This window comes from Pantoea sp. PGP6, assembly GCF_053474785.1.
The window spans coordinates 2,847,974-2,963,316 of the sequence record NZ_JBQBMA010000001.1; the positions used below are offsets into that span (position 1 = coordinate 2,847,974).

General features: G+C 55.5%; 98 protein-coding genes and 2 tRNA genes (2 of these 100 running past the window's edge). 47 read left to right on the top strand and 53 right to left on the bottom strand.

All coding sequences use genetic code 11. The features are described from left to right. A protein-coding gene (cycA, locus tag ACLIBF_RS13940; RefSeq protein WP_069728138.1) for a D-serine/D-alanine/glycine transporter crosses the window boundary here: on the top strand, positions 1 to 1,324 show its 3' portion. 74 nt of this gene lie to the left of the window's left edge; only the last 1,324 of its 1,398 coding nucleotides appear in the window; the start codon falls outside the window, past its left edge; the stop codon is at positions 1,322 to 1,324. Positions 1,325 to 1,368: 44 nt separating this feature from the next. Here cycA and ACLIBF_RS13945 read toward each other — a convergent pair whose 3' ends face one another. After that, a complete protein-coding gene (locus ACLIBF_RS13945; RefSeq protein WP_279809354.1) occupies positions 1,369 to 2,343 on the bottom strand; it encodes a metal-dependent hydrolase in 975 nt (324 codons plus the stop codon). 37 nt (positions 2,344 to 2,380) lie between these two features. Continuing rightward, a complete protein-coding gene (gene rutR / locus ACLIBF_RS13950; protein ID WP_031376093.1) occupies positions 2,381 to 3,016 on the bottom strand; it encodes an HTH-type transcriptional regulator RutR in 636 nt (211 codons plus the stop codon). 307 nt (positions 3,017 to 3,323) lie between these two features. Here rutR and rutA point away from each other — a divergent pair, with 307 nt between their 5' ends. Genes rutA through rutG form a run of 6 tightly spaced genes read left to right on the top strand, consistent with a single transcriptional unit; the run spans position 3,324 to position 8,286 of the window. Then, positions 3,324 to 4,415: a pyrimidine utilization protein A gene (gene rutA / locus ACLIBF_RS13955; protein ID WP_089561072.1), complete on the top strand. Its 1,092-nt coding sequence runs from the start codon at positions 3,324 to 3,326 to the stop codon at positions 4,413 to 4,415. Continuing rightward, positions 4,415 to 5,137, top strand: a complete 723-nt coding sequence (gene rutB, locus ACLIBF_RS13960; protein ID WP_031376095.1) for a pyrimidine utilization protein B — start codon at positions 4,415 to 4,417, stop codon at positions 5,135 to 5,137. Before rutA ends, rutB begins: the two co-directional genes overlap by 1 nt. A 24-nt stretch (positions 5,138 to 5,161) precedes the next feature. Next, on the top strand, positions 5,162 to 5,557 hold the full coding sequence (gene rutC, locus ACLIBF_RS13965; RefSeq protein ID WP_069728134.1) for a pyrimidine utilization protein C: 396 nt from the start codon (positions 5,162 to 5,164) through the stop codon (positions 5,555 to 5,557). Beyond that, positions 5,557 to 6,366: a pyrimidine utilization protein D gene (rutD, locus tag ACLIBF_RS13970; protein ID WP_069728133.1), complete on the top strand. Its 810-nt coding sequence runs from the start codon at positions 5,557 to 5,559 to the stop codon at positions 6,364 to 6,366. Before rutC ends, rutD begins: the two co-directional genes overlap by 1 nt. Before the next feature lie 20 nt (positions 6,367 to 6,386). Next, positions 6,387 to 6,902 carry an NADH-dependent FMN reductase RutF gene (gene rutF / locus ACLIBF_RS13975; protein ID WP_031376098.1) on the top strand — a complete coding sequence of 172 codons (516 nt, stop codon included), beginning with the start codon at positions 6,387 to 6,389 and terminating at the stop codon, positions 6,900 to 6,902. 55 nt (positions 6,903 to 6,957) lie between these two features. After that, on the top strand, positions 6,958 to 8,286 hold the full coding sequence (gene rutG / locus ACLIBF_RS13980; protein WP_279809356.1) for a pyrimidine utilization transport protein G: 1,329 nt from the start codon (positions 6,958 to 6,960) through the stop codon (positions 8,284 to 8,286). On the opposite strand, the gene ACLIBF_RS13985 is transcribed toward rutG, so the two are convergent. Both ACLIBF_RS13985 and ACLIBF_RS13990 read right to left on the bottom strand, forming a co-directional pair. Continuing rightward, complete coding sequence (locus ACLIBF_RS13985) at positions 8,287 to 9,210, bottom strand: DMT family transporter (RefSeq protein WP_279809357.1); 924 nt, start codon at positions 9,208 to 9,210, stop codon at positions 8,287 to 8,289. A 94-nt stretch (positions 9,211 to 9,304) separates the two neighbouring features. Further along, positions 9,305 to 9,481: a con-10 family general stress protein gene (locus ACLIBF_RS13990; RefSeq protein WP_069728130.1), complete on the bottom strand. Its 177-nt coding sequence runs from the start codon at positions 9,479 to 9,481 to the stop codon at positions 9,305 to 9,307. 302 nt (positions 9,482 to 9,783) lie between these two features. Between ACLIBF_RS13990 and wrbA the strand changes: the two genes are divergently transcribed. The 3 genes from wrbA to ACLIBF_RS14005 are packed head-to-tail and all read left to right on the top strand — an operon-like array spanning position 9,784 to position 12,061. Further along, positions 9,784 to 10,383, top strand: a complete 600-nt coding sequence (gene wrbA, locus ACLIBF_RS13995) for an NAD(P)H:quinone oxidoreductase (protein ID WP_089561074.1) — start codon at positions 9,784 to 9,786, stop codon at positions 10,381 to 10,383. Positions 10,384 to 10,403: 20 nt separating this feature from the next. After that, positions 10,404 to 10,634 carry a YccJ family protein gene (locus ACLIBF_RS14000; RefSeq protein ID WP_031376101.1) on the top strand — a complete coding sequence of 77 codons (231 nt, stop codon included), beginning with the start codon at positions 10,404 to 10,406 and terminating at the stop codon, positions 10,632 to 10,634. Positions 10,635 to 10,687: 53 nt separating this feature from the next. Continuing rightward, positions 10,688 to 12,061: an NAD-dependent succinate-semialdehyde dehydrogenase gene (locus ACLIBF_RS14005; protein WP_031376102.1), complete on the top strand. Its 1,374-nt coding sequence runs from the start codon at positions 10,688 to 10,690 to the stop codon at positions 12,059 to 12,061. 65 nt (positions 12,062 to 12,126) lie between these two features. Here ACLIBF_RS14005 and agp read toward each other — a convergent pair whose 3' ends face one another. From agp to ACLIBF_RS14020, 3 genes are all read right to left on the bottom strand, one after another. After that, positions 12,127 to 13,809 (bottom strand): bifunctional glucose-1-phosphatase/inositol phosphatase, encoded by a 1,683-nt coding sequence (gene agp / locus ACLIBF_RS14010; protein ID WP_448309997.1) that lies wholly within the window; start codon positions 13,807 to 13,809, stop codon positions 12,127 to 12,129. 272 nt (positions 13,810 to 14,081) lie between these two features. After that, positions 14,082 to 14,169, bottom strand: a tRNA-Ser gene (locus ACLIBF_RS14015). Between the two features lie 72 nt (positions 14,170 to 14,241). After that, positions 14,242 to 14,329: transfer RNA gene (locus ACLIBF_RS14020), tRNA-Ser, on the bottom strand. Between the two features lie 220 nt (positions 14,330 to 14,549). On the opposite strand from ACLIBF_RS14020, the gene yccA reads away from it, so the two are divergent. Further along, positions 14,550 to 15,203 (top strand): FtsH protease modulator YccA, encoded by a 654-nt coding sequence (gene yccA / locus ACLIBF_RS14025; protein ID WP_031376104.1) that lies wholly within the window; start codon positions 14,550 to 14,552, stop codon positions 15,201 to 15,203. 107 nt (positions 15,204 to 15,310) lie between these two features. Next, complete coding sequence (locus ACLIBF_RS14030) at positions 15,311 to 15,637, top strand: TusE/DsrC/DsvC family sulfur relay protein (RefSeq protein WP_279809359.1); 327 nt, start codon at positions 15,311 to 15,313, stop codon at positions 15,635 to 15,637. Positions 15,638 to 15,650: 13 nt separating this feature from the next. Here the strand turns inward: ACLIBF_RS14030 and yccX are convergent, their stop codons facing one another. Further along, a complete protein-coding gene (yccX, locus tag ACLIBF_RS14035; RefSeq protein WP_031376106.1) occupies positions 15,651 to 15,929 on the bottom strand; it encodes an acylphosphatase in 279 nt (92 codons plus the stop codon). Positions 15,930 to 16,014: 85 nt separating this feature from the next. Here yccX and rlmI point away from each other — a divergent pair, with 85 nt between their 5' ends. Continuing rightward, positions 16,015 to 17,205, top strand: coding sequence for a 23S rRNA (cytosine(1962)-C(5))-methyltransferase RlmI (gene rlmI / locus ACLIBF_RS14040; protein WP_046288409.1), 1,191 nt, complete (start codon positions 16,015 to 16,017; stop codon positions 17,203 to 17,205). Positions 17,206 to 17,264: 59 nt separating this feature from the next. Further along, positions 17,265 to 17,582, top strand: coding sequence for a heat shock protein HspQ (gene hspQ / locus ACLIBF_RS14045; RefSeq protein ID WP_031376107.1), 318 nt, complete (start codon positions 17,265 to 17,267; stop codon positions 17,580 to 17,582). A gap of 36 nt (positions 17,583 to 17,618) precedes the next feature. Here hspQ and ACLIBF_RS14050 read toward each other — a convergent pair whose 3' ends face one another. Beyond that, positions 17,619 to 18,032, bottom strand: a complete 414-nt coding sequence (locus ACLIBF_RS14050) for a CoA-binding protein (RefSeq protein ID WP_159223707.1) — start codon at positions 18,030 to 18,032, stop codon at positions 17,619 to 17,621. Positions 18,033 to 18,208: 176 nt separating this feature from the next. Here ACLIBF_RS14050 and ACLIBF_RS14055 point away from each other — a divergent pair, with 176 nt between their 5' ends. Both ACLIBF_RS14055 and mgsA read left to right on the top strand, forming a co-directional pair. After that, positions 18,209 to 18,850, top strand: coding sequence for a YccT family protein (locus tag ACLIBF_RS14055; RefSeq protein ID WP_031376109.1), 642 nt, complete (start codon positions 18,209 to 18,211; stop codon positions 18,848 to 18,850). 69 nt (positions 18,851 to 18,919) lie between these two features. Continuing rightward, positions 18,920 to 19,378 (top strand): methylglyoxal synthase, encoded by a 459-nt coding sequence (gene mgsA / locus ACLIBF_RS14060; RefSeq protein WP_031376110.1) that lies wholly within the window; start codon positions 18,920 to 18,922, stop codon positions 19,376 to 19,378. 1 nt (position 19,379) lies between these two features. On the opposite strand, the gene helD is transcribed toward mgsA, so the two are convergent. Then, positions 19,380 to 21,434 carry a DNA helicase IV gene (gene helD, locus ACLIBF_RS14065; RefSeq protein ID WP_031376111.1) on the bottom strand — a complete coding sequence of 685 codons (2,055 nt, stop codon included), beginning with the start codon at positions 21,432 to 21,434 and terminating at the stop codon, positions 19,380 to 19,382. A 123-nt stretch (positions 21,435 to 21,557) separates the two neighbouring features. Here helD and ACLIBF_RS14070 point away from each other — a divergent pair, with 123 nt between their 5' ends. Together ACLIBF_RS14070 and yccS are read left to right on the top strand one after the other, a co-directional pair. After that, positions 21,558 to 21,998, top strand: coding sequence for a YccF domain-containing protein (locus ACLIBF_RS14070; protein WP_031376112.1), 441 nt, complete (start codon positions 21,558 to 21,560; stop codon positions 21,996 to 21,998). After that, the gene (yccS, locus tag ACLIBF_RS14075; protein WP_031376113.1) at positions 21,982 to 24,141 is read left to right on the top strand and encodes a YccS family putative transporter; all 2,160 of its coding nucleotides are present in this window, start codon (positions 21,982 to 21,984) and stop codon (positions 24,139 to 24,141) included. The genes ACLIBF_RS14070 and yccS overlap by 17 nt, the downstream gene beginning before the upstream one ends. Here the strand turns inward: yccS and ACLIBF_RS14080 are convergent. Beyond that, entirely contained in the window at positions 24,138 to 24,767 is a 630-nt protein-coding gene (locus ACLIBF_RS14080) for a TfoX/Sxy family DNA transformation protein (protein ID WP_089561077.1), read from the bottom strand. The genes yccS and ACLIBF_RS14080 overlap by 4 nt on opposite strands. 211 nt (positions 24,768 to 24,978) lie before the next feature. Between ACLIBF_RS14080 and sulA the strand changes: the two genes are divergently transcribed. Both sulA and ompA read left to right on the top strand, forming a co-directional pair. Next, positions 24,979 to 25,470: an SOS-induced cell division inhibitor SulA gene (gene sulA, locus ACLIBF_RS14085; RefSeq protein WP_031376115.1), complete on the top strand. Its 492-nt coding sequence runs from the start codon at positions 24,979 to 24,981 to the stop codon at positions 25,468 to 25,470. Positions 25,471 to 25,820: 350 nt separating this feature from the next. After that, positions 25,821 to 26,888, top strand: coding sequence for a porin OmpA (gene ompA / locus ACLIBF_RS14090; RefSeq protein ID WP_031376116.1), 1,068 nt, complete (start codon positions 25,821 to 25,823; stop codon positions 26,886 to 26,888). 84 nt (positions 26,889 to 26,972) lie between these two features. Here ompA and matP read toward each other — a convergent pair whose 3' ends face one another. Next, positions 26,973 to 27,440, bottom strand: a complete 468-nt coding sequence (gene matP, locus ACLIBF_RS14095; protein WP_139807893.1) for a macrodomain Ter protein MatP — start codon at positions 27,438 to 27,440, stop codon at positions 26,973 to 26,975. A 53-nt stretch (positions 27,441 to 27,493) separates the two neighbouring features. On the opposite strand from matP, the gene ACLIBF_RS14100 reads away from it, so the two are divergent. Further along, a complete protein-coding gene (locus tag ACLIBF_RS14100; RefSeq protein WP_448310001.1) occupies positions 27,494 to 29,362 on the top strand; it encodes an AAA family ATPase in 1,869 nt (622 codons plus the stop codon). 68 nt (positions 29,363 to 29,430) lie between these two features. Further along, complete coding sequence (fabA, locus tag ACLIBF_RS14105) at positions 29,431 to 29,949, top strand: bifunctional 3-hydroxydecanoyl-ACP dehydratase/trans-2-decenoyl-ACP isomerase (protein WP_448310002.1); 519 nt, start codon at positions 29,431 to 29,433, stop codon at positions 29,947 to 29,949. Positions 29,950 to 30,018: 69 nt separating this feature from the next. Here the strand turns inward: fabA and rmf are convergent, their stop codons facing one another. The 6 genes from rmf to rlmKL all read right to left on the bottom strand — a co-directional run bounded on the left by rmf (position 30,019) and on the right by rlmKL (position 37,988). Beyond that, entirely contained in the window at positions 30,019 to 30,186 is a 168-nt protein-coding gene (gene rmf, locus ACLIBF_RS14110; protein ID WP_072050988.1) for a ribosome modulation factor, read from the bottom strand. A 281-nt stretch (positions 30,187 to 30,467) separates the two neighbouring features. Next, positions 30,468 to 31,037 carry a membrane integrity-associated transporter subunit PqiC gene (gene pqiC, locus ACLIBF_RS14115; RefSeq protein ID WP_046288411.1) on the bottom strand — a complete coding sequence of 190 codons (570 nt, stop codon included), beginning with the start codon at positions 31,035 to 31,037 and terminating at the stop codon, positions 30,468 to 30,470. Beyond that, positions 31,034 to 32,677, bottom strand: a complete 1,644-nt coding sequence (pqiB, locus tag ACLIBF_RS14120; protein ID WP_031376120.1) for an intermembrane transport protein PqiB — start codon at positions 32,675 to 32,677, stop codon at positions 31,034 to 31,036. The genes pqiC and pqiB overlap by 4 nt, the downstream gene beginning before the upstream one ends. Continuing rightward, on the bottom strand, positions 32,664 to 33,932 hold the full coding sequence (pqiA, locus tag ACLIBF_RS14125; protein WP_089561079.1) for a membrane integrity-associated transporter subunit PqiA: 1,269 nt from the start codon (positions 33,930 to 33,932) through the stop codon (positions 32,664 to 32,666). The genes pqiB and pqiA overlap by 14 nt, the downstream gene beginning before the upstream one ends. A gap of 15 nt (positions 33,933 to 33,947) precedes the next feature. Beyond that, positions 33,948 to 35,867, bottom strand: a complete 1,920-nt coding sequence (locus ACLIBF_RS14130; RefSeq protein ID WP_069728121.1) for an ABC transporter ATP-binding protein — start codon at positions 35,865 to 35,867, stop codon at positions 33,948 to 33,950. Positions 35,868 to 35,873: 6 nt separating this feature from the next. Beyond that, the gene (gene rlmKL / locus ACLIBF_RS14135) at positions 35,874 to 37,988 is read right to left on the bottom strand and encodes a bifunctional 23S rRNA (guanine(2069)-N(7))-methyltransferase RlmK/23S rRNA (guanine(2445)-N(2))-methyltransferase RlmL (protein ID WP_031376122.1); all 2,115 of its coding nucleotides are present in this window, start codon (positions 37,986 to 37,988) and stop codon (positions 35,874 to 35,876) included. Positions 37,989 to 38,099: 111 nt separating this feature from the next. Between rlmKL and ACLIBF_RS14140 the strand changes: the two genes are divergently transcribed. Continuing rightward, a complete protein-coding gene (locus ACLIBF_RS14140; RefSeq protein WP_279809360.1) occupies positions 38,100 to 39,209 on the top strand; it encodes a YcbX family protein in 1,110 nt (369 codons plus the stop codon). Here the strand turns inward: ACLIBF_RS14140 and ACLIBF_RS14145 are convergent, their stop codons facing one another. The 4 genes from ACLIBF_RS14145 to ACLIBF_RS14160 all read right to left on the bottom strand — a co-directional run bounded on the left by ACLIBF_RS14145 (position 39,210) and on the right by ACLIBF_RS14160 (position 43,416). After that, the gene (locus ACLIBF_RS14145) at positions 39,210 to 39,752 is read right to left on the bottom strand and encodes a cell division protein ZapC (RefSeq protein WP_031376124.1); all 543 of its coding nucleotides are present in this window, start codon (positions 39,750 to 39,752) and stop codon (positions 39,210 to 39,212) included. A gap of 153 nt (positions 39,753 to 39,905) precedes the next feature. Continuing rightward, complete coding sequence (gene pyrD / locus ACLIBF_RS14150; protein ID WP_279809361.1) at positions 39,906 to 40,916, bottom strand: quinone-dependent dihydroorotate dehydrogenase; 1,011 nt, start codon at positions 40,914 to 40,916, stop codon at positions 39,906 to 39,908. 134 nt (positions 40,917 to 41,050) lie between these two features. Further along, entirely contained in the window at positions 41,051 to 42,352 is a 1,302-nt protein-coding gene (locus ACLIBF_RS14155) for a flippase (RefSeq protein WP_069728118.1), read from the bottom strand. An 83-nt stretch (positions 42,353 to 42,435) separates the two neighbouring features. Beyond that, positions 42,436 to 43,416, bottom strand: coding sequence for a glycosyltransferase family 2 protein (locus tag ACLIBF_RS14160; protein ID WP_046288414.1), 981 nt, complete (start codon positions 43,414 to 43,416; stop codon positions 42,436 to 42,438). Between the two features lie 749 nt (positions 43,417 to 44,165). Here ACLIBF_RS14160 and ssuE point away from each other — a divergent pair. The 5 genes from ssuE to ssuB are packed head-to-tail and all read left to right on the top strand — an operon-like array spanning position 44,166 to position 48,426. Next, on the top strand, positions 44,166 to 44,717 hold the full coding sequence (gene ssuE / locus ACLIBF_RS14165) for an NADPH-dependent FMN reductase (protein WP_069728117.1): 552 nt from the start codon (positions 44,166 to 44,168) through the stop codon (positions 44,715 to 44,717). A gap of 12 nt (positions 44,718 to 44,729) precedes the next feature. After that, the gene (locus ACLIBF_RS14170) at positions 44,730 to 45,683 is read left to right on the top strand and encodes a sulfonate ABC transporter substrate-binding protein (protein WP_031376127.1); all 954 of its coding nucleotides are present in this window, start codon (positions 44,730 to 44,732) and stop codon (positions 45,681 to 45,683) included. Between the two features lie 10 nt (positions 45,684 to 45,693). Then, the gene (gene ssuD / locus ACLIBF_RS14175; RefSeq protein WP_279809362.1) at positions 45,694 to 46,839 is read left to right on the top strand and encodes an FMNH2-dependent alkanesulfonate monooxygenase; all 1,146 of its coding nucleotides are present in this window, start codon (positions 45,694 to 45,696) and stop codon (positions 46,837 to 46,839) included. A 10-nt stretch (positions 46,840 to 46,849) separates the two neighbouring features. After that, positions 46,850 to 47,641, top strand: a complete 792-nt coding sequence (gene ssuC, locus ACLIBF_RS14180; protein WP_031376619.1) for an aliphatic sulfonate ABC transporter permease SsuC — start codon at positions 46,850 to 46,852, stop codon at positions 47,639 to 47,641. Continuing rightward, positions 47,638 to 48,426 carry an aliphatic sulfonates ABC transporter ATP-binding protein gene (gene ssuB / locus ACLIBF_RS14185; RefSeq protein ID WP_031376620.1) on the top strand — a complete coding sequence of 263 codons (789 nt, stop codon included), beginning with the start codon at positions 47,638 to 47,640 and terminating at the stop codon, positions 48,424 to 48,426. The genes ssuC and ssuB overlap by 4 nt, the downstream gene beginning before the upstream one ends. Positions 48,427 to 48,467: 41 nt before the next feature. Here the strand turns inward: ssuB and pepN are convergent, their stop codons facing one another. Continuing rightward, the gene (gene pepN, locus ACLIBF_RS14190; RefSeq protein WP_159223716.1) at positions 48,468 to 51,083 is read right to left on the bottom strand and encodes an aminopeptidase N; all 2,616 of its coding nucleotides are present in this window, start codon (positions 51,081 to 51,083) and stop codon (positions 48,468 to 48,470) included. A 244-nt stretch (positions 51,084 to 51,327) separates the two neighbouring features. Here pepN and pncB point away from each other — a divergent pair, with 244 nt between their 5' ends. From pncB to ACLIBF_RS14210, 4 genes are all read left to right on the top strand, one after another. Next, on the top strand, positions 51,328 to 52,533 hold the full coding sequence (gene pncB / locus ACLIBF_RS14195; protein WP_279809364.1) for a nicotinate phosphoribosyltransferase: 1,206 nt from the start codon (positions 51,328 to 51,330) through the stop codon (positions 52,531 to 52,533). Between the two features lie 157 nt (positions 52,534 to 52,690). Continuing rightward, the gene (gene asnS, locus ACLIBF_RS14200) at positions 52,691 to 54,091 is read left to right on the top strand and encodes an asparagine--tRNA ligase (RefSeq protein WP_031376622.1); all 1,401 of its coding nucleotides are present in this window, start codon (positions 52,691 to 52,693) and stop codon (positions 54,089 to 54,091) included. Positions 54,092 to 54,392: 301 nt separating this feature from the next. After that, positions 54,393 to 55,559 (top strand): porin OmpF, encoded by a 1,167-nt coding sequence (gene ompF, locus ACLIBF_RS14205; RefSeq protein ID WP_031376623.1) that lies wholly within the window; start codon positions 54,393 to 54,395, stop codon positions 55,557 to 55,559. 237 nt (positions 55,560 to 55,796) lie between these two features. Further along, on the top strand, positions 55,797 to 56,987 hold the full coding sequence (locus ACLIBF_RS14210; RefSeq protein ID WP_031376624.1) for an amino acid aminotransferase: 1,191 nt from the start codon (positions 55,797 to 55,799) through the stop codon (positions 56,985 to 56,987). Positions 56,988 to 57,021: 34 nt separating this feature from the next. Here the strand turns inward: ACLIBF_RS14210 and ACLIBF_RS14215 are convergent, their stop codons facing one another. The 7 genes from ACLIBF_RS14215 to cmoM form a co-directional block, all read right to left on the bottom strand. After that, entirely contained in the window at positions 57,022 to 57,651 is a 630-nt protein-coding gene (locus ACLIBF_RS14215; RefSeq protein ID WP_069728111.1) for an MBL fold metallo-hydrolase, read from the bottom strand. Between the two features lie 39 nt (positions 57,652 to 57,690). Beyond that, complete coding sequence (locus ACLIBF_RS14220; protein ID WP_069728110.1) at positions 57,691 to 58,239, bottom strand: YcbK family protein; 549 nt, start codon at positions 58,237 to 58,239, stop codon at positions 57,691 to 57,693. 185 nt (positions 58,240 to 58,424) lie between these two features. After that, on the bottom strand, positions 58,425 to 60,239 hold the full coding sequence (gene ldtD / locus ACLIBF_RS14225; RefSeq protein ID WP_279809366.1) for a L,D-transpeptidase: 1,815 nt from the start codon (positions 60,237 to 60,239) through the stop codon (positions 58,425 to 58,427). A gap of 150 nt (positions 60,240 to 60,389) precedes the next feature. Continuing rightward, positions 60,390 to 64,877 (bottom strand): chromosome partition protein MukB, encoded by a 4,488-nt coding sequence (gene mukB / locus ACLIBF_RS14230; RefSeq protein ID WP_448310007.1) that lies wholly within the window; start codon positions 64,875 to 64,877, stop codon positions 60,390 to 60,392. Beyond that, positions 64,874 to 65,599, bottom strand: a complete 726-nt coding sequence (gene mukE / locus ACLIBF_RS14235) for a chromosome partition protein MukE (protein ID WP_031376629.1) — start codon at positions 65,597 to 65,599, stop codon at positions 64,874 to 64,876. Before mukE ends, mukB begins: the two co-directional genes overlap by 4 nt. Then, positions 65,580 to 66,902 (bottom strand): chromosome partition protein MukF, encoded by a 1,323-nt coding sequence (mukF, locus tag ACLIBF_RS14240; RefSeq protein WP_046288417.1) that lies wholly within the window; start codon positions 66,900 to 66,902, stop codon positions 65,580 to 65,582. Before mukF ends, mukE begins: the two co-directional genes overlap by 20 nt. After that, positions 66,899 to 67,684: a tRNA uridine 5-oxyacetic acid(34) methyltransferase CmoM gene (gene cmoM / locus ACLIBF_RS14245; RefSeq protein WP_031376631.1), complete on the bottom strand. Its 786-nt coding sequence runs from the start codon at positions 67,682 to 67,684 to the stop codon at positions 66,899 to 66,901. Before cmoM ends, mukF begins: the two co-directional genes overlap by 4 nt. A 125-nt stretch (positions 67,685 to 67,809) precedes the next feature. Between cmoM and elyC the strand changes: the two genes are divergently transcribed. Further along, on the top strand, positions 67,810 to 68,595 hold the full coding sequence (elyC, locus tag ACLIBF_RS14250) for an envelope biogenesis factor ElyC (RefSeq protein ID WP_031376632.1): 786 nt from the start codon (positions 67,810 to 67,812) through the stop codon (positions 68,593 to 68,595). On the opposite strand, the gene ACLIBF_RS14255 is transcribed toward elyC, so the two are convergent. From ACLIBF_RS14255 to serC, 12 genes are all read right to left on the bottom strand, one after another. Next, positions 68,575 to 69,468 carry a YcbJ family phosphotransferase gene (locus ACLIBF_RS14255; protein WP_031376633.1) on the bottom strand — a complete coding sequence of 298 codons (894 nt, stop codon included), beginning with the start codon at positions 69,466 to 69,468 and terminating at the stop codon, positions 68,575 to 68,577. The two genes, elyC and ACLIBF_RS14255, sit on opposite strands and share 21 nt — an antisense overlap. Positions 69,469 to 69,578: 110 nt before the next feature. After that, positions 69,579 to 70,328, bottom strand: coding sequence for a 3-deoxy-manno-octulosonate cytidylyltransferase (kdsB, locus tag ACLIBF_RS14260; RefSeq protein WP_031376634.1), 750 nt, complete (start codon positions 70,326 to 70,328; stop codon positions 69,579 to 69,581). Then, a complete protein-coding gene (locus ACLIBF_RS14265; RefSeq protein ID WP_031376635.1) occupies positions 70,325 to 70,507 on the bottom strand; it encodes a Trm112 family protein in 183 nt (60 codons plus the stop codon). Before ACLIBF_RS14265 ends, kdsB begins: the two co-directional genes overlap by 4 nt. An 86-nt stretch (positions 70,508 to 70,593) precedes the next feature. Continuing rightward, the gene (locus ACLIBF_RS14270; protein ID WP_089561092.1) at positions 70,594 to 71,826 is read right to left on the bottom strand and encodes a winged helix-turn-helix domain-containing protein; all 1,233 of its coding nucleotides are present in this window, start codon (positions 71,824 to 71,826) and stop codon (positions 70,594 to 70,596) included. A gap of 24 nt (positions 71,827 to 71,850) precedes the next feature. Beyond that, complete coding sequence (gene lpxK, locus ACLIBF_RS14275) at positions 71,851 to 72,846, bottom strand: tetraacyldisaccharide 4'-kinase (protein WP_279809369.1); 996 nt, start codon at positions 72,844 to 72,846, stop codon at positions 71,851 to 71,853. After that, a complete protein-coding gene (gene msbA, locus ACLIBF_RS14280; RefSeq protein WP_046288418.1) occupies positions 72,843 to 74,591 on the bottom strand; it encodes a lipid A ABC transporter ATP-binding protein/permease MsbA in 1,749 nt (582 codons plus the stop codon). Before msbA ends, lpxK begins: the two co-directional genes overlap by 4 nt. Before the next feature lie 34 nt (positions 74,592 to 74,625). After that, positions 74,626 to 76,881, bottom strand: coding sequence for a DNA internalization-related competence protein ComEC/Rec2 (locus ACLIBF_RS14285; RefSeq protein WP_448310008.1), 2,256 nt, complete (start codon positions 76,879 to 76,881; stop codon positions 74,626 to 74,628). 214 nt (positions 76,882 to 77,095) lie between these two features. After that, positions 77,096 to 77,380 (bottom strand): integration host factor subunit beta, encoded by a 285-nt coding sequence (gene ihfB, locus ACLIBF_RS14290; protein ID WP_003849360.1) that lies wholly within the window; start codon positions 77,378 to 77,380, stop codon positions 77,096 to 77,098. A gap of 82 nt (positions 77,381 to 77,462) precedes the next feature. Next, the gene (gene rpsA, locus ACLIBF_RS14295) at positions 77,463 to 79,136 is read right to left on the bottom strand and encodes a 30S ribosomal protein S1 (RefSeq protein WP_031376639.1); all 1,674 of its coding nucleotides are present in this window, start codon (positions 79,134 to 79,136) and stop codon (positions 77,463 to 77,465) included. Positions 79,137 to 79,245: 109 nt separating this feature from the next. Further along, positions 79,246 to 79,932 (bottom strand): (d)CMP kinase, encoded by a 687-nt coding sequence (cmk, locus tag ACLIBF_RS14300; protein ID WP_031376640.1) that lies wholly within the window; start codon positions 79,930 to 79,932, stop codon positions 79,246 to 79,248. Between the two features lie 196 nt (positions 79,933 to 80,128). Next, positions 80,129 to 81,415: a 3-phosphoshikimate 1-carboxyvinyltransferase gene (gene aroA, locus ACLIBF_RS14305; protein ID WP_069728102.1), complete on the bottom strand. Its 1,287-nt coding sequence runs from the start codon at positions 81,413 to 81,415 to the stop codon at positions 80,129 to 80,131. An 82-nt stretch (positions 81,416 to 81,497) separates the two neighbouring features. Beyond that, positions 81,498 to 82,583 (bottom strand): 3-phosphoserine/phosphohydroxythreonine transaminase, encoded by a 1,086-nt coding sequence (serC, locus tag ACLIBF_RS14310; protein ID WP_031376642.1) that lies wholly within the window; start codon positions 82,581 to 82,583, stop codon positions 81,498 to 81,500. A 313-nt stretch (positions 82,584 to 82,896) separates the two neighbouring features. On the opposite strand from serC, the gene ycaO reads away from it, so the two are divergent. The 4 genes from ycaO (at position 82,897) to pflA (ending at position 89,151) form a co-directional block, all read left to right on the top strand. Next, on the top strand, positions 82,897 to 84,660 hold the full coding sequence (gene ycaO / locus ACLIBF_RS14315) for a 30S ribosomal protein S12 methylthiotransferase accessory factor YcaO (protein ID WP_031376643.1): 1,764 nt from the start codon (positions 82,897 to 82,899) through the stop codon (positions 84,658 to 84,660). Between the two features lie 369 nt (positions 84,661 to 85,029). After that, positions 85,030 to 85,890, top strand: coding sequence for a formate transporter FocA (gene focA / locus ACLIBF_RS14320; protein WP_279809371.1), 861 nt, complete (start codon positions 85,030 to 85,032; stop codon positions 85,888 to 85,890). Between the two features lie 71 nt (positions 85,891 to 85,961). After that, positions 85,962 to 88,244 carry a formate C-acetyltransferase gene (gene pflB / locus ACLIBF_RS14325; protein WP_031376645.1) on the top strand — a complete coding sequence of 761 codons (2,283 nt, stop codon included), beginning with the start codon at positions 85,962 to 85,964 and terminating at the stop codon, positions 88,242 to 88,244. Positions 88,245 to 88,410: 166 nt separating this feature from the next. Further along, complete coding sequence (gene pflA / locus ACLIBF_RS14330; protein ID WP_031376646.1) at positions 88,411 to 89,151, top strand: pyruvate formate lyase 1-activating protein; 741 nt, start codon at positions 88,411 to 88,413, stop codon at positions 89,149 to 89,151. Positions 89,152 to 89,206: 55 nt separating this feature from the next. Here pflA and ACLIBF_RS14335 read toward each other — a convergent pair whose 3' ends face one another. The 6 genes from ACLIBF_RS14335 to lrp all read right to left on the bottom strand — a co-directional run bounded on the left by ACLIBF_RS14335 (position 89,207) and on the right by lrp (position 98,413). Then, positions 89,207 to 90,358 carry an MFS transporter gene (locus ACLIBF_RS14335; protein WP_031376647.1) on the bottom strand — a complete coding sequence of 384 codons (1,152 nt, stop codon included), beginning with the start codon at positions 90,356 to 90,358 and terminating at the stop codon, positions 89,207 to 89,209. A gap of 318 nt (positions 90,359 to 90,676) precedes the next feature. Then, positions 90,677 to 91,969, bottom strand: coding sequence for a serine--tRNA ligase (gene serS, locus ACLIBF_RS14340; RefSeq protein WP_031376648.1), 1,293 nt, complete (start codon positions 91,967 to 91,969; stop codon positions 90,677 to 90,679). Positions 91,970 to 92,062: 93 nt separating this feature from the next. After that, positions 92,063 to 93,406 carry a replication-associated recombination protein A gene (locus tag ACLIBF_RS14345; RefSeq protein ID WP_031376649.1) on the bottom strand — a complete coding sequence of 448 codons (1,344 nt, stop codon included), beginning with the start codon at positions 93,404 to 93,406 and terminating at the stop codon, positions 92,063 to 92,065. 7 nt (positions 93,407 to 93,413) lie between these two features. Beyond that, complete coding sequence (lolA, locus tag ACLIBF_RS14350; protein WP_031376650.1) at positions 93,414 to 94,025, bottom strand: outer membrane lipoprotein chaperone LolA; 612 nt, start codon at positions 94,023 to 94,025, stop codon at positions 93,414 to 93,416. A 181-nt stretch (positions 94,026 to 94,206) separates the two neighbouring features. Further along, on the bottom strand, positions 94,207 to 97,800 hold the full coding sequence (locus ACLIBF_RS14355) for a DNA translocase FtsK 4TM domain-containing protein (protein ID WP_448310011.1): 3,594 nt from the start codon (positions 97,798 to 97,800) through the stop codon (positions 94,207 to 94,209). Between the two features lie 118 nt (positions 97,801 to 97,918). After that, a complete protein-coding gene (lrp, locus tag ACLIBF_RS14360; RefSeq protein ID WP_006118610.1) occupies positions 97,919 to 98,413 on the bottom strand; it encodes a leucine-responsive transcriptional regulator Lrp in 495 nt (164 codons plus the stop codon). A 522-nt stretch (positions 98,414 to 98,935) separates the two neighbouring features. On the opposite strand from lrp, the gene trxB reads away from it, so the two are divergent. The 5 genes from trxB to infA all read left to right on the top strand — a co-directional run bounded on the left by trxB (position 98,936) and on the right by infA (position 104,837). Further along, positions 98,936 to 99,904 (top strand): thioredoxin-disulfide reductase, encoded by a 969-nt coding sequence (gene trxB, locus ACLIBF_RS14365; RefSeq protein WP_031376981.1) that lies wholly within the window; start codon positions 98,936 to 98,938, stop codon positions 99,902 to 99,904. 144 nt (positions 99,905 to 100,048) lie between these two features. After that, positions 100,049 to 101,818 carry a heme ABC transporter permease/ATP-binding protein CydD gene (gene cydD / locus ACLIBF_RS14370; RefSeq protein WP_279809374.1) on the top strand — a complete coding sequence of 590 codons (1,770 nt, stop codon included), beginning with the start codon at positions 100,049 to 100,051 and terminating at the stop codon, positions 101,816 to 101,818. Next, a complete protein-coding gene (gene cydC, locus ACLIBF_RS14375) occupies positions 101,818 to 103,548 on the top strand; it encodes a heme ABC transporter ATP-binding protein/permease CydC (RefSeq protein ID WP_089561099.1) in 1,731 nt (576 codons plus the stop codon). The genes cydD and cydC overlap by 1 nt, the downstream gene beginning before the upstream one ends. A 32-nt stretch (positions 103,549 to 103,580) precedes the next feature. Then, positions 103,581 to 104,273, top strand: coding sequence for a leucyl/phenylalanyl-tRNA--protein transferase (gene aat / locus ACLIBF_RS14380; protein ID WP_031376984.1), 693 nt, complete (start codon positions 103,581 to 103,583; stop codon positions 104,271 to 104,273). A 345-nt stretch (positions 104,274 to 104,618) separates the two neighbouring features. After that, positions 104,619 to 104,837: a translation initiation factor IF-1 gene (infA, locus tag ACLIBF_RS14385; RefSeq protein WP_002211347.1), complete on the top strand. Its 219-nt coding sequence runs from the start codon at positions 104,619 to 104,621 to the stop codon at positions 104,835 to 104,837. An 87-nt stretch (positions 104,838 to 104,924) separates the two neighbouring features. On the opposite strand, the gene clpA is transcribed toward infA, so the two are convergent. Both clpA and clpS read right to left on the bottom strand, forming a co-directional pair. Continuing rightward, positions 104,925 to 107,201, bottom strand: a complete 2,277-nt coding sequence (gene clpA, locus ACLIBF_RS14390; protein ID WP_031376985.1) for an ATP-dependent Clp protease ATP-binding subunit ClpA — start codon at positions 107,199 to 107,201, stop codon at positions 104,925 to 104,927. Positions 107,202 to 107,253: 52 nt separating this feature from the next. After that, positions 107,254 to 107,574, bottom strand: coding sequence for an ATP-dependent Clp protease adapter ClpS (clpS, locus tag ACLIBF_RS14395; RefSeq protein WP_003849318.1), 321 nt, complete (start codon positions 107,572 to 107,574; stop codon positions 107,254 to 107,256). A 316-nt stretch (positions 107,575 to 107,890) separates the two neighbouring features. Between clpS and cspD the strand changes: the two genes are divergently transcribed. Further along, on the top strand, positions 107,891 to 108,115 hold the full coding sequence (cspD, locus tag ACLIBF_RS14400; protein WP_046288420.1) for a cold shock-like protein CspD: 225 nt from the start codon (positions 107,891 to 107,893) through the stop codon (positions 108,113 to 108,115). A gap of 75 nt (positions 108,116 to 108,190) precedes the next feature. Here the strand turns inward: cspD and ACLIBF_RS14405 are convergent, their stop codons facing one another. After that, a complete protein-coding gene (locus ACLIBF_RS14405) occupies positions 108,191 to 109,831 on the bottom strand; it encodes a DUF2813 domain-containing protein (protein ID WP_448310015.1) in 1,641 nt (546 codons plus the stop codon). Positions 109,832 to 109,966: 135 nt separating this feature from the next. Here ACLIBF_RS14405 and ACLIBF_RS14410 point away from each other — a divergent pair, with 135 nt between their 5' ends. The 3 genes from ACLIBF_RS14410 (at position 109,967) to ltaE (ending at position 113,774) form a co-directional block, all read left to right on the top strand. After that, a complete protein-coding gene (locus tag ACLIBF_RS14410; RefSeq protein WP_448310017.1) occupies positions 109,967 to 110,866 on the top strand; it encodes a lysine exporter LysO family protein in 900 nt (299 codons plus the stop codon). A gap of 119 nt (positions 110,867 to 110,985) precedes the next feature. Beyond that, complete coding sequence (gene poxB, locus ACLIBF_RS14415) at positions 110,986 to 112,707, top strand: ubiquinone-dependent pyruvate dehydrogenase (protein WP_279809378.1); 1,722 nt, start codon at positions 110,986 to 110,988, stop codon at positions 112,705 to 112,707. 65 nt (positions 112,708 to 112,772) lie between these two features. Continuing rightward, positions 112,773 to 113,774 carry a low-specificity L-threonine aldolase gene (gene ltaE / locus ACLIBF_RS14420; protein ID WP_031376989.1) on the top strand — a complete coding sequence of 334 codons (1,002 nt, stop codon included), beginning with the start codon at positions 112,773 to 112,775 and terminating at the stop codon, positions 113,772 to 113,774. A 10-nt stretch (positions 113,775 to 113,784) separates the two neighbouring features. On the opposite strand, the gene ACLIBF_RS14425 is transcribed toward ltaE, so the two are convergent. Further along, on the bottom strand, positions 113,785 to 114,609 hold the full coding sequence (locus ACLIBF_RS14425; protein WP_159223729.1) for an N-acetylmuramoyl-L-alanine amidase: 825 nt from the start codon (positions 114,607 to 114,609) through the stop codon (positions 113,785 to 113,787). Further along, the gene (locus ACLIBF_RS14430; RefSeq protein WP_031376991.1) at positions 114,606 to 114,926 is read right to left on the bottom strand and encodes a heavy metal-binding domain-containing protein; all 321 of its coding nucleotides are present in this window, start codon (positions 114,924 to 114,926) and stop codon (positions 114,606 to 114,608) included. The genes ACLIBF_RS14425 and ACLIBF_RS14430 overlap by 4 nt, the downstream gene beginning before the upstream one ends. A gap of 106 nt (positions 114,927 to 115,032) precedes the next feature. Between ACLIBF_RS14430 and ACLIBF_RS14435 the strand changes: the two genes are divergently transcribed. Continuing rightward, positions 115,033 to 115,343 carry the 5' portion of a lipoprotein gene (locus ACLIBF_RS14435; RefSeq protein ID WP_279809379.1) on the top strand. The gene runs 229 nt beyond the window's last position, so 311 of the gene's 540 nt are visible here — the first part of the coding sequence; its start codon is at positions 115,033 to 115,035; its stop codon lies off the right edge, out of view.

Consider the following 115,343-nt stretch of genomic DNA (forward strand, 5'->3'; position numbering starts at 1 on the left):
CCATATTCAACTTATCGCCATCGGTGGTGCTATCGGTACCGGCCTGTTCATGGGTTCCGGTAAAACCATTAGCCTGGCGGGACCCTCGATCATTTTTGTTTATATGATCATCGGCTTTATGCTGTTCTTCGTGATGCGGGCAATGGGCGAGCTGCTGCTCTCCAATCTTGAGTACAAATCATTCAGCGATTTTGCGGCTGACCTGCTCGGCCCCTGGGCGGGCTATTTTACCGGCTGGACCTACTGGTTCTGTTGGGTGGTGACCGGCATTGCTGATGTGGTTGCCATCAGCGCCTACTTCCAGCTCTGGTTTCCCGGCTTCTCGATCTGGATGAGCGCCCTGCTGTGCGTGGTGGTTTTCCTGACGCTCAACATTGCGACCGTCAAACTGTTTGGTGAGATGGAGTTCTGGTTCGCGATCATCAAAATCGTGGCGATTGTGGCGCTGATCATTACCGGCATTGTGCTGGTATCGATGCATTATCCCTCACCCGGCGGCGGCACCGCCTCGCTGAGTAATATCTGGGATCACGGTGGGCTGTTTCCAAAAGGGCTGAGCGGCTTCTTTGCCGGCTTCCAGATTGCGGTGTTTGCCTTTGTCGGCATTGAACTGGTCGGCACCGCCGCGGCAGAAACGCACGATCCACATAAAGTGCTGCCGCGCGCGATTAACGCCATTCCGCTGCGGGTTATTATGTTTTACGTGCTGGCGCTGATGGTGATCATGGCGGTGACGCCCTGGACCCAGGTGATGGCCGACCGTAGCCCGTTCGTTGAAATGTTTGTGCTGATTGGCCTGCCCGCTGCGGCCAGTATCGTCAACTTCGTGGTCCTGACCTCGGCAGCCTCCTCCGCTAACAGCGGTATTTTCTCGACCAGCCGTATGCTGTATGGCCTGTCGCAGCAGGGCGTGGCCAGCCGTGCCTTTGGCCGCCTGTCAGCGCGCGCGGTCCCGACCACCGGCCTGCTTTTCTCCTGCCTGTGTCTGCTGGCTGGCGTAGCGTTGATTTATCTGATCCCGGACGTGATGACGGTATTCACCCTGGTGACCACCGTTTCCGCCATTCTGTTCATGTTCGTCTGGACCATCATCCTGTGCAGCTACCTGGCCTACCGTAAAAAGTACCCGCAGCGTCATGCGCAGTCCGGCTTTAAAATGCCAATGGGCAAGTTCATGTGCTGGGTTTGCATGGCGTTCTTCGCTTTTGTGCTGGTGTTGTTGACCCTGCAGGAAGATACGCGCCAGGCCCTGATGGTGACACCGCTGTGGTTTGCGCTGCTGACGATGGGCTGGCTGGTGCGCCGCCGCCGTCAACCACGCTAACCGCCTGCTGGCAATAAAAAGCCCGGTCACTGACCGGGCTTTTTTTATAGCCGCTGAGACAGTGTCGATAACACCGCCTGCAAAGTAGGCCGCTCCGACGGCAGCCGCTGTGGCTGTGGATCGGGCTGTTGTGGGCTACTGAGGTTAAAGGTAAAGGTGAAATCATCGCCTTCCCCCATCCGCAGATCGGCAATGGTAACCTGCCCGTTGCGTTCCGCCATCGCATAAAAACCGTGGCTGAACCACGCGACCCGCTCGGCATACCCGTTTCCACGCAGCGCATCAAACAGTTCAGGATGACGGGGACGCCATACCACCTGCAGCGGACGCCGTGGCGACAGCAGTGACCAGTAAACCTCACCGTAGCGGTCCGGTGTCATCACTACGCTGCGCCACACCAGGGTGTTGAAGGCGGTCGGGGTCACCAGCACCTTATCGGTTGGGATCCCCTGCCGGACCAGCGCCTGCTTGATCTGCCCTGCCGCCACGCCCTGAATCGCCACGCTCCACAGCAGGTAGAGCGTACTCAGGGCCAGGCCAATCCGGTTCCAGCGTAGCCCGCGTTCACTGCGCCGCCACAGCGCCAGCGCCACGCCAATCAGCAGCGGCAGCGTATAAAGCGGATCGACGATGTAAATACTGCCAATCGCATAGGGATGATCGGTCAGCGGCAGGCCAAGCTGGGTGCCATACACCGTCATTAAATCGAGCAGCGGATGGGTAATCAGCGCCAGCCAGATGGCGGGCCACCATGCCGGCCATCTCACCCGGTGGCGGAACAGTCCGGCCACCAGCCAGGCGATCAGCGGCGATATCAGCGTGAGATAGAGCAGCGCATGACTTTCGGTACGATGCAGCGTCATATTGCGTATCGCATCGCCATGATCGATAAACACATCAAGATCGGGCAAGGTGCCGCAGACGGCGCCGACCACCGCGGCCTGCCAGACCGGCACCCGTCGTTCCATTACCGCCACGCTGACCGCGGCACCCAGCACCAACTGCGAAACAGAATCCATGGTTTTACTCCGTGGCGAACGGTCGATCCGGCGTCAGTCAGCGCACCCGAATCCCTTCAATAATCATGCGCTGCACGTTGCTGACCGTCTGATCAAAAAAATCGGGATCGTTAAGCGTCTGACCGGTGACCGCCTCGACCTGACTGGCAAAATCGGCGTAGTGCTGGGTGGTGGCCCACAGCATGAAGATCAGATGTTGCGGCTGGACACCTGCCAGCCGGCCTTCATCAATCCAGCGCTCAATAATCGCCGCTTTGTCATCCACCAGCTGTTTCAGATCGCCCGCCAGTTCACCTTTAAGCAGTGGTGCGCCCTGCAACATCTCCAGGCAAAACAGCCGCGAGGCCTGTGGGTGATCGCGTGATACTTCCAGCTTAAGGCGGATGTAGCGGCGAATCGCCACCAGCGGATCCTGATCGTGCGCCAGCGCCCGCAGCGGAGCCAGCCAGACATCCAGTATCTGTTTCAGCACCGCCACATACAGCGCTTCTTTAGAGGGGAAATAGTAGAGCAGATTGGTTTTAGAGACGTCAGCCCGTTCTGCCACCTTATCGAGGCTGGTGCCATGAATGCCAAACTGTGAGAAGAACGTCAATGCCGCCTCCAGAATGGCAGCACGTTTCGCGGCGACGGCACGCGAACGACGCGTTGGCTTTTTTTCATCGGTTTTCACACGTTTACCTCATCCCTCTTGTGTCAGCGCATCATAGCAAAGTGCTTCCGCCCTGCCCAATCCACCGCCTGCACCTTTTTCGCTCAGCCTGCATGGAAAATGTGCAGCGAATTTTGACCAAACGGTCCGAAATGGACCATCTGCTCTGGTTACCTCTTTTGGGTTAAGTTTAACCTGTTGTTATTTATTGCATTAAAAAAAGTGGCACACAGTTTGCAGAATTGTGACTGAGCGCAGCCCCTCAGGGATGAAGCAGGAAGCAGTGCCGCGCGTGAAATGTCCTCCCCCGACTGCATAGAGGTTTCACATGAAGATAGGCGTCTTTATTCCGATTGGTAACAATGGCTGGCTGATTTCATCCCATGCACCGCAATACAAGCCGACCTTTGAACTGAACAAAGCGATCGTGCTGAAAGCGGAGCATTACCATTTCGACTTTGCGCTGTCGATGATCAAACTGCGCGGCTTCGGCGGTAAGACCGAATTCTGGGATCACAACCTCGAGTCCTTCACCCTGATGGCGGGCCTGGCAGCCGTGACCTCTCGCATTGAGATCTACGCGACGGCGGCCACGCTGACGCTGCCCCCGGCTATTGTGGCGCGCATGGCCGCCACCATCGATTCGATTTCCAATGGCCGATTCGGCGTCAACCTGGTGACCGGCTGGCAGAAGCCCGAATATGAGCAGATGGGATTATGGCCGGGCGATGAGTACTTCGGCAGCCGTTATGCCTATCTGACCGAATACGTTACCGTGCTGCGCGATCTGTGGGGCACCGGCAAGTCTGACTTCAAGGGCGATTTTTTCACCATGAATGACTGCCGGGTCAGCCCGCAACCGCAGCGGCCGATGAAGGTAATCTGCGCCGGTCAGAGTGATGCCGGTATGGCATTTTCCGCCCAGCACGCCGATTACAACTTCTGCTTTGGTAAAGGCGTGAATACCCCTACCGCATTCAGCGCGACCTCCACGCGGATGAAGCAGGCCGCGGAAAAAGCCGGACGCGATGTCGGCTCCTATGTGCTGTTTATGATTATCGCGGCCGCGACCGATGAAGAAGCCCGCGCCCGATGGGAACACTACAAAGCCGGTGCCGATGAAGAGGCACTCTCCTGGCTGACCACCCAAAGCCAGCAGGACACCAAATCAGGCAGCGACACCAACGTGCGTCAGATGGCCGATCCCACCTCGGCGGTCAACATCAATATGGGGACGCTGGTCGGCTCTTATGCCAGCGTGGCGCGGATGCTGGATGAGGTGGCGCAGGTGGACGGCACCCATGGCGTGCTGCTGACGTTTGATGATTTCCTGCAGGGCATCGAAGACTTTGGTCAACATATTCAACCGCTGATGCAGTGCCGCAGTGCCCTGCTGGAAGCCCAACAGGAGGTGGCCTGATGAGTACGGTTTATTGCGCCCATACCCCAGACGTGCCGCAGATTGAGCTGCCGGCGCGTCCCGAACCGATCGCCTTTCCACCCAGCCAGAGCGCGCTGATTGTGGTGGATATGCAAAATGCTTACGCCACCGAAGGCGGCTATCTGGATCTGGCCGGGTTTGATGTCTCTGCCACCCAGCCGGTGATCGCTAGCATCGCACAGGCGGTGACCGCTGCCCGGGCAGCAGGCATCCAGATTATCTGGTTTCAGAACGGCTGGGATGCGGATTACGTCGAAGCTGGCGATGCCGGTTCACCCAATTTCCACAAATCGAATGCGCTGAAAACCATGCGCAAACGCCCGGAACTGCACGGCACGCTGCTGTCGAAAGGCAGCTGGGATTATGCGCTGGTGGATCAGCTGGTGCCGCAGCCGGGCGACATTGTGTTGCCGAAACCACGCTACAGCGGCTTCTTTAATACGCCGCTCGACAGCATGTTACGCAGCCGCGGTATCCGTCATCTGATCTTCACCGGCATTGCGACTAACGTCTGCGTCGAATCGACACTGCGTGACGGTTTCTTCCTTGAGTATTTCGGCGTGGTGCTGGAAGACGCGACTTATCAGGCCGGACCTGCTTTTGCGCAGCAGGCGGCCCTGTTTAATATCGAAACGTTTTTTGGCTGGGTGTCGGATGTTGCCACCTTCTGCGAGAGCCTGAAACCTGCCGATTCCCGCTGAGCGATTCAAAAAGGAGAAGTTGTTATGCCAAAAAGCGTGATTATTCCGCCGGGAACCACCACCCCCATCGCCCCTTTCGTGCCCGGCACGCTGGCCGACGGCGTGGTGTACGTTTCGGGTACGTTACCGTTCGATGCTGATAATAACGTGGTGCACGTTGGCGACGCTGCGGCACAAACCCGCCATGTACTGGAAACCATCAAGAAGGTGATTGAAACCGCCGGCGGCAATATGGCGGACGTGACGTTCAACTCGATATTCATTACCGACTGGGCCAATTACGCGGCGGTGAATCAGGTCTATGCCGATTATTTTCCCGGTGATAAACCGGCCCGCTTCTGTATTCAGTGCGGGCTGGTCAAACCCGATGCGCTGATTGAAATCGCCAGCGTGGCGCACATCGGCAAACAGGAGGTCTGATGCAGCTGGATATCCTTGGCCTGCAGTCGCCGGATGCCCCGACGCTGGTGCTCTCTTCCGGTCTGGGTGGCGTGGCGGGCTTCTGGCAGCCGCAGCTGGCTGCCCTGACCGCCCGTTACCGGGTGGTGCTCTACGATCAGCGCGGTACCGGCCGCAGCGCCGATACCCTGCCGGAAGGTTACAGCATGGCGATGATGGCGGCAGAGCTGGCCGCCGCGCTGGCGCAGCAGGGAATCCTGCGCTTTAGCCTGATCGGTCATGCGCTCGGCGGGCTGGTGGGTTTGCAACTGGCGCTGGATTATCCGGAGCGGGTTGAACGGATAGTGGTAATCAATGGCTGGCTGACGCTGCATCCCCACACGCGCCGCTGCTTTCAGGTGCGCCAGGATCTGTTGCTTAACGTCGGCGTTGAAGCCTTTGTGCGTGCCCAGCCGCTGTTTCTCTATCCGGCTGAATGGATGGCGCAGCATCAGACCCGGCTGGAACAGGAAGACAGTCATCACATTGCCCATTTCCAGGGAATGGAGAACCTGATGCGGCGTCTGCACGCCCTGATGAGCGCTGATTTCAGCACGCGTGCCGCCGCTATTCCCCAGCCGGTGCTGGTGATCTGCAGTCAGGACGATCTGCTGGTGCCCTGGAGCTGTTCCGCTCAGCTGGCGGCGGCGCTACCGAACGCCTCGGAGCAGGTAATGGCATGGGGTGGCCACGCGATGAGCGTAACTGATGCCGATCACTTTAATGCCCTGCTGGTGCAGTGGCTGGATGATACCGATGACGTGCAGCCACTGGCACGCGTCGCCGGGTAACCCTTTTTGTGGAGAACGCGATGAATCCGAATCATCTTGCGCCTGTGGTAGAGAAAACTGAGTTTCGTAACGCCATGTCGCGGCTGGGTGCCGCCGTCAATATCATCACCACCGAAGGCCCGGCCGGTCGTGCTGGCTTTACTGCCTCTGCGGTCTGCAGCGTTACCGATTCGCCACCTACCCTGCTGGTCTGCCTCAATCGTTCCGCCTCGGTCTGGCCGGTGTTCTGTGAAAACCGTCAGCTGTGCGTCAATACCCTGGCGGCAGGCCACGAAACCTTATCCAACCTGTTCGGCGGCAAGACGCCGATGGCCGAACGCTTTATTGCTGCCGAATGGTCAACAGCGATTACCGGTTCGCCGGTGCTGAGCGGCGCAGTCGCCTCGTTTGACTGTCGTATCAGCCAGATTGTCAGCGTCGGCACCCACGACATTCTGTTCTGTGAGGTGCTGGCGCTGGTGCGTAACGACGATACCCACGGTCTGGCATGGTTTGACCGCGGTTATCATCCGCTTATGCGGCAGGAAGCCTGTTAATCCGCCAGCCTTCCGCAGGCCTGGCCCCGGCATTCATCACTTTCTGGAGTATACGATGGCACGTTCCTGGTTCCCGCAATGGCAAAAGAAGTCGGCACTGAGTGAAAATGGCATTATTGCCCCGGATGAAACGCTGCCGATGGGGCAAACGCTGATTCTTGGTTTGCAACATGCAGTCGCGATGTTTGGCGCAACGGTACTGATGCCGTTGCTGATGGGCCTGGACCCTAACCTGGCGATTCTGGTGTCGGGGATTGGCACCCTGCTGTTCTTTTTGATTACCGGCGGTCGGGTGCCCAGTTACCTTGGCTCCAGCGCCGCGTTTGTCGGGGTGGTGATCGCCGTGACCGGTTTCAGCGGTCAGGGACTGAACCCTAATCTCAGCGTTGCGCTGGGTGGCGTGATCGCCTGTGGCCTGGTTTATACCCTGATTGGGCTGGTGGTGATGAAAGCCGGTACCCGCTGGATTGAAAACCTGATGCCGCCAGTGGTGACGGGCGCGGTGGTGATGGCCATCGGGCTGAATCTGGCCCCGATTGCGGTGCATGGCGTATCCGGATCCTCGTTTGACAGCTGGGTGGCGGTAATGACGGTGCTCTGTATTGGCGTGGTGGCGGTATTTACGCACGGCATGATACAGCGCCTGCTGATCCTGATTGGGCTGATCGTGGCGTGGGCGCTCTATGCTCTGCTGACCAACGGGCTGGGACTGGGCAAACCGGTCGACTTTACGCTGCTGGCGCAGGCACCGTGGTTTGGTCTGCCGCACACCACCGCGCCAGCTTTTGATCTGCAGGCGATGGTGATGATCGCGCCGGTAGCGATCATTCTGGTTGCGGAGAATCTTGGTCACCTGAAAGCGGTGGCGGGCATGACCGGACGTAACCTTGACCCGTATATGGGGCGGGCATTTGTCGGCGACGGTCTGGCAACAATGCTCTCCGGCTCGATCGGCGGCAGCGGCGTGACCACCTATGCAGAAAATATCGGGGTGATGGCGGTGACTAAAGTCTACTCAACGCTGGCGTTTGTCGCCGCGGCGATCATTGCCATTCTGGCCGGTTTCTCGCCGAAGTTTGGCGCGCTAATCCACACCATTCCGGCGCCGGTAATTGGCGGAGCATCGATTGTGGTGTTTGGGCTGATTGCGGTGGCAGGGGCTCGCATCTGGGTTCAAAATCACGTTGATTTCAGCCAGAACAGCAACCTGATTATGGTCGCCACCACGCTGGTGCTGGGTGCCGGTGACTTTGCGCTGAAGATAGGTTCATTTACCCTCGGCGGTATCGGCACCGCCACCTTCGGCGCCATTATCCTTAATGCGATTCTGCGCCGACGCGGCGTGACGCTACCGGATAAGCCCCTGGCGCGACAGGAGGGCTAACTATTCCTGCGATTCCTGCGGTGTGGTCGCTGGCTGCACCGCTTTCTTCCGTTTCAGCCGCAGCTCACTGACAATCACGCCGCAGACAATCAGCGCCCCGCCCAGCAACGCCAGGGCTGGCAAACGCTCACCCGCTATCCGCCCGACCACACCCGCCCAGACCGGTTCACCGGCATAAATCACCGTCGCCCGGGTCGGTGAAACGCTGCGCTGCGCCCAGTTCATCGTGACCTGAATTAAGGCGCTGGCTGCGCCAAGTCCCAGCGCGCTGAGCAGTAGCGGCGTCGAAAGCACCGGAACCGTTTCACCATTGGGGATCATCAACGCAAAAGCGCACAGTGATGCCACCGCCAGCTGTATCAGAGTAACCCGGCGGACATCAACCTGACCGGCATAGCGGCTGATTAAGATGATCTCGGCCGCGATCGCCAGGGTACTGAGCAGGGTCGCCAGTTCACCGGCGTTCAGGCTGATGCGGCCATCCTGCGGCCCGGCTACCAGCAACAGGCCGGTAAATGCCAGCACGATACCGATCCACGACATCAGCCCCGGCGGACGGCGTAAAAACAGCCATTGCAGCAGCGGTACCACCGGCACATAGAGCGCGGTGAGAAACGCCGACTGGCTGCTGGAGATGGTCTGCATTCCCCAGGTTTGTAAGCCGTAACCTCCGGCAATCGACAGGCCAATCAGGGTGCCGGCTTTAATTTCCAGCCAGCTGATAGCGGCCAGATAACGGCGGAAAAACAGTGCCAGCAGCAGCGCCGCCGTAGCAAAGCGCAGCCCGACGAAGAAAAAGGGACCGGAGTGTTGCATCACACGGTGCACCACCAGAAAGGTGCCGCCCCAGACCATGGTGATAAACAGTAATACCAGCTCCTGGCGCGTAAGGCGCAGGGATAAACCGCGGAGTGCGTCCGACATAATTCACCTGATGATGGATTCGGGCTTATTGTGCGGAGTGAACAGAGGAAAAGCAACGGCGTTGACCGCCGGTGTTTACCGGCGGAACAGAGGTTTATTCATCATCGGTTTTTTTACTGCTGCTGCGCCCCCCTTTTTCGCCAGCACGGGCAGCGCGTTGCGGATCGTTTTTGAAATTCCCGCCGCTGTTTTTACCGCCTTTCCGCCCCGCTTCTGCAGCACGTTCACGGTTTTCGGCGAAATTTCCTGAACCTCCACGATGTGATGCCATGGTCTACTCCTGTCGCGTAACGCGATAAATGAGGAAAGAAAGCAACCTGTGGCTGACGGCAATAGCACCGCTTTCAGCCATGCTTAAAGAATAGCCAATTTCTGTTTTTGCTCCTGCGACAGTCACATTTAGCAACAGACTATTCACCCTCAGTTTGATTAAACAACGCACATTCTGTCGCCTTACAACCGATTGCCTGGCGGTTTATTACCCGACTGCCGAACGCCTGACCCGCGCTTCGCCCACGTGAAACGAAAGCTCTTCTATACTTTTCAGGACGTCAAACCGACCCGGAGAGATCAATGGCTAAGATTCTGGTGCTCTACTACTCAATGTATGGACATATCGAAACGATGGCGAACGCGGTTGCAGAAGGCGCTCGTCGGGTGCCTGGTGCGGAAGTGGATATCCTGCGGGTGCCAGAAACCATGGATGCCGAGCGCTTTGCGCAGGTGGGCGGTAAAACCAATCAGGCGGCTGCAGAAGCAACCCCTGAGGTGTTGACGCAGTATGACGCCATTATCGTCGGCACCCCGACCCGCTTCGGCAATATGTCAGGTCAGATGCGCACCTTCTGGGATCGCACCGGTGGACTGTGGGCATCGGGGGCGCTGCATGGCAAGGTCGGCAGCGTTTTCACCTCAACCGGCACCGGCGGCGGCCAGGAGCTGACGATTACCTCGGTCTGGACCACCCTGGCGCATCACGGCATGGTGATTGTCCCGATCGGCTACGGCACGCAGGAGTTGTTTGATATTTCCCGGACTCGCGGCGGTACGCCTTATGGTGCCTCTACCCTGGCGGGCGGGGATGGTTCACGTCAGCCCACGGAAGAGGAACTGAACATCGCCCGCTATCAGGGTGAGCACGTTGCCGGGCTGACCGTAAAACTGAAGGACTGATTTCATCGAAGGAGAACATTATGGCTACTGAACAAGCAAAAGCACATCACGTTGGCGAATGGGCCAGTCTGCGTCATACCTCGCCTGAAATCGCCGAGGCCATTTTCGAAGTGGCAAATTACGATGAGCGGCTTGCAGAAGAGATCTGGCGCCAGCAAGGCAGTGACGACGTGCTGATTCGCGCCTTTGAAAAAACCGATAAAGATGTCCTGACCTGGGATGACAAAACAGTAGAACGAAAAAACGTGTAATTCAGGGGCGGGAATTTCCCGCCTCGACTTTTTAACTGACCAAGGAGCACGCTATGTCTTCCTATCAAAGCATTAATCCCGCGAACAACCAGGTGCTGAAAAGCTGGCCCTCCCATGATGAGGCGGCCGTCAGCCATGCTCTGGAGGTCGCCGATCGCCTTTACCACTCAGACTGGAGCAAAGGCGATATTCAGCCGCGTCTGCAGGTGTTGCACAAACTGGCTGATCTGATTGATAGCCGTGCGGAAGAGCTGGCCACCATCGCCAGTAAAGAGATGGGCAAGCTGATTGGTCAAAGCCGCGGCGAAGTAAAAATTTGTTCGCAGATTGCGCGCTACTATGCTGAAAACGCCGAACGTATTCTGAAACCGCAGCCCTACCCTAGTGAACTGGGCGAAGCCTGGGTTGAGTATCATCCGATTGGTGTGCTGGTGGCGGTTGAGCCGTGGAACTTCCCTTATTACCAGTTGATGCGGGTGCTGGCACCTAACCTGGCGCTGGGTAATCCGGTGCTGGCGAAACATGCCAATATCGTCCCGCACTGTGCGGACGTGTTTGAAAAGCTGGTCCGCGAAGCCGGTGCGCCTGAAGGTGCCTGGACTAACCTGTTTATCTCGACCGATCAGGTTGCGGATTTGATTGCCGACGAGCGGGTTCAGGGCGTGGCGCTGACCGGTTCGGAACGGGCAGGCAGCGCAGTCGCAGAGCAGGCCGGTAAGCATCTGAAAAAGTCGACTCTCGAACTGGGCGGCAACGATGTTTTTGTCGTGCTGGATGATGCCGATCTCGATGAAGCGGTGCGTCAGGGCGTGCAGGCTCGCCTGAGCAACTGTGGTCAGGTTTGTACCGCTGCCAAGCGCTTTATCCTGCATGAAAAAATTGCCGATCGCTTTATCAGTCAGTTTAGCGCGGCGCTGAGTTCCGTCACGCTGGGCGATCCGTTGGATGAGAAAACCACGCTGGGCCCGCTTTCGTCCAGTGATGCGCGTGACCGTCTGGTGAAACAGGTGGACGAAGCCGTGGCGCATGGCGCGCAGCTGGTCACCGGCGGCAAAGCGGTCGCGGGCGTGGGCTGTTACTATCAGCCTACCCTGCTCACCGGTATTACGCCGGATAACCCGGCCTATTATCAGGAGTTCTTCGGCCCGGTTGCGCAGGTCTACGTGGTTGGTGACGATCAGGCTGCTATCGCGCTGGCCAACGATTCACACTACGGTTTAGGCGGCTCGGTCTGGACCCGCGATATCGCCCGTGGTCGCAAGCTGGCGTCAGCGATTGAAACCGGCATGGTGTTCATCAACTCGCAAAGTGATACCTCGGCAGAGCTGCCGTTTGGTGGGGTTAAACGTTCCGGCTATGGCCGTGAGCTGTCAGACCTCGGCATTAAAGAATTTGCCAATCAGAAGCTGGTGGTGGTCGCCGGCTAACCGGACGTCAGCCATAAAAAAACCCCGTTTCGACGGGGTTTTTTATTTTACCGCGGCAGGAAAACTTACTGCGCTGCCGTTGCCACTGATTTCGCGTCGTTGCTTTGCGCGGCGGTTGGGGCCTGGCTGGCTGTCGCATTGTCGGCTTTAGCTTTTTCAGCCGCGGCTTTTTCAGCGTCTGCTTTCTCTGCTTTGGCATTCTCGGCCGCTGCTTTATCGGCTGCTGCCTTATCTGCTTTGGCTTTTTCAGCGGCTGCTTTGTCCGCTTCAGCTTTCTCTGCTTTGGCTTTATCTGCGTCAGCTTTCTCTGCCTTCGCTTTTTCAGCGGCTGCTTTGTCCGCTTCAGCCTTCTCTGCTTTGGCTTTATCGGCGTCAGCTTTGTCGGCCTTCGCGTTGTCAGCCGGCTTATCGGTTGCGCTGTTAGCCGCTGCAGCAGCCGGTGCCGCATCGCTGTCAGGCTGAGCCGCTGCCGGTTTGGCTGCGGCCGCAGGTTGCATTGGGGTCCCCTGCAGCGCGCTATTTAACGCCTGCGAGAACTGATCCCAGCTGCAATAGCCATTCGCATCTGTCTGACAACCGGTCAGTTGCAGAGTAACGCGCTTTGGCGGATTTTTCAGGCTCAGTACATCGGCATCACGCAACTGATCGGCGGTCTGGTAAACGTACTCGACCTTCAGCAGATCTTTATCATTTTTGGCATCGTGCCAGCGCTCAAATACCACCTGACCGCCAATCGGCGTTTTTTCATAGGTATCAGGCAGCTCATACGGCTTCACCTGCAACGCACTCAGTAAGGAGGCGATGTTGGAGTCGTGGCCAACCATCAGGGTCACTTTTGGCGCATTGGCCTTGTCCTGATCGACTAACTGGCTACGGATGTAATCCACCAGCGGCGCCGCCACTTCACGGGCAATCGTCGGGCTGGTGAACAGCGTATCCTGATAACCATTTTTAATCGCAGACAGCTCTTTCCACTGCTCAGGCGTTTTGATCTGACCCCAGGCAACCTGATCCAGCGGGAAACCTTCATAATATTGCAGCGTAAAGGCATCCATCAGCGAGTTACCCACTTTTAACGGGCCACTGACGTTTGGTTCTTTGCCATTTTCCGCGCTGAAGCTGTTCTGGCCGCTGCTCAGATCACACTGCTTTTTGTTGTTACAGGCCGGAGAGGACTTGTAGTCAACGATCTTTTCCAGTCGCTGGAAAGCGGGCTTCAGCGCCAGCTTTTCATTAGCGGCAGCCATGTCAGCCAGCGCTTGCTTGTTGAACGCTTCGCTGCCATCGGTGATGACCGGATTGAAGATAGGATCCATGGTTCCCATCGCGTCCTGATGGGTGACGGCAACATCACAACCCGGGAAGGCACCATTCACAAAGAACTGGGCGGTGGCGACGGTACGCTGCAGGCTATTGGCGTAAACGAAGACGTTATTGCTATCAGGGCAGCTGCCATTCTGCACCAGACCCTGTTGCGCCAGCCACTGACGGGTGTAGTTACCCATGTAGATTTCCAGCACGCCGCCTTTGGTGGTCAGTTGTCCACCGGGCACATCCCATTGCGGCCAGCTTTTTTTAGTCGACTGCTCCAGCACGCTGCCATTATCCGCCAGCGGCGCACGCAAATTATGTCGACTTAACATCAGCACCTGTTGCAGTTGCATATCGCCATCAGCGGCGAAGGCTACCGTTCCGACAGGTAATGCTGCCAGCACTGATAATGCGCAAAGACTCAGTTTCTTGATCATTGTGCCTATTCCATTCATTCAGTAGAGAAACACTCTGGCTATCAACCGATTAGCTCGCCTCAGAGCGAAGTGCTAAACAGTGTAACCCAGCTCATCCAGGAAAATCGCCAGATGTTTACAAAAACAGTGAGTGGACTATAGCAGAGATGCGCCGGGCAGATGAACGCTGCCGCCCTCATCAGAAAGCTAAACGGGAGAATTTCGGAAATGCGGAAGACGGATCGCAGAAACAGAACAGGCCAGCACATTGTGCTGGCCTGTTCTGTAAAATGTGGCGGAGGAGGAGAGATTCGAACTCTCGGATGGTTTCCCATCGGCGGTTTTCAAGACCGCTGCCTTAAGCCGCTCGGCCACCCCTCCGTTTTGTAACATTACTGCATAAGCAAAATCATCATCAGACATTTTGCCGCTTTATCGCCTGAGCAGATAAAGTGGCGGAGGAGGAGAGATTCGAACTCTCGGATGGTTTCCCATCGGCGGTTTTCAAGACCGCTGCCTTAAGCCGCTCGGCCACCCCTCCGCAATGACGCGCACTATAAACATCCCGTTTAGCGATGTAAAGCATCGATCAATTCATTCGCCTGAAAAACAGTCAAATTGCTGTTATTCGATGTCAAAATCGCCACTCTGCTCAAAGAATTAGCGGAATAACGCGTAAAGAAGGGTAAAACACCTTTTCCCTCATTATTGCACTGCGTATTCTCAGCGCATATTTAGTGTTCTGCTAAAAGGAGCGCAACATGGAAAGAATTGTTACTTCATCGCAGTCGTCACTGCTGACGACCCATAAGGTCCTGCGTAATACCTATTTTCTGCTCGGCCTGACGCTCGCCTTCTCGGCGGTAACCGCTACGGCCAGTACACTGCTGGCCCTGCCTGCACCGGGACTGATCCTGATGCTGGTCGGCTTCTACGGTCTGATGTTTCTGACGTACCGTCTGGCCAATAGCCCGATGGGTATTCTGGCCGCTTTCGCCTTTACCGGCTTTCTTGGCTATTGCCTTGGTCCTATCCTCAGCTCGTTCCTGACTGCCGGCATGGGTGATGTAATTGCGCTGGCGCTGGGCGGTACTGCGCTGGTGTTCTTCTGCTGTTCGGCATATGTGCTGACCACCCGCCGCGATATGTCGTTCCTCGGCGGAATGATGATGGCCGGCTTTGTCGTGCTGCTGGTGGCGGTTATCGCTAACCTGTTCCTGCAACTGCCGGCGCTGCATCTGGCTATCAGCGCACTGTTTATTCTGTTCTCAGCCGGTGCGATTTTATGGGAAACCAGCAATATCATTCACGGCGGCGAAACGAACTATATCCGTGCAACGGTCAGCCTCTATGTCTCGCTGTATAACATCTTTATCAGCCTGCTGAGCATCCTCGGCTTCTCGCGCAGTAACTAACCGGTCACTGCCCGCGAAATCTGCTCAACCCCGCTTCGGCGGGGTTTTTGCTTTTTCCGGTGAGCGAATTTGGTAAAATACGCCGTAATTAATCAAGAGGACCGAACGTGAATTTCAACGGTAACGAAATCGCCGTCGATGCCGAAGGCTATCTGAAGCATCGTGACGACTGGAGTGAGGCACTGGCCAGCCAAATCGCCGACCAGGAAGGTATTGGGATGACCGAAGCACACTGGGAAGTGGTGAATTTTGTGCGGGCGTTTTACCTCGAATACAACACCTCGCCGGCGGTGCGGATGCTGGTTAAAGCAATGGCACAGAAATATGGCGAAGAGAAAGGCAACAGTCGCTATCTGTTTCGGCTGTTTCCTGAAGGGCCGGCCAAACAGGCGACCAAAATCGCTGGTCTGCCCAAACCGGCCAAATGCCTGTAACCCGGACTTTTAGTCAGCCGGTGGTAAAACCGCGCGGTGGCTGAGCGGGCTGATGTGGTTCCACCAGCACCTGGTCAACCCGGGCGCTGCGCGGCCCGCCCGCTTTTAGCCAGCTGATTAACGCATCAACCTGTTCAGACTCACCGCAGGCCAGCACTTCAACGCTGCCATCGTCCAGATTACGCGCATAGCCCTGCACGCCGAGCGTTTTTGCCTCGGCCTGAGTGCTGTAACGAAAACCGACGCCCTGTACGCGACCGTGAACCCACGCTTTGACACAGGCTACTGACATTTTTCACTCCTGCTGCTGTTCGTTGCAATTTCCCGTTATCCACCGGACAATGGCGCCTCATTTTTTCAGGTAAGCATAGCAAACTATGACAGTCAGATTGATTCTCGCGAAGGGACGTGAAAAGTCCCTGCTCCGTCGCCACCCCTGGGTCTTTTCGGGTGCGGTTGCCCGTATGGAAGGCAAAGCGCAACTGGGCGAAACCATTGATGTTTGTGACAGTAACGGTAAATGGCTGGCCCGTGCCGCCTGGTCACCTCAGTCGCAGATCCGTGCCCGCGTCTGGAGCTGGCAAGCTGATGAATCCATCGACATCGCCTTCTTTGTCCGCCGTTTTGAACAGGCGCAACAGTGGCGCGAATGGCTGGCTGCCCGAGATGGTCTGGATAGCTACCGGCTGGTTGCCGGTGAATCAGACGGTTTACCCGGCGTCACCATCGACCGCTTCGGCAACTTTTTAGTGATGCAGCTGTTATCTGCCGGGGCGGAATATCAGCGTCCGGCGATTATCTCGGCCTTGCAGCACTGCTTCCCGGGCTGCGCCATCTATGACCGCTCTGATGTTGCGGTGCGTAAAAAAGAGGGACTGGAACTGGCGCAGGGCACCGTCACCGGTGAGATCCCGCCGCCGCTGCTGCCGATTACCGAACATGGTATGAAGCTGCTGGTGGATATTCAGGGCGGCCATAAAACCGGCTATTACCTCGATCAGCGCGACAGCCGTCTGGCGACGCGCCGCTACGCCAAAGATGCCCGGGTGCTGAACTGCTTTTCCTATACCGGTGGATTTGCCGTCTCTGCCCTGATGGGCGGCTGTAAAGAAGTGATCAGCGTTGATACCTCACAGGATGCGCTGGATGTAGCGCGTCAGAACGTTGAACTCAACCAACTGGACGTGTCACGCGCCCGTTTCGAACGGGATGATGTTTTCAAACTGCTGCGTCGTTACCGTGACGCGGGCGAAAAGTTTGATCTGATCATCATGGATCCGCCGAAATTCGTTGAGAATAAAAGCCAGTTGATGGGCGCCTGTCGTGGCTATAAAGATATTAATATGCTGGCGATCCAGTTGCTCAACCCAGGCGGCATTTTGCTGACCTTCTCCTGCTCCGGCCTGATGGCGACCGATCTGTTCCAGAAGATCATTGCCGACGCGGCGCTGGATGCCGGACATGAGGTGCAGTTCATTGAGCAATTCCGTCAGGCGGCTGACCATCCAGTCATTGCCAGCTATCCGGAAGGTCTCTACCTGAAAGGTTTCGCCTGCCGGGTAATGTGACTTGAAAAAGTGGCTCCTGACCCCATATTGGATCAGGAGTACTTTTTTCGGAGGTCACTATGATTGCCAGTAAATTTGGTATTGGTCAGCAGGTTCGTCATCGTTTGTCCGGTGTGCTGGGCGTTATCGTCGATGTCGATCCGGAATACTCGTTAGATGAGCCTAAAATTGAAGACGTTGGCGCAGAAGAGAAGTTGCGCAGCGCGCCCTGGTATCATGTAGTGATGGAAGATGAGGAAGGCGATCAGGTGCATACCTACGTTGCTGAGATTCAGCTTGCCGGTGAAACCAGCGTTGAGCATCCGGAACAGCCGTCAATGGATGAACTGGCTGCGTCAGTCCGCCAGCAATTGCAGGCCCCCCATCTGCGACATTAATCTGTGGCGGCACGGTTTGCCGCCACGTCTGCTCTGTTAACGCGTGATTCCCAGACGCGGAATCTCAATCTTCGGGCAGCGATCCATAATCACCGTCATGCCCGCATCCTGTGCCAGCACCGCCGCCTGTTCATTAATCACCCCCAACTGAAGCCATAGCGTATCCGCGCCCGCCGCGATCGCTTCCTGCGCGACGCCCCATGCGGCTTCAGAATTGCGAAACACATCCACCATATCGATTTTCCCGGGCACCTCAGCCAGGGTGGCATAAGCCTGCTGTCCCAGCAGCGTTTTACCCGCCAGTTTCGGGCTGACCGGGATCACCTCGTAACCCTGATCGAGTAAATACTTCATCACCCCGTAACTCGGGCGCTCCGGGCGATCACTTGCGCCCACTAAAGCGATTCGCCGGCTGCGTGTCAGCACATCTCGAATTGTCTGATCGTTCATTGTTATCTCCTTTCTGGCCTGCGTTGAGTGTAGATTGGCCTGGTGGTTCACGGCTAAGCTGGCAGCGAAATTAATTGAACCGGCGCACGAATAAATATGTTCAAATGTAAATTAACTGCCATAATGTAAGAATTTGCTACACACCTTCCCTTGCGCCCACTGCTACTGGAGTTGAAATGAAGCTGTCGCTGGCTGTCACGGGGTTGTTAACACTCCTCGTCTCGGCGTCTTGTTCTGCCATCACCTTAAAGCTCGATCCGCAGATTGACCTGTTAGTGCTGGATGGCCGAAAAATTTCAGGCTCGCTCCTCAAAGGCGCTGACAGCTTAGAGCTGGATCGCGGTCAGCATCAGTTTCTGTTTCGGGTTGAAAAGCAGCGCAACGATCGGCCGGATATGGTTCAGCGCTACCAGTCGGTACCGATGATCGTTACGTTTACCGCCGCCGCCAAAACCATCACCATTAAGCTGCCGCCACTGGAGACGAAACGCGAGCGTTACCATTTCGATCGCAGCCTCAATTTCCAGCTGGTGGATGAGCACGGCAAAGAGATTGTCAGTATGCGTGACCATCTGCCGGCCAGCGCCACCGCGGATATGGAAAAGGCGATGCTCAACTATAATCGCACCGGTCAGGTAGCCTCCGTGCCGCAGTTTGCCCGGCAGGTAAAGAGTTCCGCCCCCTCCGCCCGGTTAACTGCCGATCTTGCCTGGACCACCCAGGCGGAATTGCCCTCGCTACACCGCTGGTTTCAGCGTTTCGATGAAGCAACCCGCCAGCAGTTTATGACGCTGGTCAAAATGTTGCGTACGAGTTGATAGAGAGGAAAGGCCAGGGGTAAACTCATGCCACCGATTCTTCCGCATGAGACTTATCAGGAAGCCTTTATGGAACAAACCGTTCGTACCCTTGGCATAAAAAAACATATCGCACTGGTCGCCCATGACCATTGCAAAGCCGCGTTACTCGACTGGGTTAAACAAAACCAGGCCGCTCTCGAACCGCATACCCTTTACGCCACCGGCACCACCGGCACGCTGATCAATCGGCATACCGGTTTAACCGTTAACGCCATGCTGAGTGGCCCGATGGGCGGCGATCAGCAGGTTGGCGCAATGATCTCCGAAGGCAAAATTGATGCGCTTATGTTTTTCTGGGACCCGCTGAATGCGGTGCCGCACGATCCGGATGTCAAAGCGCTGCTGCGCCTGGCGACCGTGTGGAACATTCCGGTCGCCACCAACCGCTCAACCGCCGACTTCATTATTCAGTCGCCGCTGTTTGCCGGCGCGGTCGATATTATGATCCCCGATTATCAGCGCTACATGGCAGAACGCCTGAAGTAATTCAGGCTTTGCGCAGCACCGGTACACCGAGTTCGCGGAACTGTTCGACAAATACTGACGGCTGCGCTTTATCGAACATCAGCCAGACCTGCTGACGCGCCCGCGTCAGCGCCACATAGGCCAGACGTCGCTCTTCTGCATCCGGGAACGCTTCCGGCTGCGGTAACAATCCCTGTTCGATGATCGATTCGCGCGCCGCCGCAGGAAAGCCTTCTTTCCCCTGCTGTAAGCCGAGCAGAATCACGTAATCTGCCTGCTGTCCTTTACTGGCGTGAATCGTCATAAAATCCAGCTTGAGCTTTGGCCAGCGGGTCTTCGCTTTCTCCAGCAGTTCAGGCCGCAGGTAGTGGTAACGCGCCAGCAGCAGGATCCGTTCCTCCGGTTTTGCGTAGCCGCTGAGCTTGTTCAGCAGCCCTTCAAGCTGATCCTGCGCCAGCAGCGAAATCGACTTCTTATTCCCCCTGGTCACGCTATTAAGCGGTTTGCGTAACTGCTGTGGGTTTTGCTGCACAAAGCGATTGGCGATCTCTCCAATGCGATCGTTGAAGCGATAGGTGGTGTCCAGCACACAGCGATCGCCTTCACCAAAATAGTGATGAAAGGCGGTGGTCAGCGACATTTCTGCCCCGCTGAAACGGTAGATCGCCTGCCAGTCATCTCCCACCGCAAACAGCGAGGTACGCTTATTCTGCTGGCGTAATGCGGTCAGCAGCGCTGCGCGTTGCGGGGAAATATCCTGGAATTCATCGACCAGAATATGTTTCCACGGGCTGATGAAACGGCCCTTTTCCAGTATTGCAATCGCCTGGTGAATCAGGCCGGAAAAATCGACTGCGCCCTCCTCTTTCAGCGCACTCTTCCAGGCTTTCAGCAGCGGAGCCATTAGCCGGATGCGTTTGCTGAACAGGTCGCGCGTTTCGTCCGGCACTTCAGCAATCATCGCCGCCTGGGCGCCGCCGTGCATCCGCATCAGGCTCAGCCAGCGCTCCAGTCGCGTTGCCAGCCGGTTAGCCAGCCGGTCATCCTGCCAGAACGCGCCGTCCGGCAACTCCCACTCCAGCTCATCACGCAGCCATTGCCGCCAGCCGTTGGCCTGCGCTTTCTTCTCACTGCACTGCTGACGCCAGTGCTGAATCAGTAAGGCGCGGCGAGCCTCGGTATCGCTCTCCAGTTTACTGATCGCCGGCTGCTTATTACTGCCTTCGCGAATAATGTGCAGCGCCAGCGAATGAAAGGTACGCGCCTGAATCTCGCTGGCACCCAGTCGGGACTGGATCCGATCGTTCATCTCCTCCGCAGCCTGTCGGCCAAAGGCCAGCAGCAGGATTTGATCGGCGCTGGCCAGCCTGCGCTGCATCAGCCAGCCTGCCCGCGCCACCAGCACCGAGGTCTTACCGCTACCGGCACCCGCCAGCACCAGCAACGAAGCCTCACCGTTCACCACGGCTTCACTCTGGGCGGTATTCAGCGGCGTCGTTTCTACGCTGGCAAAGAAATCGTGGTAACGCGTCAGCATGGAGGCGGTCCAGTCACGGTTACGCTGACGCAGTGCCGTCTCGCCCTGCTCCAGCCAGCGCTGGCAAAATTCCAGGTCATCACGACAGGTGGCAAACTCATTGAGGCGGGTCAGCGGCAAGGGTAAGGCATCGAACTGTTTCACGATCTGCGCTTTTAAATCCTGCAGCTCACTGCGATTGAGCCAGCGATCCTGGGTGCTAAACGCTTCAATCGCGCTACGCAGCGCTTGCAGAACCTCACTGCACACCTCGCTCATCTCCAGGCTCCACTGCTGCCAGGATTGCAGCAGATAGTGATGAAAACGCTGCGTTTCCTGCCATTCCGTCCCGTGCAGCCGGACCACTTTTTCGTCAGCCAGTAAAAATTCCAGTTCACCCCACACCAGCCCGCGCTTGCAGGTGATATCCAGCAGCTGGTTAAAAGGGATCAGGTACTCATGCTTATCGCCGCTGACTTCCACGCCAGCCGCCATCAGACGGACCCGATTATAAGGATGCTGGGCAAGCCGTTTGCCCATGGAGGTTGCTTTCAGTTCCACGCCGACACCAACGACAGAGAATAGGATTAGGGGGAGTTTACCTGTCAGACCCTTGGCGCTCCAGCCTTAAAACAGGCTAAACTTGGCGTCACATCTTGCGGAATGCAAAAGGAAAAAAATGTCATGCGCACCGTCTTAAACGTTCTTAATTTCGTTCTGGGTGGCTTTTTCACCACCCTGAGCTGGCTGTTTGCCACCTTAATCAGCATTGTGCTGATTTTTACCCTGCCGCTGACCCGCTCCTGCTGGGAAATTACCAAACTGTCGCTGTTGCCATTTGGCAATGAAGCGGTGCATGTCGACGTGCTGCGCCCGGAAAACCGGAGTCACATCATGAACACCGGCGGAACCTTCCTGAATATCTTCTGGCTGATCTTCTTTGGCTGGTGGCTCTGCCTGTCGCACATTTCGGTCGGCATTGTGCAGTGCATCAGCATCATCGGCATTCCGGTCGGTATCGCTAACTTCAAAATTGCCGCGATTGCGCTGTGGCCGGTAGGACGCCGCGTCGTATCGGTGGAAGAGGCGCGTGCCGCGCGCGAAGCCAATGCCCGTCGCTATTAGTATGATGTCGAAAAGCCTGCCCGGCTGGCGGCAGTATCTGTTTAACAGTACCTGGCGCTACCTGCTGCGCATTCTGTTTGCGCTGAGCGGGTGTGCCGCCATTCCCTGGTGGCTGCACCAGATTGAGTGGACCATCCCGCTGACGCTGGGCGTGGTGGCCGCGGCGCTGGCGGATCTTGACGATCGGCTAGCCGGGCGGCTAAAGAATCTGCTGATCACCCTGCTCTGCTTCTGTATCGCTTCGGTGTCGGTTGAACTGCTGTTTCCCTACCCGCTGGCGTTTATTGCCGGACTGGCGATCTCCACCTGGGGCTTCATTCTGCTGGGGGCGCTCGGTCAGCGCTACGCCACCATTGCCTTTGGTGCCTTGCTGATTGCGGTCTATACCATGCTCGGCATCGGGTTGTTCAGCCAGTGGTATATGCAGCCGATTCTGTTGCTGGTGGGCGCGCTCTGGTACAACCTGCTGACCCTGCTCGGTCACCTGATGTTTCCGGTTCGGCCGGTTCAGGAACAACTGGCGGGCAGTTTTTCCCAGCTGGCGCGTTATCTGGATGCCAAAGCCAATCTGTTCGATCCGGATGCTGGCGAACAGGATGATGCGACCTTTATTGATGCCGCGATGGTCAACAGCCAGCTCGTCGCCCAGCTCAATCTGACCAAGACCACTCTGCAGAGCCGGTTGCGTGGCGATCGCGGTTCACGTGGTACCCGGCGCAGTCTGCACTACTACTTTGTGGCGCAGGATATCCATGAACGTGCCAGCTCTTCTCATCTGCAATATCACCTGCTGCGTGGTGACTGGCGCTATAACGAGATCCTGTTCCGCTTCCAGCGCTTACTCAATATGCAGGCCCAGGCCTGTCGGCAGCTGGCGCACTCTATTTTAATGCGTGAACGCTGGGTGCACGACAGCCGGTTTGAGCGGGCATTTGAACGGCTGCAAAAAGCCATAGAACGCCTTGAGCAGCGTGAGCCAGAGGCCACCCATACCCGTGCGCTTTACTGGCTGCTGCGCAACCTGCAGGCGATTGACGCCCAGCTGGCCTCTATCGAATCGGAGCAGACGCTGGCAGGCGACGATCCGCAGCACAGCGACAATCTGCTGTCACGCGAAGGTTTGAGCGGCTGGAGCGATATCAGGCTGCGCTTCAGTCGCCACCTTACCCCCGCTTCGGCGCTGTTCCGCCACGCGGTGCGGATGTCGGTGGTGCTGTGTATCGGTTACGGCTTCATTCAGATCACCGGCCTGGAGCGAGGCTACTGGATACTGCTGACCAGTCTGTTTGTCTGCCAGCCCAACTATAATGCGACACAGCGGCGGCTGGCGCTGCGTATTGGCGGGACGCTGGCCGGGATCGCTATTGGTCTGCCGGTGCTCTGGCTGGTGCCCTCGGTCGAAGGGCAACTGATTCTAATCGTGATCAGCGGGGTGCTGTTTTTCGCCTTCCGACAGGTGCAGTATGCGCAGGCCACGCTGTTTATCACGCTGCTGGTGCTGCTCTGTTTTAACCTGCTCGGCGAAGGATTTGAGGTGGCTTTACCGCGGGTGGTCGATACGCTTTTGGGCTGCGGTCTGGCCTGGCTGGCCGTCGCCTTTATCTGGCCAGACTGGCGCTTCCGTCAGCTACCGGCGGTAGCAGAACGCACCTTACAGGCCAACTGCCGCTATCTGGATGCGATTATGGAGCAATACCATCAGGGCAAAGATAACCGCCTGGCTTATCGCATCGCCCGGCGGGATGCGCATAATGCCGATGCCGAACTGGCGTCGGTGGTCTCCAACATGAGCAGTGAAAGCCGTACCAGCCAGACAATGCGTGATTCCGCTTTTCAGTTGCTGTGCTCAAATCACTCTTTCCTGAGCTATATCTCTGCACTGGGTGCGCATCGCGATAAAATTAGCGAACCGGAACTGCTCAAACTGCTGGATGATACGGTCTGTTATGTTGAGGATGTGCTGCAAACGGATGTCGTCAGCGATCAACAGGCTGAGACGATGCGTCATCAACTGGCTCAGCGGATCAGCCAGCTGGCCGCCGATGCGGATACACGTGCGCCACTGGTATTGCAGCAACTCGGCTTGCTGGTGGCGCTGATGCCTGAAGTCGCTCGCCTGCGCCGCACGCTTAACGCCGATTAGTTTACGCCGCCTTTGGGATTCAGCGTCATCAGTACGGTGCGCTGAAACCAGGCATTGAGTTCCGCCCTGACCGCCTGTGGCAGGGCGGCATAGTGATGGCCCGATATCGCCCCCTCCAGCGCCAGCAGCGTCTGTAGCCCGACATGCTGGTTTACCGCTTTCAGCTTCAGCCAGCATTGCTTAGCGCCGATCTCATACAGATGCTGCACGTTCAGAATACCCGCCTCATGTAACATCATCTCCATACGCACACTGAGATTAGGCAGATCTTTTAAGCGCAGTGATAACTGCTTACGCTGCTGCTCTTCCCTTGCGGTCTCCAGTGACGCAGCGGATAACGTCAGCAGATGCGCTGGCGCATGCCATAAAGCGTCATCAACCCGATAGTAGTTAAGGCTGACCAGTACGCCACGCTTACGAAAGATTAATGGCTCGAGTGGACGCTGTGCGATGTATTCACGCAGTGGCTCGCTGGCGCGCAGATAGAGTGCGTCATTATTTACCAAAGCAAAAACTACCCGTTCGACAGCCAGCGCATAGCCACCAAACTGGGTTCGCGACTCGATCGAGCCCAGCGGGGCCAGCTGCGCTCTGGAACGTTCAATGATCGGATTTAACTTTTTCATCACATCACCTCCGTGTTATAGAAATATCTGAAATTATGTTTGGTTTCAGATAATTAGAAGATAGGAAAAAGCCTTATCCGGTTCAATGAATTAATAGCGGTTCCGCTAACCTTGTGACGTTTTTGCGAGGCGTTATCAGAAATTTGGGTTGATCTTTATGCGTAACGCCAGTACTGTATATTCATACAGTCCACTGCTGAGTGATTAACTTATGCGAACACAACATCCGAACAATGCACGCTATGCTCATCATTACGCGTCCTCTTCCGTATCCGCTTCTCAGCATGGCTGGATTACTGAGTTACGCTATAGTGAGCAGCCCGGAATGATGCAGATGTTACTGTTGCCGCTGTTGCAGCAGCTGAGTCAGCAGTCGCGCTGGCAACTGTGGTTAACCCCTGCGCATAAGCTGAACCGTGCCTGGTTACAGCAGTCCGGCTTGCCGCTGGATAAGAGCATGCATATTGCCGATTCTGAGCGTATGAACGCAGTTGAGGCGATGATAAAAGCGCTGCGTACCGGAAATTACAGTGTCGTTCTGGCATGGATTCCGTACGAACTGGATGAAGATGAACGACGTCAACTGGAAAATGCAGCGGCCGAAGGCGATGCCCTGGGATTGATTTTGCGGTCGAGTGGAACACCCGAAGCGCCTCTCGGACCACAAAATGCGCTAAAAATTCAGTCGGATTTGTTTCATTAAGTAAAAGTCGGAACTTTCTCAAGCTATATTTCTTATCTGTCGTCGCTAAACCACTGATTCTGTTAGTTCGAGCGTTGACAATGGTTTAGCAGGTTTTTTGGCTATTGATCCGCGACGATAATACCAGGCTAATTGTTAGAATTTGTGTATAAATCTCTGTTTTTTTACAGAAGCGCCTCACATCATACTTGTAAGTTTCCAATCTCGTTGTAGACTTTATCTCGCCAGGGTGCTCAATAACCTCCGTTTTTTTGCGGTAGAGTCATAAGCGAGCGTTTTGACCCGGCGAAGGATTAAACCAAGAGCAACCTTTTTGCTCATTGCCTATTTGGATGATAACGAGGCGCAAAATGAAAAAGACAGCTATCGCAATTGCAGTGGCACTGGCTGGCTTCGCTACCGTAGCGCAGGCCGCTCCGAAAGATGACACCTGGTACACCGGTGCTAAACTGGGCTGGTCTCAGTACCACGACACTGGTTACTACGGTAACGGTTACCAAAACAATGACGGTCCAACTCACGAAAGCCAGCTGGGTGCAGGTGCATTCGTTGGTTACCAGGCAAATCCATACCTGGGCTTCGAGCTGGGCTATGACTGGCTGGGTCGCATGCCTAATAAAGGCAACGTGACTAACGGCGCGTTCAAAGCACAAGGCATTCAGCTGGCTGCTAAACTGAGCTACCCAATTTATGACGATCTGGACGTGTATACTCGTCTGGGCGGCATGGTATGGCGTGCAGACTCAACGCAGACTAATCCTGTTAATGGCCGCATCAGCGACCACGACACCGGTGTTTCTCCACTGGCAGCAGTTGGTGTTGAGTATGCGCTGACCAAAAACTGGGCTACCCGTCTGGATTACCAGTGGGTTAACAACATTGGTGATGCACAGACCGTTGGTACCCGTCCAGACAACGGCATGCTGAGCGTAGGCGTTTCATACCGCTTCGGTCAGGATGAAGCTGCTCCAGCACCAGCTCCGGCTCCAGCGCCAGCACCAGTTGTTGAAACCAAGCGTTTCACTCTGAAGTCTGACGTTCTGTTCACCTTCAACAAAGCTACCCTGAAGCCAGAAGGTCAGCAGGCTCTGGATCAGCTGTACAGCCAGCTGAGCTCAATGGATCCTAAAGATGGTTCCGTTGTCGTACTGGGCTTCACCGATCGCATCGGTTCAGAGCAGTACAACCAGAAACTGTCTGAGAAACGTGCTCAGTCAGTAGTAGATTACCTGGTATCTAAAGGTATCCCTTCTAACAAGATCTCTGCACGTGGCATGGGTGAATCTAACCCAGTTACCGGCAACACCTGTGACAGCGTGAAAGGCCGCAATGCCCTGATCGACTGCCTGGCGCCGGACCGTCGTGTAGAAATCGACGTTAAAGGCATCAAAGACGTTGTAACTCAGCCACAGGCTTAAGTTTACACGTAATAAAAAACCCCGCTAAGGCGGGGTTTTTTTATGCCAGTCTGTCGGCAAAGTTGCCAGACTATACGGGTGTAGTTACTCTTTTTCTGAGCCAGACTTACCGAGAATCGCCTGCAGATCTTCTCTGAGACTCGACATCTGATTGGCATACTTCTCTTTGCGTTCGGCATCTTCAATCAACTGCACTACCGTCTCAGACAAGGTACTGTTACGCCGTTGCGCCAGTCCTGCCAGCCGTTGCCAGACCAGATACTCAAGGTCAATCGACTTCTTCCGCGTATGCTGATGCTCAGCATTGAAGTGACGTTTGCGCCGCGCACGAATGGTCTGCTTAAGCCGATTATCCAGGTCGGCATGAATATGCTCAGCAATCCATTCGTTGACCGTAACCGGATTATTTTCCATCGCCAGCAGCTTATCGACTGCCGCCTGCGCCGCACTTAATTCAAGGTGACGCGTGATCAGTTCACCTTCCCGATGTTTTTTCACCAGGTATTTCCATTTCCATCCACTTTCAAGATTTTCGAGTTGCTGGTATTTCATCGGAATCTCATCGTGATCACGTAACGAGCTAAGAATAACAGCTTTTTTCCCGGATGCAGCAACGAAAAACATGCTGTCAACGTCACATCTTCAACAGGAAGTCTGCAGTGCTTAACAAGGGTGAATCCTGTATAATCTCGCTTTTCTTAAATCAGACAAATGCGATTATTTTGACCAGCACCCAACTTACGTGGCAAACCTTACAGCCGGATAGCGCACAATACCAATCCGTTTTCTCCCGAATTGCTGATGAAGAAACCGATGCTCTGGCAACGGTACAGCCCCGATTGCTGAATGCACTGGCGCATTTACACCACCAGACGCAGGGATTCCCGTTACTGCTGGTTCGCAGCCAGGAAAATCGCGACTACCTGGCGCAGATAGCCCAGGCGGCTCAGCGGGTCATGGAGGAGACCACCACGCTGTATGGTGGTGATTACCATATCATGGCCGACAACGTCACGCTGCAGCCCCCTTCTGACCCGCAACGTCCTTTCACCAGTCAGGGCGGTATTCACTTCGCCGACTGGATTGAGACCGAACAGCTGTTTGGCTGCGTGCGTCAGCATAAAGATCGAATTCAGCTTGAGCCGGGCCTGATCCATCGCGCTAACGGCGGCACACTGGTGCTCTCGCTGCGCAGTTTTATGACCCAGCCGATCCTCTGGTTACGCCTGAAGAAATGCATCGAGCAGGGTTATGTCGACTGGACCTCTCAGGATGAACGCCGCCCGCTGCCGATCGCTATCCCGCCGCTGCCACTGCAGTTAAATCTGGTCCTGTGCGGCGATCGAGAAGCGCTGGCTGATTTTCAGGAACTCGATCCTGAAGCACATGAAATGGCGATCTACACCGAATTTGAAGAGAACATTCAGATTCTGGATGAAGATGACATGCTCGCTTGGTGCCGCTGGACTGCTGAGCTGGCGCAGCAAGCCGGGCTGCCGTTACCGGAAGTGGATTTCTGGCCAGAGTTGATTAAAGAAGGCGTGCGATTCAGCGGCGATCAGGAAACGTTGCCGCTCTGCCCGCGCTGGTTACAACGCCAGATGCGTGAGTCAGCGCTGATGGGCGAAAAGCTGAATGCGGAAGCGCTGCGTGATGCGCTGGAAGCGCGCCTGTGGCGTGAAAATTATCTCAACGAGCGGATGCGCGATGAGATCCTGCTGAAACAGATCCTGATTGAGACCGAAGGCGAAGTGGTCGGCCAGATTAACGGCCTGTCAGTGGTGGAGTATCCCGGTCATCCACGCGCCTGGGGCGATCCATCACGTATTACCTGCGTAGTGCATCCCGGCGACGGCGAATTTACCGATGTTGAACGCAAAGCAGAACTGGGCGGCAATATTCATGCGAAAGGCATGATGATTATGCAGGCCTATCTGATTGCCGAGCTGGAACTGGAACAGCAGTTGCCCTTCTCGGCGTCGCTGGTGTTTGAACAATCCTATTCGGAAGTCGACGGCGACAGCGCCTCGCTGGCAGAGCTGTGTGCGCTGATTAGCGCGCTGGCAAACCAGCCGGTCAATCAACAAATTGCGGTTACCGGCTCGGTCGATCAGTTTGGTAATGTGCAGCCGGTCGGCGGGCTGAACGAAAAAATCGAAGGCTTCTTCGATATTTGCCATCAGCGCGAACTGACCGGCCAGCAGGGTGTCATTATTCCTGCCTGCAACGTACGCCACCTGAGTCTGAATCAGGCGGTGGTCAGCGCGGTTGAGCAAGGTCGCTTCCATATCTGGGCGATTGAACGTGCTGATGAAGCACTGCCGCTGCTGACCGGCAAAGTCTGGGATACTGAGGATGGTGAAGGCGACAGCCTGCTGCGCACCATTCAGGAACGTATTAGCCAACTGAACCAGTCGGACGTGCCGTACCGTCCATGGGGACTACGCTGGCTTAACTGGTTCAACCACCGTTAATCCGATTTGCTCAGCGTACAACTGTTCGCTAATATTCGTGATTCACTAAAAAAAGGCTTATTGTAAACATGGTAGATAAACGCGAATCCTATACCAAAGAAGATCTGATTCTGTCAGGTCGTGGTGAACTGTTTGGCGAAAATGGTCCGCCGCTTCCGTCAGGCAACATGTTGATGATGGACCGCGTGGTCAAGATGACCGAAGACGGCGGCAAATATGATAAAGGCTTTGTTGAAGCAGAGCTGGATATCAATCCTGACCTTTGGTTCTTCGGTTGCCACTTTATTGGCGACCCGGTAATGCCAGGTTGCTTAGGTCTGGATGCCATGTGGCAGCTGGTCGGTTTCTATCTGGGCTGGCTGGGTGGCGAAGGTAAAGGTCGTGCGCTGGGCGTAGGTGAAGTGAGATTTACCGGTCAGGTTCTGCCTGAAGCGAAGAAAGTCACTTACCGTATTCACTTCAAACGCGTTATCAACCGTAAACTGGTGATGGGCGTTGCCGATGGCGAAGTGCTGGTCGATGGCAATCTGATCTACACTGCCAGCGATCTGAAAGTGGGCCTGTTCAAAGATACGGCGGCTTTCTAAGCATTACCCCGCAGAAACGAAAACCTCCGCGCGCAGCGGAGGTTATATTCCCTTTTCAGTGACATCCGGCTAGGCAGCTACCGACCTGTCCTCCATGGCTTGTCGCCACCCTCCCAACCAGTGAGACTTAGCGTCAATCATCTGATACGGACACATCTCTTTTGAGCGTCCAGTAATGCCTGCCTGATAACCACGTGAATGGGCGCGTTCGAGGCGGTCTCGTTTCTGTCTCTTCATACTCCGTGTCCCTCATGTAAGGTCTGTGGAATCTGGTGGAAAGAAAAAGGTGGTGAATTAATGTTCAACCACCCTAATGTTCTACCCGCTACGCGCCCAAAGATCAATGCGCAATCTTCACGCCAGTGTCATAAATGTGACCTCTGTCTGACAAAAATGCGCTATTTTGTGATGCAGATGGCAACACTATCCCACTGATTAAGCTAATAAAAAAGCCCCTGCTTTTCGTCGCTAGTGCTTAACGAAAAATCAGGGGCTTAGCTTATTTATTCATACTCTTCTTAATTTAACGCAACCGTACTGTTGGCGATCTGCTGCGCAGTTTGCTGCCAGCCCACCGCCAGCGTTCTGACCAGCGCATCGTAGCCATCTTCGTTCTGCGGCAGCGCCAGATTGAACGCCTGCTTTGTCAGATGGCCCTGATGTTCCAGCGTCCACTCTCCACTGATCACCGCTTTGCCGTCGTAGCGACCCTGGAAGCCAGTAATGGTCACGTTCAGCGTGTCGTGCTGCGCACCCATCGGCGTACCGGCAACCAGTCTGCCCGGCAGGGCTTTGCTGAGGTTGGTAATCAGCGTTTGCTGCAATTGCTGATCGAGCGGACTGGCCCAAAGATTATTGGCGGCGATAACATATTTTACGTCACTGGTCTGATAGACCAGCCCGTTACCCGCCAGATAATCAGGCACCGTAACCTGCTGCACCCACAGCATCGGTTGTGCTTCAGTCGTGCTGCTACTGCTGACCTTCATCGGTGCCGCCCCGGAGGGCAGCTGATACCAGGTATTATCGATGGTGCTGCTGCACGCGCTCAGCAGCAGCGCGGCAGAGAGTATCATTCCTTTCTTCACTGTTTCGCCCTCTTAGGCTGGGGATCCTGTCCCGGTTTCGCCTCAAACACCAGCGCGTTGCTCTTGGTATTCAGCGTCTTCAGCACCGGCTGCAGTTCACGCAGCACCTGGTCGAGTCGCTGCATATCTCCGACCAGCTTGCTGTACGCTGGCGAGCCTGGCTGCAGTCCTTTCATGCTGCGGTTCAGCTCACGCAAGGTCTGTTGCATATCTTCCGGCAGCGTTTTCATCGCCGGGCTGGCCGTCACTTTATTGATGTTATCGATGGTGCGTTGCAGGTCACGCATCGTTTTCTGGCTCTCTTTTAGCGTGCCGGTCGCCTGGTTAATCATACCGTTAAGCGGCAGTCCGTTGATCTTATCCAGCGCCGCCATCAGCTTCTGCTGAATCTGGCTCAGGCCACCGCTGACGGTTGGGATTACTTCATAACCCGACACTTTCTGCGGCCCTTTATACGCTGGTGCATTGTCGTAGAAGTCGAGATCAACGTATAACGCGCCTGACAGCAGGTTGCCGGTTTTCAGCGTGGCACGCAGGCCGCGTTTCTTACCATCCTGCAGATGCTGCTGCAGATCGAAGTTCTCGCCCAGTCGGCTGATAAAGCGATCCGGTTCGATGCGAATCAGCACCGGCACGCGGTAATCATTGTTCAGCGCCTGATCCAGACCCGCTTTCATCAGCGGTGCTTCAGATACCGTACCGAGGCGAATGCCGCGGAATTCAACCGGCGCACCGGCCTGCAGACCACGAATCGAATCGGTGAAGAACAGCAGATAATCGATATGGTTGGTGTATAGCGAGTCCTGAATGCTGCGTTGATCGTCAAACAGATGATAATCAGACTGATTCTGTGCGGCCTGGCCCAGATCCCAGCCATCCGGCACGTCAAAGCTGACGCCACCGCTGAACAGCGTGGTCAGTGAACCCATTTCTACCCGCATACCTGAGGCGGACATATCAACGGCGATGCCGCTGTCCTTCCAGAAGCGGACATTGGTGGTGACCAGCCGATCATACGGTGCCGCGATAAACAGCTGATAGGTCATCATGCGTTTATCGGTATCGAAGGTGCTGGTTTCTACCGTACCAACGCGATAGCCACGGAACAGCACCGGATCGCCAGGGTTAAGCTGGCCGGCTTTTTTACTGTCGAGGATAATGCGGATGCCTTTAGCATCCGGCGGCGCTAAAGGGGGTGCATCCAGCAGGTTAAATTGTTCTGGCGCTTCACTTTTGGTGCCTGGCTGTAACTCAATATAGGCACCCGACAGCAGGGTTCCCAATCCGCTAATGCCTTCGCGACCAATTTGCGGTTTAACTACCCAGAAAACGCTGTCTTTGTGCAACAGTTTTCCCATTCCGGCATTAAGGCGGGCCTTAATTTCAACGTGATGGAGATCGTCGCTTAGTACCGCGCTCTCAACCACGCCGACATCAACGCTGCGGCTTTTAATGGTGGTTTTACCCGCTTCGATGCCCTCGGCATTTTCGGTAATCAGGGTGACTACCGGTCCCTGATGGCTGAAGTGATAGAACAGAATCCATCCGCCGATTAACAGCGTGACGATGGGGACAATCCAGACCGGCGACCAGCGCTTGATCTGCTCCACCTTTGCGTGGCCGTGGTTAATTTCCGTCAAGGCGCGGCTCCTTTACATTGTTTGCGTGTACACGATCCCAGGTTAATCGCGGGTCAAAGGTCATTGCAGCAATCATGGTCAGAATGACCACCAGCGCAAATAACACTGCCCCCCACGCGGGATACACACTCATTAATTGCCCCATGCGCACCAGCGCAGAGAGCACTGCAATCACAAATACGTCGATCATTGACCAGCGGCCTACAAATTCAACCACTTCATAAATCAGGTGCATCTTGTGGCTATCATGCCTTCCACGTCCGCCGGCATCCCAGCAGAGCCAGCCGATCGCCAGCATTTTCAGCGTCGGCACCATAATACTGGCGATAAAAATCACCAGCGCCACCGGATAAGAACCGTCGCTCCACAGTAAGATAACGCCTGCCATAATATTGGAGGGATAAGCGCTGCCCAGCGTTTCTGTCACCATTATGGGCATCAGGTTAGCGGGAATATAGAGAATGACCGAGGTCAGCAGCAGCGCCAGCGTCCATTGCAGGCTGTGTTTACGGCGGACGGATGCCACCACTCCGCAGCGGGTACAATGCCGCTGGTCGGCGGGCAGAATGGCGGTGCAGCAGGGACAAGATCGCAAACCCTGCTGCAGGCCGGTGACGCCGACTTTGGGTGGATGCGGCAGAGCCGGTAGTGGCGCAATGCTCTGCCACAGCTGACGCCGATCGATGCACTGAAAGGCCCGCAGTTGCAGCAGGCAGAACAGACACCATGGCCAGAAGCTGGTTTCCAGCCCGATATCGCCGTAGGCCATCAGCTTGACGAAACTGACCAGTACCCCCGCCATGAAGATTTCCGCCATGCCCCAGTTGCGTAACTGAAACAGAATGCGCGCCAGCCCCAGTTTCAGGCTGTTGGGCAGCGGCACCGGATTTACCAGCAGCAGAATGGTGATCATGCAGAACGCCGGGATCGCCTGAACAAACAGCAAGAACAGCGTCGCCAGACTGCTGTAGTCCTCCGACACCATCACCTGCGGTATCTCCGCCAGGCTGATCTGGCTGCTGAGCCCGGCCACTTTCATGGTGATAAACGGGAACAGGTTAGCCAGCAGCAGCATAAACAAGGCCGCCAGCGCATAACCGGTTGGCCGTCTGCGCGGCTCGTGCCAGTTCGCCGTCAGGGAAGTCTGGCAGCGCGGGCATGAGGCGCGGCTGCCAACAGGGATGTCCGGCAGCTTATTCATTAAATCGCATTGTGGACAGAGCATCCACGCGTCACTTTTATCTGCTGAACACATCCGTTATCCCTTGCTCTACGCGCCGTTTTTCATTGACTCAAGCTCTTCCCAGCGCGCAAAAGCCGTTTCCAGTTCCTGCTCAGCCTGCGCCAGACTGTCCAGCACCGGTTGAGTCTGGTCATGGGCCTGGCTGAAGAAGTCCGGATGACTCATTTTCGCCTGCAGTTCGCCAATTCGCGCTTCCAGCTGTTCCAGCTTTTGCGGCAGCTGTTCCAGCTCACGCGCCAGGTTATAGCTTAGTTTGTTAACGCTGCGTTTGGCAGCATCGCTTTTCTCTGACGCAGGTTTTGCCACAGCAGCAGTTGCTTTCGCCGGTGCGCCCGCTTTTTGCTGCTTATAGGCCGCACGCTGCTGTTGTGCATCGTGATAGCCGCCGACGAAGGTGCCGATCTCACCGTTGCCTTCGAAGATCCAGCATTCGGTGACGGTATTGTCGACAAACTGACGATCGTGGCTCACCAGCAGCACGGTGCCCTGATAGCCATCAATCAGCTCTTCCAGCAGCTCCAGCGTTTCAACGTCGAGGTCGTTGGTCGGTTCATCGAGAATCATCAGGTTGCTGGGACGCAGGAACAGACGCGCCAGCAGCAGGCGGTTACGTTCACCACCGGACAAGGCACGCACCGGCGTCATGGCGCGTTTTGGGTGGAACAGGAAGTCCTGCAGGTAGCCCAGCACGTGACGTGGCTTGCCGTTGACCAGCACTTCCTGCTTGCCTTCCGCAAGGTTATCCATCACGGTGCGGTCCGGATCGAGTTCGGCGCGATGCTGGTCGAAATAGGCCACTTCCAGCTTGGTGCCAGAGTGCACGCGGCCATGATCGGCTTGCAGCTGCTGCAGCATCAGGCGTAGCAAGGTGGTTTTGCCGCAGCCGTTCGGGCCGATCAGCGCAATTTTATCGCCACGCTGGACCTGGGAAGAGAAGTTCTTCACCAGCACTTTGCCGTCAACCGCATAGTCGACGTTTTCCAGCTCAAATACGATTTTGCCTGAGCGCGAGGCTTCGCCCACCTGCATATTGGCTTTGCCCATGACTTCGCGACGTTCTGAACGTTCACGACGCAGCGCTTTCAGTGCACGCACACGGCCTTCATTACGGGTACGACGCGCTTTGATACCCTGACGGATCCAGACTTCTTCCTGCGCCAGCTTGCGGTCGAATTCCGCGTTCTGCATCTCTTCAACGCGCAGCGCTTCCTCTTTCCCTTCCAGATACTGGTCATAATTGCCCGGCCAGGAGACCAGCTTACCGCGGTCGAGATCGACAATTCGCGTCGCCATGTTGCGAATAAACGAACGGTCATGCGAGATAAACACGATGCTGCCGCTGAAGTTCTTCAGGAAAGTTTCCAGCCAGTCGATGGTTTCGATATCGAGGTGGTTCGTCGGCTCATCCAGCATCAGTACGCGCGGATTGCTGACCAGCGCCCGGCCGAGCGCCGCTTTACGCAGCCAGCCACCCGACAGCGATGAAAGTTCGGTATCAGGCTGCAGACCAATCTGCTCCAGCACATCATTGATACGGCTTTCCAGCTGCCACAAATTCTGGTGGTCAAGAATGCTTTGCAGACGTGCCATCTCATTGAGGTTTTTATCGCTGGGATCTTCCATCACCACATGGGAAATGGCGTGATAAGCCTTGAGATGTTCGGCCTGCTCTTCCACGCCTTCGGCGACGAAGTCATACACTGAACCGGTAATATTGCGCGGCGGGTCCTGCTGCAGACGCGCAACAACCAAATCGGTTTCATAGACGATGCGGCCATCATCCAGCGGCTGTTCGCCGTTGATGATCTTCATCAGAGTCGATTTACCGGCACCGTTACGGCCCACCAGACAGACGCGTTCGTTCTCTTCGATGTGCAGTTCGGTATTGTCTAACAGCGGCGCATCGCTGAAGGAGAGATAAGCGCCGTGGATACTGATTAATGACATGTAAACTTATTCCTTACCGACGTGAGTAATCAGCCAGCAGTTGTGAATTTGACGGTTACGCGCGAAGTCCTGCGACTGCGTTTTTTGGGTAATGTCCTGCGCCTGCAGGCCCAACGCCTTCAGACCATCCATATCCATTTTGAAACCACGTTTGTTGTTGGAGAACATGATGGTGCCGCCGCGACGTAGCAGACGCTTCAGGTTGCGCATCAGCATCATGTGATCGCGCTGAACGTCGAAGCTCTCTTCCATACGTTTTGAGTTTGAGAAGGTCGGCGGATCGATAAAGATCAGATCAAAATTCTCATCGCTTTCGTTCAGCCAGCTCAGGCAATCCGCCTGCATCAGGCGATGCTGACGACCGGTCAGGCCGTTCAGACGTAAATTGCGCTCCGCCCACTCCAGATAGGTACGCGACATATCCACCGTGGTGGTTGAACGCGCCCCGCCAAGGCCGGCATGCACGCTGGCGGTGCCGGTATAGGCAAACAGGTTGAGGAAATCTTTCCCCTGACTCATCTGACCCAGCATTTTGCGCGCAATTCGGTGATCAAGAAACAGACCGGTGTCGAGATAATCAGTCAGGTTGACCCAGAAACGCGCATTAAACTCTTTGACCTCAAAATAGTCGCCCTTCTCGCTCAGCTTCTGATACTGCGCTTTGCCTTTCTGGCGTTCACGCGTTTTCAGGATCAGGCGGTCGGCGGGCAGTTCGAGCACGGTGAGCGTCGCACTGATCACATCGAACAGGCGCTGGCGCGCTTTGTTCGGATCGATGGTTTTCGGCGGCGCATATTCCTGAATGATCACCCAATCAGCGTAGCGATCGACCGCCACGTTGTAGTCAGGCAGATCGGCATCATAGATGCGGTAACACTCAATGCCTTCCTGCCGCGCCCACTTCTCCAGCTTCTTCAGATTTTTACGCAGGCGGTTGGCATAATCTTCCGCAATCTGGCCGGCGCTTTCACCGCTGTTGACCGACAACTGATAATTTTTCTGTACGCAATCCAGCGGACCGTTTTTCGCTTTGAACTGGCGATCGGCGCGCAGTTGCAGACAGCTCAGCAGTTCCGGCGAGGCGCTGAACAGTGACAGGTTCCAGCCGCCAAAGTGCAGCTTCATCAGGCGTCCGAGCTGGCTGTGCAGCGCAATCAGCGCCGGCTCGCTCTCCAGACGTTCACCGTAAGGCGGGTTGCTCAGCACCGTGCCGTGGATCAGCGGATCGACCGGATTGGTCAGCTTCAGCAGATCCTGCTGGGCGAAGGTAAAGAGTTCGAAGACGCCAGCGCGACGGGCATTGGCCTGCGCCCATTCCAGCACCCGACCATTGTTGTCATAGCCGAAGAAGCGTGCCTGAGTCGCCGCCGTGCCGTTACGGGCGCGGGTCTGCGCTTCGGTTTTCACTTCCTGCCACAGCGCGGCGTTAAACTGACTCCATGCGGTGAAGCCCCAGTGCTTACGCAACAGGCCCGGCGCGCGATCGCAGGCGATCAGTGCTGCTTCGATCAGCAATGTGCCCGATCCGCACATCGGATCGATCAGCGGCGTGGTTGGCTGCCAGCCTGAACGCAACACGATCGCCGCAGCCAGGTTCTCTTTCAGCGGTGCCTGTCCGGTCTGCTGGCGGTAGCCGCGCTGATGCAGCGCACTGCCGCTCAGATCCAGCGCAATACTGGCGCGATCGTCGTTCAGCCAGACGTTAATCCGGATATCCGCCTGTTCGCGATCCACATTCGGGCGCTCCAGATTCTGGCGGGTAAAGCTGTCGACAATGGCGTCTTTAACTTTCAGAGCGCCGAACTGGCTGTTGCGGATCGAATCATTGGTTCCGCTGAAATGCACCACAAAGGTTTTGTCGCTGCCGAACATCGTTGGCCAGTCAACACTTTGCACACCCAGATAAAGATCCAGATCGCTGTAGACGCCAAACTCTCCCAGCGGCAGCAGGATGCGGGAGGCTAAACGGCTCCACATCAGGCTTTGATACATTACGCGCTCGTCGGCCTGGTAGTGAACACCGCCCTGCACCACCTGCAAATCCTGCGCGCCCAGCGCGTCCAGCTCACTTTTTAACAGCTCTTCGAGCCCACGCGCCGTGCTGGCAAACAGAGAATTCATATCGTCACTTTTTAACTCTTGAGAAAATTGTTGCGCATTATAGCGAATCGGAGACCTATGTCATAAAGTTAGCTACTTTTGTCTTGCGCGCCTGGTTTCAAGGAGATCACCATGATTACGCTTTCCCGCCTGTTTATTCATCCTGTGAAGTCGATGCGGGGATTGCAACTGTCGCATGCGCAGGTCTCAGACAGCGGACTGGCGTTTGATCGCCTGTTCATGGTGACTGAACCTGATGGAACCTTTATTACCGCGCGACAATACCCGGAGATGGTCCGTTTCACGCCGGCGATTCTGCCGGATGGCCTGCTGCTGCTGGCGCCGGACGGCACTCACACAAGCGTTGGCTTCAGCGATTTCAACGGGCAGTATCATCCGACCGAAGTCTGGGGCAACCATTTCACCGCTCGTATTGCGCCAGATGCGATCAATCAGTGGCTCAGTCAGTTCTTTCCGCGCGAGGTGCAGCTGCGCTGGGTCGGCCCGCAACCCACTCGGCGGGTTAAAAATTTCGCCTCGGTGCCGCTCAGCTTTGCCGATGGCTTCCCGTTCCTGCTGGTCAACAGTGCCTCGTTAGCCGATCTGCAACAGCGCTGCCCGGCCAGCGTGCGTGTCGAACAGTTTCGGCCGAACCTGGTCATCAGCGGTGCCGCAGCCTGGGAAGAAGATGGCTGGGCGGAGATTCAGATTGGCGAGGTGTTATTCGAGGTCACCAAACCGTGCAGCCGCTGCGTGTTCACCACCGTCAGCCCGGAGACCGGAAATAAACATCCGGCCGGCCAGCCACTGTCGACATTGCAGGGCTTTCGCAGTGCCCAGGACGGCAGTGGCGACATCGATTTCGGTCTGAATTTAATTGCCTGTAATTCGGGCGTGGTTCGCGCCGGCGATACGGTTACCGTTATTAAACGACGTTCGCCGCGTGTTTACGGAGCAGGTGAGGTGGTTCAGACGCTGCAACCCCGGCAGCAGACGCCGTCGGCCGTCAATATTACCTTTCAGGGTCAGACCTTCACCGGTGATAATCAGCAGGTGCTGCTGGAACAGCTGGAGATGCAGGGATTCCGCATACCTTACTCCTGTCGGGCAGGATTATGTGGCAGTTGTAAGCTCAGGCTGGTCACGGGTGAGGTAAAGGCCCTGAAGCAAAGCGCCATTGGTCAGGATGGCACTCTGTTGAGTTGCAGCTGTATTCCGGCAGGCGATGTGGAACTGAACTGATTACACCGCGCGGGCGTAGCGCGGCATAATATCCTGACAGTAAGGTTGCAGGCGGTCGTTCATCACTTTGATGGCATCGCCGAGCACCATCGCTTTGCCCGCCAGCGTCAGTCCGGGCTGAGCCAGCAAACAGAGCGCAGCGTTATCCCCCTTCTCTACCACCAGCAGTCGTGCCTGCTCGCCATTTTCCGCCAGCGTAACCTGCACCATCTCACCGACATTCGGCCGCAGGGCCGGCGCATAAGAGGAAAAGTGCCAGCTTTTCGGCATCAGCGGTTTCAGGAATCGTGCCGCCACCAGCGCATTTAACACCAGCTCAGCGCGGTGCTGGCTGCTTAACTTACACTGACGACAGGTCTCTTCGAAGGTGAAATAGAGCGCGGCATCATCGACACAAAAGCCGGTTTCATTAAACGCGTCCGGGGTGAGCATTTTGCGGGAAAAGCGGGAACGAAAAAGCATACCGTCAGCCAGGTCGAGCATCATTCGGTCATGGCTGGCATCAAAATACCAACGCCAGTTATCATCAGGTTTGATTTTCATAGTGTGCCCTGTATTTACCGCTGCGCCAAAAATCACGCAAAATTCAGCGAAAAATGAAACATAAGGAAAAGCTGAAAATTCGTGCAACAGGCCAAAATATAAACGAGCCGGAAGGATAAATAAACCCCCCGGCTTACGATTGTGAGAAATGTCTTAGAGATACGTGACGATATCTTTAATTAATCCTGGCCCCTGATAAATAAAGCCGGAATAAATCTGCACCAGCGTGGCACCCGCTGCGATCTTTTCGCGCGCTGCGGTCAGAGAATCGATCCCGCCTACACCAATAATTGGCAGTTGCCCCTTCAGCTCCTGAGACAGGCGCCGAATCACCTCGGTGCTGCGCGACTGGACCGGACGCCCACTCAGCCCACCGACTTCTTCAGCATATTTAAGGCCACTCACCAGTGAACGATCGAGGGTGGTATTGGTGGCAATGACGCCATCAATCTGGTGCCGGACTAAACTGTCAGCGACCTGAATTAACTCCTCTTCGGTGAGATCAGGCGCGATTTTTACCGCCACCGGAACATATTTTAAGTGACGTTGTTCCAGCTCTTTTTGTTTTTGTTTGATTGAAACCAGCAGATCGTCCAGCGCTTCGCCATATTGCAGTGAACGTAATCCCGGGGTGTTCGGCGAGGAGATATTGATCGCAATATAACCGGCATGGGCATAGACCTTTTCCATGCAGATCAGATAGTCCTCTTTGCCCTGCTCGACCGGCGTATCTTTATTTTTACCAATATTGATCCCCAGTACGCCTTTAAAACGCGCTTTTTTCACGTTTTCGACCAGGTGATCAACGCCGAGATTATTGAACCCCATGCGATTAATAATGCCGCCCGATTCGACTAACCGAAACATCCGCGGTTTGTCATTGCCCGGCTGGGCACGTGGCGTCACAGTACCGACCTCAACGAAGCCGAAGCCCATCGCGCCAAAGGCATCGATACATTCGGCATTTTTATCCAGACCTGCCGCCAGGCCAAGGGCGTTATCAAAGGTTAATCCCATGCAGGTTACCGGACGCGGCGGCAGCTTCTGGCGGAATAACCCTTCCAGCGGTGTGCCGCTCATAAAACGCAGTTGCTGAAAGGTGAGTTCGTGCGCGCGCTCGGGGTCGAGTTTGAACAGCGCCGGTCGGACGATAGGATAAAACATGCACTCTCCTGAAGGACGGAAGCAATCGTGAAAGTCGGTGCACGGGAAAATGTGCGCCAGAATGGTAAAGTGCTCTGGCGCAAAAGTAAATCGAACGGCGAGGATGGGGAAAAGTATCTGAAGCTGAGTTGATCTTACCCCACGGAATCGTTTACGGGGTCGATTCGGGCGTGTGCAGGAAACAGGTATTCACGCAGAATACCGCGACGCAGCATGATGCCAAAAATGCCGATACAGACGAATGCTTCCGCCAGCACCATCGACCAGGCGGCACCTATCGCCCCATACTGCCACGCCAGCAGGCAGCAAAGCGGCACGTTAATTACCCCGGCCGCCATCATCACCAGCATACGCTGGCGCGCCAGGCCATGCGGGATCAGGATCTGCAAACCGGCCGGATAAGAGATATTACCGAACAGGAAGCAGAGCACGAACACCCGCAGCACATCCGCCGACGGCATAAACGCTTTACCCAGCAGCAGCGATACCACCTGATCGGCAAACAGCCAGGTAAATATCACAATCGACAGGCTGAGAGAAAAAGAGAGCAGCAAACTTTTGCGGGTTGCGGCAATCGCTGCGCGCTTATCGCGTCCAAACAGGTGGCTGACGCGTGGAAAGAAGGCGCTGCCGATCTGTTCCGGCACCGAGTTCGCTGCTTTACGCAGGCGGTCTGCCCCATTGTAGATACCGACCATATAGTGCGAGGTAAACGACGCGAGGATCACCACATTGACGCTGTTAAACAGATTGGCCCCGGCGATAGCGATAAACACATCCATGCTGTCAGTGATGCGCTGTTTGATTTCGCGTGGCTCAAAGCGATAACGGCCAATCACCTTCATCTCCAGTACAAACTTCAGGGTGATGGCCGCACTGATAATCGAAACGGCACCCGGGATCAGGGCAGCCAGCCAGGTATCCTCAGGCGTTTTGACCAGCAAAAAGGTCAGCGGGATAGCGCAGAAGTTACCAAAGGTGGCAATCACCGCCGTTTTGCCGAGCTTCTCAAAGCCCTGCATCAGCCAGCCAAACGAAAACAGCGAGCCGATCAGCGTGGTGCAGTTGGCAAGGATAATAAAGAACAGCGGATGCCAGGCCGGGTTAAACCAGGTGGCCGTCAATAAGGTGCCGCTGGTCAGCACCAGCAGCATCAGTTTGGCATTGAAGGTCGACCAGAACAGCTGACTGACCCGCGCTTTGTCATCACGATGGTGAGCAATATCTTTGGTGGTAAAGACATTGAATCCCCAGTCGGAGATGGTGCTGCAATAGAGCACGCAGGCAATCGCCAGCGCCAGGGTCCCCATCTGCTCGACGCCGAGAATACGCGCCAGATAAGGCAAGGTCGCCAGCGGAAACAGAAACGAAGCGCCGCGGTAGGCCAGCAGTGAGAAGATATTAATAATCAGACTTTTATCAAGAACTTTTGCCATGTCGCAACAACCTTATACACATTGCATGTCTCACCTTCTCATTTCGCTAAGGCATAAACAATATCGCTAAACACTTTTCAGAATCAGGCTGCGCGGTTAATTTCTTTTTTGACCTTATAACTCTGCAACGCAATAAACAGATCCGGTTGATTAAACAGCAACCACTCTTTAAAGTTCTGCGCTTTCACCTCACGCCCCATAAAACGAATGGCATTACGCACATATTCCGGCACCGGCGTCTGATTATACAGTGATAAATAGATCATCAGGCGGAACGAATGGGTTAAATAGGCTTTCTCCAGCGTCGTGCGCCACTCTGTTTTAGCCTGGGAGCTATTCAGCGTATTGTAGGCATGCATAAAGGCGTCGTAGCGCTGAAAGAAAAACTCATCGCCTTTGGTACTGTTTGTCAGTGAGCCGCTGCGAATACGCTGCTTATAATAAACCTGACGGCTGACCCATGCCTGCTGACATTTCATAAACACCGACAGCGTGAAATTATGATCTTCATGTATCCGGCGAACGAAGCGTAATTTATGCTGCTCTATCACGCTTTTTCTCAGCACGTAGTTCCAGACCGCCGAGGTATAGCTGCCGTTACGCAGCAGGCGCATAAAGACTTCCTGCGGCGGCTGCACACCAAACTGGTCATGCTTAACTTTGGGTGAGGTGACGTCGATATGGCCATCTTCGTAGACGCAGGAATTAAAGCAGAACAGGTCGGTGCGGGGATGTTTCTCTACGACGCTGGCCAGTTCCGCCACCAGCCCATCGACGACCACATCATCCGGATCACAGAAGAACAGGAACTCGCCCTGAGCCAGCGCAATACCGGTGTCACGAGCATTGCCGAGCCCGCCGTTTTCAATGGTGATAACTTTTACCTGAGAAAGATGCGCATAATTCTGTTCAATCAGGGCCAGTGTTCCATCGGTTGATCCATCATTAACGATGATTATTTCATTGGGCGCTTTTACCTGGCGCAATAATGAATCAACGCACTCCACAATATATTTTTCAACGTTGTAAGTCGGAATAATCACCGATAACAGGATGTCAGACATAGGCAATTCTCTGCTGTTAGAAAATGACAATACGATTCACCTGCCTGATGCAGGTCCAGACCAGAGGCGAAACGTCGGAAAAGGAATAGTCGTTATTATGGCTGCTTACTTTGAGCCTGATTATCTTAAACCGGTTAAGCCGATAAAGACCAGTCGGGAAAAAAAGGCTGCAGTGGTCAGGTGACTCTCACTGTTAAATAAGTTGCATCTATAGTCCGGCACGACGATAAAACGGTTGAGGATTGATTTAATTTCCCGGCAAAAAGCAGCGGTAACCAGAATCCGGAAAATGTAAGCGAATACCTGAAAGCGTTAATATCTTCAACATTACATTCTGTTCGTTTCAGTGACGTTTCTGCAATTAATCTGAGCCCCACTCCCTGCCACGCCCTGGGAGGGGTTGATTTTATATCGCTTTTCCTGATTTCTGCCCCTGCCGCTACGTTTTTTGCGCGGCTCACCATAATAAGAATGTTTAAGCAATCAGCCAGCGGATGATTTACTGGCGACGGCTCGCTTATTTTGTGATCTCGCATCATCACCTTTAATGAGTGATCGGACGAACCGCCCGAATTTTAAGAATTATCGGAAGCCGCTTTATCACGGCTTATTGCTTAACCCGCCTATTTGCAGATTTCACTTTTAGATTGCCAGATAAATCATTTAAGCCCACTCCCCTGCTCTGACAGTATGAAGGAATAAGTTCTCAACATTAGATAATCAATAACTTTTAGTTATAAGGAGTGATGATGCGAGTTATTACGCTGGCAGGCAGCCCACGGTTTCCTTCACGCTCAACGTCGTTATTGACGCTGTGTCAGCACAAACTGGAAGCACGGGGTATCGAAGTCATTCCGTGGAACATTCATAACTTCCAGCCGGACGATCTGATCAATGCGCGTTTTGACGCCCCGGCGCTGCTGGCGTTACGCGAAGATCTGGCCGCCGCGGATGGTCTGATTGTGGCGACGCCAATCTATAAAGCCTCTTTTTCTGGTGCACTCAAAACCCTGCTTGATCTGCTGCCGGAACGCGCACTGGAGCACAAGGTGGTGTTGCCTTTAGCCAGCGGCGGCAGTGCCGGCCACATGCTGGCCCTTGACTACGCCCTTAAGCCGGTGCTTAACGCGCTGAAAGCGCAGGAGATTCTTCACGGCGTGTATGCCGAAGATAACCAGATTCATCATTACGATCGTCAGCCAGAGTTACAAGACTCGCTGGCACAGCGCCTTGACGACGCGGTAGCTGCGTTCTGGCTGGCGCTGACCCGTCATCATCATCCCGTTGCACAAGCGGTATAAAGGAGCAGTTCGATGAAACAGAGGTTCGCTAAGTGGCTGACGGCGGGATTATTACTGGCTGGCCTGCAGGCGCAGGCTGCTGAGCCCGATCCAGCGCAAATTCGTATCGGTTATCAAAAAGGGTCAGTCAGTATGGTGCTGGCAAAATCGCACCAGCTATTAGAGAAGCGTTTTCCGCACACCAAAATTCAGTGGATTGAATTTCCGGCCGGTCCACAGATGCTGGAAGCGCTGAATGTGAACAGTATCGATCTCGGCAGCACCGGCGATCTTCCGCCGCTGTTCGCCCAGGCGGCGGGCGCAGATTTACTCTATGTCGGCTCCGAACCGCCCAAGCCGCAGGCTGAAGTGATTCTGGTACCGAAAACCAGCACGCTGCAACAGGTAGCGGATCTGAAAGGCAAGAAAGTCGCCTTTCAGAAAGGCTCCAGCTCGCACAATTTACTGTTGCGAGCCCTGCAGCAGGCTGGTCTGAGCTTTAAAGATATCACCCCGGTTTATCTTACCCCCGCGGATGCACGCGCCGCGTTTCAGCAGGGAAATGTTGATGCCTGGGCGATCTGGGATCCCTATTACTCGTCGGTGCTGTTACAGGGCAATTCCCGGGTGCTGGTTGATGGCAGCAAACTCAATCTGACCGGCTCGTTCTATTTAGCCACCCGCAGTTATGCCGAGGCGCACGGTGCATTCATTCAGCAGGTGCTGGACACCTTTAGTGCAGCCGATGCGCTGACCGTCAGCCAGCGGCCACAGAGTATTACGCTGTTAGCGCAGGCGATAGGCTTACCCGAGCCGGTGATCGCCAGCTATCTCAGCCACCGTCCGCCCACCACCATTACGCCGGTTAGCGACAAAACGGCGGTTGCCCAGCAGCACACCGCTGACCTGTTCTATGCCAATCATCTGCTGCCAGTGAAAGTGTCGATTCGCGATCGCATCTGGCAACCGCATACCGTGACTCAATAAGGAGCAAAAAATGGTATCCATATTCTGGTTTCTGCCAACCCATGGCGACGGCCACTATCTTGGCACCGCAGAAGGCGCACGTCCGGTGGATCACGCCTATCTGCAACAGGTGGCGCAGGCAGCCGACCGTCTCGGCTTTGGCGGCGTACTGATCCCGACCGGCCGATCCTGTGAAGATGCCTGGCTGGTTGCCGCGTCATTGATCCCGGTGACACAGCGCCTGCGTTTTCTGGTGGCTTTACGGCCTGGCGTGATTTCGCCGACCCAGGCGGCGCGTCAGGCGGCAACGCTGGATCGCTTATCCAACGGTCGCGCGCTGTTTAATCTGGTGACCGGCGGCGATCCGGAAGAGCTGGCGGGCGACGGGGTGTTCCTCGATCACCGTGAGCGCTACGCCGAGTCAGCTGAATTTACCCGCGTATGGCGTCGGGTGCTGGAGGGCGAAACGGTCGACTACGAAGGCAAGCACGTTAAGGTGCGCGGTGCCCGCCTGATGTTTAAACCGGTACAGCAACCGCGTCCGCCGTTGTGGTTTGGTGGCTCGTCTGAACCGGCTCAGGATCTGGCAGCTGAACAGGTCGATGTCTATCTTACCTGGGGTGAACCACCGGCTCTGGTGAAAGAGAAAATCGACCAGGTCCGTGCGAAAGCCGCCGCGCAGGGACGTACGGTACGTTTCGGTATTCGTCTGCACGTGATCGTGCGTGAAACCAATGAAGAAGCCTGGCAGGCGGCCGACAAACTGATCGCCAACGTGGACGATGCCACCATCGCCAAAGCGCAGGCGGCGTTTCAGCGAGCAGATTCGGTCGGGCAGCGTCGGATGGCGGCGCTACACGGCGGACGGCGCGACAAGCTGGAAATCAGTCCGAACCTGTGGGCTGGCGTCGGCCTGGTGCGCAGCGGCGCAGGGACCGCGCTGGTCGGCGATGGCCCCACGGTCGCCGCGCGGATTAAAGAGTATGAAGCGCTGGGTATTGAAACCTTCATTTTGTCCGGCTATCCACACCTGGAAGAAGCTTATCGGGTTGGCGAGTTGCTGTTCCCGCATCTCGATCTGCAGGTTCCGCTGGTGCCACAGCCGCGCGTAGTGCAGGCACACGGAGAAGCGGTCGCCAACGATTTTACCCCTGAGAAAAAAGTCGCCCGCGGCTGAGGAGAACATCATGGCCAGAACAGGTAAACGTCTCGCCGATACGCTGGTGCCGTGGGTGCTGCCAGCTCTACTGGTGGTGGCGTGGCAGATCGCCTCGCAAACCGGCTGGTTATCGACCCGCATTTTGCCGGCGCCTGAAAAAATAGTGACCACGTTCTGGCAGCTGGCCGCCAGCGGTGAACTGTGGCAACACCTGGCGATCAGTAGCTGGCGGGCACTGATTGGTTTCAGCATCGGCGGATCGATTGGTCTGCTGCTGGGGCTGATCACCGGCACCTCCCGCACCGGCGAGCGGCTGCTGGATACCTCGGTTCAGATGTTACGTAACGTTCCCCATCTGGCGCTGATCCCGCTGGTCATTCTGTGGTTCGGTATTGATGAGTCGGCCAAAATCTTCCTGGTGGCGCTCGGCACGCTGTTTCCGATCTACCTGAATACCTACCACGGCATTCGTAACATCGATCGCGGACTGGTGGAGATGGCCCGCAGCTATGGCCTCACCGGCTGGAGCCTGTTTATTCAGGTGATCCTGCCCGGTGCGCTACCGAACATCATGGTAGGCGTTCGTTTCGCGCTCGGCCTGATGTGGCTGACGTTGATCGTGGCAGAAACCATTTCGGCAAATTCGGGCATCGGCTATCTGGCGATGAATGCGCGTGAATTTTTGCAGACCGATGTGGTGGTGGTCGCCATCATTCTGTATGCCCTGCTCGGTAAACTGGCTGATGTCGCCGCGTTGTTGCTGGAACGCGTCTGGCTGCGCTGGCATCCGGCTTATCAACTGAAGGAGGAGAACGCATGAGTCAGACCCTTTCCCCGGCGCGCCTCAATGCGGGCACCCCGGTTGGCGTTAACAACGTCAGCAAGCAGTATGGCAACCGTACCATTCTGAAGAAGATCGACCTGCATATTCCGTCAGGTCAGTTCGTGGCGGTGGTTGGCCGCAGCGGCTGCGGCAAAAGTACCCTGCTGCGCCTGCTGGCCGGGCTGGAGCAGACTTCCAGCGGCCAGCTACTGGCGGGCAATGCGCCGTTACAGTCGGCACGTGACGATACCCGCCTGATGTTTCAGGACGCGCGGCTGCTGCCGTGGAAAAAGGTGATTGATAATGTCGGCCTCGGGCTAAAAGGCAACGCCTGGCGCAGTGCGGCACAGGAGGCGCTGGCGGCGGTCGGGCTTGCCGATCGGGCCAGTGAGTGGCCGGCTACTCTCTCAGGCGGACAGAAACAGCGGGTAGCGCTGGCCAGAGCGCTGATTCATCGGCCGGGTTTGCTGCTGCTGGATGAGCCACTGGGTGCGCTGGATGCCCTGACCCGCATCGAAATGCAGGAACTGATTGAATCGCTGTGGCAGCAGCATCATTTCACGGTACTGCTGGTCACCCATGATGTGAGTGAAGCGGTGGCGATGGCCGATCGGGTGCTATTGATTGAAGAAGGCGAGATTGGTCTGGATCTGCTGGTTGATTTACCGCGTCCCAGAAGGCGCGGATCGCCGCGGCTGGCAGAATTAGAGGCGGAAGTGCTGGATCGGGTAATGCGACGCACCGCACCCTCGCAACCGGTCCGTGTCGCGCGACAGCGTTAAAAAAAACGGCGGAGCCCGACTGGCACTCCGCCGTTCTGCTATCAGGCGTTCAGCGCCCGGGTGATCTTCTCGTAGAGATCGCCCGACAACTTCTCCAGCCCTTTCAGCTGTTCCAGTGCCTCGCGCATCATCGCCTGACGATCGTCGTCATAGCGTTTCAGTCGAATCAATGGCTCGACCATCCGCGCCGCAACCTGCGGGTTACGGGTGTTCAGATCGATCAGCATCTCCACCAGGAATTTATAGCCGCTGCCATCTTTGGCATGGAACGCAGCCGGGTTAGCGGAGGCAAAGGCACCCACCAGCGAGCGTACCCGGTTAGGGTTGCTCATGCTGAAGGAGCGGTGGTTAAGTAACTGACGCACATTACGCAGCACATTGGCCGCCGGACTGGTGGCCTGCAGCACAAACCACTTGTCCATCACCAGACCATCCTGATGCCAGCGCTCATCGTAGGCCGCCAGCAGCGCATCGCGGCACGGCAGCTGCGCCGCTACCGCTGCGGAGAGTGCCGCCAGCGAATCGGTCATGTTGGTCGCCTGGTGATACTGCACCTGCACCAGCTTGTCCGCCAGTTGCGCATCGCCAAAGGCCAGATAGGTCAGGCAGATATTTTTCAGGCTGCGCTGACCAATCGCGTCATGCTCAACCCGGTATTCACTCTGCTGATTGGCGTTATAGATCGCAAAGAACTCGTCAGCCAGCTCGCGCGCCAGGGTGCGCTGCAGTGCGTCACGTACCAGCGCAATCGCCTGTGGATCGATGACATCGAACAGTTCGGCGATCTCATTTTCAGTCGGCAACGTCAGAATCAGCGCGGTCAGCGCCGGATCGCAGTCGGCATCGAGCAGTACTGCGCGGAACGCGTCTGCCACATGCAGCGGCAGTGACAGATGCTGCCCCTGCTGATAGCGCGCCACGTTGAGACGGATATAGGTTGCCAGCAGGCTCTGTGCTGCATCCCAGCGTGAAAAATCGTTACGCGCATGACGCATCAGGAAGGTGAGCTGCGCATCGCTCCATTTGTAATCGAGCTTCACCGGCGCAGAGAATTCACGCAGCAGCGACGGCACCGGCTGGAAGTAGACATTATCGAAAATGAAGGACTGGAACTCCTCGGTGACGTTCAGCACGTGATGCACCGGGTGGCCGTTGTGCTGCAGCGGAATCACCTGCCCTTCGTTATCATATAGCTCGATATCGAGCGGGATATGCAGCGGCAGTTTCTCTTTCTGATCGGCGGTCGCTGGCGTGTGCTGCGTGACGTGCAGCGTGTATTGCTCCAGCTCCGGGTTGTAATCATCGCGTACCGTCAACACTGGCGTACCGGACTGGCTGTACCAGCGGCGGAACTGTGACAGATCCACGTTGGAGGCATCTTCCATTGCCTGCACGAAGTCATCGCAGGTGGCCGCACTGCCGTCGTGACGATCAAAATAGAGCTGCATTCCCTTCTGGAAATTAGCCTCGCCCAACAGGGTGTGCAGCATCCGGATCACTTCCGATCCTTTTTCATACACGGTAAGGGTGTAGAAGTTATTCATTTCAATCACCTGATCCGGGCGGATCGGGTGAGCCATCGGACTGGCATCTTCAGCAAACTGCGCGCCACGCACGATACGCACGTTGTCGATGCGATTAACGGCACGTGAACCGAGGTCAGAACTGAACTCCTGATCGCGGAATACCGTCAGCCCCTCTTTCAGGCTGAGCTGGAACCAGTCGCGACAGGTGACACGGTTGCCGGTCCAGTTATGAAAATATTCGTGGCCGATCACCGCTTCAATACCGAGATAATCTTTATCTGTGGCGGTTTCCGCTTTCGCCAGCACATATTTGGCGTTAAAAACGTTCAGGCCTTTGTTTTCCATCGCGCCCATGTTGAAGAAGTCGACCGCCACGATCATAAAGATGTCGAGGTCGTATTCGAGACCGAAACGCTCCTCATCCCACTTCATGCTGTTTTTCAGCGAGGTCATCGCCCAGTCGGCGCGATCGAGATTGCCACGATCGACAAAAATCTCCAGCGCCACATCACGGCCGGAACGGGTGGTGAAACTGTCGCGCAGCACGTCGAAGTCTCCCGCCACCAACGCAAACAGGTAGCAAGGTTTCGGGAACGGGTCCTGCCATTTGACCCAGCTACGGCCCTGCTCATCACGTCCACTGTCGACGCGGTTACCGTTTGACAGCAGGTAAGGATAGCGTTCGCCGTCGGCAAAAATGGTGGTGGTGAAACGCGCCAGCACATCCGGGCGATCCAGATACCAGGTAATATGACGGAAGCCTTCAGCCTCACATTGAGTGCATAGCGCCTCGCCTGATTTGTATAACCCTTCCAGCGCCGTGTTCTGATCCGGATGAATATCGTTGATGATTTTCAGCGTGAAACTTTCTGGCAGCTGGCTGAGCACCAGCGCACCGTTCTGCTGGCGATAATCCGTCCAGGGTTGTCCATCCACCTCAAGCGCGATCAGCGTTAAATCTTCGCCATCCAGACGCAAATCAGCCTGGTTGTCACCGAGACGTTTAACCTGACTGATAGCCGTTACGCGGGTGGTCGACGCATCCAGTTCAAAGGTTAAGTCAATGTCAGTAATGGTGTAATCCGGCGCACGGTAATCGTGGCGATATTTAATTTGGGGCTGTTGCGTCATATTCCGTCTCGCGTTGTTATAAGTTTACCTGGCAAAGTCTAAGCTTGTTACTACAAGCTTGCCACGCACAATGCACGTAATGCGTGAAATGGCTACAATTTGTTAACAATGGCACAGATTGGCCTCGACCCACTACAGTGAAATATGCTGTGATTGGCGTTAATGACTGAATTATACTTCCGCGTCTTTAAGACTGTGTACAACACCGGGCTCTGCGCCACCGAACAGGATGCTGAAACGCGCCATGACAGGACATGCTTCCCCGATACTGACCTCGCTGCTCGATACGGACGCTTATAAGCTCCACATGCAGCAAGCCGTCTTCCACCGCTATCATGATGTCACGGTGGCGGCGGAGTTTCGCTGCCGCGGCGACGAACTGCTGGGCCTCTACGCTGACGAGATTCGTGACGAGATTCGCGCAATGCAAACGCTGGCGCTGACCGATGACGAATATCACTGGTTATCCCGCCTGCCCTTCTTTCAGCAGGATTACCTCAACTGGCTGCGCGATTTTCGCTACAACCCCGATCAGGTTGAGGTACGTAATCACCATGGCAAACTTGAACTGCGTATTCAGGGACCGTGGCGCGAAGTGATTATGTGGGAGGTGCCGCTGCTGGCGCTGATCAGTGAAGTGGTGCATCGTCACCGCACCCCTGAGGTCATCACTCAGCAGGCGGTCGATCATCTGCAGCAGAAACTTGCCGACTTTACTCACCAGGTGGCCGATCTGGATATGTCACGCTTCCACCTGATGGATTTCGGCACCCGCCGTCGCTACTCGCAGGATGTACAGCAGGCAATAGTGGCGACGCTGAAACAGGATTTTCCGTGGCTGATCGGCACCAGCAACTACGATCTGGCGCGGCGCCTGACGCTGACGCCGGTCGGTACGCAGGCGCACGAGTGGTTCCAGGCGTTCCAGCAGATCAGCCCGGTACTGGCCAACAGCCAGCGCGCCGCGCTGCAGGCGTGGCTGGATGAATATGATGATCAGCTCGGCATCGCCCTGACCGACTGTATCGCTATGGATGCCTTCCTGCGTGATTTCGGTCCGGTGTTTGCCCGACGCTATCAGGGGCTGCGCCACGACTCCGGCGATCCGGTCGAATGGGGCGAGAAAGCCCTCGCCCACTATCAGAAGCTGGGTATCGACCCGCAAAGCAAAACGCTGGTCTTTTCCGACAATCTCAACCTCGACAAAGCGCTGGCGCTCTATCGCCACTTCGGTCAGCGTACCCGGGTCATTTTCGGCATTGGTACCCGCCTGACCTGTGATATCCCGGGCGTCACGCCACTGAATATTGTGATTAAGCTGGTGCAGTGCAACGGCAAACCGGTGGCGAAACTGTCCGACAGTCCGGGCAAAACCATTTGCCAGGATAAAGCCTTTGTCCGGGCTCTGCGTAAAGCCTTTGATCTGCCGCTGGTGAAAAAAGCGAGTTAAGCCACTTCTTATCGGGGCGTTGATGCGCCCCGCTTCTGCTGTAATAAATCGTCCATTCCGCCGGATTTTGCTTGTTTCCTGAAGACTCACAAGTAACATAGCAAAACCCCCGGTTCGGGGACCTTTTTACTCACTTCTTCTATATAGAGAGATATTTATGAGCGTTGTGCCTGTAGCGGACGTACTGCACGGTCGCGTCGCGGTTGACAGTGAAGTCACCGTACGTGGTTGGGTGCGTACCCGAAGAGATTCAAAAGCCGGTCTTTCCTTCATCGCCGTATATGACGGCTCCTGCTTTAATCCCGTTCAGGCAGTCGTCAATAATTCTCTGAATAATTATCAGGATGAAGTATTGCGTCTGACCACCGGCTGTTCCGTGATTGTCACCGGCACCGTGGTGGCCTCGCCCGGTCAGGGCCAGGCTTTTGAGATTCAGGCAACCCGTCTTGAGGTTGTTGGCTGGGTGGAAGATCCTGACAGCTACCCGATGGCGGCGAAACGTCATAGCATTGAGTATCTGCGTGAAGTGGCTCACCTGCGTCCACGTACCAATCTGATCGGTGCCGTCGCCCGCGTTCGTCATACTCTGGCGCAGGCGCTGCATCGCTTTTTCCATGAAAATGGTTATTTCTGGGTCTCCACCCCGCTGATTACCGCCTCGGATACTGAAGGTGCCGGTGAGATGTTCCGCGTCTCAACGCTGGATCTTGAAAACCTGCCGCGCAACGATCAGGGCAAAGTCGATTTCAGCGAAGATTTCTTTGGCAAGGAAGCGTTCCTGACCGTTTCTGGTCAGCTGAACGGCGAAACCTATGCCAGCGCCCTGTCAAAGATTTATACCTTTGGCCCGACCTTCCGCGCAGAAAACTCTAACACCAGCCGCCATCTGGCGGAGTTCTGGATGCTGGAGCCGGAAATCGCCTTCGCGTCGCTGGATGATGCAGCTGCGCTGGCGGAGGCGATGCTGAAGTATGTGTTCAACGCGGTACTGGAAGAGCGTGCTGATGATATGGCGTTCTTTGCTGAGCGCGTTGATAAAGAAGCGGTTGAGCGCCTGCAGCGTTTCATCACTACCGACTTCGCCCAGGTCGACTACACCGACGCGGTTGAGATTCTGATCAACTGCGGTCAGAGCTTTGAGAATCCGGTGTCATGGGGTATCGATCTCTCCTCTGAGCATGAACGTTATCTGGCCGAGAAGCATTTTAAAGCGCCGGTGGTGGTGAAAAACTACCCGAAAGACATTAAAGCGTTTTATATGCGTCTGAACGACGACGGTAAAACCGTGGCGGCGATGGACGTACTGGCACCGGGCATCGGTGAAATTATCGGTGGTTCGCAGCGTGAAGAGCGTCTGGATGTTCTTGATGCACGCCTGCAGGAAATGGGTCTGAATAAAGAAGATTACTGGTGGTATCGTGACCTGCGTCGCTACGGTACCGTGCCACATTCTGGCTTTGGATTAGGTTTCGAACGTTTAATCGCCTATGTCACCGGCGTACAAAATGTAAGGGACGTTATCCCCTTCCCACGTACTCCACGTAATGCGAGCTTCTAACTTTCTGCATTAATTATAAGAAATTCATATATATAAAGAGGTCGGCACTGCCGGCCTTTTTTTATTTTTGTAAATTTTGAGTTCTCTCACAAAGTTCCGTGTTTTTTACATTTTGTAATACATATTTTCCTTTTGAAACCAGATTACGAGTTTCGTAGCATTTTCGAGGTAGAATTAAGGCTGGGGGGATGGAAAGATGCGTGCAGACACAGGAAGACACCAAACTTCTTTCAAGGTTCCCGTAAAGGTTTCTTGACGGCAGTGGCAGGTGTACAAATAACTCCAACGAGGGTAATGAATAATGATGAAGCGCAATATTCTTGCAGTGGTTATCCCTGCTCTGTTAGCCGCAGGCGCAGCAAACGCAGCCGAAATTTATAATAAAGACGGCAACAAACTGGACCTGTACGGTAAAGCCGTTGGCCTGCACTACTTCTCTGATAACGATGCTGCCGATAACGATGGCAACAATGGCGACAAATCTTACGTTCGCTTCGGCTTCAAGGGTGAAACTCAGATTAACGACCAGCTGACCGGTTACGGCCAGTGGGAATACAACGTTCAGGCCAACAACTCTGAAGGTTCTGACGCACAGAATGGCAACAAAACCCGTCTGGGCTTTGCTGGTCTGAAATTCGGTGATGCTGGCTCAATCGACTACGGCCGTAACTACGGTGTGGTTTACGATGCAATCGGCTGGACCGATATGCTGCCAGAATTCGGTGGCGACTCAGGCTACTCAGATAACTTCATGAACGGTCGTAGCACCGGCCTGTTGACCTACCGCAACACCAACTTCTTTGGCCTGGTAGATGGCTGGGACTTTGCCGCTCAGTACCAGGGCAAAAACGAGCGTAGCGACCTGCGTCGTGCTAACGGCGACGGCTGGGGCTTATCAACCTCTTATACCTCACCAATTGGTCTGGGTATCGTGGGTGCCTATAGCAGCAGCGATCGTACTAACGACCAGGCTGCTGGCGCACGTACCACTATTACTCCTGCTGCTGGCGGCGATGGCGTCACCACTACCACAGGTCAGGGCGCGGGCAAACGTGCTGAGAACTGGGCAACCGCTATCAAGTATGATGCAAACAATGTTTACCTGGCTGCAATGTACGGTGAAACGCGTAACTCAACCCCAGTTACCGCTACCGGTACGCTGGCAAACGGAGACAAATTCTCTGTAGCGGGCTTTGCCAACAAAGCACAGAACATTGAACTGGTTGCACAGTATCAGTTCGACTTCGGTCTGCGTCCATCTATCGCCTACGTTCAGTCTAAAGGCAAAGATATCGAAGGCGTGGGCGATGCTGACCTGATCAAATACATTGATATCGGCGCAACCTACTACTTCAACAAAAACATGTCTACCTATGTGGACTATCAGATCAACCAGCTGGATGACGACAACCGTCTGGGTCTGAACACTGATGATACTGTAGCGGTTGGCCTGGTTTACCAGTTCTAATCTCGCTGTCAGAAGATGTTTAAAGACGGGGCCATCGGCCCCGTTTTTTTATGTCTGTTATCCGGTGATAACCTCTTTCTTCCGCTCCTTTCCTCATTGGTGCTCCACTGACTGCGGTCAGAGCGGAAGCAGGCCCGCAAAATGTATCAATAAGTCTCGCAAACGGTTGGCTTTTGCCTGGCCTGACGCTAACCTGAGAACTCATTTTGCTAACGTTCCCGCTACTGGACCTGACTCATGTTTGAATCGATCTCTGCTGCACCCGCCGATCCCATTCTTGGGCTGGCCGATCTGTTTCGCGCTGACGACCGCCCTAACAAAATTAACCTGGGTATCGGCGTCTATAAAGACGAAACCGGCAAGACCCCGGTGCTGACCAGCGTTAAGAAAGCCGAACAGTACCTGCTGGAAAACGAAACCACCAAAAACTATCTCAGCATTGATGGTCTGGCTGATTTTGCACGCTGTACCCAGGCGCTGTTGTTTGGCAACCAGAGCACGCTGATTACCGCCGGTCGTGCGCGGACAGCACAAACCCCGGGCGGTACTGGTGCGCTGCGCGTTGCGGCGGATTTCCTTGCCACTCAGACCAGCGTGAAACGGGTATGGGTCAGCAATCCCAGCTGGCCGAACCACAAAAATGTGTTCAATGCTGCCGGTCTTGAGGTGTGTGAATACCAGTATTACGATGCGGAAAATCACACGCTCGATTTTGAAGGCCTGCTGGCGTCGCTGAAACAGGTACAGGCGGGCGACGTGGTGCTGTTCCACGGCTGCTGCCATAATCCAACCGGTATCGATCCAACGGCCGAACAGTGGCAGCAACTGGCGCAGCTGTCGCAGGCTGGCGGCTGGTTACCGTTGTTTGACTTTGCCTATCAGGGCTTCGCCCGTGGCCTTGAGGAAGATGCTGAAGGACTGCGTATTTTTGCCGCGTCGCATCAGGAACTGATTGTCGCCAGCTCTTATTCTAAGAACTTTGGTTTGTATAACGAGCGCGTCGGGGCCATTACGCTGGTGGCCGCTGATGCCAACGTGGCCGATACTGCCTTCAGTCAGGTGAAATACACTATCCGCGCCAACTATTCCAATCCGCCAGCTCACGGTGCGGCCGTGGTTGCCACCATCCTCGGTAATGATGCACTGCGTACCATCTGGGAGCAGGAGCTGTCAGACATGCGCCAGCGTATCCAGCGTATGCGCCAGCTGTTCGTCAATACCCTGGCAGAGAAAGGTGCGCAGCGTGACTTCAGCTTCATCATCCGGCAGAACGGGATGTTCTCATTTAGCGGCCTGACTAAAGATCAGGTAATTCGTCTGCGCGAAGAGTTTGCGGTCTATGCGGTTAATTCAGGACGGGTAAACGTTGCGGGCATGACGCCAGACAATATGTCGGCGCTGTGTGAGGCGATTGTCGCGGTGCTGTAATCGTGATGAAAAAATGGGCCAGCCGGCCCATTTTTTATTGCAGAAAAGGATTGCTGATCCGTTCACGCCCCAGCGTTGAAATCGGACCGTGTCCCGGCACGAAAGTCACATCATCGCCCAGCGGCAGTAATTTTGTCCGGATGGCATCAATTAGCTGCTGATGATCGCCCTGCGGGAAATCAGTGCGACCAACACCGCCGTTGAAAATCACATCACCTGAGATCAGTAAGCGTCCCAGACGATCAAAGAACACCACATGACCGGGCGAATGGCCCGGACAGTGCAATACTTCCAGCGAGACTAACCCTACCTGTACGCTGTCACCCTCTTCCAGCCAGCGATCCGGCGTGAAAGGCGCACACTCTTCCAGCCCGAACATTCGGCTCTGCGTCGGAAGCGCTTCCAGCCAGAAGGCATCGCGTTTCTGCGGTCCGACGATGGGCACCTGATAAAACGCCGCGAGTTCGACCGCTGCACCGACATGATCGAGATGTCCATGGGTGAGCAGAATCTGCGCGGGTTTCAGTTTGTGTTGTTCCAGCGTTTGTTTGATACGTTCGGCATCACCGCCCGGATCGACCAGCGCCGACTCCCCGGTGGTATCGCACCAGATAACCGAGCAATTCTGAGCAAAGGCTGTAACAGGAATAATATGGTAATTCATAACGCTCCATGACCGGCTCACGCAGCGTTGCCGGCGTCGTTACCAGTGCCTGATCGGCCCGGTATCAATGTGCACAAAGTTGCTGCGAGGATAATATCCTACACCACCCGCGCGCAGAGATAACGCCGCTTTGCGTACATTGGCTAAGGTCACGCCTTCAATGTGAAAATCCATCGCCTGACCTTTGGTGTGGTAGCTGTGTTTCGCCACGCCAGGCCCGCTTTCACGCAACATATTATTAGTAGCCAGTGAGCGATAACCGGAAACCAATTGTACTGGCTTACGGGTTTCCAGCAGCGCCTGCAGACGGAAAATCTGGTCGAACAGATGGGGGTCGATGCTTTTCACTTTATTGGCGCGATAGTCACGGAAAAAATGATTTAAACGTGATAACTCATCCCTGTCGTAACTCTTACCATTAAAAAATTCAGTTTTAAGGGTTTCACCCGTGTGAAGGTTGTTAAGTGTTAATACCCGCGGGCGAGAAGTTGAAAGTGAAGCCCTTGCAGAAGCTGGCAATAATGCCAGTCCGGCGGCAGCACTTCCGCAAAGCAGTAGTTTGCGACGAAAAGAATCAATAGTAGACATTAACCGTATTACCTGAGAGTGAAGCCATAGAAATGTGCAAAAAGCGCACAGGCCGAACCATAACTTTCTCTCACAGAGGCGTCAACCCATCCCGGGTGGCTTTGTGCGGCGATCCCGGGCGGGATCGCCTTTTAATGAAGAATTTTGCTTACGGCGGCAGACGGCTAACGATTGAAAATCAATCACTAGAGCAGCAATTGCTCAGCCCGCTTTAACGCCTGGCTGCCTGAACGTGCCGTGTCATCATAATTGTAAATATCTGTTCGGAACTGCGGTTTGCCGTCGTCAGCGACCCAGGCGGTCAGATAATAGAGGTTGACCGGAATACGATGGCGAATCGGCACATAGCGGGTATCGCCCTCTTTCAGCGTGCTGGAGATACGGGAATCATTCCAGCCTGCATCCTGTAGCAACAGTCCGGCCAGTTCAGAGGCCTTGTTCACCCGCACACAGCCTGAGCTAAGCGCACGGATATCGCGCTGGAACAGGTTATGATTCGGCGTGTCATGCAGATAGATAGCATCCGAACTCGGCATGTTGAATTTGTAGCGTCCCAGCGCGTTCATCTGACCTGGGGCCTGACGCAGGCGATACGGGAACGAGGAAGCGGACACCATGCTCCAGTCAATCATGCTGGGGTCAATCACCTCGGCATCCTCACTCCAGCCTGACAGCAGGGTATAGCCATGTTTGTAGAGGTAGCCAGGATCCTGTTTGACCTTCGGAATAATATCTTTGCGCACCAGCGTGGTCGGCACGTTCCACGGTGGATTCAGCACCACGTTGTTGAGTGCGCTGCGCATCAGCGGCGTTTTACGGTCGGGACGCCCGACAATCACCCGTGATGACAAAATCTTGTTGCCGTTGTTGTAATAAATCAGTGAGTAGTTGGCGATGTTCACCATGATGCCGTTGTGCATATCATCCGGCAGCAGGCGCAGTCGCTGGATATTCAGCGCCAGCAGTGAGGCGCGCATCTGCGGTGATACGTTAAGCCACTGACGCGTTCTGGCGCCGATAGCGCCGTCACCGTCCAGCCCCTGCCACTGCTGAAAACGCTTCACCGCTGCCACCAGCGTATTGTCGTAAACATTCGCGCTATTATTCGCATCCAGCGTCAGGCTTTGCACGTTACCCGGCGACTGCGGCGATGAAACAGGCAGATCGGTGACCGGCGTAGCCGACGGACTGACCACCACCGGCTGATCGCTGTGGCTGACCGGTACTGTTGAAACCGGAACCGCGTCCTCATCCGGTGCCGGCGCAGTGGTCTGAGCGGTCAGCATCCCGCTACGCTGCAGGATTTCACGTAACGCTGGCACATCATCACTCACCTGTCCCGGACGCAGGGTTTCGCTCCCCTTCAGCTGCGGCCATGGGCGTTTGTCGCTGAGCAATGTTTTGAGCGCAGCGTGCATCGGGCGATATTGCGGGTGCTGCGGTTCCAGTGAGGTAATAAATGCGCTGTCTGAACCAGCATTGACGGCGTTCTGCCACTGATTCACCACTGACACCGACGGCTGCGCCAGCTTATACGGCACGTTGCTGTAGAGCCAGGTTTCACCCTGGGTAGGCACGCTGGAGACAAACTGCAGATAGCCGAGCATCGCATCAGACAGCGTGACGTCACGAGCAAAGCCGGAAATCGCCGGATCGGTCAGACGTTCAACCCAGCGGGTAAACTGTGGCTGCACGCCAGAAAGCGCGGCTTCCGCCAGCTGCTGCTGAAATTTTTGCACCGCCTGGCGGTCCTGCCAGATCGGTTGCATATGACGTGACGCATACAGCGTGGCCAGTGAAGGCAGATAGAATGGTTGATCGGCGCTGGAGAAGGCCTGCCGGATACGTTGCTGACTATCGGTGACTGACGTCGCCCCCTGCGTGATCCCCGGCATAGCGGCAATCACCGCGGCCTGTGGCAGTGTAAATGGAACCACGGTTAGCGCCAGCGCTAACAATGAAACAACACGATGATGTTTAAACGTATTTGCCAGCAACATCCCTGCCCCCTTATCTGTTCAACTGCGCAGCGTTCCCTGAAACTACTGCGACCGGGCTGCTTACTCATAATGTTGAGTATACAAACAAAAACGGCATTTGCCTCACGCGACAAATGCCGTTACCAGATTAACCAATGGTTCTGTTTTTGACTACGTTTCAGCCTGCGATTTTTCACCGGCTAAATCGGGCAGAGAATCGCTCTCATCCTGACGTCGGGTCGGTGAAGGATCGGCAGCGAAACCGCGCAGGCCAACCACATGCACATGCTCAGTGTTGTTAAACACCTTACGCACCAGCTTGTAAGTGGTGCCTTTCTCCGGACTGATATTTTCCGGCGCGGCGATCACCAGCTGCATTTCCAGTCGTTCACACAGCTCAAACAGCGTGGCGATGGAGCGCGCATCGAGACGCGCCGCTTCATCAAGGAACAGTAACCGGCAGGGGGAAATGTCTTTACCGCGCAGGCGGCGCGACTCCTCTTCCCAGCTCTGTACCACCATCACCAGAATCGACATCCCGGTACCGATCGCTTCACCGGTTGACAGTGCGCCACTTTCTGCACGCAGCCAGCCGTCTGATCCACGGTTAACTTCGACTTCCATCTCAAGATAATTGCGGTAGTCCAGCAGCTCCTCACCAATGGTCTGCGGCGTGCGCTGTCCCATATCGATGTGCGGATTGAGGCGCTGATAAAGCTTCGCCAGCGCCTCTGAGAAGGTCAGACGATTGCTGTTAAACAGATCCTGGTGCTGCTCATGCTCTTCCGACAGCGTATCCAGCAGCATCGCATGCGTCTCCCGCACGTTGACGTTGAGTCGCACGCTGCGCACCTGACCAAAGCTCACGGTTTGCAGGCCCTGGTTCAGCTGGCGGATACGGTTCTGCTCACGCTGAATGGTTTTGCGGATAATGTTAGCGGCACTGCGCGAACTGATAGCCAGCGTCTGCTCACGCGCGGTCAGCTCTTCCGTCAGGCGATTCAGCTCAATTTCCATCTGCTCAATCGCTTCGACCGGATCGTCGGTGCGAATAATATCCTGACGAATACGCTCGCGCAGATGCTGGTAAACCGCAATAAAGAACTGAATCTTCCGTTCCGGACGTTTCGAATCTTCCGACAGACGCAGCACGTCACGCAGATGTTCGTTGTCGGCTACCGCCAGACGCAGCGCACCCAATGCCTTATCCGACATAGAACGCAGCTCGTCGCCGCTCAGGTAAGCCAGTTCACGACGATGCAGGCGACGTTCGACACCATTCTCTTTCACCAGCCGCAGCACCGTACACCAGCCCGCCTTGGCGCTGACCACCTGTTCGCGCACCTGATGATAGTTACGTTCCAGCTGGCGCAGTCGCTTCTGCAGGTTTTCCATTTCCGCTTCACAGAAGGTCAGCTGTTTCTCCAGCTGATTACGCCGCGCACGGTTATGGCTCAGCGCCGTATAGAGTTCATCACGACGCACCCGCGCCCGTGCTTCGGCGTTGGCATCAGCGTGAACGCCGATATCCTGCATCTCCTGCTGCAACTCTTTCAGCATGTCGCGTTTGGCGTCGTAGGCACTTTTCAGCGAGGCCAGCACCTGGGCGTATTGTGTCAGCTGCGCCTGATGCTCGCGCAGACGTTCACGGCTGCGACTCCGCTCCGCCTCCGCCTGCTCCAGCCGCTGACGCAGTTTGTCGCTGAGATCGTTGTTGCCGTTAAGCATGCTCGACGAATCGTCATAGCCAAAGTGCGCACGACGCTGCACCACTTCCGTCAGGGCAAAAGCCTGCTGGCGGGCGTTGCGCTGCTGTTGCTGCGCCTGCTGATAATCGGCCTGCAGCTGTTCATGCTGTTCCGGATCGCTCTGCAGTACGGCGATAATCGGTTCGAGTTTCGCCAGTTTCGCGCCATGCTGATGCAGGAAGCGCGCTGCATCCTGCGCTTCCTCAACCTGCTCGCGGATCTCTTCGCAGCGATCGGCCAGCGTCTCATCCAGCAGCAGATTGACGCGCGGCAGCAGCCGGTTGAGCTGCGCTACGCCCTCTTTCGCCAGTTCATATTGCTGACGCTGCTGCTGATTATTGCTCTCGTGCTGATTAAGCGCCCGCTCCAGCTCGCCGCGGCGCGCGCCCAACTGACGAATCTGGGCTTCCGGATCGGCATCAAACGCCACCGCGAGATGACTACCGATAAACCGGCTGAAGGACTGATGCAGACGCTGGGTTTTCTGTACGTCGAATGACAACGTGGCATAGCGCTCAGCCAGACGATCGCGTTCGCTGTGCAGCAGTTCAAGCTGATTCTCACGTGCGGCACGACCAAACAGCGGTATTTTCGGGAAACGCGAATAGCGCCACTGACGCTCCGCGACTTTTACCACCACCGCATTCTGCAGCTCATCGACGCTGAATACGCTGTCATCGAAAGATTGCGGATCGCCCTCGATCAGGTAGAGATCTTCCGGGCACTCTTCCAGTCCGTCGAGCTGCTCGCGCACCAGCGACAGATCGGGTACCACAATCGCGTGACGCGACGGACCGTACAACGCCGAGAAGTAAGGCGCGTCATCCAGCGTGACATCATCATAAATTTCGGACAGCAAGACGCCGCCGAAGCGTTCGGCCAGTTGGTTCAGGCGCGCATCTTCGGCACCGCCAGGCTGGCTGAGACGTTCAATCTGCTGCTCGATATCGCGTTTACGCGCCGCCACTTCGTCACGTTCAACGGTGGTTTCACGTTCCCGCTCCAGCAGCTGCTGCATATATTCGGTCACGTCCTGACTGCTGGTCAGCGCCTGCCCGGTCTGCTCACTAAGCTGCGTCAGGATTTCCTGCGCCGCCAGCCAGTGCGGTGCCCGGGCCGTTAGCGTGGCGATCCGTTCGCGCAGCTGTTCCAGCTCCTGGCGCATCATCATGCGCTGCTCACCCGCGTCCGCGACGCTGCTGTTCAGCTGCTCAATCTGTGCTTCAAGTTCGCGCTGCAAACCTTCCAGCGCATCGGCTTCATAGTGCTGTCCCTGGCGCTTACAGAACTCCGCCAGCAAGCGCTCAGCCTCATGCTGCTCGCGCAGACGCTGTTCCAGCTCGTTGAGCCGCAGACGCAGCGAAGAGAGCTGCTCAGCGTGATGCCGCTGATTGCTGGCGTCGCGCAGCAATGCCCGGCCGGTCTGCCACGCATCCTGACGGGTAACATCACCGGCAATGCTGGTCACCAGCGCCAGCGCCTGTTCAAACTGGCTGTGCGCCGCCTCGGCCACGCTCAGCTTTTGCTCGAGGTTCAGTAACCGCTCGGTCGCCTCCTCCTCTTTGGCCTGGAAGCTGGCCTGCCATTCTGCGGCGTTGTCGATGGTTAAATCAGGCAACTGACAGAGTGAACGGGCGCGTTCCAGCGCCTGCAGCGCCTGCTGATACTGAATGGCGCGGGTTTGCTGAACGTCAAGCGCCTGCTGGAAGTCGGCCAGCTGGCTTTTCAGCTCATCCACTTCCAGTTCGGCCGCTTCGGCCCGCGCTTCATTCTCTTCCTGAATCTCGCGGGCTTCCGCCACCACTTCGCTCTGCTCTTCCAGCCGCAGCGTCAGGTCTTCGATATCGGCGTCGTAGCGCTCAATCTTTTCCTGCTGGCGCATCGCGGTCTGCACCAGATTCAGGTGATCGCTGGCCGCCTGATAATCCACTTCGAGGTCGTTTTCCGCCCCGCTGTGCTCGGCCAGTTCGCGCGCCATTTCGACGTGACGATACTGTTCAGAGGCGAGCTGGCTGCGGCTGCTGAACAGCTCATTACGCAGCTGTAATGCACTGTCGAGGTGCACCCGGCGCTCGTTAGCGTGACGCATATAGTCGGCAGAGACGTAGCTGGTTGCTTCCGAAATCAGATGCTTAAACAGATCGCGGTCCGACTGAGTAACGCGAATCGCTTCCAGCGTCATGCGGTTCTCGCGCAGCGCCGCTTCCATGTCCTGGAAGGCTTTACGCACGCCGCTGTTTTCCGGCAGCAGGTAATCACGCAGTGAGCGGGTAATCGCGCTGGAGATACCGCCGTAAAGCGAGGCTTCAATCAGGCGGTAAAACTTACTGCGATCGCTGGCAGAACGCAGACGACGCGGCACCACACCCAGATCAAACAGCATGGCGTGATAATCGGTAATCGAGCTGTAGGCGCGGAACTGAACGCCTTCCTGCGCCTCAACGCGTTCTTTAACTTCGTTAAGCGGCAGTACGCGCGCCTGACGGCTGTTAAGGATCTCCGTCAGCATATCCGTCGGGTTGGTGTCGGTCGGCAGGCCATGAATACTGAACGGCTTGATGTCGACCTTTTTATCCCGACCCGCGATTTGCTGCAGACGGACGCCCACCACCACCCGCTGATGGCGGGAGTTCACCACGTCGAGCATTGAGTAGCAGACGCCGGCGCGCAGTTTACCGTGCAGGCCCTTATCGCGTGAACCGGAGGTCGCTCCCGCTTCGGTGGTGTTCCGGAAGTGCAACAGCGTCAAATCGGGGATCAGCGCGGTAACAAACGCGGCCATGGTGGTGGATTTCCCCGCACCGTTACCGCCTGACAGGGTGGTGACTAATTCATCGAGATCAAACGTGCGGGCAAAGAAGCCGTTCCAGTTGATCAGCGTAAGCGACCGAAATTTTCCGCGCTCAATCATGCCTGTTGTTCCTCTGCGTTCTCACTCGCATCGCTTTCCTGTTCCTCGCCTTCATCGGCGTCAACCGCAGCCGTGGCATTCTCCAGCAGCATCGCCTCGCCATCACGGATCAGCCGCAGTTGCGCTTCGCGGGCATCATCACCGCTACGCACATCAGCGCCAAAGCGGAACACCGATTCGGTGATACGGAATTTGCTGCTGTCGTTACCGAAAAACCACACCATACCGAGGCGGCGCAGACGGCTCAGCGACGCGCGGACTTTTTCCTGCAGTTTGGTGCGATCGAGATCCGAGCCGGTTGAACGCTGGTTAACCAGCTTCAGCAACTTGCTCTCATCGGCCAGCGACAGCAGTTCGTCATACAGCTCCTGCTGGGTGAAGATGCCTTCATTCGCCAGCCGTTCCGGGCTGAGGTAGAGATAGCAGAGAATTTTTCCGACCATCATGTCTAACTCAGACAGCACCGAGCGCGGGATCAGCGTGGTTGAACGCGGACGAAGATAGAAAAAACCTTCCGGCGCACGAATCAATTCAACGTTGTAGCGGCTGTAAAACTCTTCGAGAAATGCCTGGTAATCCATCAGAAAAGCGTGATTGTCCAGCTCTTCAATACCGATATGTCGTCCGGCGCGCAACTGGCTGTCGAGCGCGGGAAAGATCGGATTTGCCAGTGCCTGTGCCAGCTTAACCGGCATCACTTGTTCAATATTTGTCGATGACATGTGCCTGCACCTTGGCTCCGTAATCATTGATGGCTTGCCATTCCACAGGCAAACCGGCTAAATCAGCTTCCGCTACGCCAAGGCGTACCGCCTGGTCGACCACAATCCGCGCCAGGTCAAAATGACGGGCGCGGGGGTACTGAGCCAGGTAGTCACGCATCACTGACGCGAGGTTGAGCGGTTTTTGTTGCGTTTTGTAGATCTGCAGCGCCTCTTCAATCATCGCTGCCAGCTGTTCGCGAATTTCGTTGAACTCTTCGTACTCCATCTCGGCCGGCAGTTCGCCCATCACTTCGTCATTACGCAGCGTCAGCTCTTCATCGCGCATGTCATACAGGCGATCGGCGTTGGCATAGGTCAGCGCCCACGGCGCATCGAAGTAGTTCTGCACCGAAACCCGCAGACGCTGGGCAAAGACGCGGTTTTTGTCCATGTCGATGGCGGTACGAATAAATTTGTGTACGTGGCGGTCGTAGCCGATCCACAGGTCGATCGCCTGCTGGCCCCAACTGGTAATGCGGTCAAGTTTGCTTTGCAGGTCAAACACCAGCTTATCGACGAAGCCCAGATCCGGGCTGTTCAGCGTCGCATCCTGAATCCGCAGCAGGTTCTCCTGCAGCTTGTCGCCTGCCGCTTCCAGCGTATCCTGCAGTTCACGCAGCGTACCGGAGGTTTCCGACAGCAGCATTTCACAACTGGAGATCGCCGCGCGCCAGTCTTTATTCAGCAGTTCAGCGATATCGTTTTTCACCGCCTGCTGCTGTTCATCCATCAGACGCTGGGTCATGTCGATGCTGTCAAATATCTCAGCCACCGAGTATTTCAGCGGCGCGAAGACATTGCGATGCCAGTGAAACTCATCCCCGTTTTCCTGCGCAGCATCGGCTGCCCGCTTAAGCTCATTGGCTACGATGGAGAGCTGCATCGACAGGCGTAAGGTCGAAAACTCACGCTGACGGATGTAGTAATCGGTAATGCCGATCGCCAGCGGGGTCAGACGATAGATGGCATTGCCTTCGGTCAGTTCGCTGGTAAAGCGGTTAAGCAGGCGCTGTCGCACCATGTCGTTGATGGCGTTGTTGGCGCGAACCAACACGGTTTCATGGGTTTGTTCGAAAGCCTTACTGACGTGACGGAAAGCATCAATCAGATCGCCTTCACTCATTTCGCCATCCATCCGCTCACCGTTGAGGGTGGCGATAGCCAGCAAAAAGGCCAGACGTTCTACTGGCAGCGCAAGAGAGAAGTCATTCTTGCGCGCCCAGGATACCAGTTCAGGTACCGTCTGGGAAAATTCACTCATAATTCGTCCTTCTGCCCGGGTTTGCGCGCAGTTACATGGATATAGCGCCCTAAGCTCAAAAAGGGTTCCTGACGGCAGTAACGCCGCTCCATCTCAATAATTTCTTCGTCGCTTTTAGGCTCGCCTTTCGGCGGCTTCATATAATCACTGAACACCCGGATCCCGGCGCGTTGCTCAATGACGAAACCGCACGCTTCCAGCCAGCGGTAGACCTGATCGGGATCGCGCGGATAGTCAGGCGACAGCGTACGCTTTTTACGTTTGGTCAGATTGGTCCGCAGATAACCGAAGTTGCCGAGCGTTAAGGTGCGAAGCGTCAGGCCGTGCAGGTTATAAAACATCAGCGACATCACGCCGCCCGGACGCAACAGATCAAACAACGCCTTCAGCACTTTTTCCGGTTCCGCGACCCATTCAAGCACAGCGTGAAACAATACCAGATCCACCGGCTTATCCAAATGTTCGCCCACCTGCTGTGCGCTAATTTGTTTGAATTGCATGTTGTGGCTCACACCCTGCGCTGCGGCATTTTCCTCGGCCCGGCGCAACATCTCACCGGAGAGATCACACAGCAAAACCTGGTGACCGCGCGCGGCCAGCCCGCTGGAGACCTGGCCAACCCCGCCGCCCGCATCGAGAACCGACAGCGGATGCGGTGACAGTCCGGGCAGAATGGTTTCCAGCTCATCCCACAGGATCGCCTGGCGCACTCGCCCTTTGGTGGTGCCGTATATATTTTGCGAAAATTTATCCGCGAGATCGTCAAAGTTACGATCCTGCATGGCATGCGCTCCGGTATGCTGCGGTGAGACTTGTGCTATTTTGTCACAGGCACCAGAAGAATGAACCTTTCATCCCCATCTTCCCTTCCGGCTGCTGTTTTTTCGGACAACAGGAGTCTTTTTAGATGTTTTTTACCCTGAAAAAAGTGATCGGCGGGCTGTTGTTACCCCTGCCGTTTCTGCTTTTGCTGATGGCGCTCGGTATTTTATTGCTTTGGTTCACCGACTGGCAGAAAAGCGGCAAAATTTTAATCTCCGCCAGCTGGCTGTTTTTGCTACTGCTGAGCCTGCAGCCGCTGGCTGACCGCCTGCTGTTGCCACTTGATAGCCGCTATCCGACCTGGAACGGCACACAGCCGGTCGATTACATCGTGGTACTCGGTGGCGGCTATACCTTTAATCCTGACTGGGCGCCCAGTTCGAACCTGCTCAATAACAGCCTGCCGCGCGTGGCGGAAGGAGTACGTCAGTGGCGTCGCTATCCACATGCCACGTTGATTTTTACCGGTGCCGCAGGCGGCACTAACCCGCGCAGCAGTGCCTCGGTGGCCGCGCAGGTGGCTGAAAGTCTGGGCGTACCAGCGGATCATATTCAGATTCTCGATCAGCCGCGGGATACTGCTGATGAAGCTCAGGCGGTAAAGAGCGAAGTGGGTCAACGCCCGTTCCTGCTGATCAGCTCAGCCAATCATCTGCCGCGGGCGATGCGCTTTTTCCATGCAGTGGGACTGAACCCGATTGCCGCGCCGGCCAACCAGTTAGCGATAACCTCGCCGCTCAATGGCTGGGAGCGCGCCATTCCATCATCAATCTGGCTGAGTCACAGCGAGCGGGCAGTTTATGAAACGCTGGGTACGGTACTGCAGCGGCTGAAGGGAGAGGAAACGCGGTCATCCGAGCCAGGGGAGTAGCTGTGCGCGCGCGTGGTCGAAACGTGGCCGGTCAAATTCGCCGGTCTGCACCAGCCGATCGATACAATCCCACAACTGATAGAGCCAGCGCCGCCAGACAAAGCCTTCAGCAACTGGCGCGCGTTGCAGATAGGCGTGCAGCAGTGCGGTCTCAGCGGGTGACTCATCAAGCTGAATCAGATCGTATTCACGCGGTGCCCAGAGAATCGTACCCGGCTGCGTCATCGCCAGCAGCTGATCGCTGCGGGGATTTTTCAGCATACTTTGCAGCCTGACGTTACCGTGAACCAGCACGCAGGGATCGTTAAAGTCGCGAAACAGATGCGCTAACCGCGCCCGGCTGCGGAACAAAATCTGACGATCGTCCAGCGTAAAGGCAGGCGGTCGCAGATAACTTAAGGTCGACCAGAGCACCTCTACCCGTTGCGCATACCAGGCGGGCCAGTGGTTTTCCTGGGTACTGTCTACCGTGCCCACCAGACCGTGGCTGTCGAGCCGGTGCCAGGCAAGTAGCCCTTCCACTACCTGTTCGCAAAACTGTTGCCAGCGTTGAGCATCACGCGCTGGCGCTTCGGCCGGCACGCCATTGAGCCGCGCCAGCAGCAGCATTTCATGCACCGGCGGTTGCTGGCTCATCACCAGACCAAATACGGCTGGCACCGCAATCAATCCGGCATGGCCCAGCAGCGCCAGTTTTTTTGCTTCCAGCGCAGCACGGCCCTGATGACGGAAATACTTCGCCATCACCGGCATCGGCTGACCTTCACTATCGTACAGCGCATAAAGTCGGGTGGGTGGATGTTCGCTGATTACTTCGAGACGACTGATGTTCTCACCGAGTACCAGCGCCAGTTCAGATTTAAGCTGTTCCATGCGGCATCCTCCTCAGATGAATTTCACACTATCCTGAAGGGACTACAGATAAGAAGTTTAGTGGCGGATCAATAAAATTGCGCAGTAACGGGGAGCGTCTCCCCGTTTGATCAGGCCTGCATGGCGGCGCGAACGCGCTGCAGATCTTCTGGCGTATCCACTCCGACGCTGGGGATGGTTTGCGCCACGGCAACATGAATCTTTTCGCCGTACCACAACACCCGCAACTGCTCGAGCAGCTCGATCTGTTCCAGCGGGCATGGCGCCCAGGCAACGTAGCGGCGAATAAAGCCGGCACGGTAGGCATAGATGCCAATATGACGCAGCAGAGTGTCACCAATCTGCTCGCGTGAGCGGGCATAACGTTCACGATCCCACGGGATTGTCGCCCGTGAAAAATAGAGCGCGTAGCCGTTAACGTCCATCACCACTTTCACCGCATTCGGATTAAAAGCTTCCTCTGCATCGGTGACTGGCACCGCCAGCGTCGCCATTCCTGCCGCAGAACCGGCCAGATTGGTCGCTACCTGCCGCACGATCTCCGCCGGAATCATCGGCTCGTCACCCTGCACATTGACGATGATCTCATCATCAGCGAACTGATATTTTTCGATCACTTCCGCCAGACGCTCGGTGCCGGACTGATGATCGGCACGCGTCATGCAGACTTCACCGCCTGCAGCTTCAACCGCCTGCGCCACCGCCGGATGATCGGTCGCGACGATCACCCGACTGGCGCCCGACTCACGGGCGCGCTCCATCACATGTACCACCATTGGCTTGCCGTGGATATCGACCAGCGGCTTACCCGGTAAGCGGGTTGACGCATAACGCGCAGGAATGATGGCGGTAAAACTCATGGATGAATCTCTTCAACAGAGAGCGTACGGGCTTCATTTTCCAGTAACACCGGAATGCCGTCACGCACCGGAAACGCCAGGCCGTCCGGTTTGCAGATCAGCTCCTGCTGCGCATTGTTATAGTAGAGTTTGCCATTGCACACCGGGCAGGCAACGATTTCGAGTAAACGATGATCCATATGTCCTCCATCAGGGACCGAATGCGTAAGGGGTAAAGCATACCATAGCCCAGCCCGGGCGGGAGGGCGTAAAACGTATCAGCACATCACGGGCTACCCGCTTCGCGATTCAGCGACCACTGGGCCGGCCAGTGCTGTCGCAGCGAGGCCGGTGCCTGCAGCAGCGAGACGGTTTCCGCCCCCTGCCATGCCGCAAAGCGCTCAATCGCCCGCCGGATATCCTGCACAAATCGCAACGTGACCCGCGTCTGCGGCTCAAGCCAGATATTTTTAATCTCCAGCTGCTTTGACTGACGCAACATACGGGCATCCAGCCGGCCTTTTATCTCACCACGATGCAGCATCGGCAGGACAAAATAACCAAATTTGCGCTTAGCCGCTGGCGTATAACACTCGATGCGGTAATCAAAGCTGAACAGTTCCAGCGCACGCTTGCGGTCCCAGACCACCGGGTCAAATGGTGATAAAAGCGCACTGTGTGTCGCCTGCAGCGGGTTCTCAAGCATCGGCAGCAAATCGCGATGCAGCCACATGTCGCCCAGCCCGTCGGCCGTCACCGCAATCAGATCGCCCGCTTCCTGCGCTTCTGCCAGAAAGGTGCTGAGCGGCACCCGTTTCAGGCGGTAATAGTCTGCCAGCCAGCTGCCGCGAAAAATGCCGAGACTGCGGGCGCTGTTAAGTAACATCAGACGGGTAGCCTCAGCTTCGCTGATGCTGTGCAGAGCATCCTGCCAGTCGGGCATCACCCGGCTGCGCAAATCGTATACCCGTTGAAAATTGCGGCGTTCAGCGACCATCAGCTCACCGGCACTGAACAGATTTTCCAGATGCCGCTTGTGCGGTTTCCACGCCCACCATCCCGGCTTATGATTCGCGGCATGCGCAAAGTCCGCTGCGCGTACCGGGCCGTTTTCGCGGATTTGCTGCAGTAATTCAGCGATTTCCTGCTGGTGGTCAGCGACCCATTGCGCATTGTACTTCCAGCCCAGCCGTTCCGGCGACAGCATACGATGACGCAGCAATCTGTAGTCGGCTCGCGGAATAAAACAGGCCTCGTGTGCCCAGTATTCAAACACCTCGCCCTGCGCCAGCGCCTGTTCCAGCCACACCGGAGGATAGTCACCGAGGCGACTGAACAGCACCAGATAGGGGCTACGGGCCACAACATTAATGGTATCGATTTGCAGCAGCGACATACGGGAGATGCAGTCAATCAGATCCTGATAGCGGGCGCGCTGGCGCGGTGGACGCAGCAGGCCCTGCGCGGCGAGATGAAGGTGACGTGTTTGCTGTAATGAAAGTGAATGCAGAGGGTTCATTCTCTTCCTTATCCGGTCTGGTGACTAGTTGCGCGCCTGACCGCTGCGGCACAGCTGTTCGATATCGTCCAGCAATGGGGTGACTGCCGTGCCCTGCAGACGGGCATCAACCGGCAGATACCACCAGTTGGGCTGGGCAAAGTGGCGGCATTTCACCGCATCCTTTTCGGTCATCAGCAGCGGCTGTCCGTCTGTTGTCAGACGCGCCAGCTCATCCTGACTGTAAGCGTGATGATCGGCAAAGGCGACTTCTGCCACCGGGATGATGCCCAGCTGTTTCAGTGTGGTAAAGAAGCGCGGCGGATGCCCGATACCGGCCATGGCGATAACCGGATCAAGCTGATCAACCGGCCGGGTTTCGCCGGTCAGCAAATGCGTCGCCAGCCCAGGCTGAAGCTGCATGGCTATCTCACCGTGCTGCGCTTCGCCGCCGTTAACCACAATCGCATCCACCTGACTCAGCCGACTGGCACGTTCCCGCATCGGCCCGGCCGGTAGCCACCAGCCATTGCCAAAACGACGTACCCCATCCACCACCACAATTTCGCGGTCGCGCTGGAGCGCATAGTGCTGCAGGCCATCATCGGTGATGATCACATCTAACGGCCCCTGTTTCAGCAGCGCTTCAATCGCCAGCCGCCGCTTTGGCGCTACGGCCACCGGCGCACCGGTGCGCTGGGCGATCAGTACCGGCTCATCTCCAGCCTGTTCGGTGGAGGTCTGCCCGGTAACCAGCAGCGGATACTGCTCGGCTTTACCGCCGTAGCCACGCGACACCACGCCCGCACGCAGACCGCGCTGTTGCAATGCTTCGACCAGCCAGATGACTACCGGCGTTTTGCCATTGCCGCCAGCCGTCAGATTGCCCACCACCACCACCGGCAGCGGTGCGCGCCAGCTTTTACGCCAGCCGCGCTGATAACTGAATCGAATCAGAGTGGTGATCGCCCCATACAGCAGGCTCAGTGGCCATAACAGCAGCCATAAGGGTGAACGACCACTCCAGATACGCTCAATCATTGGCCGAATTGCATCTTGTGCAGCTGTGCATAGGCTCCGCGCTCTGCTAACAGCACCTGATGCGTTCCGCGCTCAACAATCTGACCATCTTCGATCACCACGATTTCATCCGCTTTTTCGATGGTAGAGAGTCGGTGGGCAATCACCAGTGAGGTACGGTTCTTCTGCAGTTCGTCCAGCGCTGACTGAATGGCCCGCTCGGATTCCGTATCCAGTGCCGATGTTGCTTCATCCAGGATCAAAATAGGACAATCACGTAACAGGGCACGCGCAATCGCAATACGCTGACGCTGGCCGCCTGACAGCAGCACGCCGTTTTCGCCGATCACCGTATCCAGCCCTTGATCCATCTTATTGATGAAGTCCATGGCATGCGCCATGGTTGCGGCCTTTTCGATCTCCGCGCGGCTGTACTGCTCGCTGCGGGCATAGGCGATGTTATTGGCAATGGTGTCATTGAACAGATGAACATTCTGCGACACCAGCGCCACCTGATTACGCAGCGAACGTAAGGTGTACTCGCGCAGATCGTAACCGTCCAGCAGGATTTCTCCCTGCTGAATGTCGTAAAAGCGAGTCAGCAAGCTGGCCATGGTCGACTTACCGGAACCGGAGCGACCCACCAGAGCAACCGTTTTGCCTGCCGGCAGAGAGAGATTGATATTGCGCAGCGCCGGCACATCACGCCCCGGATAGGTAAAGGTGACGTTGCGGAACTCAATATCGCCCTTCGCACGGGTAATTTCACGGCTGCCGTTATCCACTTCCTGCTTGCTGTCCAGAATAGAGAACAGCGTCTGACAGGCGGCCATACCGCGCTGGAATTGAGCATTGACGTTAGTCAGTGATTTCAATGGACGCATCAGCGCGATCATCGATGAGAACACCACGGTGATAGTACCGGCCGTCAGGGTATCCATTACGCTGGGGAAGCTGGCGGCGTAAAGCACGAAAGCCAGTGCCAGAGATGCGATCAGCTGAATCACCGGATCGGAAATTGATGAGGCTGAAACCAGCTTCATTCCCTGCTGACGCATGCGATTACTGACCCGGGCAAAGCGCTCAGATTCAATCTCCTGACCGCCAAAAATCAGCACTTCTTTATGGCCCTTCAGCATCTGCTCAGCGCTGGTGGTCACCTGCCCCATGGTATTTTGCATGGTTTTACTGATATTACGGAAACGCTTAGAGACGGTGCGGATAGCAAAAGAAACGATCGGTGCCAGAACAATCAGAATCAACGACAGCTGCCAGCTGTAGTAGAACATCATGATGAACAGGCCAATAATCGACGCACCTTCACGCACTACCGTCACCAGCGCACCAGAAGAGGAAGAAGCTACCTGTTCGGAATCATAGGTGATGCGTGACAGCAGGGTACCGGTTGACTGCTGGTCAAAGAATGATACCGGCATGCCCATCATATGGCTGAATAGCCGACGGCGGATATTCATGACCACGTTGCCAGAAACCCAGGAGATGCAGTAACTGGAGATATAACTGGTCACGCCGCGGATCAGCATCAGGCCAATAACCACCAACGGCATCCACAGCATCACCGATTTATCGGCTTTACCAAACCCATCATCCAGTAACGGTTTCAACAGGGAGAGCATTAAGGCGTCGCCCGCAGCGTTAATAATCAGGGCAATGGAGGCCACAATTAATCCCGCCTTGTTAGGCGCGATCATCGGCCAGAGTCGGCGGAATGTCTGCCACGTAGAGAGATCTTTATCTAGATGCATTATTTATTCACGCTGTTGGAAATAGCCGGCCATTCTACCTGGATTCGCGTTTGACGCCAAACCACTGATGATACCAACGGGGCATTAATTGATCGCGCAGACCAGAAACCGCAATTTTACCCTGTTGAATAGTGATGCTTATCTGACCCGATTGCCCGGTATCGAACCAGTTAAAGCTGGCCCGCTGATAATTCTCCAGTACGCTTTTGGCGGGCATCCGCCATGCATTGTAGCGTGCCAGCGAGGCTATAGCGGTCTTTCCCGCCGTACTGCGCAACAGCAGCCGGGTTGAGGAGGTGCGGCTGCCATGGTGCGGCACCTGCAGAATATCGACCCTGAGACGTTGTTTCTCCAGCGCAACCAGTTGACGTTCCGCCAGCGCCTCAATATCGCCGGTTAACATGACTCTGACCTGGCCGTCATCAACGATGATCACACAGGAATCGTTGTTGTCGCCCACCGTTGGTATCGACAGTGGCCAGAGTACTTCAAAGTGGAGTTGCTGCCAGCGCCATTGCGTACCGCGTACGCAGGGTAAGTGGGCGTTGTTTGCCAGCGCGCTGCGCACTTTCACCGCCGGCCAGCGTGCTGTTATCGATTCCAGGCCGCCAGTATGGTCGAGATGTTTATGGCTGAGAATCACCTGTTGCAACCGCAGCTGTTTTCGCTCCAGCCACGGAATAATCACCCGGCTGCCAGCATTGTCGGTCTGCCAGCGCGGACCGGTATCATACAGTACCGCCTCATCGCCCTGGCTGATCACCATACTTAAACCGTGGCCAACATCCAGCATATCGATGCGCCATCCCTGCCCCTGCGGCGGCTGGCGACTCAATACCATCGCTAGCGCGATTGCGCTGCTGCTCACAGGCAGAGAAAAGAACAGCTGGGTCCGCCATACGATCAACCCACCCCATACCAGCACCGCGAAAAATGCAGTGCTGTGCAGTGGCCACCAGCCGGGTGGCAATGCTGCCAGACTCTGTAGTAACGCCCGTAACGACAGGTCGGCAGCCTGCCAGAATAGCAGCGATAACGCCGGTACAGGCAGCAGCATTGCGATAAGAATCAGTGGCACGGTGATAAACGACACTACGGGAATGGCCACCACATTGGCCACCAGCGCAGTCAGACTCAGTCCGTTAAAAATCCCCACCTGCAGCGGTGCCATCAGGATCAGCATTCCCAGTTGAAGATGCAGCAACTGCACGGGCAACCAGCGCCGTTGATGATGAAATCGCCACGGAAGCGGGAACCAGTGATACCAGATTAACAGCATGGCGACGGCCAGCGTTGAGAGCCAGAAGCTTTCCGACAGCACGGTTAGCGGATCGAGAATCAACAGCAGCGCCACGCAATATGTCCAGACCTGCCAGCTATTCAGCTGCACACTGGCAAAACGGGTGAGAGCCCAGAGCGTAAGCGCCAGCAAAGCACGCTCGGCAGGAGGATGCGCGCCTGACAGCCAGCTATAGAGCGCAGCGAACAGCCAGCTTATCATCAGCGGGAAGCCATAGCTGATGTAGCGTGCCGGCAACCTGTACTGCATCCCGCGCGCCAGTAGCCAGCCGCAACCGGCCGCCAGCGCAATGTGCATGCCTGATATCGCCATCAGGTGGGCGGTACCGGTATCCCGTAACAGCTGTCGTGTTTCACGGCTCAGGTCATCCCGGATGCCGAAAGCCAGGGCCTCTAACGTAGCCTGCGACGGTAAGGCGGTGGTCTGCCTGCGGTGCCATAGGATAAATCGCCAGCGCCAGTTACACGCCCGATTGTCAGCTACCTGATGAATAATGCGTCCCTGAAGCGGTGTATTATTCGCCAGCGCAAAACGCTGCGCATCAAACCCCCCCTCATTCAGTCGGGCATGAACCGCGCGTAAACGCAGCTTCATGGTCCAGCGCTGGCCGGGACAGTACTGCTCAGGATCGGCATCAAAGTAAAGCCAGGCAAAACGCGGCGGAAACAGCATCTTTTCGCCCTCTTTCAGCAGACGAACCCTGATTTGCTTTCTCTCCTTTCTCAGTTCGCTAATACGGATGCTGTAAGTCGCTGGCCGCTCGGCATGGTGTTCAATATCTCTGACCATTAATCGTGCATCATTAGTTGCCCATGCCAGAAACATCAGGGCGATCCCGGTTATGCGCAGGCTTTGCGGGCGACTGTGCAGTAAAATGATCCCGGTTAATAGCAAGCCGAGAATGATACCGCCAGAGGGAAGTCGGGCGATAAACAGTAAAGGCAACGTAGCAACAACTGCCAGCCGGGCTAAAACTATCCATGTCAGCATAATCACATCCATTCTGATGAATGTGTTTATTCTGAACGGTTGGCGAAGAGGTGAAAGCAGGTAATCAGGCAGTAGCGAGCGGCATCGCATTAATCCGCAGGGCTTGCAGAGTGGGTTGCACTAATCCGGATGTCAGCTCCAGGTGTCAGTGCTGAAAAATAGCAGGCAAAAAAAACGACATCCGGAGATGTCGTTTGTCTGGTTCGGTATCGGCTTAGCCGTAGATATTTGCGCGATCGCGCAGTTCTTTGCCTGGCTTGAAGTGGGGAACGTATTTACCTTCCAGATCCACTTTGTCACCCGTTTTAGGGTTACGACCAGTACGCGGAGCGCGATAGTGCAAAGAAAAGCTGCCGAATCCCCGGATTTCGATGCGTTCGCCCTGTGCCAGCGTAGTGGCCATGTGCTCAAGCATCTCTTTTACTGCATCCTCAACGACTTTCGCCGGTATATGAGTATGCTGTCCCGCCAGTCTTTCGATCAGTTCTGACTTGGTCATGTAACCTCCGGTTTATCCCTCTGGGAATGTATGACAGCTTTTACCGAAACCGGGTGGTTGCCCACCCGGTGCTTCAGGTCGATTACTCGCCTTTAGCCGCTTTGAACGCTTCAGCCATGGCGTTAGAGAAGTTACCTTCTTCCTGTTTGGTGTTAACAGTATTGATGGCTTCTTTCTCATCAGCCTGGTCTTTCGCACGGACAGACAGGCTAACAACACGGTTTTTACGATCAACGCCGGTGAATTTAGCTTCAACGTCGTCGCCAACGCTCAGAACCAGAGTGGCATCTTCAATGCGGTCCAGTGAAGCTTCAGAAGCGCGCAGGTAACCCTCAACGCCGTCTGCTAATTCAACTGTAGCACCTTTAGCATCAACAGCAGTTACTTTGCCGTTAACGATAGCGCCTTTCTTGTTCAGCGTGATGTAGTTGTTGAACGGATCTTCTGCCAGTTGCTTAACGCCCAGAGAGATACGCTCACGCTCTGCATCGACCTGCAGTACAACGGCAGCGATTTCGTCGCCTTTTTTGTACTCACGAACGGCTTCTTCGCCAGTCGCGTTCCAGGAGATGTCAGACAGGTGAACCAGACCGTCGATGCCGCCGTCCAGGCCGATGAAGATACCGAAGTCAGTGATTGACTTGATTTTACCTTCAACACGATCGCCTTTGTTGTGCGTCTCAGCGAACTGCTGCCATGGGTTAGATTTACACTGCTTCAGACCCAGGGAGATACGACGACGCTCTTCGTCAATGTCCAGAACCATAACTTCAACCACGTCGCCTACGTTAACAACTTTAGACGGATGGATGTTTTTGTTGGTCCAGTCCATTTCAGACACGTGTACCAGACCTTCAACGCCTTCTTCGATTTCCACGAAGCAGCCGTAATCAGTCAGGTTGGTTACACGACCGGTCAGGCGAGTGCCTTCCGGATAGCGCTTAGCGATAGCCACCCATGGATCTTCGCCCAGCTGTTTCAGGCCGAGGGATACGCGGGTACGCTCGCGGTCGAACTTCAGCACTTTAACAGTGATTTCGTCGCCCACATTGACGATTTCGCTTGGATGCTTAACGCGTTTCCAGGCCATGTCAGTGATGTGCAGCAGGCCGTCAACGCCACCCAGATCCACGAATGCACCGTAGTCAGTGAGGTTCTTAACGATACCTTTGACTTCCATGCCTTCCTGCAGGTTTTCCAGCAGCTGATCGCGCTCTGCGCTGTTTTCGGATTCGATAACCGCACGACGTGAAACCACGACGTTGTTGCGTTTCTGATCCAGCTTGATCACTTTGAATTCAAGCTCTTTGCCTTCCAGGTGCAGCGTATCGCGCACCGGACGAACATCGACCAGTGAACCTGGCAGGAACGCACGGATACCGTTCAGCTCAACTGTGAAGCCACCTTTAACTTTGCCGTTGATAACACCGGTAACAGTTTCAGCGTCTTCGTAAGCTTTCTCCAGCGTGATCCAGGCTTCATGGCGCTTAGCTTTCTCACGGGACAGCAGGGTTTCACCGAAGCCGTCTTCCACTGCATCCAGAGCAACATCAACTTCGTCGCCAACCTGGATTTCCAGTTCGCCGGCTGCGTTCTTGAACTGCTCTGCAGGAATTGCAGATTCAGATTTCAGGCCCGCATCAACCAGAACGACATCTTTGTCGATAGAAACGACGATGCCACGAACGATAGAACCCGGGCGGGTTTCGATTGTTTTTAAGGATTCTTCAAATAGTTGAGCAAAAGATTCAGTCATATTGATAATCTTCAGGATTCTTCAATTTAACGTCCATCTGACTTCATGTCGGATGGGGTTGTTTCACATGCCCAGCACCGGGTCCGTGGTACAGGGTGATAAAATTCAGTTAAGCCGTAATGCCCAGCTTTTCACGGGCATAGTGTAGCGCTTTTTCAATGACTTGATCGATGGACATTTTTGTAGAATCCAGCATCAGGGCATCGTCAGCGGGTACTAAAGGCGCAATTGCGCGATTGCGATCGCGGTCATCACGTTCTTTTATCTCGGCTAAAAGGCGATCAAAGTTAACATTAAAGCCATTATCCTGCAACTGTAGCATACGGCGCTGGGCGCGCTCTTCCGCGCTGGCATCAAGAAAAATTTTGACCGGCGCATCCGGAAAAACCACTGTGCCCATATCGCGACCGTCGGCAATTAAGCCTGGCGCTTCGCGAAAACCGCGCTGACGGCGCAGTAACGCTTCACGGACACGCGGGAAAGCCGCCACGCGGGAGGCGGTGTTGCTGACCTCCTGAGTCCGAATTTCACCGGTAACATCTTCACCTTCGAGGATGACCTGCATTTCGCCATTTTGTGACACAAAGCGCACATCCAGATGTGCCGCAATCGGCACCAGCGCTTCTTCAGATTCGATATCGACCTGATGATGCAACGCCGCTAATGCCAGTACGCGGTAAATCGCACCGGAATCCAGCAGATGCCACTGCAACGCTTCCGCCATCGCTTTGCACAGGGTCCCTTTTCCCGCACCACTTGGCCCATCGATAGTTATGACCGGGGCAGTTACTGTCATTATTCCCTCCTGTTGCTGCGCGCTCTTCGGCCTGTCGGCCATCGGTAATGACTAGCATTATACGCTGCCCAACCCACCTTGGTTACCCTTTCGCACTGACGGTGTTAATAATTCCAGGTAAATCAGAGGATTTCTGCCGCGATACGGCCAGATAATATGAGGATTTCCGGTGCGATTTCGCACCGGAGAGAGGCTATCAGGCTGGCTGGCTGATCTTAGCCAGCTGGTCGAAATAGTCAGGGAAGGTTTTTGCCGTACAGCCCGGATCGAGAATGGTGACCGGCGTATCGGAGAGCGCGACTAATGAAAAACACATCGCCATGCGGTGATCGTTATAGGTGCCAATATCCGCATGAATAAGGGTAGCCGGCGGCGTAATACGAATATAATCGTGGCCCTCTTCCACTTCCGCACCCACTTTACGCAGCTCGGTAGCCATAGCACTCAGCCGATCGGTCTCTTTCACCCGCCAGTTATAAATGTTACGCAACTGGGTCGTGCCTTCGGCAAACAGTGCCGTGGTGGCAATGGTCATCGCCGCATCCGGGATATGGTTCATGTCCATATCAATGGCGCGTAACGTGCCGGCAGTGCAGGCAATATAGTCATCGCCCCACTCAATCTTCGCGCCCATCTTTTCCAGTACGTCCGCAAAACGGATATCGCCCTGCACGCTCTGGCGGCCAATGCCGGTGACCCGCACCGTGCCACCTTTAATCGCAGCCGCAGCGAGGAAATAGGATGCGGAAGAGGCATCGCCTTCAACCAGATAATCGCCTGGCGACTGATACTGCTGCTGTCCTTTAATCAGAAAGTGCTGATAGTTCTGGTTTTCAACCTCAACACCAAAGCAACGCATCAGGTGTAGCGTAATGTCGATGTAGGGTTTGGAAACCAACTCACCTTTGATGGTGATGCGGGTATCCTGCTCAGCTAGCGGCGCAGTCATCAATAATGCCGTCAGGAACTGGCTGGAGACGCTGCCATCCACGCTGACGTCTCCGCCGGTAAATCCGCCGCGTAAGCGCAGCGGCGGATAATCCTGATTCTCCAGATACTCGATGCTGGCGCCGCCCTGACGTAATGCATCAACCAGATGGCCGATTGGACGTTCTTTCATCCGCGGCTCGCCGGTCAGTTCGATATCCTGCTGTCCCAGGCAGAGCGCCGCGGCCAGTGGACGCATCGCGGTGCCGGCATTGCCCAGGAAAAGCGACAAAGGCTGTGATGATTGCAGAGGGCCGGCATTCCCCGTGACCTCACATACCCGGCGATCGCTGGAGAGCGTATAGCTTACACCCAGTGCGCTAAGCGCATTGAGCATGTGCTTAACATCATCGCTGTCGAGTAAGTTAGTCAGACGGGTAGTACCTTTAGCGAGGGCAGCCAGCAGTAATGCACGGTTTGATACGCTCTTAGAACCGGGCAGATTTACCGTGCCATGAACGCGGGCGATGGGTTGGAGAGTCAGGGAGTCCTGCATGTGAAACGAAATCCTCAAAAAATACGAAGACCTCGCCATCTGACGAGGTCTGGCATCAGCATCAATGCTGATATGTCATTAATCAGCCGTGACGGCGTTCAAAATCAACCATAAAGTCGGTCAGCGCCTTAACGCCTTCCAGCGGCATGGCATTATAGATAGAAGCACGCATGCCCCCGACTACCCGATGTCCTTTCAGCGCATGCAGTCCCGCCTTGAAAGACTCTTCAAGGAATAATGCATCCAGCGACGCGTCGGCCAGCTGGAAAGGGATATTCATGCGTGAACGGTTGTCAGTCGCCACATCGTTGCGGTAGAAGCCGCTGTGATCAATCACGCCGTACAGCAGGTCAGCTTTGGCCTGATTGATCCGGTCGATTTCTGCCACACCGCCCTTCTCTTTCAGCCATTTGAATACCAGTCCCGAAAGGTACCAGGCGAACGTTGGCGGGGTGTTAAACATCGAATCGTTGTCGGCCAACACTTTATAATCGAGGATTGACGGCACTGACGCCTGCGCCTGACCTAACAGATCTTCGCGCACAATCACCAGCGTTAAGCCTGCAGGCCCGACGTTTTTCTGCGCACCGGCATAGATCACGCCATAGCGGCTGACATCAATCGGGCGGGACAGAATGGTAGAGGAGAAATCTGCGACCACCGTTTTGCTGCCAAAGTCAGGCTGCTCGTCGATCGCAATACCGTCGATAGTTTCATTCGGGCAGAAATGCAGATAGGCGGATGCATCACTTACGTCCCATTCCCGCATCGGCAGAATCGCGCGTTTACCGTCGCGTGTGGTTTTGACATCCAGGGTGCGCGGGGAGCAATATTTTTGCGCTTCTTTGATGGCGCTGTGCGCCCAGTATCCGCCGTCGGCATAGTCTGCACTGGAAGCAGTGCCGAGCAGGTTGCCAGGCACGGCAGCAAACTGCGCACGTGCCCCACCGTGACAGAATAATACTTTGTAATTAGCCGGTATTTTTAGCAGATCACGGAAGTCCTGCTCCGCCTCTTCAGCAACCTGAATAAACTCTTTGCTGCGGTGACTGATCTCCATTACGGAGGTTCCCAGGCCACGCCAGTTTGTCAGCTCTTGTTCTGCACGACGGAGCACTTCAACCGGCAGCATCGCTGGGCCGGAGCTAAAATTATAAACTTGCGTCATTTCCCCTCACCACTGTCATATCGAACGGTTATGAATAACTTACCGGTTTTATCACTGCATCCTGGCGGCTGCAATCATAAATCGGGTAGCGGTCACATTTTCTGAATCTGTCGCGCCGGAGGTTATGTTACCAATGCAAACCAGCACGAAATTTTGTGAGGCTTCGTCCAGCCTGGCGGTTTACCGTTTGGCCTGACTGGCGAGAAGGTGAAAACTAAGCCGGTAAAATTATCCCGCCTTGATAGCGGATCGTCAGCAAAATCCGTATCATTGCGCGCTTTACGCACCCTATGACAACTGAGAGAGCGGCACTATGACGCAAACATTTATCCCGGGCAAAGATGCCGCGCTGGAAGACTCCATTACCCGTTTCCAGAATAAACTTCAGGACCTTGGCTTTAATATTGAAGAAGCATCGTGGCTGAATCCTGTTCCCCATGTCTGGTCTGTGCATATTCGTGACCGCGATTGCCCGCTCTGCTTCACTAACGGCAAAGGCGCCAGCAAAAAAGCGGCACTGGCCTCCGCGCTGGGTGAATATTTTGAACGTCTCTCAACCAACTATTTCTTCGCCGATTTCTGGTTAGGGAAAAGTATCGCTAACGGCGACTTCGTTCACTATCCCAATGAAAAATGGTTTGCACTGCCGGCTGATGAATCACTGCCAGAGGGCATTCTTGATCCGCGTCTGCGGGCTTTTTATGACCCGGATAATGCGCTGACGGCAGCAGAGTTGATTGATCTGCAGTCCGGCAATGTCGAACGCGGCATCTGCGCGCTGCCTTTCACCCGCCAGTCAGATCAGCAAACCGTCTATATTCCGATGAACATTATCGGCAACCTCTACGTTTCTAATGGTATGTCAGCCGGTAACACCGCCAATGAAGCGCGGGTTCAGGGGCTGTCAGAAGTATTTGAGCGCTACATTAAAAACCGCATCATTGCCGAAGCGATTAGCCTGCCGGCGATCCCGGATGCCGTCATGCAGCGTTATCCCGATGTGGTTGAAGCGATTGCGCGACTGGAAGCAGAAGGATTCCCAATCTTTGCTTATGATGCCTCGCTGGGCGGCAAATACCCGGTTATCTGCGTCGTGCTGTTCAATCCGGCAAACGGCACCTGTTTCGCCTCGTTCGGTGCTCATCCTGATTTTGGTGTGGCGCTTGAGCGTACTGTTACCGAATTATTACAGGGCCGCAGCCTCAAAGACCTGGACGTGTTCACGCCGCCGACCTTTGATGATGAGGAAGTGGCGGAACACGCCAATCTCGAAACGCACTTTATTGACTCGAGCGGTCTGATCTCCTGGGATCTGTTCAAAGAGACCGCGGACTATCCGTTTGTCGACTGGTCGTTTGCCGGCACCACTGAGCAGGAATTTGCCACGCTGATGGCGATCTTCGCCGCTGAAGATCAGGAAGTTTATATTGCTGATTACGAGCATCTGGGCGTGTACGCCTGCCGCATTATCGTGCCTGGCATGTCGGACATCTATCCGGCGGAAGATCTGCTGCTGGCGAATAACAGCATGGGCGCCGGTATGCGTGAAACCTTACTGGCCCTGCCTGACAGTAACTGGAATCCTGAAGAGTATCTGGATCTGATTGGTCAGCTTGATGATGAAGGCTTTGATGACTTCACCCGCGTGCGCGAACTGCTGGGCCTGGCAACCGGTAAAGACAATGGCTGGTACACGCTGCGCATTGGCGAATTAAAAGCGATGCTGGCGATGGCGGGCGGCGATCTTGAGCAGGCGCTGATCTGGACCGAATGGACGATGGAGTTCAACAGCTCAATCTTTACCCCTGAGCGTGCTAACTACTATCGTTGCCTGCAAACCTTGCTGTTACTGGCAATGGAAGATGAGCGTGATCCCCTGCAATATCATCATGCATTTGTACGTATGTATGGCCCAGAGGCGATGGAAGCCGCTTCAGCAGCCATCAGTGGTGAGAGTCCGTTCTACGGGCTTCAGGCTGTTGATGAGGAACTGAAAGCATTCCCGGCTCATCAGTCACTGCTTGCGGCCTATGAAAAACTGCAAGCGGCCAAACGTCGTTACTGGCAAAGCGCGTAATTCTCCGCGAATGAACGGTAAATGACGCCAACGCCCTGCTATCAGGCCGGCCTGACAGCAGGGCGTTATTTTTTCATGAAACATTAGCTGCATTAAAATTATTTTCTGCCAGAACACTTCATAATATTTAACATATCAAACCACAATGAATAACATGTGCCGCGCGTTGAAGCAGCGCAGCCCTTTCACATTAAAATAAATTTGTATTTTTAAAATTTATTTATTTTTTATTATTCAATCGGTTATTTAAAATAAATCCCTTTTAGCTGGCTCATATCGTCTGTCGCTCCGGCAAACATGATCCAAATCAATTACTGACCTATACTCCTTTGTTAGTATTTTTTCAGACAACTTATGGAGTAAGTTAGTGTGAAAGCTGACAACCCTTTTAATCTGTTACTACCGGCCGAGATGGCGAAAGTTGCTGAAGATGCAGGTATATACAAAGCAACTAAACATCCTTTTACCACCTTCTTTCTGGCGATAAACGCCGGCGTATTTATCTCCATTGCCTTTGTTTTTTATATCACAGCAACCACCGGTACCGCCGCAATGCCATATGGCATCGCCAAACTGATCGGTGGCATCTGTTTCTCACTGGGTTTAATGCTGGTGGTGGTGTGTGGCGCCGACCTCTTTACCTCTACCGTTTTGATTGTGGTGGCCAAAGCCAGCGGGCGCATCAGCTGGTCTCAACTGGCCCGCAACTGGATAAACGTCTATCTCGGTAACCTGGCAGGCGCGCTCTTCTTCGTCGGACTGATGTGGTTTGCCGGCGAGTACATGGTGGCGAATGGTGCCTGGGGACTAAACGTCCTGCAAACCGCTGACCACAAAATGCATCACACATTTATTGAAGCGATGTGTCTGGGTATCCTGGCGAATTTGCTGGTCTGCCTGGCCGTCTGGATGAGTTATTCAGGCCGGACTCTCACCGATAAGCTGGTAGTGATGATTTTTCCTGTGGGGATGTTTGTCGCCAGTGGCTTTGAGCACAGCATTGCCAATATGTTTCTCATCCCTTTTGCCATTGTGATTCGCGACTTCGCAAGCCCTGAGTTCTGGCAGGCTACCGGCGCTACCGCTGCACAGTTCCAGTCGCTCACAGTCAGCAACTTTATTTTTGACAACCTGATTCCCGTCACCCTCGGCAATATTATCGGCGGCGGTGTACTGGTCGGGTTGACCTACTGGATCATCTATCTCCGTAACGGTGACCAGTCACATTAAACGCATTTTTGACGGCGCAATATGTTCACTGCGCCCGACCGTAAAGTCTCCTCATATAAGGCAGGTATATTATGACCGAACTTAATGCAAAACTGGCTTCAGCCTGGGAAGGATTTGCTGAAGGTGAATGGCAGAATAGCGTCAATGTGCGCGACTTCATCCAGAAAAACTACACTCCGTATGAAGGTGATGAGTCTTTCCTGGCGGGTCCGACCGAAGCGACCACCAAATTATGGGAAAGCGTACTTGAAGGCATTAAAATTGAGAACCGCACCCACGCACCGGTAGATTTCGATACTGACCTGGCGTCAACCATTACCTCGCATGACGCGGGCTACATCATTAAGCCGCTGGAAAAAATCGTTGGTCTGCAGACCGAAGCCCCATTAAAACGCGCCATCATTCCTTATGGCGGCATCAAAATGGTCGAAGGCTCATGCAAAGTTTATGGCCGCGAACTCGACCCATCGCTGAAAAAAATCTTCACTGAATACCGTAAAACGCATAACCAGGGTGTCTTCGACGTTTATACCCCGGATATTCTGCGCTGCCGTAAATCAGGTATCCTGACCGGTCTGCCTGATGCTTACGGCCGTGGCCGCATCATTGGTGACTACCGTCGTGTCGCTTTATACGGTATCGACTATCTGATGGCGGACAAATTCGCACAGTTCGCTTCTTTACAGAGCGACCTGGAAAATGGCGTTAATCTTGAAGCCACTATCCGTCTGCGTGAAGAGATTTCTGATCAGCATCGTGCCCTGGGCCAGATTAAAGAGATGGCAGCCAAATATGGCCATGACATCTCAGGTCCGGCAACCAACGCTATGGAAGCGGTACAGTGGACTTACTACGGCTATCTGGCCGCAGTTAAATCGCAGAATGGCGCCGCGATGTCGTTTGGTCGTGTCTCTACCTTCCTGGATATCTACATCGAACGTGACCTGAAAGCCGGTAAACTGACCGAAGAACAGGCACAGGAGCTGATTGACCATCTGGTAATGAAACTGCGTATGGTCCGTTTCCTGCGCACGCCGGAATATGACGAACTGTTCTCTGGTGATCCAATCTGGGCAACCGAATCACTGGCCGGTATGGGCGTTGATGGCCGTACACTGGTATCGAAAAGCACCTTCCGCTTCCTGAATACCCTTTACACCATGGGTCCTTCACCAGAGCCGAACATGACCATTCTGTGGTCTGAAAAACTGCCTATTAATTTCAAAAAATATGCAGCTAAAGTCTCCATCGATACCTCATCATTGCAGTATGAAAATGATGACCTGATGCGTCCTGACTTCGATAATGATGACTACGCCATCGCCTGCTGCGTCAGTCCGATGATCGTCGGCAAACAAATGCAGTTCTTCGGTGCGCGTGCCAACCTGGCGAAAACCCTGCTGTACGCAATCAACGGCGGCGTTGATGAAAAAATGAAAATGCAGGTTGGACCGAAAGAAGACAAAATTACCGATGACGTGCTGGATTTCGACACCGTTATGGCGCGTATGGACCACTTCATGGACTGGCTGGCTAAACAGTATGTGACGTCGCTGAACATCATCCATTACATGCATGATAAGTACAGCTACGAAGCCGCACTGATGGCGCTGCATGACCGTGATGTTTATCGCACTATGGCCTGTGGTATTGCCGGTCTGTCAGTGGCAGCGGATTCACTGTCAGCCATTAAATATGCCAAAGTGAAACCAGTACGTGATGAAGATGGCCTGGCAATCGACTTTGATATTGAAGGCGAATATCCGCAGTTTGGTAACAACGACCCGCGCGTCGATGACCTGGCCTGCGATCTGGTTGAGCGCTTTATGAAGAAAATTCAGCAGCTCAACACTTACCGCCATGCCGTACCGACACAGTCTGTCCTGACCATTACTTCTAACGTGGTTTACGGTAAGAAAACCGGTAACACCCCAGATGGACGTCGTGCTGGCGCGCCATTCGGTCCAGGTGCGAACCCAATGCACGGCCGCGATCAGAAAGGTGCGGTAGCGTCACTAACCTCCGTCGCTAAACTGCCGTTTGCCTACGCCAAAGATGGTATCTCTTATACCTTCTCGATTGTACCAAACGCGCTGGGTAAAGATGATAACGTGCGTAAAGCCAACCTTGCCGGTCTGATGGATGGTTACTTCCATCATGAAGCCAGCATCGAAGGCGGTCAGCATCTTAACGTCAACGTGATGAACCGTGAAATGCTGCTGGACGCCATGGAGCATCCAGAGAAGTATCCACAGCTGACCATCCGTGTTTCCGGTTACGCTGTACGCTTCAACTCCCTGACTAAAGAACAGCAGCAGGACGTGATTACCCGTACGTTTACGCAGTCACTGTAAACACCGCGCTGTACTGAATATAAAAGGCTCCGCAGGGAGCCTTTTATTCAAAAGTCTGTTCTGATGGTGATCTCATCTACGGTCACGATCAGAATCGATTTCCTGCCCTGAGCGCAACAGAGATTGCGCCGTCTGTCTCGGCAGACTCACTGGAGAAAACATCGCAATGTCAGTCAACGGTCGTATCCACTCATTCGAATCCTGCGGAACCGTCGATGGTCCCGGTATCCGTTTCATTACCTTCTTCCAGGGCTGCCTGATGCGCTGTCTCTACTGTCACAACCGTGACACCTGGGACACCCACGGCGGGAAAGAGATCAGCGTCGAGGCGTTGATGGCGGATGTACTCTCTTATCGTCATTTTATGAACGCCTCAGGCGGCGGCGTCACGGCGTCGGGCGGTGAGGCAATTCTTCAGGCTGAATTCGTGCGCGACTGGTTCCGCGCCTGTAAAGCTGAAGGCATTCACACCTGTCTTGATACCAACGGCTTTGTCCGCCGCTACGATCCGGTTATCGATGAGTTGCTTGAGGTGACCGATTTAGTAATGCTCGATCTCAAACAGATGAATGATGAAATTCACCAGATTCTGGTTGGCGTATCGAATCACCGCACGCTGGAATTTGCCCGCTATCTACAGAAAAAAGGTAAACGGACCTGGATTCGATTTGTGGTCGTGCCTGGCTATTCTGACGACGACGATAGCGTGCACCGGCTGGGTGAATTCACCCGCGATATGGAAAACGTTGAAAAGATTGAGCTGTTGCCCTACCACGAACTGGGCAAGCATAAATGGATTGCGATGGGTGAAGAATACAAGCTGGATGGAGTCAAACCGCCAACCAAAGAGACGATGGAGCGAGTTAAAAATATTCTCGCCAGCTATGGCCACGAAGTGATGTACTGATTAGCCAGATAACAATAAAAAGGGAGCCCGTGGCTCCCTTTTTCATACCCTGCCCTCAGGCATGCGCCACCGGCGTGGCATGATGATTCGCTTTACGCAGCAGCATCACCAGATAGATCAGTGCCACTGCTGCAATCATCACAAACAGCAGCCGGTCAGAGTAATTTTGCATCAGCATTGAGGTCATTCCCGGCCCCACCAGACTGCCAACGGTGTAGCTCATCAACAGCGCCTGATTCATCGCCACCAGTTCATGGTGCGCTACCGTTTCACAGGCCCATGACATCGCCACCGGATAGAGTGTAAAACCCGCCAGCCCCAGCACGAACAGTGCCGGCGCCATCGCGGCGTTAGTCAACATGGCCATCGCGCCCAGAATCACTACAAACACCTGGACCCGTAATACCAGCATGCGGCCAAAGCGGTCAGCCAGCCGGCCAATCGGCCACTGACCGACGATACCTGCGCTCACCAGCAATGCCATCCAGTAACCGACGTTGGCATCGCTCATACCCTGATGCGACAGGTAGAGCGGCATCAGGCCGTAAAGCGAACCCAGAACGATGCCTGAGATGATGCAGCCGTTGATGCCCAAGCGCGAACTGCGACGACGCAGCATTGGCCAGATGCGTCCTGGGGCCGCTTCAGCCGGTTCACTGCTGGCAGAAACACGGGTGAAGACCAGCGGCAATACCGCACAAAACACCAGGCTGGTTACCCACGGGATCACACTTAACAATTCTGTCGACAGCTTACTGACCAGCAGTTGTCCGGCCACGGTGCCGAGATAGTAGACAATCATATAGGCAGCCAGTAGCTGGCCGCGATTGCGCACCGTGCCGCTGCACAGCAACGCGCTCTCCACTACCACCCACATCAGCGCACAGCCGACGCCAGCGATAAATCGCAGCGAACTCCACGCCCAGAAGCCTTCCATCATCGCCAGGCAGATCGTCGCCACGGCAAACAGGCCGGTGGCGAGATAGTAGCTGCGGTTGAATCCGTACTGTCTGATTAACCAGCCAGCCAGCACTGTGCCAGCAAGATTGCCGGTGTAATAGGATGAACTGACGATACCCACTTGCCATGTGGTCAGTAAGTCATGGGTCAGCCACAGCGGAACCAGCGTATTAAGTACGGCGATTGAGACGGTCATTAACAGCAAGCCGCAAAGCAGCAATATCACGGGACGTGACCAGGTTGACATAGGGGGCAGGAACCAAAGCGAATGAAGGAAATTGCGCGCAGTTTGCCATTGGCTTTTTTAAAGTCAATGGGGACAAATTTGTTGCAGCACATTTTGCTGTATCACAATTTAATTTACTAATCATCAGTGGGTTACAAACAGACTAAGCGGCAGAACCACAAATGCTATCTCTATGAAAAACAGGATTTTTAAGCCGTTCAGCTGCTCTGATATCGATAACGTTTATTTGTGATAAGTTCCTAAGACGAACTAACCCTGCGCAGAGATAACAGACATAAAAAAACCCGGCCGAAGCCGGGTCTGCTATTCAGTGCGGGCTTAGCCGATAATCTCAACGCCGTTCATGTACGGACGTAAAACCTCAGGCACCACGATGCGGCCATCCTGCTGCTGATAGTTTTCCAGCACCGCCACCAGCGTACGACCCACTGCCAGACCTGAGCCATTCAGGGTATGAACCAGACGCGGTTTCTTATCCTGCTTGCTGCGGCAGCGCGCTTGCATACGGCGCGCCTGGAAATCGCCCATGTTGGAGCATGAGGAGATCTCACGATAGGTATTTTGAGCCGGTAACCAGACTTCCAGATCGTAGGTTTTAGTCGATCCAAAGCCCATATCGCCGGTACAGAGTAAAACCTTACGATAAGGCAGGTCCAGCAGCTGCAGAACTTTCTCGGCGTGGCCGACCAGCTCTTCCAGCGCATCCATTGACTGTTCCGGCGTTACGATCTGCACCATCTCGACTTTATCGAACTGATGCATACGGATCAGGCCGCGAGTGTCACGGCCATAAGAACCGGCTTCAGAACGGAAGCATGGAGTATGCGCAGTCAGCTTAACCGGCAGGCTCTCCTCTTCAAGAATCTCGTCACGCGCCAGGTTGGTCAACGGGACTTCCGCCGTTGGGATCAGCGCATAGTGGCTGCTGTCTGATTCCTCTTCCAGCGGACGGGTATGGAACAGATCTTCACCGAACTTCGGCAACTGACCGGTACCGTACAGCGTTTCATGGTTGACCAGGTAAGGCACGTAGGTTTCGAGATAACCGTGCTGCTCAGTGTGCAGGTCGATCATGAACTGACTCAGGGCGCGATGCAGACGCGCGATCTGGCCCTGCATCACCACAAAGCGTGAACCGGTCAGCTTCACGGCGGCTGCAAAATCAAGCCCTTTCGCCGCTTCACCCAGCTCAACGTGATCTTTTACCTCGAAGTCGAACTGGCGCGGTTCGCCCCAGCGGCTGACTTCCTGGTTTTCGCTGTCATCTTTACCCAGTGGCACTTCATCTGCCGGAATATTTGGCAGCGCCAGCGCAAAGTCACGAATTTGATTCTGCAGTTCATCCAGTTCTGCTTTAGCGGCATCCAGGCGTTCGCCCAGCGCATTCACTTCCTGACGCAGTGGCTCGATGTCTTCCCCACGGGCTTTGGCCTGGCCGATGGATTTGGATCGGGCATTGCGCTCCGCCTGCAGGTTTTCTGTTTCGACCTGCAAGACTTTACGACGCTCTTCAAGCGTACGCAGCGTTTCCACATCCAGTTTAAATCCCCGGCGTGCCAGTTTTTCTGCGACTGCGTCTGGCTCGTTACGCAGCAGATTGGGATCGAGCATGCTTATCCTGTGTATTTAAAAGTTAATTGAAAGAAGGGACGCATTCCAGCGGAATGCGTTGAAAACCTTGACCACATTACCGTAACGTCTGTTTCAGCGGTAGCGTTTTGTCGGGCTATTTTGATCCTGCTCAGCCAGCCAGCTTAGCTTTTCGCCAATCTTACCTTCGAGCCCGCGCTGAGTAGGGACATAATAACGCGCCTGCGCCATTTCAGGCGGAAAGTAGACTTCGCCAGCCGCGTAGGCGTTCGCCTCGTCATGGGCATAACGGTACTCTTTGCCTAAGCCCATCTCTTTCATCAGCCTGGTCGGGGCATTACGCAGATGTTCCGGCACGTCATAATCAGGGTGGTCACGTGCATCGCGCATTGCCGCTTTAAAGGCGGTATAGACTGCGTTGCTTTTCGGTGCGCAGGCCAGATAGACGATTGCCTGGGCAATGGCACGCTCCCCTTCCGCCGGGCCAACGCGGGTAAAACAGTCCCAGGCCGCAATCGCCACCTGCATGCCGCGCGGATCGGCATTGCCGACATCTTCAGAAGCAATCGCCAGCAGACGCCGTGCCACGTACAACGGGTCGCCGCCCGCGGTGATAATGCGTGCGTACCAGTAAAGCGCAGCATCCGGCGCAGAGCCGCGTACCGATTTATGCAGCGCCGAGATCAGATCGTAAAAGCGGTCGCCTTTGTTATCGAAACGTGCCGATCGTTCGCCCGAGACTTCATTCAGCAGTTGCGGTGTCAGTTCACGCTGGCCCGACGCGTTGGTTTCGGCCATGTCGGCCATCATCTCCAGCGTATTCAGCGCCCGTCGGGCATCGCCATTGACCAGTTCAGCGATCATCCGGCGGGTATTCTCTGGCAGCACAATGTCGCTGTCGCCGTAGCCACGCACTTTATCCTGCATCGCCTGATCCAGCACCTGTTCGATATCGTCGTGGGTCAGCGATTTCAGCAGATAGACTCTGGCGCGCGACAGCAACGCCGAGTTCAGCTCAAACGAGGGGTTCTCAGTCGTGGCACCGATAAAGGTGATGGTGCCATCTTCGATGTGCGGTAAAAACGCATCCTGCTGGCTTTTGTTGAAGCGATGAACTTCATCGACGAACAGAATGGTACGTCGCCCGACCTGTTTGCTCTGACGGGCGCGCTCAATGGCTTCACGAATCTCTTTAACGCCGGAGGTTACCGCAGAAATACGCTCCACATCGGCGTTGCCATAGTGCGCGATAATTTCAGCCAGCGTGGTCTTGCCGGTCCCGGGTGGCCCCCACAGAATCATTGAGTGCAGATGGCCTGCTTCAATGGCGCGCGGCAATGGCTTTCCGACACCCAGCAGATGCTGCTGACCAATGTACTGTTTCAACGTTTCTGGCCGCATACGCGCGGCCAGAGGTTTGAAATTTTCAGTGGAAAAATCCAGGGACAGGTTACTCACTGTGACCTCACTGACGTTGATCGTCCACCGTTACGCCTTTTGGCGGAGTGAACGTAAATTTATCCGGGCTGATCGCGCCATTCTGCTGGCTTTTCAGCTGATAATCGCTGCGCTGACCATCCTGTTCAATGGCGCTGAAGCGGTTAATGGTTCCGCCTGGCGTCACCTGAATGGTGAACTGTTTCAGGTTGCCGTCACTGTTTTTTGGCGTCAGTTCGAAGTTGTCCCCTTGCTGTTTAATGTTGTACTGCTTCCAGTCATTAGACTGATTGCGGGCAATCAACATAAACGGGGTGTTGCTGGTCGCATTCTGCAACAGGCTGACGGTCGCCTGTTCAACAAAAGGATTGTAGAACCACAGCGATTTGCCATCGGAAATGATGATGCTTTCATCCGGAGCGGTCATGTGCCAGTTAAACAGGCTGGGACGTTTTACCCACAGCTCGCCTTCACCATCCTGCACGTTGGCACCGCTACTGTCGGTCACTTTTTGGGTAAAGCTGGCGTGGAAGCTGCTGACCTTATTCAGGCGCTGTTGCAGATCACTGGAAGCATCAGCCAGTACGCTGGCTGAAGAAAAGGTGGCCAGCAGGCCAAGAGCAATTACGCGTAATTTCATCTGCTTCAATTCCTTATTTAAACGTTCCCATGAATAGCTGCATTAAGCCTGGTCGCCATTCCGCCATCAGAACAGGAGAATAAACCGAAAGCTCTCTCAGATATGGGGTTAAACCGCGTAAAAACAATGAGCCAGTCAGGACTGGCTCATTGATTAATGTTGCAAAACGTATCGTCAGACGTCACATATCGTGCGGCGGTGGCGACAGCACTTCACGGTTACCATTGTGTCCCGGTGCAGAGACGATGCCCTGCGCTTCCATCTGTTCAATGATACGTGCGGCACGGTTATAGCCGATGCGGAACTGACGCTGAACACCGGAGATAGAGGCGCGTCGTTTGTCGACCACAAAGCCCACCGCCTGGTCAAACAGCGGATCAAGCTCTTCATCACTGTCGATGCCGCCACCGCCTTCGCTCTCTTCACCTGCGGTAATGCTTTCAATGTATTGTGGGCGACCCCGCGCCTTCCAGTCCTGAACCACAGCATGCACTTCCTGATCCCGGACAAACGCGCCGTGAACACGGACTGGCATTGAAGAGTTCGGCGGCATGTAAAGCATGTCACCCATACCGAGCAACGATTCCGCGCCGCCCTGGTCGAGGATAGTACGGGAGTCAATTTTGCTCGACACGGTAAAGGCAATACGCGTCGGGATGTTGGCTTTGATCAGACCGGTAATCACATCTACCGAAGGACGCTGCGTCGCCAGCACCAGGTGTATACCGGCGGCACGGGCTTTCTGCGCCAGTCGGGCAATCAGCTCTTCAACTTTTTTGCCGACCGCCATCATCAGGTCAGCAAACTCATCGACCATCACCACGATATAAGGCAGTTTTTCCAGCACTGGCGGCGTCATATCCATGCTGTCGCCCGGCTTCCAGAACGGATCGGGAATAGGACGGCCCATCGCTTCGGCCTGCTCCACTTTTTCGTTGTAACCCGCCAGGTTACGCACGCCCAGCGCCGACATCAGCTTATAACGACGTTCCATTTCACCGACACTCCAGCGCAGCGCATTGGCGGCGTCTTTCATGTCCGTAACCACTTCGGTCAGCAGATGCGGGATCCCTTCATAGACTGACAGCTCCAGCATTTTCGGGTCGATCATGATAAAGCGGACTTCTTCCGGCGTGGCTTTATACAGCATGCTGATGATCATGGCGTTAACGCCAACTGACTTACCGGAACCGGTGGTACCGGCGACCAGCAGGTGTGGCATTTTCGCCAGATCGGCCACCACCGGCTGGCCCGCAATGTCTTTACCCAGCACCACTGCCAGCGGTGAAGGATTGTCACGGAATTTAGGACAGTCCAGCACTTCACGCAGATAAACCGTCTGACGATGCTTATTCGGTAATTCCAGACCGACATAAGGTTTACCCGGGATCACTTCCACTACGCGCACCGCAACGGTGGAGAGTGAACGGGCCAGGTCCCGCGACAGGTTGGAGATACGCGCAGCTTTAACGCCCGGCGCTAAGTCCAGTTCGAAGCGGGTAATCACCGGACCAGGTGAGATGCCAACCACTTCGGCTTTCACCCGGTAATCGCCTAAGCGCGACTCAACCAGCCGGGCTGTCTGTTCCAGAGAGAACATATCGACCGGCTCTTCCTCTTCTGGCGGTGCGGTCAGCAGATCCAGCGAAGGCAGAGGAGTAGACGGTTTTTCCAGCGGCTGTTCATGACGCATCAGGAACGGATGGATCAGGCTTTCATGCAGCGTCGGCTTAACCTCTTCAACCGGCGCGGCAGCAGGCGAAGTATACGCGGCTGCCTGTGGTGCCGCAGGTGAAGCGGTGTGCTGCTGCGTTGCGGCAGGTGCCGTATAGGCAGACTGCTGTGGCGCGGCTGGCGTTGGCGTCTGTTCGGCTGCCGGTGAGGCAGAGTACGGCGACGGCGTCGCAGACGATGCAGTATAGGCAGACTGCTCAGGCGCAGCTGGCGCAAAAGCGGTCGGTGCCGGCACCTGTGCGGCAGCCTGAGGTGTTGAAACTTCACGCGTCTGTTGCCATGGCTCATGCGAGGCCGCAGGGGCTTCCGGTTCCGGCGTGGCGGCTATCGTAAACAGCGGCTCGACCGGACCCTCGTCGACCAGATCTTTCATCGGTGAGAAGTCAAAAGCGGACGCCGTATCCAGATTAAATAGCGGGGCCTCTTTTTTCACTTCCGGCTCATAACGCTGCTGTTGCTGTTCGGCGAACTGGCGAGCCAGCGCGGCCTGTTGCTGCGCTTCCTGCTCATCTTCGTCATCCTGCTGCCAGCCGGTGCCATAACGCTGCTGCTGTTCAGACTGGAATGCCTGACGCAGTTCAGCCTGCTGCATCGCCTCTTCCGCTTCCGCTTCGACAGGTGCAGCCGAAACACTCTCTTCGGTTTTCGCCTTCTCTTCCGCCATGCGCTGAGAAGGCAATTTAATGCCATACGAGGCCAGCTCACGTCGGGTTGGCAGTTTTACCGGATTAGGACGCGGCAGTGCCGGACCAATGCCCTGCTTAACCTGCGGATTGAGGTTGGTTTCAGGCGCCAGATCGAATACCGGTGCGGTGCGCGTCGCCGCCTGGGCAGTCGAGGCAGCCGCTGCTACGGCTGCGGTCGGTGCGGCAGGCATCGATGGCGTATCACGCCAGTTACCCATCTTAGGCTCATCATCGTCATAGGCGCTGAACGACGGCGAAGCAGACGCTTCATCCGGCATCTCAAAACGGTATAACGGCGGATTCTCCGCTGGCGCGTTATGCGCAGGCGTACTGGCTGCGGCAAACGCTGACTCAGTGGCGTGGCTGGCTGCCGGTGCCGCGGTAGGCGGTGCCGTAAAGGCCGGGGCTGCTGCTGGCTGCGAGACAGGCGCTGAAGTTGCCGGCGTATGCGGTACAGCGGATGGCGGCACCGAGGCTGCGGATGTCGCTGGCGCAGACGCTGGGGCGATCGCCCCTTCTGCCGCTTGCGTGGTGGCCGCTACGGCTGCACTGGTTGCGGCAGCGGCTTTCGCCAGCAGCGGATCCTGCTGAGAAAGCTCCACCCCGGCAGCCGCACTGCGCGGTGCAGAAAGCAGCACATCGTCCTCATCGTCAGGGTTAGCGGTACGCAGCAGCGGCGCGTCAACTTGCTCACGCGCTTCCGGCTCATCCTCTTCTTCCTGCCAGGGCTCATCGTGACGGGAACGGTTGCTGGCAAACGTCAGCACACCCATCACCACGCCACCGATTTTTTCGGCGATAGTCAGCCACGACCAGCCGGTATAGAGCGTAATGCCCGCCGCCCAGACGCAGAGTAAGGTCAGCGTGCCGCCAGCCGGACTAAACCAGGGGGCAATCGCATTACTCACCAGACTGCCGATAACGCCGCCTGAGGCGAAGTACCAGATGTCGTCCGCATTCAGCGCCGCCATGCCGCAGGTGGTAACCACCAGCGCCAGCACGCCGATCAGACGTAAGCCAACAGCGAAATAGTCAAAATAGTCCTGGTTATCACGTTGACGAAACGCAATCCAGCACAGGCCGAGGATCACCGGAGGAATGGCGTACGCCATCACACCAAAGATGAAAAGTAAGGTGTCAGCCAGCCAGGCGCCAACGCTGCCGCCAATATTGTGAATAGGTTCATGCCAGGCCGTTTGCGACCAGCTCGGGTCGGAAGGGTTAAAACTGACCAGAGAAACCATCAGGTAGATGGCAAAAAGCGCCACCAGGATGAGCAACGCTTCCAGCAGACGACGTCCACTGCTCAGCGATTGTAACGAAACGTCTTTATCTTCTGTGTATTCCTGGCTCAAGAGAACTCTCCAGGTGCCTGTAAAGTAAGAAGCAACAGCGTCGGGCTGGCCCGACGCTGGTCCTGTATGAATTCACAGGAGTGTACCGAAATCTCACAGGTTTTGCACCTGCCCCGCATTAGCGAGTTTTGATCACCAGCCGATTGCTCTGTTTAACCTCTTCCATCACCACGTAAGTCCGCGTGTCGTTTACGCCCGGCAGGCGCAGCAGGGTTTCACCCAGCAGTTTACGGTAAGCGGACATATCAGGTACGCGCGTTTTCAGCAGGTAGTCGAAATCGCCAGAAACGAGGTGACACTCTTGAGTTTCCTCAAGTTTTTGTACAGCGGCGTTAAATTGCTCAAACACATCGGGCGCGCCACGATTCAGAGTAATCTCAACAAACACCAGCAGTGAAGCATCAAGATAATGTGGGTTTAACTGCGCGGTATAGCCAAGGATGAAACCCTGGCGTTCGAGACGACGCACACGCTCAAGACATGGCGTAGGCGATAATCCTACGCGTTTGGAAAGTTCCACGTTTGAAATGCGACCATCTTTCTGAAGTTCATTCAGAATATTCCTGTCAATTCTGTCGAGGTCTTTCCCGGGGCGTTTCTTATTGTCTACCATTATTATTGTCTCTCTTAATTCCTTCCCTTTACCTGCCACGCCCTGAAAACGCTCATTGTTCGGGGCATTTCTGAAGTGAACTAACCGAGCCTGTGCGCTTTCACACTCATCCGTATGACGCATGTTGTCTGTCCACATCATGCGTCATTACCAATATCAGGCTGCATTTATTCGGAGTTGTGTGCAAAACAGGAGAGGAAACCCTGTTTTGTTCCGATTAATGTTATTCGCTTCTGATAATGTTTTCGCAAAAGCGCAGGCGATTGTCAAAGTAAAATGTCCAAATTCAGTACAAGATGCCAGACAGACCGCTGGGTATCTGTTTTTAAATGAGTATTTTTGAACTGCTGCACCAGCAAAAACCGATTTTTGCCCCCTTTTGGCGCAGCCGGCAGGCGAAAAGCCGACTCATCGTCTACGCCGTTTGCAGCTATCGTTAACAAAATTGCCTAAGCCTTGTCTTTGCCGCCGGATATTCCCTACAATCGCAGGCTATGTCAGCCGAATGAAACTGAGGAACGCATGAGTACGGCCAAACACAGTAAGTTACTCATTCTGGGCTCCGGTCCAGCGGGTTATACCGCAGCCGTTTATGCTGCACGCGCCAACCTGAATCCGGTATTAATCACCGGTCTGGAAAAAGGCGGACAGCTGACCACCACCACCGAGGTGGAAAACTGGCCGGGCGACCCGCACGATCTGACAGGTCCATCGCTGATGGAACGCATGCATGAGCACGCCGAAAAATTCAATACTGAGATCATTTTCGACCATATCCACACGGTCGATCTGCAGAACCGTCCGTTCCGCCTGACCGGTGACAGCGGCGAGTACACTGCCGATGCACTGATCATCGCGACCGGCGCATCTGCCCGTTACCTGGGCCTGCCGTCGGAAGAGGCGTTTAAAGGCAAAGGTGTTTCCGCCTGTGCCACCTGCGACGGCTTCTTCTATCGCAATCAAAAAGTGGCGGTGATCGGCGGCGGTAACACCGCGGTTGAAGAGGCGCTTTACCTCGCTAACATCGCGGCGGAAGTGCATCTGATCCATCGTCGTGACAGTTTCCGTGCAGAGAAGATCCTGATTGATCGCCTGATGGAAAAAGTCCGCAACGGCAATATCGTGCTGCACACCCATCGTACGCTGGAAGAAGTGGTGGGCGATCAGATGGGTGTTACCGGCCTGACTTTACGCTCAACCCTGCACAGTGAAGAGACCGAAACGCTGGACGTCGCCGGTCTGTTTGTAGCGATCGGCCACAGCCCGAATACGGCCATCTTTGACGGTCAGCTTGAGCTGGAAAATGGCTACATCAAAGTCCAGTCTGGCCTGCACGGTAATGCGACCCAGACCAGCATTCCTGGGGTGTTCGCCGCGGGTGATGTCATGGACCACATCTATCGCCAGGCCATTACTTCGGCCGGCACCGGCTGTATGGCTGCGTTAGATGCTGAACGTTTTCTTGACGGGCTGGTTAAAAACGATAAGTAAGTTGTTAACCCTCTGATCTCAAATGTTCCGGGCGACTGTTTTTCAGTCGCCTTTTTTATTGCCCGCATGCTAGATTCTTGCGCCTGGACGGGATGAAAATGCCCCATTATTTTCATCGCTCATCGGCTCAACGCATGGTCTCGCATGGACAAAACCCGGCAGCAGCACCTCACCCGCTGGCTACGTCAGCAACGTCATTTCGCCGGTCGCTGGTTGCGACTGAGCACGCTGCTGGGCGTGGTTAGCGCACTGTTAATCATTGTTCAGGCCGCACTGCTGGCTTCGCTGCTTCAGGCACTGATTATTGAACAGCAACCACGTGCAGCACTGGCTGGCAAGATGCTGCTGCTATTGCTCTGCTTCGTGCTGCGCGCTGCGATCAATTATGCCCGCGAGCGGGTCGGCTACCGTGCCGGTCAGGCTATTCGTCAGGCATTACGTAAGCAGGTGCTGGATCGTTTATCAGCGCTCGGTCCGGCATGGATTCAGGGCAAGCCCGCCGGCAGCTGGGCCACCCTGCTGCTCGAGCAAATCGAAGAGATGCAGGACTATTATGCTCGCTACCTGCCGCAAATGACGCTGGCCGTGCTGATCCCCTGCTGCATCCTGCTGGCGATCTTTCCGCTTAACTGGACAGCGGGTCTGATTCTGTTCGCGACCGCGCCGCTGATTCCGCTGTTTATGGCGTTAGTCGGGATGGGCGCAGCCGAAGCAAACCGTCGCAACTTTCTGGTACTGGCGCGCCTGAGCGGTAATTTCCTTGATCGTTTACGCGGCCGCGAAACGCTGCGGCTGTTTCACCGTGGCGCGGCTGAGCAACAGGCGGTAGCGGTGGCCACTACTGACTTCCGTCAGCGCACCATGGAAGTGCTCCGTCTGGCGTTTCTCTCTTCGGCGGTGCTGGAATTCTTCGCCTCGTTAGCGATTGCCGTCGTGGCGGTTTATTTTGGTTTTTCTTATCTCGGCGAACTGCACTTCGGGGATTACGGTCAGGGCGTCACCCTGTTTGCTGGTTTCCTGGTATTGATTCTCGCGCCTGAATTCTTCCAGCCACTGCGCGATTTAGGGGCGTTTTATCATGCAAAAGCGCAGGCCGTCGGCGGTGCCGATGCGCTCGAACAGTTCATGCAGGGCAGCCCAACCAGCGGCCCGTCGCAGGGTGACACGCCGTTTACTGCCACTGGCCCGCTCGATCTCGCCGCAGTCGATCTGTTGATCTGTGCACCCGATGGTCAGCCGCTGTGTGGCCCGCTTAACTTTACTCTGGCGCCAGGCGAACGCGTCGCGCTGGTCGGTCAAAGCGGTGCCGGCAAAACGGCCCTGATGAACGCCCTGCTGGGTTTTCTGCCCTATCAGGGCTCGCTGAAGGCAAACGGGGTTGAAATCCGTGACATTCGCCGTACTGACTGGCATCAGCAGCTCAGTTGGGTTGGGCAGAATCCTCAGTTACCGGCCGCCACGCTGCGCGACAATATTGTGATGAACGCCAGCTGGGACGCCGCACGCTTTGCTGCGGTGCTCGAAACCAGTGGCGTTAACGAATTCCTGCCACGGCTGCCGCAGGGGATTGAGACACAGCCCGGCGATGGCGGTAACCAGCTGTCGGTCGGCCAGGCACAGCGCGTTGCGGTTGCGCGCGCGCTTTATAAACCCTCGCATTTATTATTGCTGGATGAACCGGCAGCCAGTCTGGATGCGCTCAGCGAACGTCATGTGATGCAGGCGCTGAATCAGGCGGCCAGCCAACAGACCACGCTGATGATTACCCATCAGCTTGATGCATTAAGCGACGGGCAGACGCTGTGGGTGATGGAGGCCGGCAAACTGGTGCAACAGGGTGACTGGCAGACGCTGTCGCAACAAGCGGGGCCGTTCAATCAGATGCTGAAACACCGTCAACAGGAGATTGGCTGATGTCCGCTTTACGTCCGTTCCTGCGCCTCTGGCTGCGTCACCCTTTTCGCCTGGCGCTGGGAGTAATGCTGGCGATTCTCACTTTACTGGCCAGCATCGGCTTGCTGACGCTTTCCGGTTGGTTCCTTGCCGCCTCCTCAGTGGCCGGCGTGGCCGGACTTTACAGTTTCAACTATATGCTGCCTGCTGCTGGCGTTCGCGGCGCAGCCATCATCCGCACCGCTGCCCGCTATGCTGAACGGCTGGTCAGCCACGATGCGACCTTCCGCGTATTGCAGCATCTGCGAGTGCATACCTTCAGCCGCCTGATTGCGCTTTCACCGGGCCAACTATCGCGTTTTCGCCAGGCCGATCTGCTCAACCGTTTTGTTGCAGACGTCGATACGCTCGATCATCTCTATCTGCGGGTCATTTCTCCGCTGGCAGGCGCGTTGGTGGTGACGATGGTGGTTACCCTCGGCCTGAGTTTTATCGATCTTCAGCTCGGACTGACGCTGGGCGCTATCATGCTGGGCACCCTGATTATCCTGCCGGCGCTGTTTTATCGTCTTGGCTCGCCAGCCGGAGTAGCCATTGCCGATGGCCGGGCCCGCTGGCGTACCCAGCTGATGCACTGGCTGGCCGGTCAGGCAGAACTTACCCTGTATGGCGCTTCACAGGCGTGGCGTAAACAGCTCGATGAGCAGGAACAGCACTGGCTTCAGGCGCAGCGCCAGCAGCTACGTTTACAGGCTGCCGCGCAGAGTCTGCTGTTGCTGATCAGCGGCCTGACGGTGACCTCGCTACTGTGGCTGAGTGCGGGCAGCATCAGCGAACAGCAGTTACCCGGCTCGCTGATCGCACTGGTGGTTTTTTGTGCGCTGGCGGCATTTGAAGCGCTGGCGCCGGTTGCCACGGCTTTTCTGCCGATGTCACAGGTGATCACCTCGGCGCAGCGGGTTAATGACATTATCGATCAGGTCCCGGCCATCACCTTCCCGACGCAGGGTCGCGCCCGGACCGGCAGCCTGGCGGTAGAGATTGATCGGCTCGATTTCAGCTATCCCGATCGTCCGGATAAGGTACTCAATCAGCTCTCGCTGCAGGTTAACCCGGGTGAACGCATTGCGCTGCTCGGTCCTACCGGCTGTGGGAAGTCGACCTTACTGGCGCTGCTGACCCGTGCCTGGGAGTGCCAGCCTGGCACAATCAGCCTGAACGATCTGCCGATCGCCGCCTGGCCGGAATCGGAACTGCGCCAGCGTATCAGCGTGGTGACTCAGCGGGTTCATCTGTTCAGTCAGAGCCTGCGTGATAACCTGCTGCTGGCCTGCCCTGCCGCCAGCGATGAAACATTACGTCAGGTACTGATCGATACCGGCCTGCAGCGCCTGCTGGAGACGCCGGAGGGTTTAAACGCCTGGCTGGGCGAAGGTGGTCGCCCACTGTCGGGTGGTGAACTACGACGCCTGGCGATTGCCCGGGCGGCGCTGCATGATGGCGATCTCTGGCTGCTGGATGAACCCACCGAAGGGCTGGATGCCACCACTGAGCAGCACATTCTCAGCCTGCTACAGCGGCTTACCATCGGCAAAACGGTGATGATGGTGACTCATCGCCTGAGCGGACTGGAGCAAATGGACCGCATTTGTGTGATGGATAACGGTGTGATTGTCGAGCAAGGCAGCCATGCCGAATTAATCTCAAAAGCGGGCCGCTACTGGCGTTTCCGGCAGCGGATTGCGCTATAGTCTAGCGACATGCTGATGAGTAGAACAACGCAATGAGACTGGTACAACTGTCACGGGAATCTCTGCAATTTCCGCCACCGGAGATGGCCCTGCGCGAGCCGAATGGCTTGCTGGCGATGGGCGGCGATCTTTCCCCTGCACGCTTACTTAACGCTTATCAGCACGGCATTTTCCCCTGGTTTTCACCCGGCGATCCGATTCTCTGGTGGTCACCCGATCCACGCGCGGTACTGTTGCCGGAACATTTTCACCTTAGCCGCAGTATGAAGCGTTTTCATCAGCGCTCGCCTTATCGCGTGACAATGAACGAGGCTTTTGCTGAGGTGATTGACGGCTGCGCCACGGGTCGTGAAGAAGGAACCTGGATTACCTTTGAGGTCAAACGTGCGTGGCTGAGGCTGTATGAATCCGGTCATGCGCATTCGATTGAGGTCTGGGATGAGCACAAGCTGGTAGGCGGAATGTATGGCCTGGCGCTGGGCCAAATCTTTTGCGGTGAATCGATGTTCAGTCGTCAGGAGAACGCGTCAAAAACCGCACTTTTGGTTTTCTGTCAGCATTTCATCAAACATCAGGGCCGACTAGTGGATTGTCAGGTACTTAACCCGCATACGGCTTCACTGGGCGCGCTGGAAATCCCGCGTGCTGACTATCTGCAATATGTACAAAGCCTTGCGTGGCAACCGGTCAGCGACGGATGCTGGCGAACACAAACCCTTTTTTAGCCGCGCGCAGATGTTTTGCACACATAAAGGCGTATAAGTGATATAATAGTCGAGTTTGGTATGTCGTCCGCGCTTAGTTTTTACAAGCCGGAATTGCCAGGCTGGGAATCTCAACGCACTCTCGGAACTGTTTCAATCGTGCGCGTGTAACCGGTTGATACAGATTCTTAGCCCGCTAATCCCCCGCAGACGTCACATAAACACCCGAATTTTTCCGTAATGCTCGCGTTATGACGCGAAGCACGGCAAAGCGTTGGCAAAATCGCCGACGGTTCTTTACATAAATCGTTGAATTGGGCATTATCTTGCCGGTTCAACTGAAAGGTAGTACACCCAGAGGATTCGATGGCCAAAGAAGACAATATTGAAATGCAAGGTACCGTACTGGATACGTTACCTAACACCATGTTCCGCGTAGAACTTGAGAACGGACACGTGGTTACCGCTCATATCTCCGGTAAAATGCGCAAAAACTACATCCGCATCCTGACGGGCGACAAAGTCACAGTCGAGTTGACCCCGTACGACCTGAGCAAAGGCCGCATTGTCTTCCGTAGTCGCTAAGCTGCGATAGTCTCGCGGCACCAGAAATGCAGCGAAAAAAAAAGGCCGGATGAGAATCCGGCCTTTTTCATATCTGGCTGCCGTCAATCAGTGCACGGTGCCTTCTGTTTTGCGTTTCTCTGCGCTGAGGAAGTGATAGGTCAGCTGACCTTTTTCACGATCCAGCGCCACCGAGACTGAGCCGCCATCCACCAGCGAACCAAACAGCAGTTCATTGGCTAACGGTTTTTTCAGGCTTTCCTGTACGGTGCGTGCCATCGGACGGGCCCCCATCGCTTTGTCATAGCCCTTCTCAGCCAGCCAGTCACGTGCTTCATCACTGACTTCCAGCGATACCCCTTTCGCATCCAGCTGCGCCTGCAACTCGACAATAAACTTGTCGACCACCTGATGAATCACCTCTGGTGACAGGTGACTGAACCAAATGATGTTGTCCAGACGGTTGCGGAACTCTGGCGTAAAGATCTTCTTGATCTCTTCCATCGCATCGGTGCTGTTGTCCTGATGAATCAGGCCGATAGATTTACGTTCGGTTTCACGTACCCCGGCGTTGGTGGTCATCACCAGCACCACGTTACGGAAGTCCGCTTTGCGACCGTTGTTATCGGTCAGCATACCGTTATCCATCACCTGCAGCAGCAGGTTGAACACGTCAGGGTGCGCTTTCTCAATCTCATCCAGCAGTACCACCGCATGAGGATGTTTGATCACCGCATCCGTCAGCAGGCCGCCCTGATCAAAGCCAACATAACCCGGAGGCGCACCAATCAGACGACTGACGGTGTGACGCTCCATGTACTCGGACATATCAAAGCGCAGCAGTTCAATGCCCAGCGCTTTCGCCAGTTGTACCGTGACTTCGGTTTTACCGACACCGGTCGGTCCGGCGAACAGGAACGAGCCGACGGGTTTACGATCCTGACCCAATCCTGCCCGGCTCATTTTGATCGCTTCCGTCAGTGCCTCAATGGCATTGTCCTGTCCAAACACCAGCATTTTCAGGCGGTCGCCGAGATTTTTCAGCGTATCGCGATCGGTTGCCGAGACGCTTTGCTCCGGAATACGGGCAATGCGTGCGACCACGGTTTCAATGTCAGCCACGTTAACGGTTTTCTTGCGCTTACTGGCTGGCATCAGGCGCGCACGCGCACCGGCCTCATCGATCACGTCAATTGCCTTATCCGGCAGATGACGGTCGTTGATGTATTTCACCGCCAGCTCCACCGCCGCACGTACCGCTTTCGCGGTGTAACGCACATCGTGGTGCGCTTCGTACTTGGTTTTCAGGCCATTCAGGATCTGCACGGTTTCATCAACAGAGGGCTCCGTGATATCGATCTTCTGGAAGCGACGCGCCAGGGCACGGTCTTTTTCGAAGATGTTGCTGAACTCCTGATAGGTGGTGGAACCCATTACCCGGATTTTCCCGCTCGAAAGCAGCGGTTTAATCAGGTTAGCGGCATCAACCTGGCCGCCCGAGGCGGCACCTGCACCGATGATGGTATGGATTTCATCGATAAACAGAATGCTGCTCTCATCCTGCTCGAGTTGCTTCAGCAGCGCTTTGAAACGTTTCTCAAAGTCACCGCGGTATTTGGTGCCGGCTAACAGCGAACCAATATCCAGCGAGTAGATGGTGCAGTCTTTCATCACTTCCGGCACGTCGCCCTGCTCGATACGCCAGGCAAGCCCTTCCGCTATGGCGGTTTTCCCGACGCCCGATTCCCCCACCAGCAGTGGGTTATTTTTACGGCGACGGCACAGTACCTGGATAGTACGCTCCAGCTCTTTATCGCGACCGATCAGTGGATCGATGCCACCGACGCGAGCAAGCTGATTGAGATTGGTGGTGAAGTTTTCCATACGATCCTCCCCGCCTGCTTGCTCTTCGTTAACCGGATTTTCTGCGCCAGGCGCCTGGCCAGGCTCATCTTTACGCGTACCGTGTGAAATAAAGTTCACCACATCAAGGCGGCTGACTTCATGTTTACGCAACAGATAAGCGGCCTGCGACTCCTGCTCGCTGAAGATAGCGACCAGCACGTTCGCACCGGAAACTTCGCTGCGACCGGATGACTGGACATGGAAAACCGCACGCTGTAATACGCGCTGGAAGCTGAGCGTCGGTTGTGTATCGCGCTCCTCCTCACTGGCAGGTAAAACGGGTGTGGTTTGTTCGATGAAGGCTTCGAGTTCCTGCCGCAGAGCCACAATGTCCACCGTACAGGCTTCCAATGCCTCTCTGGCCGACGGGTTACTGAGCAATGCCAGTAACAGATGCTCGACGGTCATAAACTCATGACGGTGCTCACGCGCTCTGGCGAAAGCCATATTTAAACTGAGTTCCAGTTCTTGATTGAGCATTAGGCACCTCCCCCAATTATCGCTCTGACCTGTTTCCTATATGGAGACGGGATCAGGCTTTTTCCAGCGTACACAGCAACGGATGATGGTTTTCCCGCGCATAATTGTTCACCTGGGCCGCTTTAGTCTCGGCGACTTCTGCGGTAAATACACCACAGATCGCCTTGCCGTGGTAGTGAACTTTCAACATCAGTTGCGTTGCACGTTCAACATCATAAGAAAAGAACTTTTGTACAACGTCAATAACAAATTCCATAGGTGTATAATCGTCATTATTCAGAATGACTTTATACATTGAAGGCGGCTTTAACCCTTCGCGTACTTTGTCTTCGGCCAGATGTTCAAAGTTAAGCCAGTCGTTTGTGTTTGCCATAGTGTTCCGTTGAGATTTCGCCCATCGCATTTAAGCGGCTACATGTTGAGAGTTTAACATGCCTGTCAAGCCACTGGCCGCTGATGAAAATTTATTCAGAAATTCCCACCCGCGACCTGTATCACAAAATTCGCAATAGCGTTAACTGCCTCAAATTTTGATGATTTTTTCCCCACCGAGCCCGGGGGTTTGCTTGACGCCAGCGGCCATTTCTCTACATTCTACTTGCACAAGCTGATTGAGTTTTAATCAAACTCGACTCACAGCTTCAATGACCTCACCTACTTATAAAATGTCTTGCGAGGGAAGTAAAAGCATGGAGACGGGTACAGTTAAATGGTTCAATAACGCCAAAGGCTTTGGCTTTATCTGTCCAGTTGGCGGTGGCGAAGACATCTTTGCCCACTACTCAACGATTCAGATGGATGGTTACAGAACGCTGAAAGCTGGCCAGCAAGTTCAGTTTGATGTCCACGAAGGTCCGAAAGGCAATCACGCCAGTCTGATCGTGCCGGTAGCAGAAGTGCAGGCCGTTGCCTGACCTCTGCTTCCCCCTACTGAACACTCCCCTAAAAATGCCAGCCACCGACGCTGGCATTTTTCTTGTGGCCCGCGTTTAATCCGCCTTACCCTGCGCCAGCCCGATGACCCGGGCGAACATCTCGCGCATTAACAGCGGAATGGCATCCTGACCGCGTTCCGCCGCTGAGGTAGCCACTGCGATCGCCAGCTCAGGCTTCGAGCTCTGGTGAATCGCCGTGGTAATAATACGCCTGGCACTCATCCTCACGTTTAACGGCAGGTGCGCCATCTGCAGATAAACATCGCGAAAGCCCTGCTGGAAGAGGAAGTTTTCGATATCCAGCGCCGGCAGTTGTGTCAGATGCTGCTGCTCGCTATCGTGCGGCTGCAGCTGGCTGCGGGCGGCGGTGGCATATTTGTTGCCCGCCTCATCTCCGTCCGTCAGAACATGCCAGGCGATGCCCATCCGGCGGGCAAATTTCAGCAGTGGTTTGAGGCCAGACTGGGCAAACTCAATCACTTTTACCCCTTCGGCGGCAAAACTGTAGCCGCACTGCTGCGCCAGCTCATTGATGATCCAGACTTCGGTTTCACCCTCAACTAATAGCCAGCAACGGGCAAACAGCGCCACCGGTCGGTTAACGCGAATATGAAAGCCAATGCGGCGACTCTCTTCCGCGCTCAGGCCTTCCGGGCCGATGCGCCACGCCGCGACCCGTGACGGTTCACGCACCAGTCGGCAGACATTCTCAACCGGCACCTGCGACAACAGCTCCGCCGAGTTGGTGGTGGCAATTTTTTGCAGCGGCAGCAGCGACAGCATATTCCACGCCACCGACAGCATGATTGGATGCAGGCGGGTTTCCGGATCTTCAATCAGTAACAATGGACGGGCGTCAGGCGCCAGCGGCAGATCGCCCCGCGCCTGAATCAGCAGCGTAAACATCTGCAGCAGAATCAGTTGCCGGCTGCGCGAATCATTGCCAGCGATCAGCTGATTAAGCTGATCCAGCGCCTGCCATCCCCGATCGCCATGACGCTGTTGCGGATCGACCCGCCGGGCAACCGCGGCGGCTGGCTGCTGTACCAGAAAGTAATGCTCCATCAGTTGCTGCAGGGTTTTCAATCCCTGCCGCAAGACTTCATCACTCAGTTGCTGCGGGTGCCGTTCAAGATCGCGTGCCAGATCTTCCATTCCAGCCATCAGTTGAGGATGCAGGATCGGATCGTCCGGCGGCAGCTCATGCCGGGATCGTTTACTGAAACGCGCATCGCGCAGTCGCAATACCGGATGCCGTTGCAGCAGGCGTGCAATGGCCGCCGCGCAGTTGTCCTGTGTCAGCGGCTGAAGCTGGCGGTCGACAAAGCGCCGACTGGCACTGACCCCCTGCTGACGCCAGGTGGCACGCACGCTGTAATAGAGCCAGCGCGCGCCCTGTGCGTCACGCTGCCAGAACGGTGCCAGCAGCGCATCATCAGCGCTGCCATCATCGCGAAAGTGAAACACCACCGAGAGACGACGCATCGAATCCGTGACATCGCCCGGCGTAAAATGAAAGTCAGCCGGGGTAAAAACATACTCATCGTGATGCGGTGACAGCAGTAAACTCAGCGCATCAAGCAGGCTGGATTTACCCCAGGCATTCTCACCAATCAGCAGGTTGGTCTGGGTTAAAGGCAGGGAAAGCTGGTTGATGCCGCGAAAACCGCGAATGTCGATATGTTCCAGAATCATAGGGTTCCATCCTCTTGCTAAACGAAGCAGGGTTGCCGGACACCGACTGGTCAGGTCACGCGCGGCCGAGGGTTTACTCTACCGCGCTTTTTCGTTAGCGTGTCGCCACTTACTGCATGGATGGCCTTATTTTTTATGTACTCCGGACTTCTGATTATCCTGCTGCCGCTGATTACGGGCTGGCTGTTACCGTTCCGTCAAACCACCGTGCTGCGTCAGGTCAATCGCCTGCTGGGCTGGATGGTCTACGTGATCCTGTTCTTCATGGGCATCAGCCTGGCGTTTCTTGATAACCTCAGCAGCAATCTGGTTACCGTGTTTCACACCGCGCTGGTGACCGCGCTGTGCATCCTGTTATGTAACCTGCTGGCGCTGCGCTGGCTGGAGAAGCGCGTGCCCTGGCAGTACAGCCATAAACAGGAAAAATTACCTTCACGGCTGCACATGGCGCTGGATTCACTCAAGCTGTGCGGCGTAGTGGTGATCGGGTTTGTGCTCGGCCTCACCCAATGGCCGTTACTGCATTATGCCGCTACCGCCAGTGAATATGCGCTGATTTTCCTGCTGTTTCTGGTTGGCATTCAGCTTCGTGGCAGCGGGATGACGCTGCGTCAGATCATTCTCAACCGACGGGGAATGTTGGTGGCCAGCGTGGTACTGGTCAGCGCGCTGGTCGGCGGAATGATCGCAGCGCTGGCGCTGGGCCTGCCGCTAAAAACCGGTCTGGCGTTAGCGAGCGGATTCGGCTGGTACTCGCTCTCAGGTATTCTGCTCACCGAAGCGTTTGGCCCGGTGATCGGCAGCGCCGCTTTCTTCAACGATCTGCTGCGCGAGCTGGTGGCGATTATGCTGATCCCGGCGCTCATCGCCCGCCATCGCTGCAGCGCCTTAGGCTTATGTGGTGCCACCTCAATGGACTTTACCCTGCCGGTGCTGCAGCGGGCCGGTGGCAATGAGATCGTGCCCGCCGCCATTGTGCACGGCTTTGTCATGAGCCTGCTGGCTCCGATTCTGATCGCCCTGTTCTCGGCCTGACCGGCGCGGGCAGCCTCCAGCGCATTTTTTCACGGCTGCTTTTCTGTTACGTCGTCTACGCTTCTTTTTTGCGGTTTTGGTCGCGCCATCGGTCTGGCGCACCCACAAAGGAGAATAAGATGAAACAAACCGTGGCGGCGCTGGTCGCTAAAACGCTTGAAAACGCCGGCGTCAAACGCATCTGGGGCGTTACCGGGGACTCATTAAATGGCCTGAGTGACAGTCTGAACCGCATGGGCACCATTGAATGGATGCCGACGCGCCACGAAGAAGTGGCGGCGTTTGCGGCAGGCGCGGAAGCGCATATCAGCGGTGAGCTGGCGGTCTGCGCCGGCTCCTGTGGGCCAGGCAATTTACACCTGATCAACGGATTGTTCGACTGTCATCGCAACCGCGTGCCGGTGCTGGCGATTGCGGCGCATATTCCGTCGAGCGAGATCGGCAGCGGCTATTTTCAGGAAACCCATCCGCAGGAGCTGTTCCGCGAATGCAGCCACTACTGCGAACTGGTATCCAATCCTGAGCAGCTGCCGCAGGTGCTGGGTATCGCCATGCGCAAAGCGATCCTCAATCGCGGCGTTTCGGTGGTCGTCCTGCCGGGCGATGTTGCACTTAAGCTAGCCCCCGAAAACGCTAACGCTGCGTGGTATCCGCCGCAGCTGCCGCAGGTTCTGCCACAGGCCGCTGAACTGGCCCAACTGGCTGAGACCCTGAATCAGGCCAGCAATATTACCCTGCTGTGCGGCAGCGGCTGCGCCGGTGCGCATCAGGAAGTGGTCAGGCTGGCGGAGACGCTGAAAGCGCCGATTGTCCATGCGCTGCGCGGTAAAGAGCACATCGAATATGACAATCCTTATGATGTCGGCATGACCGGGCTGATCGGCTTCTCTTCCGGCTTCCACGCCATGATGAATGCCGAAACGCTGGTGCTACTTGGCACCCAGTTTCCCTACCGCGCCTTCTATCCGGAAAAGGCCCGCATTATTCAGATCGATATCAATCCCGGCAGCCTCGGTTCGCACTGTCACGTTGATGAAGCTTATGTCGGCGACGTGAAAACCACACTGCAGGCACTGCTGCCGCAGCTGACCAGCAAAATCGACCGCAGTCATCTCGACAGCGCGCTGGAACACTATGTCGATGCGCGTAAAAGTCTTGACGAGCTGGCCCAGCCCGACGATAAACAGCCGATTCATCCGCAATATCTGGCGCAGCAGATCAGTCACTACGCCAGTGAAGACGCCATCTTCACCTGCGACGTCGGTACGCCGACGGTCTGGGCGGCGCGTTATCTGAAGATGAACGGCAAGCGCCGGCTGCTCGGCTCGTTTAACCACGGCTCAATGGCCAACGCGATGCCGCAGGCGCTGGGTGCCCAGTCAATTGACCGCAATCGCCAGGTGGTGGCACTGTGTGGGGATGGTGGATTCAGCATGCTGATGGGCGATTTTATCTCGCTGGCGCAGCTGAAAATGCCGGTCAAGCTGGTGATCTTCAACAACAGCGTGCTGGGTTTCGTGGCGATGGAGATGAAAGCTGGCGGCTACCTCACCGACGGCACCGAGCTGGACAACCCCGACTTTGCGGCCATCGCCGAAGCGTGCGGTATTAAAGGCATCCGGGTAGAAAAAGCATCAGAGCTGAACGGCGCGCTGGAGCAGGCGTTCGCCCATGACGGTCCGGTTCTGGTCGATGTCATCACTGCCAAAGAAGAACTGGCGATGCCGCCGCAAATTAAAATGGAGCAGGCCAAAGGCTTCAGCCTGTACATGCTGCGCGCCATTCTGAATGGACGCGGCGACGAAGTGGTAGAACTGGCGAAAACCAACTGGCTGCGGTAAAACAACAGCTTCACCCAGGCGGGCGCGATGCCCGCCTTTTTTTCCGCCACGTTCAGGAGCTTCAGGTGATCGATTTACGCAGTGATACCGTGACCCGGCCCAGTGCCGCCATGTTAAGCGCCATGATGTCCGCCGAAACCGGTGATGATGTCTACCGTGATGATCCTACCGTTAACGCCCTTGAGGCAGAAGCGGCGCGCCTGAGCGGTAAAGCGGCTGCGCTGTTCTTCCCGACCGGTACCCAGGCCAACCTGGTGGCGTTGCTGAGCCACTGTGAGCGTGGTGATGAGTATATCGTCGGTCAGCAGGCGCATAACTACAAATATGAAGCGGGCGGCGCGGCGGTGCTGGGCAGTATCCAGCCGCAGCCGATTCTGGCCGCTGACGATGGTACGCTGCCGCTCAGCGACGTGGCCGCCGCCATCAAGCCTGATGATATTCACTTCGCCCGCACCCGCCTGCTGAGCCTGGAGAACACCCATCACGGCAAAGTATTGCCGATAAGTTATCTGGAACAGGCCTGGGCTTTTACCCGAGAGCGGCAGCTGGCACTGCATATTGATGGCGCACGCATCTTCAATGCGGTCGTCGCCCAGCAGACTACGCTGGCGGCGATCGCCCGCTACTGCGACAGCCTGACCATCTGCCTGTCAAAAGGTCTGGGTACGCCGGTCGGTTCCCTGCTGTGTGGTGATGCGACGCTGATTGAGCGGGCGCGCCGCTGGCGTAAAATGACCGGCGGCGGTATGCGTCAGGCCGGAATTCTGGCAGCGGCCGGGCTTTATGCCCTGCAGCATAACGTGACGCGTCTGCAGCAGGATCACGATAATGCCGCCTGGCTGGGACAGCAACTGCATGAGCTTGGCGTGGAAGTGATTGATCAGCAAACCAATATGCTGTTTGTCCAGCTACCGGCCAACCAGGTTGAACCGCTAGCGGCGTGGATGAAAGCGCGCGACGTGCTGATCAGCGCCGGTCCCCGCACCCGACTGGTGACCCATCTGGATGCCGATCGCGCCGCGCTTGAGCAGGTGGTGGCCCACTGGAAAGCCTTTCTGCAGCAGTAATTTTTCCCGCTTACTGCGCCGCGCCATACTTTTCCAGCAGCGCGGCCGCTATCGCGGCAGTTTCGGCATCTGCGTTGCCGCGATAGTCTGCCGGCCGGAAATGCATCTGAAACGCTGCGATCACCGTCTGCTGCTCGCGCGCGCTCATCGCCCTACTCACCGGATAGCCGTAACGCTGTAAGCGATCGACGATTACTTCAGCCGGTACCGCCGCGTGCGGATCCTCACCGGCTAAGTAAAACGCTACCCGTCGGGCATCAGGCCAGGCACCCAATCCCCGCTGCGCCAGTTGCTGCCAAGGAAACAGCGGTCCGGGGTCCTGTTTACGCTGCGGGGCAATATCGCTGTGACCAACAATGTTTTCCGGCGCAATCGCGTAGCGCTGGCTGATATCACGCAGCAGCGCCTCCAGCGCAGTGATTTGCGCCGTGGTAAACGGCTGCCACTCGCGACCGGTCAGAGTACGGCGATAACCGCGATTCACCAGTTCGATGCCAATTGAGGTGTCGTTAATCCGGCTGGCTCCACGCCAGAAGCTCGGTCCGGCGTGCCAGGCGAGCTGCTGCTCCGGCACCAGTTGCCAGATGACGCCCTTACCGGCGCGCTGTGGCGGCTGCCGCGGGATCAGATAATGGGCGCTGACCTGTTGATCGGTCAGGGTTGCCAGCGAAGAGGAAAAATCTTCGGCGGTATAGTGAATCACAATCACTTTAACCCGTGGTCGCGCACCCTGGGCGGGATGCCGCAGGTCGGCCCAGTAGCCGGGACGGGATTCCACCCCGGACTGACAGCCCACCAGCATCAGCGCTGCGAGCAGCAACAGCAGGCGTTTCAACGAACGATTACCGCCGTCCCGCTGACGCTGACCATCAGCATACTGCTCTCTTTGCCGACCGTTTCGTAATCGATATCAATTCCGACAACCGCGTTAGCACCCAGCGCTTTGGCCTGCTCTTCCAGCTCTTTGAAGGCGATCTCACGCGCTTTGCGCAGCTCTTTTTCATAGGCGCCGGATCGGCCGCCGACGATATCGCGAATGCCAGCAAAAAAATCGCGGAAGATATTGGCACCGAGAATCGCTTCGCCGGTTACCACACCGCAATAATCCGTGATGCTGTGGCCTTCCAGCGTGGGGGTAGTTGAAAATTTCATCGTCTTCTCCTTGTTGAAAACCGGACTAAGGCTCTTTCGACTAAAAAGCACGGCTATACTCTATGCTAAAAAGGGCACCTTGCCAGAGAACAATAAGGAAATCGAGATGAGAAACAACGCGTTTGCGCTAATGATCCCCGCGGCCCTGCTGCTCAGCGCCTGTACCACCGTTGAGCCCGTGATTAAGGATAATGGCCCGCGTAGCGCGCCGTGCATCGAAGGCGGCCCTGACCAGGTTGCCCAACAGTTCTATGAGCTGCGCGTTCAGCAGCCGACCCAGGGTCTGCCGGACAGCAACACGCTGGCAAAATATCGCCCTTACCTGAGCGATGCACTCTATCACTCACTGCAGGCCGCCAGCGGCAGTAACGCCGGCGCACAGTGGCGCAACGGCGATCTCTTCTCCAGCCTGTCACA

What these genes read in the sequence shown, in the direction of transcription:
- cydC (WP_089561099.1), top strand. Translation starts at nt 101,818, where the DNA reads ATGTCCGCTTTACGTCCGTTCCTGCGCCTCTGGCTGCGTCACCCTTTT.
- ACLIBF_RS14140 (WP_279809360.1), top strand. Translation starts at nt 38,100, where the DNA reads ATGATTACGCTTTCCCGCCTGTTTATTCATCCTGTGAAGTCGATGCGG.
- ACLIBF_RS14000 (WP_031376101.1), top strand. Translation starts at nt 10,404, where the DNA reads ATGGCTACTGAACAAGCAAAAGCACATCACGTTGGCGAATGGGCCAGT.
- pncB (WP_279809364.1), top strand. Translation starts at nt 51,328, where the DNA reads ATGACAGGACATGCTTCCCCGATACTGACCTCGCTGCTCGATACGGAC.
- rutB (WP_031376095.1), top strand. Translation starts at nt 4,415, where the DNA reads ATGAGTACGGTTTATTGCGCCCATACCCCAGACGTGCCGCAGATTGAG.
- ACLIBF_RS14155 (WP_069728118.1), bottom strand. Translation starts at nt 42,352, where the DNA reads ATGGCAAAAGTTCTTGATAAAAGTCTGATTATTAATATCTTCTCACTG.
- ACLIBF_RS14160 (WP_046288414.1), bottom strand. Translation starts at nt 43,416, where the DNA reads ATGTCTGACATCCTGTTATCGGTGATTATTCCGACTTACAACGTTGAA.
- rmf (WP_072050988.1), bottom strand. Translation starts at nt 30,186, where the DNA reads ATGAAGAGACAGAAACGAGACCGCCTCGAACGCGCCCATTCACGTGGT.
- ihfB (WP_003849360.1), bottom strand. Translation starts at nt 77,380, where the DNA reads ATGACCAAGTCAGAACTGATCGAAAGACTGGCGGGACAGCATACTCAT.
- aroA (WP_069728102.1), bottom strand. Translation starts at nt 81,415, where the DNA reads ATGCAGGACTCCCTGACTCTCCAACCCATCGCCCGCGTTCATGGCACG.
- ACLIBF_RS14005 (WP_031376102.1), top strand. Translation starts at nt 10,688, where the DNA reads ATGTCTTCCTATCAAAGCATTAATCCCGCGAACAACCAGGTGCTGAAA.
- rutC (WP_069728134.1), top strand. Translation starts at nt 5,162, where the DNA reads ATGCCAAAAAGCGTGATTATTCCGCCGGGAACCACCACCCCCATCGCC.
- ACLIBF_RS14265 (WP_031376635.1), bottom strand. Translation starts at nt 70,507, where the DNA reads ATGGATCATCGTTTACTCGAAATCGTTGCCTGCCCGGTGTGCAATGGC.
- ycaO (WP_031376643.1), top strand. Translation starts at nt 82,897, where the DNA reads ATGACGCAAACATTTATCCCGGGCAAAGATGCCGCGCTGGAAGACTCC.
- agp (WP_448309997.1), bottom strand. Translation starts at nt 13,809, where the DNA reads ATGATCAAGAAACTGAGTCTTTGCGCATTATCAGTGCTGGCAGCATTA.
- pqiA (WP_089561079.1), bottom strand. Translation starts at nt 33,932, where the DNA reads ATGTGTTCAGCAGATAAAAGTGACGCGTGGATGCTCTGTCCACAATGC.
- rutG (WP_279809356.1), top strand. Translation starts at nt 6,958, where the DNA reads ATGGCACGTTCCTGGTTCCCGCAATGGCAAAAGAAGTCGGCACTGAGT.
- ACLIBF_RS14410 (WP_448310017.1), top strand. Translation starts at nt 109,967, where the DNA reads ATGTACTCCGGACTTCTGATTATCCTGCTGCCGCTGATTACGGGCTGG.
- ACLIBF_RS14055 (WP_031376109.1), top strand. Translation starts at nt 18,209, where the DNA reads ATGAAGCTGTCGCTGGCTGTCACGGGGTTGTTAACACTCCTCGTCTCG.
- sulA (WP_031376115.1), top strand. Translation starts at nt 24,979, where the DNA reads ATGCGAACACAACATCCGAACAATGCACGCTATGCTCATCATTACGCG.
- lolA (WP_031376650.1), bottom strand. Translation starts at nt 94,025, where the DNA reads ATGAAATTACGCGTAATTGCTCTTGGCCTGCTGGCCACCTTTTCTTCA.
- ACLIBF_RS14430 (WP_031376991.1), bottom strand. Translation starts at nt 114,926, where the DNA reads ATGAAATTTTCAACTACCCCCACGCTGGAAGGCCACAGCATCACGGAT.
- asnS (WP_031376622.1), top strand. Translation starts at nt 52,691, where the DNA reads ATGAGCGTTGTGCCTGTAGCGGACGTACTGCACGGTCGCGTCGCGGTT.
- ACLIBF_RS14080 (WP_089561077.1), bottom strand. Translation starts at nt 24,767, where the DNA reads ATGAAAAAGTTAAATCCGATCATTGAACGTTCCAGAGCGCAGCTGGCC.
- ACLIBF_RS14335 (WP_031376647.1), bottom strand. Translation starts at nt 90,358, where the DNA reads ATGTCAACCTGGTCACGTCCCGTGATATTGCTGCTTTGCGGCTTGCTG.
- kdsB (WP_031376634.1), bottom strand. Translation starts at nt 70,328, where the DNA reads ATGAGTTTTACCGCCATCATTCCTGCGCGTTATGCGTCAACCCGCTTA.
- ACLIBF_RS13990 (WP_069728130.1), bottom strand. Translation starts at nt 9,481, where the DNA reads ATGGCATCACATCGTGGAGGTTCAGGAAATTTCGCCGAAAACCGTGAA.
- ACLIBF_RS14070 (WP_031376112.1), top strand. Translation starts at nt 21,558, where the DNA reads ATGCGCACCGTCTTAAACGTTCTTAATTTCGTTCTGGGTGGCTTTTTC.
- ssuC (WP_031376619.1), top strand. Translation starts at nt 46,850, where the DNA reads ATGGCCAGAACAGGTAAACGTCTCGCCGATACGCTGGTGCCGTGGGTG.
- lpxK (WP_279809369.1), bottom strand. Translation starts at nt 72,846, where the DNA reads ATGATTGAGCGTATCTGGAGTGGTCGTTCACCCTTATGGCTGCTGTTA.
- pflB (WP_031376645.1), top strand. Translation starts at nt 85,962, where the DNA reads ATGACCGAACTTAATGCAAAACTGGCTTCAGCCTGGGAAGGATTTGCT.
- aat (WP_031376984.1), top strand. Translation starts at nt 103,581, where the DNA reads ATGAGACTGGTACAACTGTCACGGGAATCTCTGCAATTTCCGCCACCG.
- yccA (WP_031376104.1), top strand. Translation starts at nt 14,550, where the DNA reads ATGGAAAGAATTGTTACTTCATCGCAGTCGTCACTGCTGACGACCCAT.
- ssuB (WP_031376620.1), top strand. Translation starts at nt 47,638, where the DNA reads ATGAGTCAGACCCTTTCCCCGGCGCGCCTCAATGCGGGCACCCCGGTT.
- cmoM (WP_031376631.1), bottom strand. Translation starts at nt 67,684, where the DNA reads ATGCAGGATCGTAACTTTGACGATCTCGCGGATAAATTTTCGCAAAAT.
- fabA (WP_448310002.1), top strand. Translation starts at nt 29,431, where the DNA reads ATGGTAGATAAACGCGAATCCTATACCAAAGAAGATCTGATTCTGTCA.
- mukF (WP_046288417.1), bottom strand. Translation starts at nt 66,902, where the DNA reads ATGAGTGAATTTTCCCAGACGGTACCTGAACTGGTATCCTGGGCGCGC.
- ACLIBF_RS14050 (WP_159223707.1), bottom strand. Translation starts at nt 18,032, where the DNA reads ATGAACGATCAGACAATTCGAGATGTGCTGACACGCAGCCGGCGAATC.
- cspD (WP_046288420.1), top strand. Translation starts at nt 107,891, where the DNA reads ATGGAGACGGGTACAGTTAAATGGTTCAATAACGCCAAAGGCTTTGGC.
- rutD (WP_069728133.1), top strand. Translation starts at nt 5,557, where the DNA reads ATGCAGCTGGATATCCTTGGCCTGCAGTCGCCGGATGCCCCGACGCTG.
- ACLIBF_RS14210 (WP_031376624.1), top strand. Translation starts at nt 55,797, where the DNA reads ATGTTTGAATCGATCTCTGCTGCACCCGCCGATCCCATTCTTGGGCTG.
- yccX (WP_031376106.1), bottom strand. Translation starts at nt 15,929, where the DNA reads ATGTCAGTAGCCTGTGTCAAAGCGTGGGTTCACGGTCGCGTACAGGGC.
- rpsA (WP_031376639.1), bottom strand. Translation starts at nt 79,136, where the DNA reads ATGACTGAATCTTTTGCTCAACTATTTGAAGAATCCTTAAAAACAATC.
- mgsA (WP_031376110.1), top strand. Translation starts at nt 18,920, where the DNA reads ATGGAACAAACCGTTCGTACCCTTGGCATAAAAAAACATATCGCACTG.
- ACLIBF_RS14220 (WP_069728110.1), bottom strand. Translation starts at nt 58,239, where the DNA reads ATGTCTACTATTGATTCTTTTCGTCGCAAACTACTGCTTTGCGGAAGT.
- ACLIBF_RS13945 (WP_279809354.1), bottom strand. Translation starts at nt 2,343, where the DNA reads ATGGATTCTGTTTCGCAGTTGGTGCTGGGTGCCGCGGTCAGCGTGGCG.
- mukB (WP_448310007.1), bottom strand. Translation starts at nt 64,877, where the DNA reads ATGATTGAGCGCGGAAAATTTCGGTCGCTTACGCTGATCAACTGGAAC.
- ssuD (WP_279809362.1), top strand. Translation starts at nt 45,694, where the DNA reads ATGGTATCCATATTCTGGTTTCTGCCAACCCATGGCGACGGCCACTAT.
- ompF (WP_031376623.1), top strand. Translation starts at nt 54,393, where the DNA reads ATGATGAAGCGCAATATTCTTGCAGTGGTTATCCCTGCTCTGTTAGCC.
- hspQ (WP_031376107.1), top strand. Translation starts at nt 17,265, where the DNA reads ATGATTGCCAGTAAATTTGGTATTGGTCAGCAGGTTCGTCATCGTTTG.
- clpA (WP_031376985.1), bottom strand. Translation starts at nt 107,201, where the DNA reads ATGCTCAATCAAGAACTGGAACTCAGTTTAAATATGGCTTTCGCCAGA.
- infA (WP_002211347.1), top strand. Translation starts at nt 104,619, where the DNA reads ATGGCCAAAGAAGACAATATTGAAATGCAAGGTACCGTACTGGATACG.
- ldtD (WP_279809366.1), bottom strand. Translation starts at nt 60,239, where the DNA reads ATGTTGCTGGCAAATACGTTTAAACATCATCGTGTTGTTTCATTGTTA.
- ACLIBF_RS14170 (WP_031376127.1), top strand. Translation starts at nt 44,730, where the DNA reads ATGAAACAGAGGTTCGCTAAGTGGCTGACGGCGGGATTATTACTGGCT.
- matP (WP_139807893.1), bottom strand. Translation starts at nt 27,440, where the DNA reads ATGAAATACCAGCAACTCGAAAATCTTGAAAGTGGATGGAAATGGAAA.
- serS (WP_031376648.1), bottom strand. Translation starts at nt 91,969, where the DNA reads ATGCTCGATCCCAATCTGCTGCGTAACGAGCCAGACGCAGTCGCAGAA.
- ACLIBF_RS14100 (WP_448310001.1), top strand. Translation starts at nt 27,494, where the DNA reads ATGCAGCAACGAAAAACATGCTGTCAACGTCACATCTTCAACAGGAAG.
- rutF (WP_031376098.1), top strand. Translation starts at nt 6,387, where the DNA reads ATGAATCCGAATCATCTTGCGCCTGTGGTAGAGAAAACTGAGTTTCGT.
- elyC (WP_031376632.1), top strand. Translation starts at nt 67,810, where the DNA reads ATGTTTTTTACCCTGAAAAAAGTGATCGGCGGGCTGTTGTTACCCCTG.
- trxB (WP_031376981.1), top strand. Translation starts at nt 98,936, where the DNA reads ATGAGTACGGCCAAACACAGTAAGTTACTCATTCTGGGCTCCGGTCCA.
- cmk (WP_031376640.1), bottom strand. Translation starts at nt 79,932, where the DNA reads ATGACAGTAACTGCCCCGGTCATAACTATCGATGGGCCAAGTGGTGCG.
- serC (WP_031376642.1), bottom strand. Translation starts at nt 82,583, where the DNA reads ATGACGCAAGTTTATAATTTTAGCTCCGGCCCAGCGATGCTGCCGGTT.
- ACLIBF_RS14285 (WP_448310008.1), bottom strand. Translation starts at nt 76,881, where the DNA reads ATGCTGACATGGATAGTTTTAGCCCGGCTGGCAGTTGTTGCTACGTTG.
- mukE (WP_031376629.1), bottom strand. Translation starts at nt 65,599, where the DNA reads ATGTCATCGACAAATATTGAACAAGTGATGCCGGTTAAGCTGGCACAG.
- msbA (WP_046288418.1), bottom strand. Translation starts at nt 74,591, where the DNA reads ATGCATCTAGATAAAGATCTCTCTACGTGGCAGACATTCCGCCGACTC.
- ACLIBF_RS13985 (WP_279809357.1), bottom strand. Translation starts at nt 9,210, where the DNA reads ATGTCGGACGCACTCCGCGGTTTATCCCTGCGCCTTACGCGCCAGGAG.
- ssuE (WP_069728117.1), top strand. Translation starts at nt 44,166, where the DNA reads ATGCGAGTTATTACGCTGGCAGGCAGCCCACGGTTTCCTTCACGCTCA.
- yccS (WP_031376113.1), top strand. Translation starts at nt 21,982, where the DNA reads ATGCCCGTCGCTATTAGTATGATGTCGAAAAGCCTGCCCGGCTGGCGG.
- cydD (WP_279809374.1), top strand. Translation starts at nt 100,049, where the DNA reads ATGGACAAAACCCGGCAGCAGCACCTCACCCGCTGGCTACGTCAGCAA.
- pflA (WP_031376646.1), top strand. Translation starts at nt 88,411, where the DNA reads ATGTCAGTCAACGGTCGTATCCACTCATTCGAATCCTGCGGAACCGTC.
- rutA (WP_089561072.1), top strand. Translation starts at nt 3,324, where the DNA reads ATGAAGATAGGCGTCTTTATTCCGATTGGTAACAATGGCTGGCTGATT.
- pyrD (WP_279809361.1), bottom strand. Translation starts at nt 40,916, where the DNA reads ATGTTTTATCCTATCGTCCGACCGGCGCTGTTCAAACTCGACCCCGAG.
- ACLIBF_RS14270 (WP_089561092.1), bottom strand. Translation starts at nt 71,826, where the DNA reads ATGAACCCTCTGCATTCACTTTCATTACAGCAAACACGTCACCTTCAT.
- pepN (WP_159223716.1), bottom strand. Translation starts at nt 51,083, where the DNA reads ATGACGCAACAGCCCCAAATTAAATATCGCCACGATTACCGTGCGCCG.
- ompA (WP_031376116.1), top strand. Translation starts at nt 25,821, where the DNA reads ATGAAAAAGACAGCTATCGCAATTGCAGTGGCACTGGCTGGCTTCGCT.
- ACLIBF_RS14255 (WP_031376633.1), bottom strand. Translation starts at nt 69,468, where the DNA reads ATGGAACAGCTTAAATCTGAACTGGCGCTGGTACTCGGTGAGAACATC.
- rlmI (WP_046288409.1), top strand. Translation starts at nt 16,015, where the DNA reads ATGACAGTCAGATTGATTCTCGCGAAGGGACGTGAAAAGTCCCTGCTC.
- ACLIBF_RS14215 (WP_069728111.1), bottom strand. Translation starts at nt 57,651, where the DNA reads ATGAATTACCATATTATTCCTGTTACAGCCTTTGCTCAGAATTGCTCG.
- ACLIBF_RS14405 (WP_448310015.1), bottom strand. Translation starts at nt 109,831, where the DNA reads ATGATTCTGGAACATATCGACATTCGCGGTTTTCGCGGCATCAACCAG.
- wrbA (WP_089561074.1), top strand. Translation starts at nt 9,784, where the DNA reads ATGGCTAAGATTCTGGTGCTCTACTACTCAATGTATGGACATATCGAA.
- ACLIBF_RS14145 (WP_031376124.1), bottom strand. Translation starts at nt 39,752, where the DNA reads ATGAAAATCAAACCTGATGATAACTGGCGTTGGTATTTTGATGCCAGC.
- poxB (WP_279809378.1), top strand. Translation starts at nt 110,986, where the DNA reads ATGAAACAAACCGTGGCGGCGCTGGTCGCTAAAACGCTTGAAAACGCC.
- clpS (WP_003849318.1), bottom strand. Translation starts at nt 107,574, where the DNA reads ATGGCAAACACAAACGACTGGCTTAACTTTGAACATCTGGCCGAAGAC.
- lrp (WP_006118610.1), bottom strand. Translation starts at nt 98,413, where the DNA reads ATGGTAGACAATAAGAAACGCCCCGGGAAAGACCTCGACAGAATTGAC.
- rlmKL (WP_031376122.1), bottom strand. Translation starts at nt 37,988, where the DNA reads ATGAATTCTCTGTTTGCCAGCACGGCGCGTGGGCTCGAAGAGCTGTTA.
- ACLIBF_RS14130 (WP_069728121.1), bottom strand. Translation starts at nt 35,867, where the DNA reads ATGTCATTAATCAGTATCCACGGCGCTTATCTCTCCTTCAGCGATGCG.